The sequence below is a fragment of the Flavobacterium aciduliphilum genome (genome assembly GCF_003268855.1).
GTDB lineage: Bacteria > Bacteroidota > Bacteroidia > Flavobacteriales > Flavobacteriaceae > Flavobacterium > Flavobacterium aciduliphilum.
On the sequence record NZ_QLSZ01000010.1, the window covers coordinates 1 to 115,343 of the forward strand.

The 115,343-nt window shown below is 34.4% G+C and carries 100 protein-coding genes and 1 other RNA gene (1 of these 101 running past the window's edge); 47 read left to right on the forward strand and 54 right to left on the reverse strand.

The genetic code is table 11. The annotated features are described in order from the left end of the window. Nucleotides 1-119: 119 nt before the first annotated feature. The 11 genes from CLV55_RS10355 to rsfS form a co-directional block, all read right to left on the reverse strand. Complete coding sequence (locus CLV55_RS10355; RefSeq protein WP_112113729.1) at nucleotides 120-260, reverse strand: SsrA-binding protein; 141 nt, start codon at nucleotides 258-260, stop codon at nucleotides 120-122. A 3-nt stretch (nucleotides 261-263) separates the two neighbouring features. Next, nucleotides 264-5,351, reverse strand: a complete 5,088-nt coding sequence (locus CLV55_RS10360) for a T9SS type B sorting domain-containing protein (protein ID WP_112113730.1) — start codon at nucleotides 5,349-5,351, stop codon at nucleotides 264-266. A gap of 79 nt (nucleotides 5,352-5,430) precedes the next feature. Continuing rightward, the gene (locus tag CLV55_RS10365) at nucleotides 5,431-6,285 is read right to left on the reverse strand and encodes an ABC transporter permease (protein WP_112113731.1); all 855 of its coding nucleotides are present in this window, start codon (nucleotides 6,283-6,285) and stop codon (nucleotides 5,431-5,433) included. A gap of 10 nt (nucleotides 6,286-6,295) precedes the next feature. Further along, nucleotides 6,296-7,186, reverse strand: coding sequence for an ABC transporter ATP-binding protein (locus CLV55_RS10370; protein WP_112113732.1), 891 nt, complete (start codon nucleotides 7,184-7,186; stop codon nucleotides 6,296-6,298). A 112-nt stretch (nucleotides 7,187-7,298) separates the two neighbouring features. Further along, nucleotides 7,299-8,075 (reverse strand): superoxide dismutase, encoded by a 777-nt coding sequence (locus tag CLV55_RS10375; protein WP_112113733.1) that lies wholly within the window; start codon nucleotides 8,073-8,075, stop codon nucleotides 7,299-7,301. Nucleotides 8,076-8,078: 3 nt separating this feature from the next. After that, nucleotides 8,079-8,354 carry an acyl-CoA-binding protein gene (locus CLV55_RS10380; RefSeq protein WP_112113734.1) on the reverse strand — a complete coding sequence of 92 codons (276 nt, stop codon included), beginning with the start codon at nucleotides 8,352-8,354 and terminating at the stop codon, nucleotides 8,079-8,081. Beyond that, nucleotides 8,355-9,005 (reverse strand): phosphatidylserine decarboxylase family protein, encoded by a 651-nt coding sequence (locus tag CLV55_RS10385; RefSeq protein ID WP_112113735.1) that lies wholly within the window; start codon nucleotides 9,003-9,005, stop codon nucleotides 8,355-8,357. Continuing rightward, nucleotides 8,995-9,885: a phosphatidate cytidylyltransferase gene (locus CLV55_RS10390; RefSeq protein WP_112113736.1), complete on the reverse strand. Its 891-nt coding sequence runs from the start codon at nucleotides 9,883-9,885 to the stop codon at nucleotides 8,995-8,997. Before CLV55_RS10390 ends, CLV55_RS10385 begins: the two co-directional genes overlap by 11 nt. Nucleotides 9,886-9,887: 2 nt before the next feature. Further along, complete coding sequence (locus CLV55_RS10395; RefSeq protein ID WP_112113737.1) at nucleotides 9,888-10,487, reverse strand: LUD domain-containing protein; 600 nt, start codon at nucleotides 10,485-10,487, stop codon at nucleotides 9,888-9,890. A 112-nt stretch (nucleotides 10,488-10,599) separates the two neighbouring features. Further along, nucleotides 10,600-12,528: an ATP-dependent zinc metalloprotease FtsH gene (gene ftsH, locus CLV55_RS10400; RefSeq protein WP_112113738.1), complete on the reverse strand. Its 1,929-nt coding sequence runs from the start codon at nucleotides 12,526-12,528 to the stop codon at nucleotides 10,600-10,602. 15 nt (nucleotides 12,529-12,543) lie between these two features. Beyond that, on the reverse strand, nucleotides 12,544-12,915 hold the full coding sequence (rsfS, locus tag CLV55_RS10405) for a ribosome silencing factor (RefSeq protein ID WP_112113739.1): 372 nt from the start codon (nucleotides 12,913-12,915) through the stop codon (nucleotides 12,544-12,546). Nucleotides 12,916-13,003: 88 nt separating this feature from the next. On the opposite strand from rsfS, the gene CLV55_RS10410 reads away from it, so the two are divergent. Together CLV55_RS10410 and CLV55_RS10415 are read left to right on the forward strand one after the other, a co-directional pair. Beyond that, a complete protein-coding gene (locus CLV55_RS10410) occupies nucleotides 13,004-13,735 on the forward strand; it encodes a biotin--[acetyl-CoA-carboxylase] ligase (RefSeq protein ID WP_112113832.1) in 732 nt (243 codons plus the stop codon). A gap of 101 nt (nucleotides 13,736-13,836) precedes the next feature. After that, nucleotides 13,837-15,966, forward strand: coding sequence for an elongation factor G (locus tag CLV55_RS10415; protein ID WP_112113740.1), 2,130 nt, complete (start codon nucleotides 13,837-13,839; stop codon nucleotides 15,964-15,966). A 69-nt stretch (nucleotides 15,967-16,035) separates the two neighbouring features. On the opposite strand, the gene CLV55_RS10420 is transcribed toward CLV55_RS10415, so the two are convergent. Both CLV55_RS10420 and pyrE read right to left on the reverse strand, forming a co-directional pair. Continuing rightward, nucleotides 16,036-16,428 (reverse strand): SRPBCC family protein, encoded by a 393-nt coding sequence (locus tag CLV55_RS10420; RefSeq protein ID WP_112113741.1) that lies wholly within the window; start codon nucleotides 16,426-16,428, stop codon nucleotides 16,036-16,038. Nucleotides 16,429-16,550: 122 nt separating this feature from the next. Further along, nucleotides 16,551-17,192, reverse strand: a complete 642-nt coding sequence (gene pyrE, locus CLV55_RS10425; protein WP_112113742.1) for an orotate phosphoribosyltransferase — start codon at nucleotides 17,190-17,192, stop codon at nucleotides 16,551-16,553. A gap of 7 nt (nucleotides 17,193-17,199) precedes the next feature. On the opposite strand from pyrE, the gene CLV55_RS10430 reads away from it, so the two are divergent. Further along, complete coding sequence (locus CLV55_RS10430) at nucleotides 17,200-17,793, forward strand: NUDIX hydrolase (RefSeq protein WP_112113743.1); 594 nt, start codon at nucleotides 17,200-17,202, stop codon at nucleotides 17,791-17,793. 5 nt (nucleotides 17,794-17,798) lie between these two features. Here CLV55_RS10430 and coaD read toward each other — a convergent pair whose 3' ends face one another. Together coaD and CLV55_RS10440 are read right to left on the reverse strand one after the other, a co-directional pair. Beyond that, a complete protein-coding gene (gene coaD, locus CLV55_RS10435) occupies nucleotides 17,799-18,251 on the reverse strand; it encodes a pantetheine-phosphate adenylyltransferase (RefSeq protein WP_112113744.1) in 453 nt (150 codons plus the stop codon). A 42-nt stretch (nucleotides 18,252-18,293) separates the two neighbouring features. Next, on the reverse strand, nucleotides 18,294-19,280 hold the full coding sequence (locus CLV55_RS10440) for a D-alanine--D-alanine ligase (RefSeq protein WP_112113833.1): 987 nt from the start codon (nucleotides 19,278-19,280) through the stop codon (nucleotides 18,294-18,296). A gap of 149 nt (nucleotides 19,281-19,429) precedes the next feature. On the opposite strand from CLV55_RS10440, the gene CLV55_RS10445 reads away from it, so the two are divergent. Both CLV55_RS10445 and CLV55_RS10450 read left to right on the forward strand, forming a co-directional pair. After that, complete coding sequence (locus CLV55_RS10445) at nucleotides 19,430-20,053, forward strand: PASTA domain-containing protein (protein ID WP_112113745.1); 624 nt, start codon at nucleotides 19,430-19,432, stop codon at nucleotides 20,051-20,053. Next, on the forward strand, nucleotides 20,043-21,086 hold the full coding sequence (locus tag CLV55_RS10450) for an RluA family pseudouridine synthase (RefSeq protein ID WP_112113746.1): 1,044 nt from the start codon (nucleotides 20,043-20,045) through the stop codon (nucleotides 21,084-21,086). Before CLV55_RS10445 ends, CLV55_RS10450 begins: the two co-directional genes overlap by 11 nt. A 559-nt stretch (nucleotides 21,087-21,645) precedes the next feature. On the opposite strand, the gene CLV55_RS12905 is transcribed toward CLV55_RS10450, so the two are convergent. From CLV55_RS12905 to CLV55_RS10545, 18 genes are all read right to left on the reverse strand, one after another. Continuing rightward, on the reverse strand, nucleotides 21,646-21,792 hold the full coding sequence (locus tag CLV55_RS12905) for a hypothetical protein (protein WP_170122255.1): 147 nt from the start codon (nucleotides 21,790-21,792) through the stop codon (nucleotides 21,646-21,648). Between the two features lie 291 nt (nucleotides 21,793-22,083). Continuing rightward, nucleotides 22,084-22,527 (reverse strand): hypothetical protein, encoded by a 444-nt coding sequence (locus tag CLV55_RS10455; RefSeq protein ID WP_112113747.1) that lies wholly within the window; start codon nucleotides 22,525-22,527, stop codon nucleotides 22,084-22,086. Between the two features lie 172 nt (nucleotides 22,528-22,699). Continuing rightward, complete coding sequence (locus tag CLV55_RS10460; RefSeq protein ID WP_112113748.1) at nucleotides 22,700-23,326, reverse strand: tetratricopeptide repeat protein; 627 nt, start codon at nucleotides 23,324-23,326, stop codon at nucleotides 22,700-22,702. Nucleotides 23,327-23,501: 175 nt separating this feature from the next. Next, nucleotides 23,502-23,984, reverse strand: coding sequence for a hypothetical protein (locus tag CLV55_RS10465; protein WP_146739562.1), 483 nt, complete (start codon nucleotides 23,982-23,984; stop codon nucleotides 23,502-23,504). A gap of 13 nt (nucleotides 23,985-23,997) precedes the next feature. Beyond that, nucleotides 23,998-24,543, reverse strand: coding sequence for a HEPN family nuclease (locus CLV55_RS10470; protein WP_112113750.1), 546 nt, complete (start codon nucleotides 24,541-24,543; stop codon nucleotides 23,998-24,000). A gap of 168 nt (nucleotides 24,544-24,711) precedes the next feature. Next, nucleotides 24,712-25,143, reverse strand: coding sequence for a DUF2314 domain-containing protein (locus CLV55_RS10475; RefSeq protein ID WP_158527035.1), 432 nt, complete (start codon nucleotides 25,141-25,143; stop codon nucleotides 24,712-24,714). A 220-nt stretch (nucleotides 25,144-25,363) separates the two neighbouring features. Beyond that, nucleotides 25,364-26,029 carry a hypothetical protein gene (locus CLV55_RS10480; RefSeq protein ID WP_146739563.1) on the reverse strand — a complete coding sequence of 222 codons (666 nt, stop codon included), beginning with the start codon at nucleotides 26,027-26,029 and terminating at the stop codon, nucleotides 25,364-25,366. Nucleotides 26,030-26,165: 136 nt separating this feature from the next. After that, on the reverse strand, nucleotides 26,166-26,687 hold the full coding sequence (locus CLV55_RS10485) for a hypothetical protein (RefSeq protein ID WP_112113753.1): 522 nt from the start codon (nucleotides 26,685-26,687) through the stop codon (nucleotides 26,166-26,168). 170 nt (nucleotides 26,688-26,857) lie between these two features. Beyond that, a complete protein-coding gene (locus CLV55_RS10490) occupies nucleotides 26,858-27,127 on the reverse strand; it encodes a hypothetical protein (protein WP_112113754.1) in 270 nt (89 codons plus the stop codon). 372 nt (nucleotides 27,128-27,499) lie between these two features. Next, on the reverse strand, nucleotides 27,500-27,922 hold the full coding sequence (locus CLV55_RS10500) for a hypothetical protein (RefSeq protein WP_146739564.1): 423 nt from the start codon (nucleotides 27,920-27,922) through the stop codon (nucleotides 27,500-27,502). A gap of 260 nt (nucleotides 27,923-28,182) precedes the next feature. After that, nucleotides 28,183-31,851 (reverse strand): ATP-dependent DNA helicase, encoded by a 3,669-nt coding sequence (locus CLV55_RS10510; RefSeq protein ID WP_112113758.1) that lies wholly within the window; start codon nucleotides 31,849-31,851, stop codon nucleotides 28,183-28,185. Nucleotides 31,852-32,161: 310 nt separating this feature from the next. Continuing rightward, a complete protein-coding gene (locus CLV55_RS12945) occupies nucleotides 32,162-33,937 on the reverse strand; it encodes an Eco57I restriction-modification methylase domain-containing protein (RefSeq protein WP_211306492.1) in 1,776 nt (591 codons plus the stop codon). A 3-nt stretch (nucleotides 33,938-33,940) separates the two neighbouring features. Then, complete coding sequence (locus CLV55_RS12950) at nucleotides 33,941-35,794, reverse strand: DUF7149 domain-containing protein (RefSeq protein ID WP_211306493.1); 1,854 nt, start codon at nucleotides 35,792-35,794, stop codon at nucleotides 33,941-33,943. 284 nt (nucleotides 35,795-36,078) lie between these two features. Next, nucleotides 36,079-36,801: a hypothetical protein gene (locus CLV55_RS10525; protein ID WP_245902716.1), complete on the reverse strand. Its 723-nt coding sequence runs from the start codon at nucleotides 36,799-36,801 to the stop codon at nucleotides 36,079-36,081. A gap of 96 nt (nucleotides 36,802-36,897) precedes the next feature. Then, on the reverse strand, nucleotides 36,898-37,962 hold the full coding sequence (locus CLV55_RS10530; RefSeq protein WP_112113760.1) for a HaeII family restriction endonuclease: 1,065 nt from the start codon (nucleotides 37,960-37,962) through the stop codon (nucleotides 36,898-36,900). After that, nucleotides 37,928-38,926: a DNA cytosine methyltransferase gene (dcm, locus tag CLV55_RS10535; RefSeq protein ID WP_112113761.1), complete on the reverse strand. Its 999-nt coding sequence runs from the start codon at nucleotides 38,924-38,926 to the stop codon at nucleotides 37,928-37,930. The genes CLV55_RS10530 and dcm overlap by 35 nt, the downstream gene beginning before the upstream one ends. Nucleotides 38,927-39,167: 241 nt before the next feature. Further along, on the reverse strand, nucleotides 39,168-40,205 hold the full coding sequence (gene xerA / locus CLV55_RS10540) for a site-specific tyrosine recombinase/integron integrase (protein ID WP_112113762.1): 1,038 nt from the start codon (nucleotides 40,203-40,205) through the stop codon (nucleotides 39,168-39,170). A gap of 80 nt (nucleotides 40,206-40,285) precedes the next feature. Further along, complete coding sequence (locus CLV55_RS10545; protein ID WP_112113763.1) at nucleotides 40,286-41,017, reverse strand: hypothetical protein; 732 nt, start codon at nucleotides 41,015-41,017, stop codon at nucleotides 40,286-40,288. A 416-nt stretch (nucleotides 41,018-41,433) separates the two neighbouring features. On the opposite strand from CLV55_RS10545, the gene pfkA reads away from it, so the two are divergent. From pfkA to lpdA, 6 genes are all read left to right on the forward strand, one after another. Continuing rightward, nucleotides 41,434-42,420 carry a 6-phosphofructokinase gene (gene pfkA / locus CLV55_RS10550; protein WP_112113764.1) on the forward strand — a complete coding sequence of 329 codons (987 nt, stop codon included), beginning with the start codon at nucleotides 41,434-41,436 and terminating at the stop codon, nucleotides 42,418-42,420. A 37-nt stretch (nucleotides 42,421-42,457) separates the two neighbouring features. After that, on the forward strand, nucleotides 42,458-43,459 hold the full coding sequence (gene gap / locus CLV55_RS10555; RefSeq protein ID WP_112113765.1) for a type I glyceraldehyde-3-phosphate dehydrogenase: 1,002 nt from the start codon (nucleotides 42,458-42,460) through the stop codon (nucleotides 43,457-43,459). Between the two features lie 64 nt (nucleotides 43,460-43,523). Then, the gene (locus CLV55_RS10560; RefSeq protein WP_112113766.1) at nucleotides 43,524-44,375 is read left to right on the forward strand and encodes a BadF/BadG/BcrA/BcrD ATPase family protein; all 852 of its coding nucleotides are present in this window, start codon (nucleotides 43,524-43,526) and stop codon (nucleotides 44,373-44,375) included. A 54-nt stretch (nucleotides 44,376-44,429) separates the two neighbouring features. Continuing rightward, on the forward strand, nucleotides 44,430-44,804 hold the full coding sequence (locus CLV55_RS10565; RefSeq protein ID WP_112113767.1) for a methylglyoxal synthase: 375 nt from the start codon (nucleotides 44,430-44,432) through the stop codon (nucleotides 44,802-44,804). Nucleotides 44,805-45,390: 586 nt separating this feature from the next. Next, complete coding sequence (locus tag CLV55_RS10570) at nucleotides 45,391-47,367, forward strand: alpha-ketoacid dehydrogenase subunit alpha/beta (protein WP_112113768.1); 1,977 nt, start codon at nucleotides 45,391-45,393, stop codon at nucleotides 47,365-47,367. Between the two features lie 154 nt (nucleotides 47,368-47,521). Then, on the forward strand, nucleotides 47,522-48,925 hold the full coding sequence (gene lpdA / locus CLV55_RS10575; RefSeq protein ID WP_112113769.1) for a dihydrolipoyl dehydrogenase: 1,404 nt from the start codon (nucleotides 47,522-47,524) through the stop codon (nucleotides 48,923-48,925). A gap of 64 nt (nucleotides 48,926-48,989) precedes the next feature. Here the strand turns inward: lpdA and CLV55_RS10580 are convergent, their stop codons facing one another. Beyond that, a complete protein-coding gene (locus CLV55_RS10580) occupies nucleotides 48,990-49,370 on the reverse strand; it encodes a DoxX family membrane protein (protein WP_112113770.1) in 381 nt (126 codons plus the stop codon). 98 nt (nucleotides 49,371-49,468) lie between these two features. Then, the gene (locus CLV55_RS10585; RefSeq protein ID WP_245902717.1) at nucleotides 49,469-50,371 is read right to left on the reverse strand and encodes a DUF4349 domain-containing protein; all 903 of its coding nucleotides are present in this window, start codon (nucleotides 50,369-50,371) and stop codon (nucleotides 49,469-49,471) included. Nucleotides 50,372-50,572: 201 nt separating this feature from the next. On the opposite strand from CLV55_RS10585, the gene CLV55_RS10590 reads away from it, so the two are divergent. The 5 genes from CLV55_RS10590 to CLV55_RS10610 all read left to right on the forward strand — a co-directional run bounded on the left by CLV55_RS10590 (nucleotide 50,573) and on the right by CLV55_RS10610 (nucleotide 57,771). Further along, the gene (locus tag CLV55_RS10590) at nucleotides 50,573-51,862 is read left to right on the forward strand and encodes an anthranilate synthase component I family protein (protein WP_112113772.1); all 1,290 of its coding nucleotides are present in this window, start codon (nucleotides 50,573-50,575) and stop codon (nucleotides 51,860-51,862) included. Between the two features lie 22 nt (nucleotides 51,863-51,884). Further along, a complete protein-coding gene (gene tilS, locus CLV55_RS10595) occupies nucleotides 51,885-53,195 on the forward strand; it encodes a tRNA lysidine(34) synthetase TilS (protein ID WP_112113773.1) in 1,311 nt (436 codons plus the stop codon). Beyond that, nucleotides 53,192-55,198 (forward strand): protein-disulfide reductase DsbD family protein, encoded by a 2,007-nt coding sequence (locus CLV55_RS10600; RefSeq protein WP_112113835.1) that lies wholly within the window; start codon nucleotides 53,192-53,194, stop codon nucleotides 55,196-55,198. Before tilS ends, CLV55_RS10600 begins: the two co-directional genes overlap by 4 nt. 98 nt (nucleotides 55,199-55,296) lie before the next feature. Next, nucleotides 55,297-56,832 (forward strand): YifB family Mg chelatase-like AAA ATPase, encoded by a 1,536-nt coding sequence (locus tag CLV55_RS10605; protein WP_112113774.1) that lies wholly within the window; start codon nucleotides 55,297-55,299, stop codon nucleotides 56,830-56,832. A 12-nt stretch (nucleotides 56,833-56,844) separates the two neighbouring features. Then, nucleotides 56,845-57,771, forward strand: a complete 927-nt coding sequence (locus tag CLV55_RS10610) for an alpha/beta hydrolase (protein ID WP_112113775.1) — start codon at nucleotides 56,845-56,847, stop codon at nucleotides 57,769-57,771. Between the two features lie 36 nt (nucleotides 57,772-57,807). Here CLV55_RS10610 and CLV55_RS10615 read toward each other — a convergent pair whose 3' ends face one another. Beyond that, nucleotides 57,808-58,233 (reverse strand): PH domain-containing protein, encoded by a 426-nt coding sequence (locus CLV55_RS10615; RefSeq protein ID WP_112113776.1) that lies wholly within the window; start codon nucleotides 58,231-58,233, stop codon nucleotides 57,808-57,810. 347 nt (nucleotides 58,234-58,580) lie between these two features. Between CLV55_RS10615 and CLV55_RS10620 the strand changes: the two genes are divergently transcribed. From CLV55_RS10620 to CLV55_RS10670, 11 genes are all read left to right on the forward strand, one after another. Further along, nucleotides 58,581-59,420 carry a 1,4-dihydroxy-2-naphthoyl-CoA synthase gene (locus CLV55_RS10620; protein ID WP_112113777.1) on the forward strand — a complete coding sequence of 280 codons (840 nt, stop codon included), beginning with the start codon at nucleotides 58,581-58,583 and terminating at the stop codon, nucleotides 59,418-59,420. Between the two features lie 83 nt (nucleotides 59,421-59,503). Continuing rightward, the gene (gene menA, locus CLV55_RS10625; RefSeq protein ID WP_112113778.1) at nucleotides 59,504-60,469 is read left to right on the forward strand and encodes a 1,4-dihydroxy-2-naphthoate octaprenyltransferase; all 966 of its coding nucleotides are present in this window, start codon (nucleotides 59,504-59,506) and stop codon (nucleotides 60,467-60,469) included. A gap of 12 nt (nucleotides 60,470-60,481) precedes the next feature. After that, nucleotides 60,482-61,159: a metal-dependent hydrolase gene (locus CLV55_RS10630; protein WP_112113779.1), complete on the forward strand. Its 678-nt coding sequence runs from the start codon at nucleotides 60,482-60,484 to the stop codon at nucleotides 61,157-61,159. Nucleotides 61,160-61,192: 33 nt separating this feature from the next. Further along, nucleotides 61,193-62,398 (forward strand): tetratricopeptide repeat protein, encoded by a 1,206-nt coding sequence (locus CLV55_RS10635; RefSeq protein WP_112113780.1) that lies wholly within the window; start codon nucleotides 61,193-61,195, stop codon nucleotides 62,396-62,398. Nucleotides 62,399-62,401: 3 nt separating this feature from the next. Continuing rightward, the gene (locus CLV55_RS10640; RefSeq protein WP_112113781.1) at nucleotides 62,402-63,457 is read left to right on the forward strand and encodes an o-succinylbenzoate synthase; all 1,056 of its coding nucleotides are present in this window, start codon (nucleotides 62,402-62,404) and stop codon (nucleotides 63,455-63,457) included. 18 nt (nucleotides 63,458-63,475) lie between these two features. After that, entirely contained in the window at nucleotides 63,476-64,606 is a 1,131-nt protein-coding gene (locus CLV55_RS10645; protein WP_245902718.1) for an efflux RND transporter periplasmic adaptor subunit, read from the forward strand. Then, nucleotides 64,606-65,862 carry an ABC transporter permease gene (locus CLV55_RS10650; RefSeq protein ID WP_112113783.1) on the forward strand — a complete coding sequence of 419 codons (1,257 nt, stop codon included), beginning with the start codon at nucleotides 64,606-64,608 and terminating at the stop codon, nucleotides 65,860-65,862. The genes CLV55_RS10645 and CLV55_RS10650 overlap by 1 nt, the downstream gene beginning before the upstream one ends. Before the next feature lie 10 nt (nucleotides 65,863-65,872). Next, on the forward strand, nucleotides 65,873-66,550 hold the full coding sequence (locus tag CLV55_RS10655) for an ABC transporter ATP-binding protein (RefSeq protein WP_112113784.1): 678 nt from the start codon (nucleotides 65,873-65,875) through the stop codon (nucleotides 66,548-66,550). Nucleotides 66,551-66,563: 13 nt separating this feature from the next. After that, nucleotides 66,564-66,881 (forward strand): rhodanese-like domain-containing protein, encoded by a 318-nt coding sequence (locus CLV55_RS10660; RefSeq protein ID WP_112113785.1) that lies wholly within the window; start codon nucleotides 66,564-66,566, stop codon nucleotides 66,879-66,881. A gap of 179 nt (nucleotides 66,882-67,060) precedes the next feature. Then, the gene (locus tag CLV55_RS10665) at nucleotides 67,061-70,291 is read left to right on the forward strand and encodes a TonB-dependent receptor (RefSeq protein ID WP_112113786.1); all 3,231 of its coding nucleotides are present in this window, start codon (nucleotides 67,061-67,063) and stop codon (nucleotides 70,289-70,291) included. Between the two features lie 15 nt (nucleotides 70,292-70,306). Further along, nucleotides 70,307-70,693, forward strand: a complete 387-nt coding sequence (locus tag CLV55_RS10670; RefSeq protein WP_112113787.1) for a carboxypeptidase-like regulatory domain-containing protein — start codon at nucleotides 70,307-70,309, stop codon at nucleotides 70,691-70,693. Between the two features lie 57 nt (nucleotides 70,694-70,750). On the opposite strand, the gene CLV55_RS10675 is transcribed toward CLV55_RS10670, so the two are convergent. From CLV55_RS10675 to CLV55_RS10700, 6 genes are all read right to left on the reverse strand, one after another. Continuing rightward, nucleotides 70,751-72,175 (reverse strand): GH32 C-terminal domain-containing protein, encoded by a 1,425-nt coding sequence (locus tag CLV55_RS10675; protein WP_112113788.1) that lies wholly within the window; start codon nucleotides 72,173-72,175, stop codon nucleotides 70,751-70,753. Nucleotides 72,176-72,186: 11 nt separating this feature from the next. Further along, complete coding sequence (locus CLV55_RS10680; RefSeq protein ID WP_112113789.1) at nucleotides 72,187-72,870, reverse strand: GDSL-type esterase/lipase family protein; 684 nt, start codon at nucleotides 72,868-72,870, stop codon at nucleotides 72,187-72,189. Nucleotides 72,871-72,876: 6 nt separating this feature from the next. Further along, complete coding sequence (locus tag CLV55_RS10685) at nucleotides 72,877-73,473, reverse strand: 3'-5' exonuclease family protein (protein ID WP_112113790.1); 597 nt, start codon at nucleotides 73,471-73,473, stop codon at nucleotides 72,877-72,879. Beyond that, nucleotides 73,474-75,387: a DUF294 nucleotidyltransferase-like domain-containing protein gene (locus CLV55_RS10690; RefSeq protein ID WP_112113791.1), complete on the reverse strand. Its 1,914-nt coding sequence runs from the start codon at nucleotides 75,385-75,387 to the stop codon at nucleotides 73,474-73,476. A gap of 161 nt (nucleotides 75,388-75,548) precedes the next feature. Then, on the reverse strand, nucleotides 75,549-76,202 hold the full coding sequence (locus tag CLV55_RS10695) for a class I SAM-dependent methyltransferase (RefSeq protein WP_245902719.1): 654 nt from the start codon (nucleotides 76,200-76,202) through the stop codon (nucleotides 75,549-75,551). Between the two features lie 295 nt (nucleotides 76,203-76,497). Then, the gene (locus CLV55_RS10700) at nucleotides 76,498-77,700 is read right to left on the reverse strand and encodes an aminotransferase class I/II-fold pyridoxal phosphate-dependent enzyme (RefSeq protein ID WP_112113792.1); all 1,203 of its coding nucleotides are present in this window, start codon (nucleotides 77,698-77,700) and stop codon (nucleotides 76,498-76,500) included. Nucleotides 77,701-77,860: 160 nt separating this feature from the next. On the opposite strand from CLV55_RS10700, the gene CLV55_RS10705 reads away from it, so the two are divergent. Further along, nucleotides 77,861-78,319: an Lrp/AsnC family transcriptional regulator gene (locus tag CLV55_RS10705; protein WP_112113793.1), complete on the forward strand. Its 459-nt coding sequence runs from the start codon at nucleotides 77,861-77,863 to the stop codon at nucleotides 78,317-78,319. 79 nt (nucleotides 78,320-78,398) lie between these two features. Here the strand turns inward: CLV55_RS10705 and CLV55_RS10710 are convergent, their stop codons facing one another. From CLV55_RS10710 to CLV55_RS10730, 5 genes are all read right to left on the reverse strand, one after another. Continuing rightward, nucleotides 78,399-79,571, reverse strand: a complete 1,173-nt coding sequence (locus tag CLV55_RS10710) for a proline dehydrogenase family protein (RefSeq protein ID WP_112113794.1) — start codon at nucleotides 79,569-79,571, stop codon at nucleotides 78,399-78,401. A 300-nt stretch (nucleotides 79,572-79,871) separates the two neighbouring features. Further along, nucleotides 79,872-80,471, reverse strand: coding sequence for a hypothetical protein (locus CLV55_RS10715; RefSeq protein WP_146739565.1), 600 nt, complete (start codon nucleotides 80,469-80,471; stop codon nucleotides 79,872-79,874). Between the two features lie 94 nt (nucleotides 80,472-80,565). Further along, nucleotides 80,566-82,044, reverse strand: a complete 1,479-nt coding sequence (locus CLV55_RS10720) for a cryptochrome/deoxyribodipyrimidine photo-lyase family protein (RefSeq protein WP_112113796.1) — start codon at nucleotides 82,042-82,044, stop codon at nucleotides 80,566-80,568. Further along, nucleotides 82,041-82,685 (reverse strand): flavin reductase family protein, encoded by a 645-nt coding sequence (locus CLV55_RS10725; RefSeq protein WP_112113797.1) that lies wholly within the window; start codon nucleotides 82,683-82,685, stop codon nucleotides 82,041-82,043. The genes CLV55_RS10720 and CLV55_RS10725 overlap by 4 nt, the downstream gene beginning before the upstream one ends. A gap of 5 nt (nucleotides 82,686-82,690) precedes the next feature. Next, entirely contained in the window at nucleotides 82,691-83,092 is a 402-nt protein-coding gene (locus CLV55_RS10730) for a DUF2452 domain-containing protein (RefSeq protein ID WP_112113798.1), read from the reverse strand. A 252-nt stretch (nucleotides 83,093-83,344) separates the two neighbouring features. Between CLV55_RS10730 and aroB the strand changes: the two genes are divergently transcribed. From aroB to CLV55_RS10755, 4 genes are all read left to right on the forward strand, one after another. Continuing rightward, the gene (aroB, locus tag CLV55_RS10735) at nucleotides 83,345-84,409 is read left to right on the forward strand and encodes a 3-dehydroquinate synthase (protein WP_112113799.1); all 1,065 of its coding nucleotides are present in this window, start codon (nucleotides 83,345-83,347) and stop codon (nucleotides 84,407-84,409) included. 286 nt (nucleotides 84,410-84,695) lie between these two features. Next, nucleotides 84,696-86,096 carry an arginine decarboxylase gene (locus tag CLV55_RS10745; RefSeq protein ID WP_112113801.1) on the forward strand — a complete coding sequence of 467 codons (1,401 nt, stop codon included), beginning with the start codon at nucleotides 84,696-84,698 and terminating at the stop codon, nucleotides 86,094-86,096. Nucleotides 86,097-86,170: 74 nt separating this feature from the next. Further along, nucleotides 86,171-87,145 carry a deoxyhypusine synthase family protein gene (locus CLV55_RS10750; RefSeq protein WP_112113802.1) on the forward strand — a complete coding sequence of 325 codons (975 nt, stop codon included), beginning with the start codon at nucleotides 86,171-86,173 and terminating at the stop codon, nucleotides 87,143-87,145. An 11-nt stretch (nucleotides 87,146-87,156) separates the two neighbouring features. Beyond that, nucleotides 87,157-87,564 (forward strand): DNA primase, encoded by a 408-nt coding sequence (locus CLV55_RS10755; protein WP_112113803.1) that lies wholly within the window; start codon nucleotides 87,157-87,159, stop codon nucleotides 87,562-87,564. 23 nt (nucleotides 87,565-87,587) lie between these two features. On the opposite strand, the gene CLV55_RS10760 is transcribed toward CLV55_RS10755, so the two are convergent. The 3 genes from CLV55_RS10760 to CLV55_RS10770 form a co-directional block, all read right to left on the reverse strand. After that, the gene (locus tag CLV55_RS10760; protein ID WP_112113804.1) at nucleotides 87,588-88,424 is read right to left on the reverse strand and encodes an OmpA/MotB family protein; all 837 of its coding nucleotides are present in this window, start codon (nucleotides 88,422-88,424) and stop codon (nucleotides 87,588-87,590) included. Nucleotides 88,425-88,496: 72 nt separating this feature from the next. Continuing rightward, on the reverse strand, nucleotides 88,497-89,495 hold the full coding sequence (locus CLV55_RS10765; RefSeq protein WP_112113805.1) for a glycosyltransferase family 2 protein: 999 nt from the start codon (nucleotides 89,493-89,495) through the stop codon (nucleotides 88,497-88,499). Next, nucleotides 89,486-89,941, reverse strand: coding sequence for a type I restriction enzyme HsdR N-terminal domain-containing protein (locus tag CLV55_RS10770; protein WP_112113806.1), 456 nt, complete (start codon nucleotides 89,939-89,941; stop codon nucleotides 89,486-89,488). Before CLV55_RS10770 ends, CLV55_RS10765 begins: the two co-directional genes overlap by 10 nt. A 43-nt stretch (nucleotides 89,942-89,984) precedes the next feature. Here CLV55_RS10770 and holA point away from each other — a divergent pair, with 43 nt between their 5' ends. Genes holA through ettA form a run of 3 tightly spaced genes read left to right on the forward strand, consistent with a single transcriptional unit; the run spans nucleotide 89,985 to nucleotide 92,932 of the window. Continuing rightward, nucleotides 89,985-90,989 carry a DNA polymerase III subunit delta gene (gene holA / locus CLV55_RS10775; protein ID WP_112113807.1) on the forward strand — a complete coding sequence of 335 codons (1,005 nt, stop codon included), beginning with the start codon at nucleotides 89,985-89,987 and terminating at the stop codon, nucleotides 90,987-90,989. 49 nt (nucleotides 90,990-91,038) lie between these two features. Beyond that, nucleotides 91,039-91,221 carry a CAL67264 family membrane protein gene (locus tag CLV55_RS10780; protein ID WP_112113808.1) on the forward strand — a complete coding sequence of 61 codons (183 nt, stop codon included), beginning with the start codon at nucleotides 91,039-91,041 and terminating at the stop codon, nucleotides 91,219-91,221. Between the two features lie 16 nt (nucleotides 91,222-91,237). Continuing rightward, complete coding sequence (gene ettA / locus CLV55_RS10785) at nucleotides 91,238-92,932, forward strand: energy-dependent translational throttle protein EttA (RefSeq protein WP_112113809.1); 1,695 nt, start codon at nucleotides 91,238-91,240, stop codon at nucleotides 92,930-92,932. 394 nt (nucleotides 92,933-93,326) lie between these two features. On the opposite strand, the gene CLV55_RS10790 is transcribed toward ettA, so the two are convergent. Next, complete coding sequence (locus tag CLV55_RS10790; RefSeq protein WP_112113810.1) at nucleotides 93,327-94,529, reverse strand: NAD(P)-dependent oxidoreductase; 1,203 nt, start codon at nucleotides 94,527-94,529, stop codon at nucleotides 93,327-93,329. A 220-nt stretch (nucleotides 94,530-94,749) separates the two neighbouring features. Between CLV55_RS10790 and CLV55_RS10795 the strand changes: the two genes are divergently transcribed. The 10 genes from CLV55_RS10795 (at nucleotide 94,750) to CLV55_RS10840 (ending at nucleotide 108,455) form a co-directional block, all read left to right on the forward strand. Continuing rightward, nucleotides 94,750-95,949, forward strand: coding sequence for a serine hydrolase domain-containing protein (locus CLV55_RS10795; protein WP_112113811.1), 1,200 nt, complete (start codon nucleotides 94,750-94,752; stop codon nucleotides 95,947-95,949). Between the two features lie 80 nt (nucleotides 95,950-96,029). Beyond that, nucleotides 96,030-96,427, forward strand: a transfer-messenger RNA (tmRNA) gene (gene ssrA, locus CLV55_RS10800). A gap of 280 nt (nucleotides 96,428-96,707) precedes the next feature. Then, complete coding sequence (gene lon / locus CLV55_RS10805; RefSeq protein WP_112113812.1) at nucleotides 96,708-99,161, forward strand: endopeptidase La; 2,454 nt, start codon at nucleotides 96,708-96,710, stop codon at nucleotides 99,159-99,161. Between the two features lie 123 nt (nucleotides 99,162-99,284). After that, nucleotides 99,285-100,307 carry a type IX secretion system protein PorQ gene (gene porQ / locus CLV55_RS10810; protein ID WP_112113813.1) on the forward strand — a complete coding sequence of 341 codons (1,023 nt, stop codon included), beginning with the start codon at nucleotides 99,285-99,287 and terminating at the stop codon, nucleotides 100,305-100,307. Nucleotides 100,308-100,329: 22 nt separating this feature from the next. After that, a complete protein-coding gene (gene cmk, locus CLV55_RS10815; protein WP_112113814.1) occupies nucleotides 100,330-101,022 on the forward strand; it encodes a (d)CMP kinase in 693 nt (230 codons plus the stop codon). Nucleotides 101,023-101,088: 66 nt separating this feature from the next. Beyond that, nucleotides 101,089-102,342, forward strand: a complete 1,254-nt coding sequence (locus CLV55_RS10820) for a nucleoside permease (RefSeq protein WP_112113815.1) — start codon at nucleotides 101,089-101,091, stop codon at nucleotides 102,340-102,342. 251 nt (nucleotides 102,343-102,593) lie between these two features. Then, complete coding sequence (gene rpsA, locus CLV55_RS10825) at nucleotides 102,594-104,366, forward strand: 30S ribosomal protein S1 (protein WP_112113816.1); 1,773 nt, start codon at nucleotides 102,594-102,596, stop codon at nucleotides 104,364-104,366. Between the two features lie 109 nt (nucleotides 104,367-104,475). After that, complete coding sequence (locus CLV55_RS10830) at nucleotides 104,476-106,575, forward strand: glycoside hydrolase family 97 protein (RefSeq protein ID WP_112113837.1); 2,100 nt, start codon at nucleotides 104,476-104,478, stop codon at nucleotides 106,573-106,575. A gap of 11 nt (nucleotides 106,576-106,586) precedes the next feature. Further along, complete coding sequence (locus tag CLV55_RS10835) at nucleotides 106,587-108,023, forward strand: MFS transporter (protein ID WP_112113817.1); 1,437 nt, start codon at nucleotides 106,587-106,589, stop codon at nucleotides 108,021-108,023. A gap of 39 nt (nucleotides 108,024-108,062) precedes the next feature. Beyond that, complete coding sequence (locus CLV55_RS10840) at nucleotides 108,063-108,455, forward strand: acyl-CoA thioesterase (protein ID WP_112113818.1); 393 nt, start codon at nucleotides 108,063-108,065, stop codon at nucleotides 108,453-108,455. A 4-nt stretch (nucleotides 108,456-108,459) separates the two neighbouring features. Here the strand turns inward: CLV55_RS10840 and CLV55_RS10845 are convergent, their stop codons facing one another. Continuing rightward, nucleotides 108,460-109,716: a mechanosensitive ion channel family protein gene (locus CLV55_RS10845; protein ID WP_112113819.1), complete on the reverse strand. Its 1,257-nt coding sequence runs from the start codon at nucleotides 109,714-109,716 to the stop codon at nucleotides 108,460-108,462. Nucleotides 109,717-109,876: 160 nt separating this feature from the next. On the opposite strand from CLV55_RS10845, the gene CLV55_RS10850 reads away from it, so the two are divergent. Beyond that, nucleotides 109,877-111,415 (forward strand): DEAD/DEAH box helicase, encoded by a 1,539-nt coding sequence (locus tag CLV55_RS10850; protein ID WP_112113820.1) that lies wholly within the window; start codon nucleotides 109,877-109,879, stop codon nucleotides 111,413-111,415. 172 nt (nucleotides 111,416-111,587) lie between these two features. Beyond that, entirely contained in the window at nucleotides 111,588-112,106 is a 519-nt protein-coding gene (locus tag CLV55_RS10855) for a DUF421 domain-containing protein (RefSeq protein ID WP_170122256.1), read from the forward strand. 88 nt (nucleotides 112,107-112,194) lie between these two features. Here CLV55_RS10855 and acs read toward each other — a convergent pair whose 3' ends face one another. After that, nucleotides 112,195-114,102: an acetate--CoA ligase gene (gene acs / locus CLV55_RS10860; RefSeq protein WP_112113821.1), complete on the reverse strand. Its 1,908-nt coding sequence runs from the start codon at nucleotides 114,100-114,102 to the stop codon at nucleotides 112,195-112,197. Nucleotides 114,103-114,226: 124 nt separating this feature from the next. Beyond that, a protein-coding gene (locus tag CLV55_RS10865) for an acetate--CoA ligase (RefSeq protein ID WP_112113822.1) crosses the window boundary here: on the reverse strand, nucleotides 114,227-115,343 show its 3' portion. It continues 785 nt past the right edge of the window; the window shows 1,117 of its 1,902 coding nt (coding positions 786-1,902); the start codon falls outside the window, past its right edge; its stop codon occupies nucleotides 114,227-114,229.

The window sequence follows — 115,343 nt, forward strand, 5'->3', positions numbered from 1 at the left end:
CAAATCAAATTTAAACAAAATGAGCCCGATTAAATATCGAGCTCACTATTATCAAAATTAATTATAAATTTGTCTAAACTTTTGGGTCCAGTCTAAAACTACGCTTTTTTTGATGAATTTTAATCTAGGGATTTTTTTGTAATATAATAGCGATAGGCTAAAAGCGCTAGTTGCCATTTTTTTGCTCGAGTAGGATCTAGTTTTTGTTTGGTAAAACTAGGTAAAAATAGCTTATTGAACTTGGCTATAAGTTTGAACATGATCTAACGTTTTAAACTAAAATGACCCTTAATGATTCTGCCATCTTGTAAAGAGGCTTGGTACCAATAATCGTCAGAAGGAGCTAAAATTCCATTATACGTTCCATCCCATCCTGCACCTAAAGCTGCTAATTGTTTTATTAATTTTCCATAACGGTCATAAATACGAATGGTTGTGTTAGGGAGGTAATTTGCAGTAATTCCAACTAGATTCCATGTATCATGATACCCATCGCCATTTGGAGTAAAGAATTTTGGGGCACCTAAAACAGAAAAGGTTTCTTCGGCTATACCACAACCATTTAAATCTTTAACATAAGCAGTATATATTCCCATAGGAACGTTCTCAAAAGTATTAGATGTTTGATATGGTCCATAAGCATCATCAAGACTATATACATAGTCTCCATTTCCTGTAACTATTATAGAAACAGTATTGTTTTCTGAAAAATCTGATACAATAATAGAGTTAATATTAGCAATTACTGAGGTGTTTACTTTAATTTTTCTTGTTTCAGAACAACCAAAAGTATTGGTGACCACTACAGTGTATAGACCACCTGTATTTACACTAATCGCATAAGTTGTTTTTCCTGGTAATAATACACCATCCAAATACCATTGATAAGTATAATTATTAATAAGGGTACTATTTAAAACACCAGCATTTATTGTGACATAGCTGTTAGTTGTGTTAGAGCAGATCAAAGTATCATCCAGACCATTAGTGTTTAAATTAACTAAAGGCAATGGATGGACTACAAAAGGAAGCGTTGCAGTAACAGGACAAGTAGTATTCAAAGGATTGGTTACAGTGGCAGTTACATTCTGATTGATGCTATTAAATGGATTTGGTAAATGTTGTAAGATAGTGCCATCTTGCATGGTGAAAGAAAGTGCCATTCCTGTTTGTGTGCCTAACAAGGTTGATTCAACACCAGTGGTGTTGAAAGGATAAATCCCGTTTTGATAGATAGGGTTTGTTTCGTCATCACAAGCAACAAAAGACAAGGACGAGGCAAAAACTTGAGGTAATGTATCAACTACAAAATGAATGTCTTTTTCGTAATAACAAGGTCCATCTGAAGCAAGAGAGGGATTATTTGTGAGTCGTACTGTAATTGTTTTAGTGTTCGTAACAAAAAACGGATTTGGTAGTGTAATGGGTATTCCTGCATCATAAAATGTTACGGAAACATTAGTTTGTCCCTGAAGAATAGTACTTACTAGAGTAGAGGTATCAAATCCATAAGTTCCGTCTTGATCATCATCACAATGATGAACTTCATCATTAATTCCAACCGAGTGAAATACAGGAGTAGGCTCAACAATTAGAGAAAAGGTTTTATATCCAAAACAAGTATTATCAATACTGCTATTGACTTTAACCCAAATCGTCTGTTGGTTTGGATAACCAATATTTCTATAATTTGTGATATTGGTTATAGCTAATGAATTTCCATTAGTATCAATTTCGGCATTAAAATCATTTAGGATTTTATAGAAATTGATACTATAATTACTATATGGAGGAGTTAATTGATTTTGGACACTAGTGTAAATAGCAGATAGGTCAAATGAACTCACGCCATCATATTGATTATTTATGGCGTCAACGTAATCATCACATTTGTATTGGTTGGGAATAACAAAACTGATGGGTAATTGTGTAACTGAAACAATCAAATGGATTTGAGTTATAGAATAACAATGATTATTATTTTCTACACGGACCCAAACGGTTCCATTGCTACTCGAGTAAACAAAAGGATTCGTAATTTGCTGAGAAACATCGTTTGTATTGGCTCCTATTGCTGAAGTAAAATAGGTAAAGGTTTCAGTAGTTGAATTGGCTGAAATTAAAGCATTGTTTACGGTTAAATTAAAATTGGCAATTCCATCGGTGTCATCATCACATTGTTTTAACGTAATAATATTTAGAACAGGTAGTGCAAAAGTAGTTAGGGTAGCCACAGCGGAAGTTTGCCCACAAGAGTTTCCTACTTTGTTGAGTAGGACTCTGAATTTAGTACCACTCATAGAAGGGCTTACACTAGAAATATTCAAAGTACTGGTTGTCGCTCCACTGTACAAAGCATTATTTAATACGTTTGTCCAAGTAGTACCACCATCGGTTGAGAGTTGCCATTGGTAACTATCAATCGAATTAGTAGAAATTGTAAAAGTAGCACTTTGTAGTTCACAAGTTATTTGATCTTGAGGTTGATTAATAATGATAATAGGAGCTCCTATAATGTAATTGGCATTTGGCGTGGTATAACCAACGCCACTTGTTACTACCCCTTTTGGATTAACTGTTGGAGGGGCAATACTTCCCAAAAGGCCATCATTATTTGGGTCAAGGAACCCAGCCTCGATAACATCATTACAGCCATCACCATCACTATCTAAATCAATATAATTATTAGCAGTATCACCATCTGTATCTGCAAGGGTGTAATTTAATTGTCCACTGTCCGCAGAAGTTTCTAATGAGTCAGCTAATCCGTTTGTTCCAAAAGAAGTACCATCTACAATACCATCATTGTTAGTGTCAGTAGCATTAGAATTAGATTCTACCAAATCATATATTCCATCGTTATCAGAATCTAAATCTAGATAATCTGGAATCCCATCATGATCGCTATCGACCGCAGTAATTCCGGTTCCAAAAACATTATCTATTCCGTCTTGATTTGAATCAACATTTAAAAGAGGAAAAAAATTAAGACCTTGAGATTCTACTAAGTCTGGTATTCCATCATTATCACTGTCATAATCATTTTGATCTGGTATTCCGTCATTATCGGAGTCTTTCGCAATACAAGTGGCACTAATTTTAAAAGTAGCCTTATCTATTGACGAGTCAGATAAGTTTTTATGTGTCATACTAAAGGTATTGGAACCATTAGTTAAGAATTGAAAAGTACCAGATCCTGCGGCTAATGGAGTGGTACTATTGAGTCGGAAGCGGATTTCAAAAGAAGAATATTGAGTGATACCACTTTCATATATCCCATCATAGTTAGTATCAATTAACAACTGATTGTTAGGATTTAAAACAGTTATCGTTTTATTGATAGGCGCATTGATAATAAACTCCCCATTTGAATCTATTAAATCAGTCGTGTTTGCTGTGGTAACATACTCCATTTTGAGTGATAATGCATTTGAAAAAGTAAGCGCATATTTTACCCAATTTCCTTTACCAGCAGGTAGATCAGTAATGAAACTCCCATCGGAAAAACCACTGAAAGGAGTAGTACTACTATTAGTTGAAGTTGTAATTTGTCCTGTAAAAGTATAATTAGTAGAACCAGCACTAATCGAACCACTTGCTGTATTTGTTAGTGAAATAATTTGATTTCCGTAGGATTCCGTGCAATTCGTTAAACCATCGTTATCAATATCTGCATCTATATTGTCATTTATACCATCACTATCTGTATCTGGAGGACAAGAGCTTACGGGGATTTCGTCTGAAAAGAAATCAATACCACAATCGGTTAAAGACGCTTTTACTTTGTAATAGCCTGGAACCAAGGGAGTATATGAATTTGAGGTAGCTCCCGCTATGGGATTACCATTTAAATACCATTGATAAACATCAAAATTGCTAATACTATTGACAGTTAAATTAACATTTGGAAGACAATCGGCTGTTGAAGAAGCTCCAGTCTGGAATACAATTTCAGGTTTGAAAGTAAATCCAGAGTAAAAGCCACCATACGTTGCCGCTCCACTGGAACCATAATAGGATAAATAGACTTGTTGAGAGGAAAAAACAGATACATTTCCGGTTAATCCTTGTATGGTATACGTTACAAAATCAGGATTACCTGTTACTGTTAACGGACCTGTCACAGACAAACTTGAAGGTAATGTTGCAAAAGTATAGGAAACCCCATCGATAATAAAATCTAAAGTAGCTCCTGTTTTGGTTACAATACATACAGTTCCTTCAAAATCAGTCAAATCTCCCACTTCATTAATTAAAGGAATATTGTTAATTGATTTTGGTGTTTGACAACTCAAAGGTGGAACAAAATGCATGTTCTGATTGGCTTGGCTGCTGGAGCCTCCAATACCTTGAAAAGCAAAAATATTTTTCGAACTTTTTACATATAAATTGTTATTAGAAGAGAAATCGGCCCCTGTTAATGCAAGATATTGTCCTGAATTTAAAGTGGTTACTGGGGTAGTGTTTCCGTTTAAATAGATTACAGTATTATCTTCATTCGCGATTAATATGGGTCTCTCAGTAACATCAACTCCAGATCCTTTTATAAAAATATACTCAGAACCAGTACGTTCGGCAGATACAATTTGATCCATACCCAAATCTAAATTTGTAGTATCTCCATCACTACCAGCAAAGGAACCACAATTTACAGCAATAGGTTTGTCGGAGGTTATTGAAGCACCTATTAAACCATCACGATTAGCATTGGTAGGCCCTTCAACCGCAATTATAAAACTATCCCCAGCATTTAATGTTATGTTAGAAGGAGTGTTTCCTGCTGCTGTATTGTTTATTAATTGTACGCCTGTTTTAATATCACCAAAAGAAATTGTTGTATTGTTTTCGGTGGCTAATATTGATGCAAAAGTGTAATGGTTGTTAGTTGTTGATGGAACAGAAGTATTTACAAATCCTCCTATTCTAAATTTGGTGCCTAATGCCGCACTTCCTTTCGATACAATTCCACCAGCCTGATAATTTTGAGGTGTTGATGTTAATCTTACATTAACATACACTAAATCTTGAGCTTGGATGATATACCCTTTATTGTGTTTTATGGTATTGACATCACTTCGTGAAATTAATAATTGCGTGTCAAATCCAGCCCCAACAGAATATACATAAGGAGTATCTCTACTCACAACTCCACTAATGACATTTCCTCCAATTTCTTGAATTTGAAAATTTACAGGAGTAACACTTGGACACGAAATATAAATATATTGTCCTTGCGGTTCTTGCGCATCTGAATTGGATAGGGGAGGTATGTAATGTGTTTTACTGAATTGAGCAAAGCAATTCATTGATAATAAGGTAAATAAAGCTATTTTGAGTATCGTATTTTTCATCCGTTAAAAGTAACAAATAAAACATAGTATTCACATAGCCCTACAAAAATTTAGAAATTTTTAAGATTTTGAAAGAGTGTTATAAATCTCTCTTTTTGAGTAAAAGAAAAGAACAATACATAAATAAGAAAGTCCAAAACAAGACAATACCAACATATATAGGTTGTACCTGATAATTTTTAACAAACGTAGCACCTACAGTATTGGAAACAGATTTTACAAAGTTGAGTCTTGTAAAAGGTTCGACGATTAAGTTTGACATCGATTCTAAAGGTAAAATGTTTTTAACCCAATCAATCACAACAGTATCTTTATCTTGTGGTTTATAACCTAAAATATTGTATTTTAATAGCGCATGAACTACATTTTCTCCTAAAAACCAAACAAATATAAAACCTAACGTAAAAGCAGAACGCTTAATTAATAGTGCTAAAAATAAACAAAAAGAAAAGAAAGCTACATGCTTCAAGAAATAAGCAAACAAATAGGACATATCTGAAAAGATGATTCCAATTTCAGTGTAAGATGAATATCTTAGTCCTAATACCAAACTAATTCCAAAAACAAAAAAGGTAGATATTCCAGAAAATAAAAGAATTGTGTATATTTTTGAAAGTAAAAATTCTTTCTTTGACATACCGTCTATTAAGTTTTGCTTTAAAGTTCCATAACTAAACTCATTGGCCACCATTGAAACTATAATCACAGCCAAAAATAATTTGAACCATGAGGCAACATAGGTTGTAAAATGCCAAATATAAGGGAAATTGAAAAAACCACTTTTCGCAGCTTCAAATTTAAAAAAGCCAAAGTCAAATTCAATTAAAGCGATGCTGGCTAGTAAAAATAAGGATAAAAAGTAAATAATGCTTAAAGTACGACTGGCTTTATTGAACCAAATCTTCTGTAATTCTATTGAGAGTAATCGTTTCATTTAAAAGAAATTAGTTGGTTAATTTTAAAAATTGTTCTTCCAAACTTATTTTACGTTTTGATAAGTGAGTTAAAACAATATTTTGATGGAATAAATATTGGTTAAGTTCTCCTGCTTCCAAGGGTGCTTTTAAATAGACTAATGCTTTTCCGTCTTTAACTTCAATTTTATCAACAGCTTCAAGATTTGATATTACTTTAATTAAAGCATCTAAATGTTCAGATTGTAACTCAAAGAATCCATTATTAGCTAACATTTCATCAACTAAACCTTGGTATAAAGATACTCCATTTCGGAGCACAATAACATGTGTGCATACCTTTTCAACTTCATCCAGGAGGTGAGAGGCTAGTAAAATGGTTGTGCCTTGGTTTGCAATGATTTTAATTAAATCCCTAATTTGGCGAATTCCTTGAGGATCTAGTCCATTGGTAGGTTCATCTAAGATTAATATTTCGGGATCATTTAATAAAGCAGAAGCAATGGCTAAACGTTGTTTCATACCTAATGAAAACGTTTTGAATTTACTGTCTTTTCTATCTAATAGACCAACTAATTCTAGTTTTTCGATTACTTTATCGAATGAAATATTTTTGATTTTACAAACCAACTTCAAATTTTCCTCTGCGGTCATATAGGGGTAAAAGTTAGGTCGCTCAATAATGGCTCCGACTTTTTTTAAAGCGTCATGTGTGGAAAGCTTACCTTCAAACCATTCGAAATCCCCCGAAGTTTTATTCACTACATTTAAGACAATCCCTAGAGTAGTTGATTTACCACTTCCGTTGGGACCCAAAATCCCATAGACATTGCCTTTTTGAATTTCTAATGAGACATCTTTAACCGCATGGATTTTTCCATAACGTTTATTTAATTTTTTTATTGATAGTATGGTATCCATGTGTTAAATTTTCTTAAGTATAACATAAGACGATTCGCTCGTCAATTTGTTACCAAAACACAAAAAAAGTCACCACAGCGGTGACTTTTGATTGAAAATAGTGTTAATTTACTTAAGGCGAAGTTTTTAAAGCCTCATCATACTTTTCAGAAACTTTTTTCCAATTAATCACTTTAAAAAAAGCTTCGATATATTTTTTTCTGCGGTATTGGTAATTCAGATAATAGGCATGTTCCCATAAATCAATTCCCAAAATGGGGATTCCTTTTACTGTTGCATTTGATAAAAGAGGATTGTCTTGATTTTGAGTTGTAGTGATACTCAATTGCCCTGATTTCGATACAACAAGCCAAGCCCAACCCGAACCAAATACTTTGTTCGCAGCATCTTCAAACTGTGTTTTAAACGACTCTAAAGAGCCAAAGTTTTTATTGATAGAACTTGTCAAGGTATCACTAGGTTTTTCATTGCTTTTACATCCTAAAATATCAAAAAATAGGGTATGGTTATAGTAACCTCCCAAGTTGTTTTTCAACTCATTATTATTCAAGTCCAATTTTTTATAAATGTCTTCAATAGGAATGTTTTCTTGTTCGGTTCCTTTTAAGAGATTGTTTAATGCATTTGTATACGTTACATAATGTTTTGAGTAATGAATTTCCATAGTCATCGCATCAATATGAGGAGCTAAATCATCATATTTATAGCCTAATTTTGTTACTTCAAAGGCTCCTGATTCTGCTTTCACATCATCGGGAGTTCCAATGGTAACTTTTTCTTGAGTGGTAGGTAAAGGCACTTCAACAACCTCGGTATATTTTTTTCTTTTACAAGATTCTAATGAGATTGAAAGAGCAAGGCATGCGCAGAGAATCCATAACTTTTTCATAGGTTACTTTTTTTTGACTAAATCGTCTATTGCTTCGATGTATAATTCTTTACATTCCTCTTTTGAAAGATGGTTTATTTGAATCCATGCGTTCATTTTAAAAGCATTTCTCAAATCATATACTGGATAATTTCTGTTTTCAGAAAAATTTCCATGAGTCGCTTGTTTGTATAAGGCATACAAACGCAATTGAACATCTTGCGGCAATTCGGCTTGAGTCATTGTATTGGCAAGTGCTACTGCTTTTTCAAAACGTTTTTCTAAATCAAGTTCTTGCATTTATTTTGTTGCAATAATAGTTTTATTTCCAACAGCTTTTTGTCCAATGCTTACTTTTATATCGGTTCCAAGAGGGAAATATAAATCAACTCTTGAACCAAATTTTATAAATCCAGCATCATGTCCTTGACGTACGTGCATTCCTTCTTCAGCATAATTCACAATGCGTTTTGCTAAGGCTCCCGCAATTTGTCTATACATGATTTCTCCAAAAATTCTATTTTCTATTACTACAGTGGTACGCTCATTTTCAGTACTGGCTTTGGGATGCCAAGCTACTAAATATTTACCAGGATGATATTTGCTGTATTTTACTTTTCCACTTGTAGCATAACGCGTTACATGCACGTTTATTGGTGACATAAATATTGAAACTTGTAAGCGCTTATCTTTAAAATATTCAGGTTCAAAAACCTCTTCAATAACAACTACTTTCCCATCAACGGGAGCTACGATATGGTAATCATTAACTTCTATTGTTCTTACTGGGTTTCTAAAAAATTGTAAAATTAAAAGGAATAAGGCAAGTAATACATATTGTATGGGTTTTAAAATCCATGGATTTGTGAATACATAGGACGAACCCAATAACAATACGATAAAAACAACTAATGAGATAAAAATAATTTTCGATCCTTCTTTATGAAACATAACTTAAAATTTGATAAAACAAAAATACAAAAGGCGCTACAAATATAACACTATCTAATCGATCTAAAATGCCTCCATGACCTGGCATGATGGCGCCGCTGTCTTTAACTCCGGCAATTCGTTTAAATTTTGACTCAATTAAATCACCAATTGTCCCTAAAATCCCCACAATTAACGCCATACAACACCAAATTAAAATAGAGCGATTGCTAAATTTTGGACTGGCTTGAATGAAAAATTTTGAAATAAGAAATCCAGCAAACACGGCAAATAGGATGCCTCCTAAAAATCCTTCAATAGTTTTTTTTGGAGAAATTCGTTCAAGTAATTTATGTTTTCCAATTGATTTTCCTACTAAATAGGCAAAAGTATCGTTCGTCCAAATCAAAATGAATAGTCCAATAATAATTTTGGGATTATAACTTTTTACACCAAAGGATATCTTGGTAATAAAAATAAAGGGTAGAATGATATAACCCACTAAATAAAGGTATTTTGAAGAAGTACTTATTTTTTGAATAGAATCATAAAATAAAAAGAGCACACCTTTTATTGATACTACTAAAGTTATAGCCAATAAGACAAGGTTCAAGTTTTTTATATTAATAGATAAATCATACTTGTTGTTAAATTGATGGTCTAGAATAAACTCAGTTTCTTTTCGGTAGGCACTGACCAAAGTTACCGCAGTGTAAAAGCATCCACCAAAAAGAATAGGAAAAATTTTATTAATTTGGACTAAATTACAATATTCATAGATTGCTATGAGTAAAAAAATTCCAAACAAGATAAAAAAACTTTCAGTAGTAAAAAGAATAGATGATACTAAAAGTACTATATAAACTGCACCAGATAGGGCTCGTTTTAGTGTTTCATTCATTATTATAAATCTTCTAAAAGAAGTAAATACATGTTTTTAGCACAACTTCCATAAGTTAGGAAATCTTCTTCTTCTACTTTTTCAAAATACTTAATTGTGGTAATATTGGTTGGATAATCTTTATTGTATTTCTTTTTTATGGCACGTAAACCATCACTTACAGCGGCAATAATTTGACTTGTTGTAGCAATTATTACAAAATTATCGGGTAATTCATTGGGTTTTTTATGCTTGATTTGGTTGGAAGAAAATAAGATTGAACCTTCTTCAGCAATAAGATTTTCGCAGCTTGCAAAAAAGAATTTAGGTTCTTTAACATCAGTATAAGGTAATTTATTTTCGTCTAAAAGTGAAAATAATTTAGATTCATAACACAATACCTCATTTTCAAACCAATCGTTTTCTTCTAAAATATTTTCAAATTGTTCCTTTAATTCATTCAAGCTATCACAATAGATAAACTTACCTCCATTTTTTTTAAAATTATAGGTAAATAAATCATCAATTGGAAGATTTGAAGGAGTCATTGCTCCCTGCTCATTTTGATTCTCCTCATCGGAAGACTCGTTAGTAGCACCAAATATTTTTTTAAAAAGACTCATAAAATAATATAATGTTCTTTACGTATTATCTGAAAACTTCCAAAGATAAAAAAATCTTAATTCAAAATACATTTTTGAATTAAGATTTTCACTTTTTTTGAATATTTTGATTTTATTCTACTTCAATTTCAGGAGTCTCTTGATCCTTTTTGAATGGTCTTTTACCAAAAATGGTTTCCAAGTCATCTTTAAAAATCACTTCACGTTCAATGAGTAAGTCAGCCAATTGTTCCAATTTGTCTTTATTCTCATTAAGAATTTCAATCGCTCTTTGGTACTGACCTTCTATTAATGCGGAGATTTCCTTATCAATAATTAATGCAGTATCATCAGAATAAGGCTTGCTAAAATTATAATCACTTTGTCCCGAGGAATCATAATAAGTAATATTTCCTAATTTATCATTCAAACCATAAATCGTTACCATTGCTCTTGCTTGTTTGGTTACTTTTTCTAAATCGGATAATGCGCCTGTAGAAATCGTATCAAAAATTACTTTCTCAGCAGCTCGTCCTCCCATAGTCGCGCACATTTCGTCAAGCATTTGGTCGGGTCTCACTATTTGACGTTCTTCTGGTAAATACCAAGCTGCTCCCAAACTTTGTCCACGTGGTACAATGGTTACTTTGATTAAGGGTGCTGCATGTTCGAGCATCCAACTCACAGTAGCATGACCTGCTTCATGAATAGCAATAGCTCTTTTTTCTTCTGGAGTGATGATTTTATTTTTTTTCTCCAATCCTCCTATAATTCGATCCACAGCATCCAGAAAATCTTGTTTGTCTACGGCATTTTTATTATTTCTTGCCGCTATAAGTGCCGCTTCATTACATACATTTGCAATGTCCGCACCAGAAAAACCAGGGGTTTGTTTGGCAAGAAAATCAGTGTCTAAATCCTCTACTTTTTTTAGAGGTGTCAAATGCACTTCAAAAATCTCTTTACGTTCTCTGATATCTGGTAAGTCCACATAAATTTGTCGATCAAAACGACCTGCTCGCATCAATGCTTTATCAAGTACATCGGCTCTATTCGTTGCTGCTAAAACAATAACATGAGTATTGGTTCCAAAACCATCCATTTCGGTAAGGAGCTGATTGAGCGTGTTTTCTCTTTCGTCATTGCCACCTGAAAAATTATTTTTTCCACGCGCTCTTCCCACGGCGTCAATTTCATCTATAAAGATAATGGCAGGTGATTTTTCTTTGGCTTGTTTGAATAAATCTCGAACTCTTGAAGCTCCAACTCCTACAAACATCTCTACGAAATCAGATCCTGATAATGAGAAAAACGGAACTTTTGCTTCACCGGCCACCGCTTTGGCTAATAATGTTTTACCTGTACCAGGAGGACCAACTAGCAAAGCTCCTTTTGGTATTTTACCACCTAAAACAGTATATTTTTCTGGATTTCTAAGGAACTCAACAATTTCTTGTACCTCTTCTTTGGCACCCTCTAGTCCAGCAACATCTTTAAATGTAGTTTTTACTTGAGAATTTTCATCAAATAATTTGGCACGCGATTTACCAATATTAAAAATTTGTCCGCCAGCGCCGCCAGCGCCGCCCGACATTCTTCTCATAAAATACAACCAAACTCCAATTAGAAGGATGATAGGAAGAAAATTGCCTATATATTCAGACCAATCACTTCTTGTTTTGAAATCGTAATCTTTTAACTTATTTTGTTTAACGGCTTCATCGAGTTTTTTCTGAAACAATTCATCATTACCCGTGTCAAACATATAATGTGGACCTTTGTTTATACCCCCAAAAAGAGGGTCTTTAGCTACTTTACTGTTTGCTTTATCTTTTAACGCTTCTTTTGTTAAATAAGCCTCAGCTTCAACCTTATTATAAACTATTACTTTTTCAATTTGCCCTTTGTTTAAAAGTTCGTCAAATTTTGAAGACGAAATTTTAGAAGGATCTTGAATGCCACCACTATTAAAAATGTTTAATAAAATAAACATAAAAATAATAGCCCCAGATATCCACCAAGGACTAAATTTTAAACCACCAGGTTTTTTGTTCTCTGACATATTTCTTTGTACGTTTTAGTATTTATTTTCGATTACTGTAATTTTGGCATCACCCCATAGGTCTTCGATGTTGTAATAGGTTCTGATTTCCTTTTGAAATACGTGAACAACAATACTCACATAATCCATCAAAACCCATTCAGCATTGTCGGTTCCTTCCACATGCCATGGTTTTTCTTTTAATTCTTTGGAAACTATTTTTTGAACGGAATGTACTATCGCATTTACTTGGGTGTTGGAACTTCCGTTACAGATTACAAAATAATCACAAACCGCGGTATCAATAGCTCTTAAGTCGAGTATAACAATGTCATTTCCCTTAACTTCTTCTATTCCTTTTATGATGTTTGTCAGTAAAACATCTGTACTTACTATCTTTTTCGTCATCTAAAATTTATATAATTTGCAAATGTATCAAAAATTGTCATTATTTTTGATGCTTAACATAACTTTAATTTCCCATACAAATTGTTATATGAAACTTATCAAACTCGATGCCATAGATTCTACAAACGATTTTTTAAAAAAAGCTGCACGTCAAGAAACACTTGAAAATTTTACGGTCGTGACCGCTCAAAATCAAACCAAAGGGAAAGGGCAAATGGGGGCGATCTGGAATTCTGAATCGGGTAAGAATTTAATTATGAGTTTTTTAGTCCGATTTACATTTGAATCTATCGAGGCAATTTTTTTACTTAATGCAGCTGTCGCTCTTGCTGTAGCAGAAACGTTACAAGAGCTTTCAATTCCTAACATTTCTATCAAATGGCCGAACGACATTTTGTCAGATTCAAAAAAAGTATGTGGCATTCTCATTGAAAACAGTTTCAAAAATGGAGTTGAAATAGAATCGATAATTGGTATCGGAATCAATGTCAACCAACAATCTTTTGAAAATCTTCCCAAAGCTTCTTCGCTTGCTCGAATCACTCAAAAGGAATATGATGTTGATGCGCTTCGAGATCGTGTTTTGTTTCATTTTCAAAAGCACTATGTGAAAATTGTTTCATCTAATAGCGCTTATATTTGGGAAAATTACCATGCCTTATTGTTCAAAATAAATGTTCCTATGCCTTTTGAAGATGCTTTTCAACAGCGTTTTATGGGTATTATTAAAGGCGTTTCTACAGATGGAACATTACAAGTGTTATTAGAAAATGATTCCATTGCTTCTTTTGGAATTAAAGAAATTCAATTATTATATTGATGTATAGACTATTTTTCAGATAACATGATTAATATCATTTTGTTACTGTAATCTTATTCGGAATTTTGGTGTATTAATAAAACACTTAAAACTAAAAGATTATGGCAAATTTTGATAGTAAACACGTTAAAAATGTTGTTTTAGTGGGTCACACGGGAAGTGGTAAGACCACACTTATAGAATCGATGCTTTTTGAATCAGGCTTAATCAACAGAAGAGGAACCGTTTTGGATAAAAATACAGTAGCTGATTACACTGAGATTGAGCATGAAAAAGGGAAAACATTTTTCTCCAAATTGGTAAATACCAAATGGAAAGGATATAAAATTAATCTACTAGACACACCAGGATATGATGATTTTGCAGGTGAAATTGTAGGAGCCATGCGTGTAGCCGATTGTGGGGTGATGGTACTAAATGCAACAATGGGTGTTGAAGTTGGTACAGACATAATTTGGGAGTATACCGAGGCTTACAAACTACCTATGTTGTTGGCTGTAAATCATTTGGATAATGAAAAATCTGATTTTGATAAATCGGTTCGTGAAGCTAAAAATCATTTTGGAACGAATGTGGTGGTGGTTCAATATCCTGTCAATCAAGGCGAATCATTTAATGCTATCGTAGATGTATTGAATATGGTGTTGTATCAATATCTTAAAGAGGGTGGAAAACCAGAAAAATTACCCATTCCAGATGAAGAAAAAGAAAGAGCCAACCAACTGCATCAGGAGCTTATTGAAACCATAGCAGGTAATGATGAAACCTTGATGGAACGTTATTTCGAAAAAGGAGAATTGGATGAAGACGAAATGAAGTTAGGGTTACATCATTCGTTAATTAAACATGAAATTTTTCCTATTTTCTGTGTTTCGGCTAAACAAAATATGGGTTGTGGAAGAATCATGAGTTTTATAGACAATGTGTGTCCATCGGCGTATGAGATGCCCAAACAAAAAACGATTGAAGGTGCTGAAATTGAATGTACTGAAACAGCAGATGCAGCGCTTTTTATATATAAAACGTTGTCAGAACCTCACATAGGGGATTTAAGTTTCTTTAAAGTCCTTTCGGGTAAAATAAAAGTAGGCGATGAGTTGACCAATGAAAACACAGGTCAAATAGAACGAATCAATCAATTGTTTGAGGTGGAAGGCAGTAAAAGAACAGCTGTTAACGAATTGGTCGCAGGCGATATCGGAGCTACGTTAAAATTAAAAGATACACACACCAATAATACGTTACATGAAAAAGGAAAACCTATAGAAATTGTTCCTATAGAGTTTCCAAATCCCACCTTGACTGTTGCTGTTGAAGGCACTAAAAAAGGAGAAGAAGAAAAACTATCTATGGCGCTTCATCAGTTGGTTGAAGAAGACCCAACAATACGTGTTGAAGTCTCAGCTGAGTTGAGACAAACGTTAATTCACTGCCATGGAGAATTACATTTGGCAGTCATCCGATGGAAATTGGAAAATGCCTTAAAATTATCAGTCGAATTTAAAGCACCAAAAATTCCTTATCGAGAAACTATTCGAAAAGCCGCGGAAACGATATATAGACATAAAAAACAATCAGGGGGAGCCGGACAATTTGCTGAAGTTGCTATGAAAATCGAGCCATGGTATGAAGAAATGCCAGACCCTGTTGGCTATTCTATTAGAGGAAAAGAAGTGCACGACTTACCGTGGGGTGGCAAATTAGTATATTATAATTGTATTGTTGGAGGGGCTATTGATGCTCGTTTTCATCCCTCAATATTAAAAGGAATCATGGAAAAAATGAGTGAAGGACCATTAACAGGTTCCTATGTTCGAGATATTCGGGTGATTATTTTTGACGGAAAAATGCATACTGTAGATAGTAATGATTTGGCATTCAAAACAGCTGGAATGATGGCGTTTAAAGAAAATTTCCACAATGCCGACCCACTTTTGTTGGAACCATTCCATAAAATTGTGATTCATGCGCCTGAAGAATTAACAGGAGCTATCATGAGCACGATTCAATCCCATAGAGCTATGGTTGAAGGAATGGATGCAGAAGGACATTTCTCAATTGTAAAAGCTTTAGTTCCTTATGCCGAAACCCAACAATTAACAAGCGATTTACGAGCTTTAACACAAGGTAGAGCCCGATTTACATTGGCGTTTAGTCATTATGACGAAGTGCCATTTGATTTACAGAAAAAACTCGTTTCCGAAAGTAAACAGGAACTCGAGTTGGTTTAATTTTGTTTTATTAATAAGAAAACCACGCTTATTGAGCGTGGTTTTTTTATAAAATTTGATGTAAAACTCTTAAAGTTTGTGCATGTTACTTACTAATGTCTCTAAAAATTTTGTAATCGGCCCCTTTATCATCATAGCCATCATTGGGTTAAATTCGCCCTCAAAATCCATTTTAATAGCACACGTATTTTCAGAAAGACTTTCTAATTGTGCAACTAACGTAAAAGGAAGTTTATCGCTAGCAGCCGCAAGATTTATTCTAGTATGTGGAATTCCTTCTTTTAGACGCAATTTGATTTCTGGCATGCCTTTCAAACCAAAATTGAAAATATCCTCACCAAGCACTTCAAATTTAGCAATGTTTTCTGGCATTAATGTTTCGTAATTTTTTACATCCGATAATTGGGTGTAGAGATACGCTGCTGATTTTTCAACGGTAACTTTTGGACTTTCTAGATTCATATTTTTCTTTTTTAGGGGAAAGAAAACAGATTGTAGAATAAAGACATTCCGTCCATTCTCTATTTTCTATTCTCTATTCTCTATTCTCTATTCTCTATTCTCTTTATTCTTGTTTCTATTATTTACACATTCCAAGTAGATGGATTTTTACGCCATTCTTGTAAGGTTTGTTGTTCGTTTTCTGTAATGTATTGTTTTTCTACGGCTAAGTCAAGTAAATGACTATAATTGCTTAATGTATTCAAATTCACTTGTGCTTTTGAAAAGTTTTCATGGGCTATATCAAATTCATACGAAAAAATAGCAAGCATGCCCTTTACATTTGCCCCTGCGGCTTTCAAGGCTTCAACCGCTAAAAGACTACTACTTCCTGTAGAAATCAAATCTTCTATGACAACTACATTTTGGCCTTTTTGTAAAAAACCTTCTACTTGATTTTGTCTGCCATGTTTTTTTGGTTCAGGTCTGACATAAACAAATGGTAAACCTAATTCTTCAGCGACAAGTATTCCAATACCAATAGCTCCTGTAGCGACACCCGCAATCACATCGGGTTTGCCATAAAGAGCTTCTATTTGTGTAGCAAATTCATCTCTAATGTAGTTTCGAATCGCTGGAAATGAAAGCGTTAAACGATTGTCACAATAGATAGGGGACTTCCAACCCGATGCCCATAAAAAAGGATTTGACGGATTCAATTTAATTGCATTTATTTGTAAAAGCAATTCGGCTGTTTTTTCGGCTGTTTTTTCACTAAAAATCATAGTGCAAATGTATAAAGTTTTTGTCAACGATAAACCACTTTTTTTAACAAATGAAGTTTCAAAAGAAACCGATTTTCAAATTTTTTTATTAGAAAGTGTCGATATTGAACAGCTTATTGTTAAAATGTTTACCAATAAGATTAAGAAAGCCTATTTGTATTATCCAGATGAAAAGGAAATTCTTAAAAAGATAAAAGAAAAAATACCTGTTAACAAAGCGGGCGGAGGACTCGTTTACAACAAAAAGGGAGAAGTCTTGTTTATTCTGAGGAACGGAAAATGGGATTTACCCAAAGGAGGGATTGAAAAAGACGAAACAATTGAAGAAACTGCCATTCGAGAAGTAGAAGAAGAAACAGGCGTAAATCAATTGAAAATTACTAAAAAACTCCAAAAAACCTATCACGTTTTTAAGCGTAATGGAAAATACAAATTAAAAGTAACGCATTGGTATGAAATGACCACTTCTTTTGAAGGCATTCCAAAAGGCCAACTCGAAGAAGGAATCGAAGCGGTGGCTTGGATTCACCCTGATAAAATAGGGGAGGCCTTAAAAAATTCGTACGAGAATATTAAGTTGCTTTTTGAAACACAGGTATAGAATTGTTACAAACGAACGGCATCGGGAACCAAAATGGTATAATCTCCTTTATTGCGAATCACATCTCGAACAATACTCGAACTAATATATGATGTACTTGCTGCTGTGAGTAAAAAAACGGTTTCAATTTTTGATAAACGTCTGTTGGTATGGGCAATCGCTTTTTCAAATTCGAAATCGGCAGGATTACGCAATCCTCTCAATATGAACTGTGCCTGCTCTTTATGACATAAATCAATAGTCAATCCCTCATAAGTGATGACTTTCACTTTCGGTTCGTCTCTAAAAGTCTCTTCGATAAATCGTTTCCGTTCTTCTAGTGGAAACATGTATTTTTTATCGGCATTTACACCAATAGCTACAATGACTTCATCAAATAATGAAACACCCCTTTTTATAATGTCGTAATGTCCGTTGGTGATGGGGTCAAAAGAACCTGGAAAAATAGCTTTTTTCATTTTTTTAGCTTTAAATCAAAAATTGTTAATCCATAAAAAACATTACTTTTTCCAAATAGGTTTACGTTTCAAGGCTAATTCAATTTCATTGTCAATTAAATCAGACATCGCCATTTGAGCATGAGCCGCTTGTTGTGGAAAAATACTTTGTGGCGATAAACCAGGATTGGTATTGATTTCTATAAAATGAGGAACATCATTCATAATAATGAAATCCGTTCTTGAAAATCCCGTCATGCCCAAGGATTCATAAACTTTTTTGGCAGTTTCCTCCACATGTTTTTGAAGAGGTTCCGATAAGTTGGCGGGTGTAATTTCATCTGACTTTCCTAAATATTTAGCTTCATAATCAAAAAAACTATTTTGAGATAGAATTTCAGTAATCCCCATCACTTTTGTTTCTCCTTTGTATTTGATGACACCAACCGAAACTTCGCGACCATTCAAATACGACTCGATTAAAATATCGTCATCTTCTGCAAAAGCAAATGCTAAAGCTTTCTCAAAATCGTCTAATGTAGTAACCATTGAAACACCCAGTGAGCTTCCGGATTGGTTGGGTTTTACAAAAAAGGGCAGTCCTAATTCGGCTGCAATTTTAGTTCCATCTATCGTATCTCCTTTTGATAAATAAATGGATTTGGCTTTTGGGATATCAAATTTCGATAATACCGATAGGGTGTCTCTCTTATTAAACGTTAAGCTTGACTGGTAGTAATGGCACCCCGTGTAGGGAATTTCCAATAATTCCCAATAGGCCTGCATGTGTCCATCTTCTCCTGGCGTACCGTGAATGGTATTGACCACAACGTCAAATGTTATTTTTTTTCCTTCTATGGTAACAGAAAAATCACCCCTTGATAAGGTGTATTTGGTTCCTTCATGTAAGCAATACCAATCGTCAAGCAAGATATGGACTTCATAGGGTGTGTATTTTGAGCGATCGATTTGACTCAAAAGCAATTGACCACTTCGCAACGATATTACAGATTCGTCTGAATATCCTCCCATTACAATAGCAACATTCATTTTTTCATTTTTTATATAGCACAAATTTAAAACAATTGTTGAAACTTGGTGCATCTGCCTCAAAGTTTAATTTCTAGCTAGAATATTTATTGACTTTTTTTAAAAGGACAATCGGTATAAAAATTATATATTTGCGGAAATATATTTTTATGAGTTTACAAAAATATCTAACCAGTAAAGTTTTTGCTGCACAGCTTTTAGCTGCTAGTGCCATTGTAGGTGTTATTTCTTTTTTGTTTTTTCATTGGATTACTTTTGTAACCCATCACGGCTATGAAATTACGGTGCCTAATTTGGCCAAATTAAGTGAGCAACAAGTTGAACAAAAGTTAGACGAACTCGATTTAGACTATCAAATCATCGATACCGTAGATTATAATCCAAATTTCCCTAAACTTTCTGTGGTACAACAAGAACCCACAGCAGGTTCAAAAGTAAAAGGAGGACGTACCATTTATATCAAAATCAATGCAGCCACGTTCAAAATGGTCACAGTACCCGATTTGATTGAAAAAACATACCGTCAGGCGGTTCCAACTCTAAAAGCGGTTGGCTTGCAAGAAGGATCAATAAAATATGTTCCTTACATGGGAAAAGATATGGTACTCGAAATGTGGTGCAATGGTAAAAAAATTAAACCAGGCACCGTTATTTTAAAAGCTTCTAAAATAGATTTGGTCTTGGGAGACGGGAAGGTTGTGTTTAATGACACCGAATTAGATTCTCTTCAAACGGATAAAACGCCAGTAGATACGCTTAAAAATGAGCCATAATATTGAATTGCAAGAGCCAGAAGACGATTTGTTCGAACACCACCGATTTGAGGTGCCCAAAGGGCAAGCGCCTACTCGAATTGATAAATACCTTACTTTTTTAATTCCAAATGCGACACGGAATAAAATCCAGAATGCGGCCGCCAATGGCGATATTTATGTGAATGATGTTCCTGTAAAATCAAATTATAAAGCAAAGCCTTTTGATGTCATTCGTATCTTATTGTCGCATCCTCCTTTTGAAAATAGAGTAGATCCTGAAAACATTCCCCTTGATATTGTGTATGAAGATGATGCGCTCTTGGTCGTAAACAAACCGGCCAATTTTGTAGTTCATCCTGGTCACGGAAATTATACAGGAACGCTTGTCAATGCCTTAGCGTATCATTTTGATCATTTGCCCATGAACAGTTCCGAACGTCCTGGATTGGTGCATCGTATTGATAAAGATACCACAGGACTTTTGGTGGTAGCCAAAACAGAAGCAGCGATGAGTCATCTAGCAAAACAATTTGAAGATAAATCTACCGAAAGAGAATATGTAGCGCTAGTTTGGGGAAATGTAAAAGATGATGCAGGAACGATTGTTGGGAATATCGCCAGACACGTTAAAGATCGTATGCAAATGGCCGTTTTTGAAGATTCTACTATTGGTAAACATGCAGTGACACACTATAAAGTTCTTGAACGATTTGGCTATGTTACTTTAATTTCATGTCAATTAGAAACGGGGCGCACGCATCAAATCAGAGTACACATGAAACACATTGGACATACCCTTTTTAATGACGCTCGATATGGTGGCGATGTCATCTTGAAAGGGACGACCTTTACCAAATACAAACAGTTTGTAGACAATTGTTTTAAAATCTTACCACGTCAAGCTTTGCATGCAAAAACCTTGGGCTTTATCCACCCCGAAACAGGAAAAATGATGCGTTTTGATACTGAAATACCCCAAGATATGATGGATTGTATCGAAAAATGGCGCAATTATGCTAAGTCGATAGGGGATACTATTCTAGAAGAATAACCATTGAGTATTTATACGCCTTAAAATTATGCCACGATATCTTTTATGTGTATAGTGTCAATACTAATAAATAATCATAATACCGCTAGGATCGCTTTAAAGAGATATTGATTGAGTATTTTTGGTAATGTAGTCAAAATGGTTGTTGCGAAACAATTCTTTTTTGAGAGTTGATTTTATAATCTCGCCTTTTTGTTATTATATTCTATTTTTCTGTTTTCGTCATTATGTACGTTACTCCAATCTATTGAAGGTTGAAGTTTTTTTAATTCTTCAATATCTCTTTCAAATTTGTTATTTAATCCAACAACAATATCGCCTTTTTTTGCATAATCTTTCCTTAAAACAAGGGAAGAGCATCGCTTTTATAAAAACCCTCTTTTTTGACTTAAAACCTTAGATTGTCAGCTATTTAAATTTTTAAATTTGGAATAGTATTCCCAAAAATAACCTTGCCTAAATCATCTTAAACTAGGCCGATTTTTGGAATTATCTTGATAAATTATTTTTTTTGGAGGGTTGTGCAACAGCTACGGCTGTTAACTGAAGTGTTTATTATTTATAGCTTTATTTTAACTATTTTATTATCTTGAATTATTACAAGATCACTTTTATGTTCTTTTTTAAAAAGAAGCATTTTTTCATAAGCCTTTTCAAGACCCTTTAATATCTTATTTCTATTTTCTATTTTAGCTTCTGGAGTCATAGTAGTTTTTTTAATTCTTTTCCTTCATAATTGCAAATATAACTAAATTAAAGAAAAATGTCTTAATTGCACTAAAATAACATTTCAGTTAACGTCAGACTGTGAAAAAACCCACAATCTTCAAAAACAAATATAGTAAAAGTTGTATACCTGCTCGATTTTTATACTTTCAATCCAAAAATAAGCCTCTCTAAAATCGCTTCTAAAGAGGTCTTTTTCTGTTAAGATTTATGTTTTTTACTTTTTAAAAGAGGTTGTGCAACAGCTACCGCTGTTAGCAGTAGTATTATTTTATTCAGCGTTTTTCTCTTTTGCAAAAATTAAACTCTTATTGACTTCTTCAATAGCTTTTTGAATATTTTCTTTTGATAATGGTATTCGATAAACTATTCTTTCGTAGTTAAAATTAGGACAGTTTTTTATTATTAAATTTATATTTTTTGTAATGAAATTATTTAACCCTTTCCAAACCTTAATTTCAACTTTATTTTCCCCACTATAATTATTCTCTGGTGAAATAATATTATATTTTATTTTATTAATGCTTTTGTATTCAATTTGAATTGTTACTTCTATTAAAGAATTCTTATCTGTAATGTTTTTAGATATGTTTTTTAAATTCGATATAGCAAAGTCGTAAGTTTCAAATTGCAAACTTGGAACGTTACATTTATTGTCCTGAGAATATAATGAACAAGAGATGAAAAATAGAAAAATAGCTGATATTTTTTTCATATAATTTTGATTTCGATTTTCAAATATTACTGCTAACGTTCCGCGGCTTGGCGCAGTAGCGGCTGCGTGAAACGTTTATTTTCTTGCTAAGATAAGATTTTCCAGCGGAAAATCGAACGTTGTTGTTTATTGATTAGTAGCTATTGTGCCAAACCGCTGTTAGTGGCAGTTTTTATTTTTCGATACATTTTTCACTTTCCAATTTTACTTTCATTGCAAAGTCTTTAAATTTTTCATCTTGCGAAATTTCCAATGCTTCGCTAGAATATTTTAATCCATTTTTACAATCTCCTAAATTACTATATGCAATAGCTAAATTCAATAATAAAACTGATTTTGTATGTAAGTTTTTCTCAGAAGTAAATTTTTTACCTTTCAATAAAATTTCTTTCGCTTTTTTGTAATCGCGACTTTTCATATAGTTTTGACCTAAATTAACATAAGTTATTGTATATGTACTATCTATAGAAATTATATTCAATGAGATTTCGTTTGATTTTTCTATATTTCCCAATCTAGCTTCTGCTTGTGCAATTGCGTTAAGTATAGTTGGATTTCGACCTTCTATTTTATCAGCTTCAATGAATTTTTCTTTGGCTTTTTCAAAATCTTTACTTTCAACTTTTTTTAATCCTTCAGTAAATAAGGCATGTGCAGTTGTATCTTTAATTCCGGAATTTTTATAAAATATAACATCTTTAGAATCATTTTTATATTTAACCTCATTTTCATCTTGACCTTTGCAAGAATTTAAAGTTAAAATAAGTAATAAAGTATATATTATTTTTTCAATTTTCATATTTTTAATTTTGTTGTTTCTGGGTAAAATTGCCACTAACGTTTGGTCGCTTGGCGATGTGGCGGATTAAGGTAGCATAAACTTTCGGTTAATGACTATTATTCAAGTACAAAACCATCTTTAAATTAAGCCTAATCCCGCCATATTGCCAAACGGCGGTTAGCAGTAGTTTTTATTAGTTTTTAAATAAATCCTGATTAGGAAATGACGCACCATTTAATTTCATCAAATGTATCAAAGCTTTTTTTATTCTGTTCAATTCATCAGAATTAGTAGTGAAATTTAAACGGAGTCTATTAATATATTTTGACTCATTAGAATTAGGATAAGATTGAAATATTGAATTTTTACTACTTATTATTTCAATATAACGATACTCATTGCTTGGTTCAGGATTTGTAATAATTGAACTAATATTTTTTGGACTGAATCTACTTATTTCAAATTGCCTATTGTCAACAAGAATTTCTATAATAAATTCTTTATTTTTCGATTTTGAATCAATTTCTGATTTTATTGTTAGACCATTCATTCCTCCAAAAGTATTCATATATGTTGAAAACATTGAATTTAAAAAATCGATTGTCTCCTTTTCTGTTTGAGCGTTTGAAAAGGAAATTGTAAATATTATACAGATTAAAGTTAATGTTTTTTTCATTTTTTTTTAGTTTTTATTGTATGTTTTTTAAATATTCGTCAGCAATAAGAGTAGCAAAAACCCTCAATTCCTTCTGGTTCAGAAATGTCTCGAAGTTGAAATCATTATTTTTTTCTTTGGTTTTATTTTCAAAATTTTTTACTATAATACCTTTCCAATAATTTCCCTCTGAAACAGGAATAATATTAGAATGAGCAATTCCATTTCTAAATAATCTGACTAATTCTCCAAGTTCTGTATTATAAATTGTCCTTTGATTTCCTTTATTGTCTCTGTAGAAAAACTTATTTTGAATAATTTGATTTCCAAGTTCATTTTCAATAGTCACTTCTCCAGTAAATATTTTTTCCAACTCGGGATAGTTTGAAATAAAACTATTTAAAAAATCTACTTTATAGGTTCTTCTACCTTTTTTATGAAATTCATTAGGAATGAAAATAAGACCAACTAAAGAATTTATTAAATGAGTAAATTTATTAGTCTTATCAAACTCTTTTACGTTTTGTTTTGTTCTTTCAATAAATTTAATGTCAAATTTATCTATTGTTGGATATCCCATTTTTTTACGTTTTTTTAAAATTACTGCTAACGTTCCGCGGCTTCGCGTCTGTTGCGATTCCAGCGAACTGCGTACTTTCTGCTAAGATAAAATATTTTCGTAAAGAAAGAAGTTCAATCCAAGAAAAACTAGCAATAGCGCGAAACCGCTGTTATAAGCCGTTTTATTTTACGGTTTAATTATCATTCCACTTTCTGCGTCAAACTTTTTACGTTCTTCTTCGGTCATTCTATTTCTTAATTCTCTAATCGTAAATCCGCCGTTTAGTTGAGAATTCTCTAAATACATCCAATCGCTAATTTTCTGGTTTACAATCTTAACAGTATCGCCTAAATGTACCTCTTTTACATATTCTGGTAAATTATCAACGACTCCATAATATTCTCCGTTTTTCTTGAAAATACCATTCAGCCAAATATGCTCATTGTAGCGTTCATTACTGAAAGTTTGTTTGATTGAAAAAGAATTGAGTTTAGAATTATTACTTTCAAATGCTTTATGAAATTGGTTTAAAGTTTTGATAGCTTCTTCTCTTGCTTTATTCATTCCATTGTCGCTGCTTTCAGTTTCATAAATCGTTGGTTCATTTTTTCTTTCCACTTTGGTAGTTTTGTTGCAACTTATAATGCATAAGCTGAAAAATAAGAATATTGTCTTGATTTGCAGATGTCTCATAAAATGGCTTATAACGCCTCTCGGCTTGGCGATGTGGCGTTTCTAGTCCCAAAGGTAATAAATATTTCCCAATGTTTGAAATAGCTCCTATGGTTCTATAAATTTCACTCCGAAAGCCATATCGCCAAACCGATGTTACAAGCAGCTATTCTCTCCTGTCCCAAAGTTCTAACATTGCAGTCAAGTCGCTATATTCCTCTGCAAATGCTCCATCAAGCGACCCAAACTTATTTTTAAATTCTTTGAAATATTGTCTTGCTTTTTTGTTACCCGAAATTGTCGCAATGAATAATTTGTTCGCAATTACCATTTTGTTGTCGTCAAGACCTGACTTTGCGGTCTCATATGTTTTTAAAACTGATTGAATTTCTTCCTGCCTATATTTTCTGATTTGTCTGTTAACTACAAGTTTTCTAACAAGTTTTTGTCTTTTGAAATATATTTTTTCAGTTGTCCAAATTGTTTCTTGAAATTTAAAATCCTTTCCTGTCGGCAGGTTTTGAAGTTGGTCAACAAGCAATGTGTCTTTATTAACCCTCAGTCGACAAGTCAACACCGCACCCCAAAAGTCAATGATTGTATCTTGTCCACAAACTGCAAGTATGAACTCTGAAAATGTTGTCGGTTTGCTTTCTGGATTTTTATAGCCACATAAAACAATTGTCTTGCCTTTGGAAAAGTGAAAAGTTGTGTCAGCTTTTATTCCTACATATTGCGTTTTGGGACAGTCACACCATGCTTTGTTAGACTGCCCATTTACAGAAGTCAATGTCAATAAGGTCAATATGATTGTTATGCAGTATCGTGTCATTATAGTTGCTTGTAACGTTTCGCGGCTATCGGTCTGTTGCGACGCCAACGAACTGCGTACTGTCTGCTAAGATAATAGTTTTGCGTGAAAATAGAAGTACAACTCAAGAAAAACCAGCAATAGCTGATAGCCGCTGTTATACGATGGCTTTTTTTCTCATTATTATTTGATACGCAATTCCAATCAAAGCTCCAATTTCTCCACCGGTATAACCATAATTGTGAATTGAACCAACAATCATAAAACTTTTTCCGTCTTCAATTCTATATGGAAAACAGCAATCTTTGTAAAGTTCACTGTCAAATTTACCAATCAGAAATCCGATAAAACCAAAGATAATTGTAACTCCTAAAGTTATAAAAATTGAGTTCATTACATATTTGAACATTAACTTATAGTCTTTATGTATAAGTCCAACTAATCCTTGAAAAATTCCAATATACAATCCAACCCACCAAGTTGCCAAAACGCCAATTAGCGCTGTTGTCATTCTTGGATTTTGATTTCCCCATTCTAGGAAACCAAATTGATCAAACTTGAATACAGTAAAATATTCTGGCGAAATTGAATAAGTAACTTGGTCGTGAATTACGCCATAAAACGCTGCAAGTAATGTCGAAATGATTATTGTCAGAAGCAAAATTCCAAATTTCTTCATCTTTTCCGTGTTGGTGGTTTAAAGCTATCGTATAACGTTTCGCGGCTAGTGGCTTTTTGCGAAACCAGCGAACTGCGTACTTTCAGCTAAGATAAAATATTTACGTGAAAAACCAACGTGAAACCACGAAAATCCAGCAATGGCCACTAACCGCTGTTAGTAGCCGTTGCTTAATTTTCTACAGTAAAATATATCAGCAAACATATTACACTCATTCCAAATTCTATTAAGGATAACTTTTTGGGGTCAAAAAATGACGCTAATATTCTGTCGATTGCTAATAAGACTGCCAATGCAATTACAATTCCAAATACCAAAACTCCGCCGAGACTTGCTCCGCCTTTTAGTGTCAAACAATAAGCTCCGAAAGGAATTCCTAATATTATTCCAATTACCGAGATAACTGAGACAAAAGTTGGTTTATGTTTTTTAAAATCCATTATGTATTTTTCTTTTTTCTGTCAATATATAACCATTTAATATTCAGCGCTATCATAATAAGCAAAACTATTCCAATCCATAAATAATCGCTTAAAGGAAGATTTTTGAAATCGGGTTTTTGAATCTTTCCAAATAGGCCAATAGAATATGGAACGAGTAAATAAATCGTAAAAAGTAAGAATAGTATTTTCAGGAATAGTTTCAACTCTGATTGGTTTTTCTGGCAATGGCTACTAACGTTCCGCGGCTTGACGCAGTAGCGGCTAATTTACAAAAAAAGTTCTTATGAAAACTGCGAGTTGAAAATCCAGCGGATTTTCAGCCGAAGTAGAATAGAAGCTATTGTGCCAAACCGCTGTTATGTGACGTTGCTATTTTATTATTTTTATTACCCCAACTATTATTCCGTTTGGATTAATCTTGTCAAAGTATTTTATGAAAATTTTCTTATTCAGATATTTAGTGTTTTTAGTAAAATTAGTTTTTGGTATAACAAATTTTTCATAACAGTAATTTTTGTCACTCAATGTTGCAATTACTTTTTCTTCGCAAACTAATTCTACTTTTCTTTCTAGAATTTCTCTGTTAAAATCATAAAATATGTCAAAATTTATATTTGAAAAATTTTCTGCTATAGAAATATCTATCGTATTTCTATACGACTCAAGTCCATTACTTTCCCATATAAGTTTATCGTCTTTAAAAACTCTCCAATTAGTTATAGTATCACAGTTCACATTTGCTAACATACTTTCTGTTAAGGTTAAAAATAATATTAGAATAATCTTTTTCATTTCTAGTTTTTTATGAAGTTGTGAGTTTTTGCAATGACACATAACGGTTTGGCGCTTGGCGTTCGTGCGGGATTTCAGGGCGCAAAACTGTCAACCCAGCACTAAAGTTGATTTGAAAAACTGCACTTGAATTTAAGCACTTCACCCCGCATGACGCCAAACGCATGTTACAAGCTGGCCTTCTGTCGACCGTCAAGCAAGCTTCCTGTCCTTCGAAGGGTTTTGTTGTACGTTCTGTCATTGTCCTGTTTTGATAAACATTAAATCAATGATTTAATTCTGCTGATAACATCGTTGCTAATTGCTTCGGAATTTATTGCTCCATTTTCGTCCTCTGTTGTTACAAATAAATTTTCGTTAAGAACATAACCATTATTTTCATAAAACTCTTTTTTCTTTTCCCACTCCTCTCGATAGCTTGGTTTGTGCATCATACCTAAATGTTCAAGTATTATTATTTCGTCTGCACTTGTTGCAATACTAAAGTCGGGTAATCTCCAACCTGTTTCTGTGTCAAATCTTCGTTCATATTGAAATTCAATTTCTGCGTCATGCAAAAGATTAGCAATAATTACTTCTGACTTGCTTCTTACGTAGATTCCTTTTTTAGTCCTGTGAATTAAGTTTTGAACGAAAGGAATTGAGCCTTTTGATTCTCTTATCTGTGTCTTGAAAAGATGTGTGTTTCTTCTTGCTGTCTCTGATGCTTCGGACTTTGAATAATTAAACAACCAGGCTGTATCTTCGCCTTCAACTAATAGAATTAGTTTTTCCTTTGCCCTTGTTAGTCCAGTATAAAGTAATTCTCGGGAAAGAATTCTTCCTGTTTTTGGTAGAACAAAAAATACCAACTTGAAATCACTTCCTTGACTTTTATGAACTGTGATTGCGTAAGCCAATTCTAGTTTACTTCCGTCTTCTTTAAAGTCTGCAGAACTATATCCAATAGTATGACCTTCTAATCCTGAAAAGGATGCATTACCAAAACTTTTTATGAAGTTAACTACATAGCCGATTTGCCCGTTGGAAATTTGTAATTCTACTTCGGTTTTGTCTTTGTAGCCATTTCGTTTTTCATTTTTTACTTGAATTACTTTATCCCCTTTCCAAATTTGTTGGTCGCCAAGTGTCATTTCCCAAGGTTGGGTTGGTCTTTCTCTGTATGTTGATTGCACCATACGGTTCAAATTATTTGCACCCCAAAGTGGAGACCTCACTGGTGACAGCATTTGAAAATTTTCAACTACTTCTGGATTATTTATTGGGAATTTTCCGTTTGCAATGCCAAGAACTTTATTAAATCCTTCAATCAAACTATCTTCTTTAATGTCAAATTCTTTGTTGATAATATTTTGAACTAACAAAGGCAATTTTTCTGCATCATTCCAAAACTCAATTTGCAAATCATTCAACTTAGTGTTGTCGCCTAACTTGTCAAATATTTCATCGTTGTTCTTCGCACTTTTTCTTCCTGCAAACCATGATGCTAATTTTAAAGTGTCTGATTCTGCTCCGTTCTTAGTTCTTACAACAACTTCTAGTTTTGCATGTGCTGCCGATGCTTTTATTCTTTCTTCTTCGTCAGATTTAAATGGTGCTTCTAAGTATGCACACAAGTCGGCAAAAGGTCTGCCTGCTCCGATTGGAGGTAATTGAAATGGGTCGCCAACAAGAATTACTCTTTCCAAATGCATCATGTCTAATGCTTGAAACAAAGCATAGAAATTTTCCTCTGTCAGCATGGAACATTCATCAATGATAAGTGTCTTCTCTGCTTTGTAAATCTCTTTGCCGAAGAATAAAGTTTTCATTCTGCTCCAGTCAAAACGCTTTTGTTTTGTTAGAAACTGTGCAATTGTAAAAGCGGGATGTCCTGTCATCTTTTCCAACTTCACCCTTGCTTTACCTGTCGGTGCAAGCAGTAAAATTCCCTTTTCTGTCAAGCTCTTTGAGCCAAACAAAGCTCCCATTACAGATGTTTTTCCTGTACCGGCTGGGCCATTTAAGATTGAAAGTTTTCGTGTGGTGATTTTTTCCAATGCATCGCTTTGGTCATGCAAAGCATCAATATGTCTTTTTTCATTTGGGTTAAATTCTCCTCCACTTTCTTTGATTGTTGCTTTGATTAGTTCTGCCCAATTTTCATTTAAAGAAGGAAGTGTTTTTGATGCTCTTGCTAAAAACTTTTTGGAAAGTTCGGTTTCAATAGTGTTGTATGTTTTTAGCTGTAAAGCATTCACTGATTCAGTTGAGATATGAATAAGTTTTTCTTTCAGATACTCAATGTGTGTTGCAAGATAATTAGCGGGTATTTCAACTTCCTCGTTGATGCTTAAAGCATCAAGCCGTTCTTTAATTTCAAATAGAGAAAGTAAAGTATCGCCTTCGTTTGCCGATTCTTTTAAAATTGAAATAACTAACGCTCTTATTCTTCTTGGGTCTATTTTAGATTCTAACCTATAAGGAGATTCAGGCACATACTCCCCCTGAACTGCTCTGTCTTCAAATACACCGTAATCAATTGTTTCAACTGGAATAAGTTTTTCGTTTGTTTTGGGTTCATCTTCTTCAACGATTAGATAAGGGTTACTTAGAATTTCTTTTGTAGTTATATTATAGCCGTTGGCTTTTCGTTTTGCTTCGTCAAACCACCTTGTAATTTGAGAAACATTTAACTCAAACCTTGACAAAAGCATTAAAAGCTGTTTGTCGTTGGTTGCCAATGATTCCCACAAAACTTTTAATTGCTCATACTCTCTACTGTATGGTTTTCTGCCAAGTTCAGGAATGTTTCCATAGATAGCACCTTCAAAAACATCCCAAGGGTTTTCTTTGGTTTCACATAAATTTTCTTTGTAAATGTCAAACGCAAACATGTGTCCTTGCTTGAAACCGAAAGCAACTAATGCAGAGGAAAAAGATGGGAAGGGTCCCATATTTTCTTTCAACATTCCTATTTGTCTGCTTAACCATTGTAACCTTTTATCCCAAGGACCTTCAATAACACCATGTTTTTTTATGACTTCTATTACATGACGTAGTTTGGAAATTACGGCTAACAAATTACGGTCAGTTACCCATTCGCTGCCATAGGAAAAATCATCAATCCGATTTTCGTTGTCGCCTATTTCAATTAGCGAAACTTTTATTTCTTCAATAAGTTCCGCTTTAGTTTTCAGTTTGCCTTCTACCTTATAATTTTTATCTTCAAGTGCAAGATATTCATGGTATGGAATTAAAAATCCCTCATCATCACCTGCTTCACCAATCGGACGAATAGAGTGCGAAATTCTTCTGTCCCACAATGGGTAATCGGGACCCATTGACTTTTTATTGTATTTTAAAATTCCTGTCTTGTCCTTTACAGTTCCAATGCCAACTAAAAGTCGTCTGCATTCTTCATCAATTGGGTTGCCTTGTTTTGTATAAAATACAACCAATGATTTATTTTTCACAATTGGATTAAAGAATAAATCTAAAATGGCATTTTGTCTTTTTTCATCATATACCCAAGCTGTATTAAATTTTGGAAATTGATTAAAAGGTAAATCTGGATATTCCTGATTTATTTCTTGTTGATTTTTGTTTAACATCCACCAAAAGGGAACGGAGAAAACACTGTAAGGAGGAACTTCAAATTCTGTTCTTTCTAGGTGTGAATGATTGGCTTTATCATATTCTTTATAAGGATGTTTAAATGAACGTCTATATGATTTTGAATTCATAAAAGCCCCACCTTCAGCTTTACATGGTGGTAGTTTCGTAGGTTCTAATTCCCACCAAGGTTTATTTTCTGGTTCATCATCTTTCTTCTCTTCATAAATTCTAGGTAATTGAGTGCAATAACCATTGCTATTTGGTTTGCAACAAACTGTTCCATTCCATTTGTTGTCGTGCCATGCTACTCTTATTGATAAATGTTTAATCATTGAGTCGAATTGTTATTAGTTGTGTTGTCTGTTTAGGCTTGCTTGTAACGGTTTGCGGCTTGGCGTAGTGGCGGATTTTCACCACAAATGTTTATACGAAGCACTACTGTTTGTTTACCCACAAAACTGTCATACGAAGCACTGAACCCGCCATTACGCCAAACCGCTGTTAGCTGCTGCCCTTCTTGTCTGTAGTGGGTTACGCTGTCTTTGGTGCGGTTGGACAGACACACTCTTTGCCAAGTTTTGGCTTGCGTGTTGGCTGGTGCGACTTGGCAATGTGTGTGGCTGTGAAGCGTTGGCATTTCTGTTAGTTAATGTTTTTTTCTACTGTCTTTATTTCCTCTTCTGTCAGGTCGTAAAGTTTGTAAACTAAAGCGTCAATTTTATTTTCCAAGTCCGTTGTGTCTGCCGAATGGTCTTGAGCTTTCTTAGTCAATATTTGGTCAACAAGAGTTTCAATTTTCTCCTGTGTTTTAGTGTCTGCAAGTTTAATAGGAAGATTTTCAACCGATGAAATTCTTACTTGTGGGAAAATGTCACCGCCCTGTGAATTTGTCTTGCGATAATAGAACTTGAATAAGGTCGAATTGAAAAGCCCTAAAACAAATTTTATTTTAATTCTCTTGTCTGTGATATGACAGCTATGAATTGTTTGTTCATAAAAAACACCTTTCGAAGCAAGTGTTGCAATCAATTCCTTTCCAACTTTTCTATAAATTATTTTTTCTCTTTCAAAAATTGCAACATCTCTCATTCTTAAACCTGGACCAGTATTACCAATTCTTTTCATTTCTTCTGCCATCATTTCTTTGGGTTTATAATTGACCCATACTTCTGTATTTGCTAAATGAAATCTTGTGATTTGTTTACCGAAATACAGCTTATGACAATCCTTGTCTAATTTTTTATTTATGAAAAGTAAGTCTTTAATTCTTCCTGCTATTATACCATCTTTAACTTCGCCAATATCAATTACTCGAACGGTATCTTTTTTAATTTTCGAAATCAGGTCTTCATTAGCGGCACTCATTTCTAATCTGAAAATCAACTCTTCGTCAGATGTTATTTTTGAAAGTTCAACTTCGGAAAGTTTATGAAGTTCTTCCGCAGTTATTTTAAATGCTTTATACTTTGCTTTTTTATCTGGGTAGTTTTCAACAATAACGCTATCTACTTGTGCATCTTCAAAAACTTTATCGTCAATTTTAACAACCGTAACTCCGTGATTTTCGCAAACTATTTTACGGGCTGTAACAAATTGTTTATTATTGAGAAACTTCCCAGGAATAATGTAAGTGAAAACACCAGAAGGTCTTTTTATTTGCATTGCCCTCTCTATGAATAGGGAATACAAGTCAAATCTACCTTTGGCTGTTTTGAAAGCTGTTTCATAGTAAATTTTATACTGCTGATTGATTTCTGTAATTCCAACATAAGGCGGATTACCTATTAAAACATCATAACCGATAAAATCACCATCATCATTTAGCACTTCGGGAAACTCGAAACGCCATTCAAAAGCATTTTCATAAATTTTGTTTGCTTTAATTTCTTCTATTTCGGTTTCTAACTTTTTAGTTTCTTCGGTGAGTTCTTTAACTTTTGCGTCCCAGTCTGCCTTTTCCTTTTTGCTCATTTCAAAAAGTTGTCCTTGATTGGTAAGCCTGAAAAGGTCGCCTGATAGTTTTCTTAACTTTTTTACTTTGGGGTCATTCATAGAAATTTCACTTCTGAAATCCGATTTAATGTCGGCAATCAGTCGTTCCATTTCTTTTTTCTGTTCCTTGCTTTCAGCATTACGGTATGTGTCAACTGCAATTCTGTAGCTGTCAATTGTCCATTTGCTTTTTTTAAGGGCTTGTTTTAAATCTGCATCTATGGTAAATCGGCTAATAAGTGAGTTTCCGCATTTGATGTTGATGTCAATATTTGGGAGTGTTTCAAGTTCTGTTGTGTTTTTGTAATAAGCGTTTTTCAAAAGCTCAATCCATAAGCGCAAACGACAAATTTTTACCGAATTGGAATTGATGTCGACACCGAAAAGGCAATTTTCAATTATTGTTTGCTTTTCGTGGAAAAGCATTTCTTATATTCGCTGACTTTCCTTGTTGGTTGGGTTGTATTCAAACAGTTCGCCTTCTTCGTCTGTTACAATTAGTTCATCATTTACAACTTCTACTTGATATTCTTTCAAGCGTTTTCCGTCACGGTCTTGCAGAATTTTCAAGTCATTTTTTACGGCAATCATTTCATTGAGTGCCGAAACTAAAAAGTGACCTGAACCAACGGCAGGGTCGCAAATTTTGATGCTGTTTACTATTTTGTTGGCTTCCTTTCGGTCTTCAATTTTATCGTAGAGTTCTTCAATGTCTTTGCAGTTCCATTTTTTGGTTTCGTTGAATTTTTGAACAACCGCTTTGCGGATGGTTTCACGACACATATACATTGTGATGAAACCCGGAGTAAAAAATGAACCGTCTTTGTAGCCGTTTATTTTCTCGAAGATTAATCCGAGAACAGAAGCGTTAATAAGCGACTTGTTATCTTCTTGTATTTCTTCCGAACCTTCACTGCTGAAATCATAGGCGTTCAAAAACTCAAACAGATATTCCAACGTATTTAAACTTCCTGTTTGCTTTTTGCCTTGGTCGTTTTTTAATACGGTGGTTGAAATGATTGGTATTTTCTTATCGTCTTTTAAATTGCTTATGAATAAGGTTACTTGTTCAATATCGGTTGGTTCAAAAAGCGAACTGTTTAAGTAAGGAACATTTTCAAAAGCCTTTTTTACATCATCATTTCTGTCACTATACTTACGAGCCAATACTTGAAAGAACAAGCTGTTTAAATCGTCATAGTTTTTGATTTTGTCGAGGTTAAGAAACGAATACGATTTGTCGCCTTTGTGGTAAGTAATAAGTTGGGCTTCCAGCAACTTCAAAAACAGTATTCGGTTTATCCAAGTAATGGAAAGTTCAAGGGCAACATTGAAAAGTCTTTCCTGACTTGTGCTTCCAAATTGGTTTGGTTTGTCAAGTCGGCTTAGCTTGTCTAAGCTGTCAAGCTGAATGATTGCATCTTCGAGTATTGTTCCTGAATGTCTTTCGCCTGATTTATTTCGTTCAATAAGTTTTTTGTTTCCTTCTTTGGTTTCGGTCAAGCCGATAATATGCAACAACTCACTGTAAAAGCGTTTGTCAAGGCTGTTGCTGTCGTTGGTAAACGGAAGTTTTAAAAGATGTTCAGGCGATAATAGTTTGAATAAAGCAATCAGCGAATTGTCATCCGCCTTGTCAGCATTGCGAAGTGGCTTTTGATAATCTTGAATATTGAAGTATGTAAATTCAATTTCTGCTGTTATGTCGGCAATAAAAGGCTCGGCAATTTGTTTGTAAAAAAAGTCGGTTTTTGTGTCTGCCAAACGTCCGCCTTCAAATTCTGTAAATTGCTTTACGAGATTTTTGTTTTGAGCAAAAAGTCTGTCGAATAGGGTAGCGTCAAAAATGAACCATTCGTTTATGTTGGTCGCAACAAGATGTTTTACTTCAAGATTTTTATGTGTTATTCTTTCTCGTAAGTAGTAAAGCACTAATTCCTGAAACGCTTTTGCGTTCAGCTTTTTAGTGGTTATCATTTCTGCTTTATTGGTCGGCTTTTTAGCTTCAATGATTACACCAACGGAACTTTTAGCCGTGTTTCCATTATGAATAACAAGGTCGTTTCGACCTTTGGTATTTATATAATGGTTTGGGTCGTAGTATGTTTTCTTTAAGAAGTCAATGACAAGGTTTTTATGAAATTCTTCGCTTTCGGTGTCATTTGTCCTGTCGAGTAAAGCAATTAGATTAGTCTTGAAACCTTCAATTTCAGTCCTGTTCGGTTTTACTTTTAAAAAGGCTTTGTTTAATGCCTTTCGTGGTTTCAATTCTTTTAATTCCATCTACAATTTTATATTCTTTTTACAGTCGGTTAAGATAAGTTTTTATGTCGAAACGGTGTCAGTGCGCTGGCAAAAAAATGGCTCTTTTAGTTTTGCGAAGGGTCGGCTTGTGTGTCGGGCAAAACCAAATGTGCCATTTTGTGCGGTTGGCTTTTCGGGTCATTTTTCTGTCGGTTTGTTGTTGCTCTGTCGGTCGTCATAGGGTTGCAGCTAACGGTCCGCGGTTACCCGCAGTGCCAAGCCCTGTGGGCGGCATTGCGGGTAACCGCTGTTGTGTGCAGGTTTTATGGTTTTTCTGTTATTTGATAATTCATATAATCTAAAAATCCGTTTGTTTCATATAACAAATCATAACCTTGAGATGTTAAATAATAATGACAGACTTTAATTTCATTATTTCTTTTTGTAAAGGTTAACAGATATGGACAAAATTTTGCTTTATCAACTTTCTGTACAATTAAATCAAAGTTTCCTTCAATTTTTCTTTTTGTAAAGAATCCTAAAGACCTGTCGTTAATAAATCTTGCAATTTTTATGTCTTTGATTGGATAGGTGAAAAGTTCATATTTTATTCCTTCATATTTAGCACAATTTTCATTCATTGTTGAACTTATCGTTATGCTGTCAGTAGTTATGTTTTTCACAACTCCGCTTTTGAATCTTTTACCGTCTGCAAATTCTAAATCATATATCGCTTCCATTCTAATAACAAAACCCTCATTTGAAAGAGTCCAACTTTTATTATAATCTAAAGTTTTCCCTTTCTTTTGTACAACTAATACATTTCCAGGTCTATATGTACAATCATATATTTTTCTATATTCTGCTTCGCCTTGTATTGTATCATTTTGGGAATATGAATAAAATGTAACAACTGATAATATTAGTAAGATGATTTTTTTACTCATAATTTTCTGATTTTCTTTTTTTACGATTTTTTTTGATAAACTTGCACACAACGTTTCGCAGCTTGGCGAAGTGGCGGATTTAGAAGCACTTACTTTCATTTTAGCACTAATGTTTATTTAAAAACCAAATGTTCAATTTAGCACTGAACCCGCCATTTTGCCAAACTGCTGTTATGCCTTCGCCCTTCTTTTCTGTCAACTAATTGTCCAATTTTTGTCGCTTAATTTTTCATAGCCACGTTGTTTAATAAACTTCATAAACTCGGTATTGTCTGTCGCAGGAAATTCAACTTGTATTTCGTCTGTCAGTTTCTTCAAAACCTTGTCGCCAATTGAATTTGCAAACTTTCCACGTAATGCTCTTTCATACCAAGTCAAAAGGTCGGTTTCAGTTACAATGCTTTGAATTTTAGATTTCCAACCGATTTGATTTAAAACGGAAACAATTATTTTCTGTTCTGTGTCTTTACAAACGATTACTATTCTGTCTGCCGAAACAGAAGAAACAATATTTTCGGCAAGTTCTTCCGTCAAGGATAAATGTTTGATTTGAATAGCAAGTCCGAAATTTGCCCACATATCAAGTCCTCTGTCGGCTGCATTTGTAACACCAACACGATTAATTCTTGCTTTAAGTTTAATGCTTGTCTGCTTGGTTGTGAGTTGAATTACTCGGTTTGCAAAGTCTTCAAACTCTTTCAAAATATCTGATTTTGCTGGGTTTAAACTTACTTCAACTGAAACTTCTAATGCTTCAACTAATGCCGAAAACAAAGAATAAACAACAATTTCATAGATCTTATCAATACTTCTTCTTAGTCCAGGTTCATTCCAAAACATCGCAAGAAATTCATTCAAGTTGAAGTTTGTTTTATCATGTGTCAAACAGTAATCTAAACCTGTTGACATTTGGGTAAATCGTTGAGCAAATTTTTGGTAAATGTATGCTTCAACTATTCCGTTTTTACTTCTGTTTTCTTTTCCAAGTTCTGCCAATACCTTTGGTGGAATTGCATTATCGTTGAAAATGTCATCTTGATAACGAGCCGAAGAAGTTGAAGTTCGTCCTAAAAATTTGATACAAATAATGTCTCTCCATTTCTTTGAAATCGTGCGATAAGTGGATAAATCAGAAAGATTAATGTCTTTTTCTGTTCTGTCACGGTGCAATATTTCTGCTACTTGAATTGGCTTGTAAAGGTGAACCCTTGCTTTGTCAATTACTTTATCCAACGATTGCTTTGCGTCTTTTATACTCATTTGTGGGTTCTAATAATGTTAATTGAATTGTTTCCTTAATCGCTTCCTTTTGATTTTTCATTGCGTTCATCATTTCACCTGCGATTGCTTCAATGACTGGAACAGAAACTGAATTACCTGCTACTTTTCGTGCTTGTGAATAAGGAATATTTATTTTAAAAGTATCTGGAAAACCTTGTAGTCTCAACATTTCTCTATCCGTTAGTCTTCTTTCTCCATTTACTACAAGATAGTTGTAACTTCCACCTGCTCGTAATGCACAAGAATAAGGTAATGCTGAAATATTTCCTCCAATGTTTTCATGCCATATAGACGGAAAGGGCGGAACGCCCTTTACCGCATTTTTTCTTTTTTCTCTTAGTTGGTCTGAAAGAAAATAACTCTGAGGTATTTCATCGTCCTTTTGTAAAACTTCTATCAATGGTTTGTAATAGCCAAGTGGTCTAGGGAACTTAAAATAAATTGGGTCTCTGAAACCGACAATATAAATTCTCTCTCTCTTTTGTGGAACTCCAAAGTCAAGCGAATTAAATACTTTGTGATAAACCGTATATCCAAGTCCTTTAAGTTTTTCTAAAATAACAGCAAAGGTTTGTCCATTGTCGTGTGTTGTAAGCCTTTTTACATTTTCAAGTAAAAATGCTTGCGGTTTTTTCGCTTCTAAAATTGCTTCTATATTGAAAAATAAAGTTCCTCTTGTGTCCGCAAAGCCAAGTCCTTTACCTGCAATGCTAAAAGGTTGACAAGGAAATCCTGCTAATAAAATGTCGTGGTCGGGAATGTCGTGAGGTGCAATTTCGTTAATGTCGCCAAACGGTCTGTCGCCAAAATTTGCCTCATACATATCTTGAGCTGCTTTGTCCCACTCGGAAGAAAAGACTGTCTCACAGCCGTGAGCCTCAAAACCAAGTCGGATACCTCCGATACCTGCAAAAAGGTCTATTGTTTTATATTTTTTTGCCATTGAAATAAGTCTTTTTTATTCAGCACAAATTTAGTCAAAATAGGTGCTTTATTTTTCATTTTTGTCGGTTAGTTGTTAACTATCATTGTTAGCACAGTCGTCTTTTTAGGGTGAGGCATAACTAGTTTATATGCGAATAAAAGTGCCTGTTTTTGTTCTAAATGGGCATGTTATACGCATGTTTTTGTAAATTTTTATGCGTATAATTAGTAATTACGCTAGTCAAATATAATTAAAAATACTACATATCAAAAGGATTAATTATATTTTTTAATGAAGTACTGCTCACGTGGGTATAAATCATAGTTGTCTTTGGACTACTGTGCCCTAATAGATCTTGAATGTAGCGCAAATCGGTACCACTTTCTAATAAATGGGTAGCGAAACTATGACGAAGGGTATGCAAACTAATTTGTTTTGTAATTCCTGCTTTCTTTGCAGATTGTTGCAGCACAGCTTGTGCGCTTCTACTACTGTATTGTTCTCCAAATTGTCCTTCAAATAAGAATAGTTTAGGTTTATAAACCGCATAATACTCTTTTAACAATACTAAAACTTTAGTTGATAATAACGTATATCGATCCTTTTTACCTTTTGCATTTTTAATATGTATCAGCATTCTCTGACTATCAATATCTGTAAGTTTTAGGTTTATGGCTTCACTGATTCGTAGTCCAGAGGAGTATATTAAAGCCAACAAGGCTTTATGTTTTAGATTTGCCGTAACATCTATAAGCTTTAAGGTTTCTTCTTTACTCAAAACATTTGGTAATCTTTTCGCATTTTTTGGACGATGAAGTTCTTCGATTACAATTTTTGAATGGTGTACAATTTTAAAAAACAACTTGAGCGCATTAATCGTTTGGTTTTGATAGGAAGCCGAAAGGTTATTCTTTATAATATACTCATCATTATACACAATCACATCGTCATTAGTAATATCTGCAACAGGTTTCTCTCTATAAAAAACCAAAAACGATTTCAACGCCTCGCTATAAGTAGTAATCGTACGTTCACTATAACGCTTGGAACGTAAGTATTGTTTGAATTTTTCAATTTGTGCAATACCTTCACTAGAAGGAATCGTGTGAGATAACGGTGTGAGTTTAAATCGAATTCGATTCTCTTCCGTATCAGGCAAATGCCAAACTTTTAACGTCTGACTCCATCGTGAACCACCAAGCTTTTTAATTCGAGTGATTAATTCAGCATTTTTTTCAAAGGAAACAGCAATACGAGGTTCGCCTTTATGACGAATGACTTTGGCAGTCCATTTCATGGCGTATACTAATTTAAAGGATAATATGTACCAAAAATACTAAAAAAATAATTCAAGACAAATCTTAATTCATCAATACATTAAGTGTGCCCCGAAAAAAGAACCATAGCAGGAGAAAAAGCAGCACTATTTACATAATTTTTGGCTACAAATTGATCTGTTTTGTAAAACAGAACCTTAGCGGTAACAACAACCCATTGGCCTTCACCAAGAACAGGACTGGTCCAGTGCCTCATAGGCTGTAGAGTAGGAGCATAAGGCAATTCAAAAACCACATAGGCTTCTTCTTTTGGAGCATTGAGTTGCAAAGAAGTAGCGGTAACAAAAACCAACAACTCGGCATGATAATAGCGCTTAGGATAAATCAAAGCCTCTTTCGAGCAAAGCTCAGGTACCGAAACCACCACCTGACGGTCTTCATTCAAAACCACATTCAATTCGGGTAGAAAATTTTCCCGAAAAGGGGAGTGGCTGTTAAAATCAAAGCCTACTATTCCTGAAGTATCACTATTCAAAGGAGTTCGAGTGCCTTTTAGCATAGCGGTATTGTTCCTAATAGCATGGTATAATGCCCCCGTAAGCCTACGATACATATAAGTGTCCGTTTGCTGCATTAAAAACGCACTCAGATTCCAACGCAATTTTTTTGCCCAAGTGCTACACGTTCTAAACTCGCTACCACTTTCTTTGGTTCTTGAGGTCTGCTTTACTTTATCGGGCAACGATTGCACCACTTGAAGACCATCTACATTTCGGAAAACCAAATTGCTAATAGCGCCACTCAATAATTTGTTTTTTGTTACTCGTGCCATACGTCATATTTTAGGGTACGCTATCCATGCTTTTAGGCAAAGGTATAGATGCGTTATAGTTTAGCTACTGTAAATGTAGTTTATTTTTATATTAAATGTATACTAAGTCTATAAAAAATAGTCTTTTTTATAGAGTCACTATAGACTCAGTATAGACTCACTATAGAGTCACTATAAAATAAACCTGCCTAAAACCTTAAGCTTCCCTAAAGGAAACTAGGAAGAACCTTTTTAGGACATTACGCTAATATAATGAAAGAAAAGCCTTTAAAAATGAAATAGAAAAGTTTATAAAAAGGTCATTTTAAAAAACTTATCAACGAAAACGATTGAATTTCGTGTTTTTTCACAATCCTTAGCAAAAACCCTATTTTTTATAGGATTCTTTAGTAATTTTACATTTTAAAACTCAAAAAATGTCAAAAACAATAAAAAAAATTGGAGTATTAACCTCAGGAGGCGATTCACCTGGAATGAATGCAGCCATCCGTTCTGTAGTTCGAACATGTGCCTACCATGACATCGAATGTATCGGAATTTATAGAGGCTATCAAGGCATGATTGAAGGCGATTTTAAAGAAATGGGCCCCCGTTCGGTAAATAACATTGTGAATAAAGGAGGTACGATTCTCAAATCGGCGCGTTCTAAAGATTTCATGACCGTGGAAGGAAGAAAAAAAGCTCATGAAAACCTAGTAGCCGCTGGGGTAGATGCTTTGGTGGTGATAGGGGGTGACGGAAGTTTTACAGGCGCCGAAGTCTTCAATAACGAATTTGGGTATCCCGTGATGGGCATCCCAGGTACAATAGACAACGATATCTTTGGCACCAGCCATACGCTTGGGTTTGATACCGCGCTTAACACAGTAGTCGATTGCATCGACAAAATCAGAGATACTGCCAGTTCGCACAACCGATTGTTTCTGGTCGAAGTTATGGGAAGAGATGCTGGTCATATCGCCCTCAATGCCGGAATAGGAGCAGGGGCAGAAGAAATCCTTATCCCTGAGGAAGATTTAGGTCTTGATCGCTTATTAGAATCTTTAAGACGAAGCAAAGCTTCTGGAAAATCCTCTAGTATTGTCGTGATTGCTGAAGGCGATAAAATTGGAAAAAATGTTTTCGAATTGAAAGACTACATCGAAGAAAACCTCCCAGAATATGACATTCGCGTTTCGGTACTTGGACACATGCAACGAGGCGGTTCGCCTTCTTGTTTTGATCGAGTATTAGCCAGTCGATTGGGGGTTAAAGCGGTAGAATCAATCCTTGAAGGAAAATCTAACTTTATGGTGGGTATTCTCAATGATAAAATCGCGCTTACCCCATTGGAACAAGCCATCAAAGGACATTCTGAAATAGACAGAGAACTCCTTCGTGTGTCAGACATCATGACCATTTAATAGCATTTAAAAAAGTATAAATAATAAAAAAAACACCATGTCAAAAGTTAAAATAGGAATCAACGGATTTGGAAGAATTGGAAGAATTGTTTTTAGAGAAATCTTCAATAGAGACAATGTAGAAGTTGTAGCCATCAACGATTTGTTGGATGTAGACCATTTGGCCTACTTGTTAAAATACGATTCCGTACACGGACGTTTCAACGGAAAAGTGGAAGTCAGAGAAGGAAAATTATTTGTAAACGATCGATACATTAGAGTAACCGCAGAACGTGATCCAAAATTGATTAATTGGGGAGAATTGGCTGTTGATGTGGTTGCAGAAAGCACAGGAATATTTACAACACTAGATTCAGCAAAAGGACATCTTGAAGGAGGCGCCAAAAAAGTGGTTATATCAGCACCTTCAGCAGATGCGCCTATGTTTGTAATGGGAGTAAACCATACCGAAGCCAAAGCCTCAGATACCATTGTGTCTAATGCGTCTTGTACGACCAATTGCTTGGCTCCTTTAGCCAAAGTGATTCATGATCATTTCGGTATTGTTGAAGGATTAATGACTACAGTTCATGCAACTACGTCTACACAAATGACTGCCGATGGCCCTTCTAAAAAAGATTGGAGAGGCGGACGCGCAGCGAGTGTAAACATCATTCCATCGTCTACTGGGGCGGCTAAAGCTGTAGGAAAAGTGATTCCGGCATTAAACGGAAAATTAACAGGGATGTCTTTTCGTGTGCCCACAGTTGATGTGTCTGTAGTTGATTTGACTGTAAAACTAGCCAAACCTACCTCATACGATGAAATTATGGCGGTATTAAAAAAGGCTTCTGAAAATGAGTTTAAAGGCATTCTTGGATTTACAGAAGATGATGTAGTTTCGCAAGATTTCGTTTCCGATTCAAGAACCTCTATTGTAGATGCCAAAGCAGGAATCGGATTGAACGACACATTCTTTAAATTGGTTTCTTGGTATGACAATGAGTATGGTTATTCAAGCAAATTAATCGATTTATCGGTACATATCGCATCACTATAAATACTTAAAAAATCCCAGTATCGCTATAGGTCTTGGGATTTTTTATTTTTTAAAACCTAAACCTATGAAATTATTAGTTGATAGTGGTTCTACCAAAGCCGATTGGATAGCCATAGACGATAACGGAAAAGTACTTTTTACCACTCAATCCTTGGGATTAAATCCAGAAGTACTCGATAAAGAAGAAATCATTCACCGTTTGGAAGATAAGTTTGACATCTCCCACAATAAAGATAAAGCCACTCATTTGTTTTTCTATGGCGCAGGCTGTGGTACCGATCGTATGAAAGATTTTCTGACGCTTACTTTTCAGGAATATTTTAAAAATGCGGCAGTGACAGTGCATGAAGACACCTATGCTGCGGTATATGCAACGACCCCAAAAGATGAAGAAGCCATTGTTTGCATCCTTGGTACGGGGTCTAATTGTAGTTATTATGATGGTACGGTTTTACACCAGAAAGTACAATCGCTGGGGTATATCGCTATGGATGATTGCTCTGGAAATCGCTTTGGAAGACATTTGTTGCGAGGGTATTACTTCAATAAAATGCCTAGAGATTTGGCTTTAGAATTTGAAGAAGAATACAGCATTGAGCCCGATACCGTAAAACACAATCTTTATAAAGAACCCAATCCAAATGCGTATTTAGCTACATTTGCTAAGTTCTTAATCAAGCATAAAGATACCCCATTTTGTAAAAAGTATATTTATGCAGAAATGGAAGATTTTGTAGAGAATTACATCAAACAATTTGATAATTGTACAAAAATTCCGGTGCATTTTGTAGGGTCGATTGCATTTTATCTCAAAGAGGAACTCGAAGAAGTACTCAACAAACACGGCATACAAGTAGGTAACGTGTTGCGAAGACCCATAGACGGATTAATCGCCTATCATATTTTAAATAAATAAAATTTAAACCCAGCATTTTGTTGGGTTTTATTATATTAATTCTAATTTTGTGTTATGGAAATCGCAATCATCGCCCACGATAGTAAAAAAGCCGACATGGTTCAGTTTGTACTGAAAAATGCGGCACTATTAAAAACACACACGCTTATTGCCACGGGAACCACAGGAGGTCGTGCAGAACAAGCCGGACTCACGGTTACCAAAATGCTATCGGGACCTTTAGGAGGCGACGCACAAATTGCAGGTCGTGTGGCAGAAGGAAAAACAAAAATGGTCTTGTTTTTCAAAGACCCTATGTCGAGCCATCCTCATGAAGCCGACATAAACATGCTTATTCGCGTATGTGATGTACACAATGTGCCCTTGGCGACAAATGAAGCCACGGCACAATTATTATTAGACGCAATTGCCTTGCAAGAAAACGTGTAACAAAAATATTTTTTTGAAGGAACTTACGAAAGAGTAACGTTATTTCCTCATCCGTTCGGTACTAAATAAGGTTTTAGCGTGCCAATGGAACCTTAATTTTCAATTGGATCGTCTGTCTTGAATTTTCTCAGGGATTCCCTATTTTTACAAAAAACCTACAACAAACAAAAAGTCCGTTTGATGATTTGTAAAAATAATTTATATACATTTGTGATAAACGCGCCTCTTTTTTTTGAAGTGTTTTAAATATTGGTTTTATTATGTTTTTCGTCACTTTTGGGCATAATTTTCCATACCCATAAATTAGCTTTCATGAGCATTTTGCACTTTGACTACCGACAAGATACCAAGGTGGCGGACCACACTATATGATAAAAAATAAATTTTGGGAAGAACTTATCGTTTTGAACAATCACCACTTTTTATATTTTTAATGCACTCACAATTTTAGGGTAATCCCTAAGTTACCAAAGCATAGCATATTAAATTATTTAAAAAATACACCCAGTATGTTGGTATATTCCTAAAAAACATTCTCTTTTTGAGCCCTTTTTTATATTTTTGCAAGGCTTAAAAAAACAAACAAATGATATTTGATAGAAAAGATTTAGCGGATAACGAAGTATTGGATCTCTATAAAAAATTGCTTAAACCAAGGTTAATCGAGGAGAAAATGCTTATTCTTTTACGCCAAGGGAAAGTTTCAAAATGGTTTTCTGGAATTGGGCAAGAAGCCATTTCTGTTGGAATCACAGCAGCATTAGATTCAGACGAATACATCTTACCGATGCACCGAAATTTAGGAGTTTTTACAGGACGAGATATTCCGTTACATCGCTTATTTTCGCAATGGCAAGGAAAAAAAACAGGATTTACGAAAGGGCGTGATCGCAGTTTTCACTTCGGAACGCAAGAATTTCACATTATAGGAATGATTTCGCATTTGGGCCCTCAAATGGGGGTTGCCGATGGAATTGCTTTGGCTAATAAATTAAAGCAAAATGGAAAAGTAACCGCTGTTTTTACAGGCGAAGGTGCTACTTCTGAAGGAGATTTTCACGAAGCGCTAAATATTGCTTCGGTATGGGAGTTGCCCGTGTTGTTTGTCATTGAAAACAATGGCTACGGATTATCAACGCCAACCAATGAGCAATACCGTTGTGAGAATCTAGCCGATAGAGGAGTAGGGTATGGTATGGAAAGCCACATTTTGGATGGCAATAATATTTTGGAAGTATACACCAAGATAAAAGAATTAAAAGCTTCCATGGCAGAACACCCTAGACCAGTGTTGTTAGAATTTAAAACATTTAGAATGCGGGGGCATGAAGAGGCTAGTGGGACAAAATATGTGCCGCAAGAATTAATGGATATGTGGGCTGAGAAAGATCCTATTGCCAACTATAAAGCTTATCTACAAGAAATTGGATTGTTAACGGAGGCATTAGAAGAATCTTTGAAAGCAGAAATTAAGGCTGAAATTGATACCCATTGGGCCATCACGCAAGCCGAACCTGAAGTAATTGCTGATTTGAATGAAGAGTTAAGTGACATGTACGAACCTTTTGAATTTGAATTAATTACACATTCAGAAGAAAAAGCAAACATTCGATTGGTCGATGCGATTTCAGAATCGTTGAAGCAGTCTATGGAACGTCATGAAAACTTGGTAATTATGGGGCAAGACATTGCCGAATATGGAGGGGCGTTCAAGATTACAGAGGGGTTTGTTGATGCTTTTGGAAAAGAACGCGTGCGCAATACTCCAATTTGTGAAAGTGCCGTAGTCTCTGCGGCGAACGGATTGTCTATTAATGGATATAAAGCCATTGTTGAAATGCAGTTTGCCGATTTCGTGTCGACGGGATTCAATCCTATTGTCAATCTGTTAGCCAAACAACACTATCGTTGGAATGAAAAATCCGATGTTGTGGTGCGTATGCCTTGTGGAGGAGGAACACAAGCAGGACCTTTCCATTCCCAAACAAACGAAGCTTGGTTTACCAAAACGCCAGGATTAAAAGTTGTCTATCCTGCGTTTCCCTATGATGCTAAAGGATTGCTAAATACCGCTATAAACGACCCGAATCCTGTAGTGTTTTTTGAGCACAAACAATTGTATCGCAGCGTGTATCAAGAAGTTCCTAAAGATTATTATACCCTTCCTTTTGGACAAGCATCTTTGGTGAAAACAGGAGCACAAGTTACCATTATCTCTTTTGGTGCAGGTGTACACTGGGCTTTAGAGACGTTGTCAAAGCATCCTGAGATTAGTGCCGATCTTATTGATTTAAGAACGTTACAGCCTTTGGATACTGAAACCATTTTTGACTCTGTAAGAAAAACAAATAAAGCTATTATTTTGCAAGAAGATACTTTGTTTGGAGGCGTATCGAGTGATATTTCCTCGCTCATTATGGAGCATTGTTTTGAGTATTTAGATGCTCCAGTAAAACGAGTAGGTAGTATTGAAAGTGCTATTCCTTTTGTCAAAGCATTGGAAGACCAATATTTACCAAAACAACGTTTTGAAACCGATTTATTAGCGTTGCTAAATTATTAATACCAACAGCCTCCAGAAAGTAAAATGGAGGCTTTTTTTATTTAATTTTTTTGAAAGAATCCTAGATAAACCCATTTAAAGTTGGTGGTAATAATAATTTAATTCATACTTTTGCTATCAAATTTTAGTAAAACACACACAAACAACTATTTTTATGAATTCATTTGACGTTGTCATCATAGGTTCGGGACCAGGCGGTTATGTTTCGGCGATTCGCTGTGCCCAGTTAGGTTTTAAAACTGCAATCATTGAAAAATATGCCACTTTAGGAGGAACGTGCTTGAATGTGGGTTGTATTCCATCTAAAGCGTTGTTGGCTTCTTCGCATCATTATGAGGAATTACAACATTTTGCCGATCATGGAATTGAAGTTTCAGGAAAAGTAAAAGTGAATCTAGAGAAAATGATTGCCCGCAAACAAGCGGTAGTAGACCAAACCTCGGGCGGTGTAAAATTTTTAATGGATAAAAATAAGATTACGGTTTTTGAAGGATTAGGTTCTTTTGAAGATGCCACACATATTAAAGTATCAAAAGCAGATGGAAGTGCTGAAGTGATTGAGGCAAAAAATACGATTATTGCTACGGGTTCAAAACCTTCAACCTTACCTTTTATAAAAATTGACAAAGAACGCATCATCACATCAACGGAAGCCTTGAAACTAAAAGAAGTACCAAAACACTTAGTGATTATTGGCGGTGGAGTTATTGGTATCGAATTGGGTCAAGTCTATTTGCGTCTAGGTGCCGAAGTTTCGGTCGTTGAATTTATGGATAGAATTATACCTGGAATGGATGCTGGACTTTCTAAAGAATTGACTAAAGTTTTGAAAAAACAAGGCATGAAATTCTATACGTCACACAAAGTTCAATCGTTAGATCGTAAAGGGAAAACCGTTGTTGTACAAGCTGAAAATGCAAAAGGCGAAATCATTACTTTAGAAGGAGATTATTCTTTAGTATCAGTAGGTCGTCGTCCCTATACCGATGGTTTGCATGCTGACAAAGCAGGTGTGAAAGTCACAGACCGCGGACAAATTGAAGTAAACGATCATTTACAAACAAATGTTCCCAATATTTATGCCATTGGGGATGTGGTTCGAGGTGCAATGTTAGCTCACAAAGCGGAAGAGGAAGGGGTTATGGTTGCAGAAATTTTAGCGGGTCAGAAGCCACATATTGATTATAATTTGATTCCAGGTGTAGTATATACTTGGCCAGAGGTTGCCGCTGTTGGAAAAACAGAAGAGCAATTAAAAGCTGATGGAATAGCATATAAAGCGGGAAGTTTTCCTTTCAAAGCTTTGGGAAGAGCAAGAGCAAGCAACGATACGGATGGTTTTGTAAAAATACTAGCCGATGCCAAAACAGATGAAATACTTGGAGTTCATATGATTGGGGCACGCGCAGCGGATTTAATAGCTGAAGCAGTTACAGCCATGGAGTTTAGAGCGAGTGCGGAAGATATTTCTAGAATGTCACATGCTCATCCTACGTTTGCAGAAGCGATTAAAGAAGCGGCTCTAGCAGCCACAGAGAATAGAGCGTTACACGTTTAATAAGAAACGTTATTTATAAAGAAACCCGCTATTAGAGCGGGTTTCTTATTTTATGTAAATACTATTACGCAGTAAATATTCCTTTGTAACTGTTCCAGTTCGTGTAAATTAGGAACAAATTTCCAACAAATAACGCAGCTGCTATTACATTGCCAATTAACTCAGGCATCAAGAATACATTTATCAATAAAATATTCAAGGTTACTGGAACTAAAATAACGGCTCCTATTTTCATAAACTTTCCACTAATAATAGTTAATCCAGCGATAAGTTCCACTGACTTAGCTAAGGGTAAAATGTATTTTGAAGCCATAAATCCTTCCATTACTGTTTTCATATCTCCAACAGGCGCAGGTTGTTCCCCAAATTTAAAGAAATAAGCTAGTGATGCAAAGACCATCATTCCACCCACAAGAATTCGAATAATTAGTGTAGCAATTTTCATAAAGTAAACGTTTTAATTGGTTAGTTATTCAAATATAAAGCATTTTTAAAATAAAAAACCACTGCTAATGAGTGGTTTATCAACAAAGTTTTCAAGAATTATTTCTTTACGAATTTTTTATAACTTAAAACACCTAATGAACCTATCAAAGCAAAAGGCCATAGCACCACAAGGCATGACAGTATTTTTTCCAATATAAACCAACCCGTTTTGAAACTGTCCCAAATTTGCAATCCTATGTTAGGTCGGTATGCATTGACACTTTTTTCATTAGCGATCATTTCTTGTTTTACGGTTTGATCTTGGTATAGTTGCAAAGTTAGTGTACTCAAGTTTACTTGGTCATTGAGAGCTACATTTTCTACTATTTTAGCATCACGAGCTTCTTTTTTAGCCGCTAAGTTCTCTTCAGCATCGATAACTTGATTAAGTTTTTTACCCTTATGATCAATAGCAGAAGCGATTCGTTTTTCGGTGGAAACGCTACGGTGTTGCGCCATTTTATTTGAAAGCATCTGTAAAGTCACATCATCGGCTTTAATCACTCGGTAGTGTAAAAAACCTATTTGACGTGCTATTGTTTTTATAAGCGTATCCAATTGTGTGTTGGGAACACGAAGGGTCATGTTGTTTTCGACTGTATATTTGGTAGTAACCAGAGTACTATCGGGACTTACTTTAGTATGGTCTTCCTCGTTAATTGTGCTTTGTAGGTTGGTGTACGTTACAAATCCTCCAAATTTTGTAGTAGCATCTTCAATAGCTTCAGAGGCTTTAGCTACATTTTTAACTTTAAATTTGATATCCGCGGTTCTCACGAACTTCCGAGTACTATTTTTACGTTCTACTGCTGCCGACGACGACACCACGGCAGTACTGTCTGATATCGATGAAGGAGCGCTTTCGGAGTGCGATACAGCTTCTTCATTTTGTGCTTGTTTGCAAGAAAATGCTAGTATAACAACAAGCCATGCAAGGGTGAATTTTGTGTTTTTTTTCATAAGAATCATTTTAAAGTTATTATTGAGATAAAATAATATAACAAAAAGTAATAGAGTATTTTTATATTCAATATTTAAAATGATTTTTAATGATTACTATCTAATACTAAACAAACTAAAAATCGTGCCAAAAAAATCAAAAACAGAGGAAAGTCTCAAAATAAATTTATTGTCGTAATTTTGAAGCATAAAAATTATCCTTTGAGAACGATCATAAAAAAAACGATTAGCAATCCGAGTCACTTTAAAGCCCAGCTATTACATTGGGCTACGTCCTATCGTGAGCTTGTTTTTTTGGACTCAAATGATTATCAACAGAAGTATTCAAATTATGATTGTGTGTTAGCTGTTGAAGCCTTTACAGCTATTAAAACAGACTATGATAAAGCCTTTGAAGCCTTACATGAATATCAAAGTCAAACCCAAGATTGGTTGTTTGGGTACCTATCGTATGATTTAAAAAATGACACAGAATCTTTGTATTCAAATAATTATGATGGTTTGGATTTTCCTGATTTGTTTTTCTTTCAGCCCAAAAAACTTTTTTTGTTACAAGGAAATGAACTTGAAATGCACTATTTAAATTTTTGTAATGACGAAATAGAAGAAGATTTTAATACCATCCAGAATACAACACTAGTAGAACGCGAAAGGGCTGTACAAGACTTTAAAATAAACCAACGAATTTCTGCGGCGGCCTATTTAGAAAAAGTAGGCACCCTGCTCAAGCACATTCAACAAGGAGATGTATATGAAGCTAATTTTTGTATGGAATTTTATGCTCAAGAGGCTATAATTCATCCTCTTGAAACCTATCAAAAGTTGAATGCGATTTCGGCACCTCCATTTGCTGCCTTTTTTAAGAATGACTTTCATTATTTGATGTGTGCTTCTCCCGAGCGCTATTTAAAAAAAGAAGGATGTATTGTGCTTTCGCAACCCATTAAAGGAACAGCCAAACGTGAGGCAGACGATGTTTCAGATTTGATTTCAAAAAAAGAATTGGCTACTCATCCAAAAGAGCGCTCAGAAAATATTATGATTGTCGATTTAGTGCGTAATGATTTGTCTAAAACCGCTGTCAAAGGATCTGTTCAGGTGACAGAACTTTGTGAGGTTTATTCGTTTAAACAAGTCCATCAAATGATTTCGACCATCCAATCGGAAGTAGCCCCAAACACATCACCCGTAAAAATTATTCAGACGACGTTTCCTATGGGAAGTATGACTGGGGCACCCAAAATTTCTGCCATGCAACTCATAGAACGACTCGAAGAAACTAAGCGAGGGCTTTACAGTGGGGCTGTTGGATATTTTACACCCGAAGGAGATTTCGATTTTAATGTAGTTATTCGAAGTATTCTGTATCATGCAAAAAAACAATACCTTTCTTTTTCAGTAGGCAGTGCTATAACCGCACAAGCTACACCTGAAAAAGAATATGAAGAATGTTTGTTAAAAGCGAAGGCGATGTTTGAAGTATTGGGTTAAATTAATTTGCTATATTTGAACAATGCTTGACAAATTCCAGAAACATATTCATACTACCTTTCCTTTTTTATTAGAAAGGAAGTTTTATATCGCTGTAAGTGGAGGATTGGACAGTATGGTTTTGGTTCACTTATTTCAGCAAATGAAGTGTTCCTTTGGAATGTTGCATTGTAATTTTCAATTGAGAGCTACGGAAAGTGACGAGGATATGAAATTTGTGTTAGCCTATGCAGCCCAGCATCAAATTCCTTGTGAGGTCCAACAATTTAATACAAAGATCTATGCTGAAAAGAATAAGCTTTCGATTCAATTGGCCGCACGAGAATTGAGGTATCAATGGTTTGAAGCACAGCGACAAGCAAATCATTACGATTATATTCTTACAGCCCATCATTTGGATGATACATTAGAGACCTTTTTAATTAATTTTTCAAGAGGAACAGGTTTGGAAGGACTTACAGGAATTCCCCAACAAAATGAGACGATTGTCAGACCCTTATTGCCTTTTTCAAGAGAAGCAATTTGGCACTATGCTCAAGACAATCAATTGCAATGGCGCGAAGACTCGAGCAATGCTTCTGACAACTATTTGCGCAATAAAATTAGACATCACTTAGTTCCAATATTGAAAGAATTGAACACGAGTTTTTTAGATTCTTTTCAAAATACAATCCACCATTTGAAAGAAGCTCAGGAGATTCTTCAAGATGGAGTTGCGTTACGTTATCAAGAAATTGTGTTAAAACAAGAAGATGGTACCCTTAGATTTGACCTCAAAAAACTTTTGGAATTAGACCATTATACATCCTATTTATATCAATGGTTGCATTCGTATGGTTTTACGGCATGGCAAGATATTTTTGATTTGGTTCACGCACAATCGGGCAAACAGGTTCATTCGGACGCTTTTATTTTATTAAAAAACAGAGCGTCTTTACTACTATTTTCAAAAGAAAGTCAACATGACAAGAGGCATTATTTTATTGAAAAAGGTATAGAATATGTTAAAGAACCTATAAATCTTACTTTATGTAATGTAAGTTACCCATCATATACACTTGCAAAGTGTATCTTTGTGGACCAAGATAAAATAAAGTATCCTTTAGTCATAAGAAAATGGGAAGAAGGCGATGTTTTTTATCCTAAAGGAATGAAAGGGAAAAAGAAATTGAGCAAGTATTTTAAGGATGAAAAATTTTCACTTTATGAAAAATCCACTCAATGGCTGTTGTGTTCAGAAAATCAGATTGTATGGGTGATAGGAAAAAGACAAGACGAACGATTTATAATAACCGAAAATACAAAACAAATTTTACAAATTATACAACAATGAAAAGATTAGCACTGATAGTAGTTTTAATTTTCACGACAAATTTTGCACTAGCTCAAATAAAGAAACCTGTAAAATGGGGTGTAACTACTGAGAAGGTATCAGATACAGAATACAATTTAGTCATGCACGCGACAATAGAGGAAGGATGGCACATGTATTCGCAATTCACTCCAGATGGTGGACCGCTTCCAATTGTTCTAACGTTTAAAAATCAAAAAGGAAATTTTGAATTGATTGGTAAAGCCAAGGAAAGTGCTTATAAAAAACAATTTAATAAAGATTTTGAAGTAGACGAATATTTTTTTGAACACCAAGCTACACTCACCCAAAGAGTCAAACTTTTAAATACTAAGCTTTCTAAAATTAACGTCAACATTGATTTTCAAGCTTGTCAAACATCATGTGTTAATGATAATGTGGATGTTGTATTTGAGCTACCAACTCAGATCACTACATCAACTACCCCTATAGCAACTGAACGTAAAAAAGATTCCATGGCTAGTGCTAGTATCACTTCAACAGGTAAAGTGACTGAGTCTAAACAAGCTCCTTCTGAAGCCGTTACCAAACCCATACAAAAAGAAGACAAAAAAGGATTGTGGGCGATATTTTTCTTTTCGTTTTTAGGAGGATTTGCTGCTTTGTTAATGCCTTGTATTTTTCCGATGATTCCCATGACAGTTAGTTTTTTCACAAAGCAAAGTCAATCGAAGGCCGCTGGAATTAGAAATGCGATTGTCTATGGAATTTCGATTATAGCCATCTATGTTATTTTAGGATCCTTAATTACGGGCATTTTTGGGGCTGAGGCGTTAAATGAATTATCGACGAGCGTAGGGTTTAATCTTGTGTTTTTTGCCTTATTGGTGGTATTTGCTTTATCTTTTTTAGGTGCGTTTGAATTGGTTTTACCTAGTTCTTGGGCCACAAAATTAGATTCACAAGCCGATAAAGGAGGTCTTTTAGGAATTGTCTTTATGGCTTTGGCCTTGGCGGTTGTTTCCTTTTCTTGTACAGGACCTATTGTTGGTACATTATTGGTAGAGGCATCCTCAAAAGGAGGACTTGCACCTGTTGTTGGGATGTTAGGATTTTCATTAGCGATTGCCCTTCCTTTTATGTTATTTGCAATGTTTCCTGCTTGGCTTAACACTTTGCCAAAGTCGGGTGGTTGGTTGAATACGGTTAAAGTATCTTTAGGCTTTTTAGAATTAGCATTTGCCTTTAAATTTTTATCAAATGCAGATTTAGTCTTGCAAAAACATTGGTTGGAGCGCGAGTTGTTTATAGCTATTTGGATTGCTGTTTTTGGTGTGTGGGCTTTGTATTTATTTGGAAAATTTATGTTGCCGCACGATTATGAAAAAGCAGTAAAAATTGGAGTAGGTCGCTTAATTATGGGAGTTTTAGTTCTGACCTTTACATTTTATATGATTCCCGGATTGTGGGGAGCTCCTCTAAAAATATTAAGCGGACTCACGCCTCCTATAACATATGCAGAAAGTGCTAATGGTGTGGGAAGTACTATCGCTTCTAAATCGGATGTACCAGAACATGCCCATTTAGGCCCACATGGAATTTTGGCTTTTGACGATTATGCCTATGGGTTGGCTTATGCTAAAAAAGTAAACAAACCTATTTTATTGGATTTTACGGGTGATGCTTGTGCTAATTGTCGGAAAATGGAAGACAATGTATGGTCTAATCCCGAAGTGTTGTCAATTTTAAAAAATGATATTGTATTGATTTCCTTATATTGTGATCGAAAAATAGAACTTCCAAAAAAAGAACAATACATTTCAAAAACTACTGGAAAAGAGATTGTTACCATTGGGAATAAATGGACCGATTTACAAATCACACGTTATAAGAGTAATTCGCAACCGTTGTATATTGTACAAGATGCCGAAGGCCATGACCTGAACAAACCGACTGCTTTCACGTTTGAAGTCGCTGACTACAAAAAATGGCTTAAAGAAGGAATCAAGAAGTTTAAGAAATAGAAAATAAAGAAATCGCAATACTCCTTGCGATTTTTTTATTTTAAAAACTTTTATATATTTGCATCATTATAAGCCGTTTAATTTAAAAAGTATAAGCCATGTTAGTAAAAGTTTATGGAAGCGCCGTATTTGGTGTAGAAGCCACCACCATCACTGTAGAGGTAAATATAGACAAAGGAATTGGATATCACCTTGTAGGTTTACCAGACAATGCCATTAAAGAAAGCAGTTACCGAATTGCTGCGGCATTGAAAAATAATGGGTATCAATTACCTGGAAAAAAAATCACCATCAACATGGCGCCAGCCGATTTAAGAAAAGAAGGATCTGCCTACGACTTGACTTTGGCTATAGGTATTTTAGTTGCTTCGGGTCAAATTAAAGCTGATGATGTAGATCGGTACATTATTATGGGAGAATTGTCCCTTGATGGTAGCTTGCAACCCATAAAAGGAGCTTTATCCATAGCCATTAAAGCAAAAGAAGAAGGTTATAAAGGATTTTTCTTACCCAATCAAAATGTAAAAGAAGCTGCTATCGTTGCAGGTCTTGAAGTCTATGGGATTGAAAACGTAACCCAAGTGATTGATTTTTTTGAAGGGAAAAACGCTTTAACACCCACCGAGATTAATACACGAGAAGAGTTTTATAAAACGCTAGACTTTCCCGAATATGATTTTTCAGATGTCAAAGGACAAGAATCTATAAAAAGATGTATGGAAATTGCAGCGGCAGGGGGGCACAATATTATTTTAATAGGTCCACCAGGCTCTGGAAAAACAATGCTCGCTAAAAGATTACCAAGTATATTACCTCCAATGACTCTGCGTGAGGCATTGGAAACCACTAAAATACATTCGGTAGCGGGTAAAATCAAAGAGGCAGGATTGATGAATCAAAGACCATTTAGAAGTCCGCACCACACAGCGAGTTCGGTTTCATTAGTTGGAGGGGGGAGTTACCCTCAGCCTGGAGAGATTTCGTTGTCACATAATGGCGTTTTATTTTTAGACGAATTGCCTGAATTTAAAAGAGAAGTTTTAGAAGTCATGCGACAACCCCTAGAAGACAGAGAAGTTACCATTTCCAGAGCAAAATTCACAATAACGTATCCTGCTTCATTTATGTTGGTGGCGAGTATGAATCCGAGTCCGAGCGGTTATTTTATGGATCCTCATGCCCCAGTTTCTTCCTCACCAGCTGAAATGCAACGGTATTTAAGCAAGATATCAGGGCCTTTATTGGATCGAATTGACATTCATATTGAGGTTACTCCTGTGCCCTTTGAAAAATTAACCGAAACTCGAAAAGCAGAAAGCAGTGTTGAAATTCGAAAGCGAGTAATTAAGGCACGAGAAATTCAATCCAAAAGATTTGAATCATTAGAGCATATTCATTATAACGCTCAAATGGGAACAAAATTAATTCGCGAGTATTGTGTATTAGACGAAGCTTCACTACATTTGTTAAAAACAGCGATGGAGCGTCTTACTCTTTCTGCGAGAGCGTATGACAGAATCTTGAAAGTAGCTCGAACCATTGCCGATTTAGAAGATTCAGAACATGTCAATTCAAATCACATCGCTGAAGCCATTCAATATCGAAGTTTGGATCGAGACGGATGGTTGGGCTAAAAATAAAATTAGATGAAAAAAATAATCACCTTTATTAGTTTGAGTCTCCTTAGTTTATCTATTAAGGCTCAGTCTTTACCTGAAGTTGTTTCAGGTAAAATAGAACGAATTACTCAGTTTCAATCAAAATATGTTACTGCAAGAAATATCGATATTTGGTTGCCTGAAGGGTACTCACCCACAAAAAAATATTCTGTTTTATATATGAATGATGGTCAAATGTTATTTGATGCCAACATGACTTGGAACAAACAATCATGGGATGTAGATGATGTCGTAACACCTCTTTTAAAAGAAAACAAGATTCAAGATCTAATTGTTGTTGGGATATGGAATGATTCTAATACACGACATATAGATTATTTTCCTCAAAAACCATTTGAATCGTTAACTCAACAACAACAAGATTCTATATACAATAGTAATCGTACAAATGGTCAAAAGGTATTTAATGGAAAAACTATAAATTCTGATAATTATCTCAAATTCTTAGTTGAAGAAATACGCCCCATCATTAACAAAAGCTATTCAGTATACAAAGATGTCAAGCATACTTTTATTGCAGGAAGTAGTATGGGTGGGTTGATTTCTTTATATGCGATTTGTGAATATCCTAAAATTTTTGGAGGAGCTGCATGTTTATCAACGCATTGGCCTGGTATTTTTACGGTTGAAAACAATCCAATTCCAAATGCGTTTTTTTCCTATTTAAAAACCCATTTACCCAATCCTAAATCGAATAAAATTTATTTTGATTATGGGACAGATACTTTAGACGCACTCTACAAAAGTTTGCAACCTAAAGTAGATGAGATTATGATCTCTAAAGGATTTTCTAAAACAAATTGGATAACCAAAAAGTTTGAAGGCGATGATCACAGTGAAAATTCTTGGAAAAGAAGGTTTGATGTCCCGTTACGGTTTTTGATGAGGAAATAGAAATTCCTTGAATATTAGGCTTCCTATGTATTAAAATTATATGATTTTAATGTTTGGATTGATTTTCATGAGTTCTTCAATAAATTGCTCACTTTTTTTAGGAGAAATAAATACATCATCATATTTATTATAGGTAATAATAAAACCTTTAGTATCTAATGCGGGCTTAAGCAATACGGGAACATTCAAACCCGAATATTTTTTCAAAGAGGTTATTTTTTTAATGTCAATTCTGCCTCGTATCGGTCCTGAACGATAATAAAGATTGTCATTTTTTATTACGTATCGCGTATCAAAGATTACCCAAACCATAAAACCTGTTACGATACTCACAATGTACAATGGTATTAAAGGAATATTACCGATTACATAGTTTAAGACTATAGTTGTTATAAAGAAAAGTACAACCGCCCATAATATAATTAAGGTAAACGTATTTTTAGTAGAAAAAAAACGGTGCATAACAATTCAAAATTTGTCGGTTTGTTGGTATAAATTTATGCAAAATTACGGATATACTCTACAATTTCAAAAAAGAAATGTAAAGTAATTGTAACTTTTTACATAAACGACTTATTTAAAACTTTTACGATAAGGTTGTAAAAGATAAAAGCCTTTTTTAAAAAGTGTAAGTTTTTGATATATAGTTTTTTAAATCATATAAAAGACGTTTTACAAACGTGTTGGTTCCCTTGAAAATGTTATTTTTTTGTTTATTTTAAAATTTGTTTTAGTGTTATAACCTAAAAATGGTTTAATTTTACGCTAAAATAGCATAAAAAACATACTAAAATTTAATGATATAATTAATGAGTACAATTAATTGGGTAACCGTTCGAGAGTTTGAAGACATCACTTATAAAAAATGCCAAGGAGTAGCCCGAATTGCGTTTAATCGGCCAGATGTTCGTAATGCGTTTCGACCAAAAACGACTTCAGAATTGTTGCAGGCTTTTCATGATGCACAAGAAGATACATCGATTGGTGTTGTTTTGTTATCTGCTGAAGGGCCGAGTTCCAAAGATGGCGTATGGTCTTTTTGTAGTGGAGGCGATCAAAAAGCGCGTGGTCATCAAGGATATGTAGGAGAGGATGGCTACCATCGTTTGAATATTTTGGAAGTGCAGCGTCTTATTCGTTTTATGCCTAAAGCGGTTATTTGTGTGGTTCCTGGTTGGGCTGTTGGCGGAGGACATAGTTTGCATGTTGTGTGCGATTTAACCCTCGCCAGTAAGGAACATGCTATTTTTAAGCAAACCGATGCCGATGTGACTAGCTTTGATGCAGGGTATGGTTCGGCCTACTTAGCTAAAATGGTTGGACAAAAAAAGGCGCGAGAAATTTTCTTTTTAGGGAGAAATTATTCCGCACAAGAAGCTTTTGAAATGGGTATGGTTAATGCTGTCATTCCGCATGATGAATTGGAAGCTACCGCCTATGAATGGGCTCAAGAGATCTTAGCAAAATCACCCACGTCTATCAAAATGCTTAAATTCGCTATGAATTTGACAGACGATGGTATGGTAGGACAACAAGTGTTTGCTGGCGAAGCGACACGTTTGGCCTATATGACAGACGAAGCAAAAGAAGGAAGAGATGCTTTTCTTGAAAAGAGAAAGCCTAATTTTGAAAAAAAATGGCTGCCTTAAAAAGTTTTATGGTTCAATGTTTTAATAAAATAACCTCTTAACCTTTTAAACGCATAAACAACTAATTTTTAAATTTAAAAAAAATGAAACACTGGATTGAAGCTGCTCGTATAAGAACCTTACCTCTTTCGGTTTCAGGAATATTAGTAGGAAGTTTTTATTATATGTCTCAAGCACCAGGGCAGTTTAACTGGAAGATTTTTATTTTAGCATTATCAACTACGGTATGCCTACAAGTATTATCCAATTTTGCCAATGATTATGGTGATGGGGTAAAAGGGACAGACAACGACGATCGAGTAGGGCCTAAAAGAGCTATTCAGAGTGGCGCTATATCACCTCAAGCTATGAAGGTAGCCTTGTTTTTTATGACTTTGCTAACCTTATTGTCTGCTTTATTGTTAATTTACGTGTCCTTTAAAGGAAAATATTTATGGTATTCTTTGATTTTTTTATTCTTAGGTATTGCCGCAATCGCTTCAGCCATTCGTTATACAGTAGGGAAAAATCCTTATGGGTATCGTGGTTATGGAGATGTCTTTGTGTTTGTGTTTTTTGGTTTAGTGAGTACATTCGGCGTTTACTTTATGTTTTCCAAACAAGTCGATTGGTTGTTGTTTTTACCTTCAACGGCTATTGGGTTACTCAGTGTTGGCGTACTCAATTTAAACAACATGCGTGATGAGGAATCGGATAAAAAATCGGGTAAAAATACTCTTGTTGTACAACATGGTGGTGCATGGGCAAAAAAATATCATTTTTTCTTGATTAGCACGGCGATGGTATTGATGTTGCTCTTTGCTATCCTTTTTGATTTTAGTGATAGAGACCCTGGATTACAAGATCAATTTAATTTTGACCTTTATTTTTTTCTCGTGGCTTACATTCCTATTATTGCTCACCTTGTTCGTGTTGCCAAAAATAAAAATCCGAAACAATTGGATCCCGAATTAAAGAAATTGGCTATTAGCACCTTTTTATTATCCATACTTTTATCGATGTCTCTGATTTATTTTATTTCAGATATTATTATTTATTACACTAATTAAACGCTTAAAACAATGAAAATTACATTTTATGGTCACGCTTGTATTGGAATAGAAGTGAGTGGAAAACATATTTTGGTAGATCCATTTATCACTGGAAATCCTAAGGCCAGTCATATTGATATCCATACTATTCCAGCCGATTATATTTTACTTACCCATGCCCATCAAGACCACATTTTGGATGTAGAAGCTATTGCCAAACGGACAGAGGCTACTATTGTTTCGAATTATGAAGTGGCGGTTTATTTTGGTAATAAAGGATTAAAATACCATCCTATGAATCATGGAGGAAGTTGGCAATTTGATTTTGGAAAAGTGAAATTAGTATCGGCGATTCACTCCAGTTCTTTTCCCGATGGTACTTATGGAGGAAACCCAGCTGGATTTGTAATTGAAGGCGAACATAAAAATATATACATTTCTGGAGATACCGCATTAACCATGGATATGAAGTTGATTCCCATGCGCACCAAACTCGATTTGGCTGTTCTTTCTATAGGAAATAATTTCACAATGGATGTTGAAGACGCCATTATAGCTTCCGATTTTGTATCCTGTGACAAGGTTTTAGGCGTTCATTTTGATACTTTCGGGTATATCCAAATCAATCATGATGAGGCAAAAAAGAAATTCTTTGATGCAGGGAAGGACTTGATGCTTTTAGAGATTGGAGCCAGTATCCAATTGTAATATCCATTTTTATATAATAAATTTCCTTTTTTAATGACTTCAAAAATTGTTAACGCTCTATTTCTTTTTGGAACCTTTTTTTGTTTTGCACAATCAAAAGAAGGGTACTGGGACAATATAAGAACGACCAATGAAACCATAACCTTGCGTGCGGGAGAAAAAAAAATCGTCAAAACCGCCGAATTTCCAGAGGGAACAACAGAGCTCGTATATCGAATTACGGTATTAGATGACAATCAAAAACTTTCATCCAGTTTGGTTTCGTTACTAAAAGCCATTCCAGACCCAACAGGAATTAGTCAAGGAACAGCAGGAGCCGTTTTTTTGATGTCTTCGATTTCTGGTACAGATAAATGTAAGTATGCTATTTTTTCTCAGGCAAAAGAAGCGGACAATTATTTGAATACAGAGAAAACTACGAAAGCTTGTTTTGTTCAAGATTCCCCCATCAATAAGGAAGCAAAATTGCTAAAATCTAAAACTTCGGATTGTCTAAATTCGAAAACACAACAATTGTATTTCGCCTTTCAAAGTGATAATTGGGTCATGAAACAAACGATTGTTTTGGAAGTGGTTCCATGGGTTGATAACAAAGCGAGTAGAGGCTGGGACGTTGCCAATAAAAATGAAATCATAGCGTTGGGAAAAAATACTAAAGTATTCGCAACCCTTACAAATAAAGAATCTTTTTTGGCTGGTTTTTTAGAAAAAGTAACTCAGAAATATACTCATAAAGATTTTATCGGATTACTTCCAATTGAAAAAAGCGCTGCAATAGAATCAGCAACTGAAGAAGCATTGCTAAAAACAGGAGAATTAAAAAAATACTACGACCTATTCAGAAACAAAGCAAATGCTGCTCTTAGCACGTTACATGTAGAGGATGCCATCTCTATTTTACAAGCTGAATTCATTTCGAAAAATCGAGCGGAAGCACTTGATTATGCGATTTTAGCTAAGTGCTTCATTCTTACAAAGCAATTTGACAAAGCTGAAGATGTGTTGAAAACAGCGACTGAAAAATTCCCTACAGATACAAATTTACAATTGCAAAATGCTCATTTGTATCTCTTTACAGATAGAGTTTCTGAAGCTAAAGAATTACATAAAAAGTTTAAAAATCAGAATGTAAGCACTACTGTTTCTTGGATTCAACAAACAAAGCAAGATTTTGAATTGTTTAAAAAGCAGCATTTACCCGACGATTATTTCAATAAGATTTTGAAAATTTTAGAATAAAGCATGAAAGCTACATACCATCAATATATTCTAGATTTTAAACAACCTTCAGGCACCTCACGTGGTGTTTTGACACAAAAAGAAACCTGGTTTCTCATAGTAGAAGATGAGCATGGTAAAAAAGGAATTGGAGAATGTGGGTTGTTAATAGGGTTAAGCGTCGATGACCAACCCGACTATCAAGAAAAATTGCAATGGGTATGTGATCATATCTATTTAGGCAGCACTCAACTTTGGGAAAAATTACGGGCCTATCCCTCGATACAATTTGGCGTCGAAATGGCTTTTCAATCGTTGTCTTCCCATACTAGTTTCGAACTTTTCCCTACAGCCTTTACTAGGGGTGAAGATGCAATTGCAATCAATGGGTTAATATGGATGGGAACTCCCGAATTTATGAAAAGTCAAATTGAAGAAAAATTGGCTCAAGGATTTCATTGTATTAAATTAAAAATAGGCGCGATTGATTTTGAACAAGAATTAGAACTCATTGCTTCAATTCGGAGGCATTTTGATGCCACTCAAATTGAAATTCGATTGGATGCGAATGGTGCTTTTGAAGCGTCTAATGCTTTAGATAAGCTAATTCAATTATCAGAATATGAAATACATAGCATAGAGCAACCTATTAAAAAAAATCAACTTGAAGCTATGGCTTCTTTGTGTCAACAATCACCCATTCCAATTGCATTGGATGAAGAATTGATAGGTGTTTTTACTTATGAAGAAAAGGAACAATTAGTACAACAAATCAAACCACAATATATTATATTAAAACCAAGTTTTATTGGTGGGTTTAAAGGAACCCAAGAATGGATTGATGTGGCACAACAAAATAAAATAGGGTGGTGGATTACATCCGCTTTAGAAAGCAATATCGGCCTTAATGCCATTGCACAATGGACGTACACTTTAAAAAACCCACTGCCACAAGGACTTGGTACGGGAACTTTGTACCACAATAATTTTATTAGCCCTTTAGAAATAGCACACGGGAATTTACACTACAAGCCTGATCAAAAATGGCAAGTAGAAATTGATAAAACTCATTTTTTTTAAGTTGATTTTTTAGTAATTTTGATACGTATTCCAAACACTTCATTTCATATACCCATGCGTTCCATTCTCACACTTTCAATAGCACTATTTAGTTTTTATTTTTTGTCGTGCTCTTCAAAAAAATCTGACGAAATTAAGCCCACCGTTGGCGCCATTACTGAAAGTATCTATGCGTCTGGCGTCATTAAATCGGAAGATCAATATACGGTATTTCCAACCGTGAGTGGGATTATGCAAAAACAACTTGTAGCGGTTGGAGCATCAGTTGTAAAAGGGCAGAATCTCTTTCTGATTGATAATGACAAGGCTTCTTTAAACACTGAAAACGCTCGGTTAGCGTATGAGTTGAGTAAGGCCAGCAACCATTACATTCAAGATAAGATTGCCGATATGGAAGCCAAAGTACAAATGGCAAAAGATAAATTAGCCTTAGATGCATCGGTATACAATAGAAACAAAAACATTAAGCAATATAATGTCATTTCTGAAGTGGATTATGAAAAAGTTGAATGGGCGTATAAAAATTCTAAATCCAATCTAGAATCCTTACAAAAACAATTAGCGCAGTTGAAAGTGCAACTGTCAAATGAGCAGAAGCGAAATGCAATCAATGTGCAACTAAGTGAAAAAGCTCAGAGTGATTACACAATAAAAAGTGCCTTTTCGGGAACATTATATGATGTTTTGGTTAAAGAAGGGGCATTAGTTTCGCCTCAAACTCCTTTGGCTATTGTAGGAAAGAAAAACGCATTTGTTATTGAATTGGATGTGGATGAAAATGATATGGTTCATGTGGCTGTTGGTAAAAAAGCTTTGATTACGCTAGATAGTTATAGAGGAACTGTTTTCGAAGCACTAGTGGATAAAATTTATCCTATTATGGATGAACGCTCTAGAACCTTTAAAATAGAAGCTCATTTTCTTACTCCACCACCAAAATTATATCCCAACTTGACTGTTGAAGCCAACCTCATTATTCAAACGAAAAAGAATGTTATGACGATTCCGAGATCATATGTTATAAATGACACCTATGTTCTAGTTGGTTCGAATCAAAAAAGAAAAATAAAAATAGGTTTAAGCGACTATCAGAATGTGGAAGTCTTGGGTGGATTGCATGCCAACGAAACACTATATAAACCACAATAATGAATTTTAAACTCATTCTAAATATTGCCATTCATTTGCTAAGAGCCCGTCTCAAACAAAGTATTGTCGCGGCTGTTGGCGTTACTTTTGGTATTGCCATGTTTATTACATTAGTCAGTTTTATGCATGGACTTAATAATATGCTGGATGAGTTGATGTTGAATCGGACGCCTCACGTTCGATTGTATAACGAAATTAAACCCACTGAACACCAACCCGTTTTTTTGTCAGAACAGTATAAAAAAAGTGTGAATTTTATCAGTTCTATCAAACCTAAAGATCGAGGCAAAGATATTTATAATAGTAAAGCCATTATTCATTATTTAAAACAAGATTCTAGAATTATTGATGTGGCGCCCAAAATAACTACTCCCGTATTTTTCAATTCAGGAACGATTGAAATTTCTGGGGTTGTTTACGGAATTGACGCTGTTGCGGAAGAAAAATTATTTCGACTAAGCGATTATATTATTGAAGGTAATATTTCCGATTTGACACAAAACAACAGCATCATCATCGGAAAAGGCTTAGCCGACAAAATGATGCTTAAGCGAGGCGATATTTTAAAAGTAACTACTGCTAAAGGAAATCTAGCGTCACTTAAAGTTGTTGGAATTACACAAATTGGCATAGCCGAACTGGATAATACGATGAGTTATACTTCTTTGAGTACTGCTCAAAAATTATTAGGAGCCCCAAAAAGTTATATTACTGATATTCAAGTCAAATTACATGACATCACTATGGCACCGGCACTCGCTAAAGAGTTTAGTGCCAAATTTAATGTTGATGCTATTGATTATCAAACGTCCAATTCCCAATTTGAAACGGGAAGTACTGTGAGAAGTATCATTTCGTATGCTGTGGGTATTGTGTTGCTCATAGTAGCCGGATTTGGGATATACAATATTTTGAATATGATGATTTTTGAAAAAATGGATAGTATCGCCATTTTGAAAGCAACAGGTTTTTCGGGAAATGATGTAAAATGGATTTTTATTCTATTATCCATGGTCATTGGTGCTGCTGGAGGGCTCTTTGGCTTACTTTTCGGGTTTATTTTTACCTCAATTATTGATGTAATTCCTTTTAGTACTGCGGCTTTACCTACTATAAAAACATATCCTATAGATTACAACAGTACGTATTATTTTGTAGGAATTACGTTTGCTTTGAGTACGACATTCATCGCTGGATTGTTTCCAGCCTTAAAGGCAAGTAAAGTCGATCCTGTTGAAATAATTCGTGGAAAATAAATGATGGCTCATGATTTCAAAAGTTTTAGAAACCAAAAAATTATCTAAGTTTTTCTATGACCCTGTAAAATTTCAGGTTCTCAAAGAGATTGACATGAGTATTAGTTCTGGTGAATTTGTTTCTATTGTTGGAAAATCAGGTTGTGGAAAATCGACACTGTTGTATTTATTATCCACGATGGATACCGATTATGAAGGAGAATTATTTATCAATGATGAGTTGGTTACAGGAAAAACCGATAAAGAATTTGCTTCCATTCGAAATGAAAAAATTGGATTCGTTTTTCAATTCCATTATTTGTTAACCGAATATAATGTATTGAAAAACGTGATGTTACCTGGACTAAAATTAGGAAAGTTATCAGAAGAAGAAATCGAATACCATGCTATGGAACATCTAAGGACACTCGATATGCACGAACAAGCTTTAAAAATGCCCAATCAATTGAGTGGAGGACAAAAACAAAGAGTAGCCATTGCACGTGCTTTGATTAACAAGCCTCTTATTATTATGGGTGATGAACCTACAGGAAATTTAGATCATAAAAACAGTAATTTAGTTTTTGATATTTTTCAAAAACTAGCAATTGAACATAAACAAACGCTTTTAATAGTGACACACGATAATGATTTTGCCACAAAAACAAACCGAATCATTACTATGGAGGATGGAAAAATAATTAAATAATAAGTATAGTAACATGAAAAATTTATCACAAGAAGAGTGGGCTTCAAAAATATCACTCGACGAGAATGCAGTTATATTAGATGTTCGAACAGAAGACGAGTGGAATGACGGATTTATTCCAGGAAGTGTATTAAATGATATTTATAAAGGGCAAGGGTTTATTTATAGATTAGACGAATTGGATAAAACAAAAAATTATTATGTTTACTGTAAAGCTGGTGGAAGAAGCGCTCAGGCTTGTATGATTATGGATCAAATGGGGTTTGAAAACACATATAATTTAGAAGGAGGATTTATGAATTGGGAAGGTGCTGTTGATTTTCCAAAATAAACAGACAAATCAACACTTACAACAAAGGAAACTAGAGCCAATTCTAGTTTCCTTTTTTAGTTTTATTAGGGTATTCTTGAGAGACTTAACATTAACATAACCTTAATAAAATGAAAACATAATTTGTATGTAACAAGGACTTTACATTGTTGCAGTTAATTTGCCAAAAAAAACAAATTATGGTTAAAAAATTATTTTTACTTGTTGTGTTCCTACTAAATGCAGGAATTTCATTCGCACAAATTACGTCATCTTCATTGAGTGGTAAGGTTTCAGATGGAACAAGTCCGGTTGTTGAAGCGACTGTAATCGTTACACATTTACCAACCAATACAAATTATGAAACGACCACAGACAAACAAGGGCGTTTTGGTTTTGATAATTTGAACGTTGGAGGACCATACAAGATTGTTATCAGAAGTATGGATATTACAGAGTATACCAATTCTCAAATTAATTTGTCACTTGGAGATAATGATTTACAAACCATAAAAGTAAAACGTAACGAAAATGTATTACAAGAAGTTACGATTGCTACAAAGAAAAATGCAGTAAAATATGGGGTTAATATCAATCAAGCGGTTATTAATGGTTTGCCTAACATCAATAGAGGTATTCAAGATGTTACCAAGTTGGTTCCCCAAAGTGCAAACAATTCTTTTGCAGGAACCAATTTTAGATATAACAACGTAACCATTGATGGTTCAATCAACAATGATGCAATTGGTTTTAGTCCGTCTTTGGGTGGCCAATCAGGTACTTCTGGGATGCCAGGAAGTAGTACTAGAACCAATTCTATAAGTTTAGATGCCATCCAAGATGTGCAAGTGTATATTGCACCTTATGACGTGAAACTTGGAAATTTCTTAGGAGGAAGTGTAAATGCTGTAACGCGTAGTGGAAGCAATACCGTTACAGGTTCTGCTTATGCTTATGGTAGAAATGCTGCGATAACAGGTCCAAATAAAGTAGGTGATGGTTCTAAAATGCCTAGTGCTTTTGAAGATTATCAAGTTGGATTTAGAGTAGGATTGCCTTTGATTAAAGATAAATTGTTTTATTTCACTAACGCGGAATATACAAAAAGAACTGATCCAGTTTTTTATAATGCTGGAGATCTTGATGCAAATGGAAATGTCTATTCCTTGGTTGACAATACCACAGCACAAACCATATCTGATTTTGTAAAAACAAAATATGGATTTAATGTAGGTTCATACAGTGCCTATAACAACTATTCTGAAAGTAAAAAATTCTTTAATAAAATCGATTGGAAAATTAATGGTAAACATGCGCTTTCTTTCCGAAATAATGTTGTGTTTGCAGAAGCATCAAATTTAGAGCGTGATGCCGCAAATTTTAGATTTTCAAGCATGGATTTTGTGCAAAAAAATAGAGCTATTAGTTCGGTTTTAGAATTAAAAAGTCACTTTAATACAAGATGGTCAAACTCTTTAATATTAGGTTATTCAGGGATTAAAGATTATCGCGAACCTACTTCAGAAAACTATATGTTTCCACAAGTAGAAATAGGATATAGTGGCGGAACTATCTTTTTAGGAAATGATCGTGAAGCTACAGTATTTAACATGAAACAAAATACTACTGAAATTACGGATAATTTAACTTATAAAATAGGAAATCATACCTTACTTTTTGGTACTCACAACGAGCTTTATGACATCAACTACGGATTTGTAAATGCTTTAAACGGACGTGTTTCTTACAAAACATTAGCGGATTTTTACAACTCATTGCCAGTGAGAGTAAGAGGAACTTACCCATTTGATGGTTCGACACGCGATGATATTTTCAACAATCCGTATGCTAAATTTAAAGTAAACATGTATAGTGCATACATTCAAGATGATATTAAAATTGGTAACAAATTGAAAGTATCTCCAGGAATTAGAGTAGATTATACAGATTTACCTACCAAGCCAAACTTAAGTAGTCAAGTTCAAAATTCTCCTGTTGACCCCTATTATGGAACAACTTATAACTATACACCGCTAAATCAAATCAAAAATAATTATTTTTCAACAGCTTCTTTATCTCCAAGATTTGGTTTTACTTATGATGTAAAAGGAGATAAATCATTTATTGTAAGAGGTGGTTCAGGAGTGTTTACAGGAAGAATTCCTTTTGCATGGTTAGGATATGCGTATTATAATGATGGTGTGGGGTATGGAAGTTATGATAAAAACAATCTTACTGCTGCAGATGTTGGGTCGTATGGCGATCCTTTAGCTACCAATGGATTGAATGGCTATCACGATGCTTCTCCTAAAGTGCAAGCGGATTTGATTGATAACAAATTCAAAATGCCACAAATTTGGAGAAATTCCTTAGCTTTTGACTATACCTTTAAAGGATATAAATTTACTATAGAAGGTCTTTATACAAAAGTGATTACCGATTTAATGTTCCAACAAGTAAATAAAACAGATGATGTGAAATATTTTACATATGATGTGAATCATCAAATGCCTATTTACGGTACAAATCCATATCCAAACATCAATCCTTCCTTCTCTAATGCGTATATGTTATCCAATACTAGCAAAGGATACCGTTACAATATTACAGGTATGGTGTCTAAATTGTATGATTTTGGATTCAATTTTACTGCAGCCTACACGTATGGTGTAGCTAAAGATATTACGAATGGAATTCGTAACTCAATGGAAAGTAACTATCAAATGAACCAATCGTTAACACCAAATGACCCACAGTTGGCTAATTCAAACTTTGCAATCAAACACAGAATTGTTTCAAATGTTGGGTATATCGTTGGATTGTCTAAAACTAATAAGTTATCGGCCAATGTGTATTTTAATGCACAATCTGGAAATCCATTCACTTGGGGATTTGTAAACAGTACACTAGCAGGAACAGGACAAGCAGCAGGATTGGCATACGTATTTAAAGATGCTGCTGAAGCTTCTAAATATATTGGAACGGTTTCTGGAGGTGTATTTACACCTAATGTTCAACAAGTGGCAGATTATGAAAATTTTATCAATAATAACGAGTATTTAAGTAGTAGAAGAGGACAGTTTACTGAGCGTAATGGAGATTTTACACCATGGAATATTCAAGCTGACATGCGTATCATGGACGAAATAAGTTTTAAAACAAAAAAGGAAAATACACATACGATTCAACTGTCATTGAGTATCATCAACGTTGGAAATATGTTAAATAAAAATTGGGGAAGAAGTTATTTTGTACCTAATACCTATAACTCAACAGTTAGTGTAGGTTTAACAAAAACAGGGAATTTACCAACAGGAACACCAAATGCAGGTGATCCGGTATATACATTTAAAACACCGACTTCAACATATGTAGTTGATCAATTTGCATCTCGTTTCCAAGCGCAATTCGGAATACGTTATTCATTCTAATCAAGATTAAAATAAATGAAAATTGTTATAACTTTTTTTGCAAGTTTCTTCTGTATGCTTGCTTCTGCTCAAATTACATCTGCAACCTTAAATGGAAAAATAACCGATGGTGAAGTTCCGATTGCTCATGCCAAAATTACCTTAATTCATTTACCAACAAATGCTAAATTTGAAGGAGAAACGGATAAAAAAGGACGATTCAGTATTGATAATTTAGATGTAGGAGGCCCTTATCAATTGGTTGTAGACAGCAATGAAATACAAGCCTATTCTAAAAAGAACATACAATTATCCCTTGGAGACAATGATTTTCCAAAACCGATAATAGTGAATCGAAAAGAGGAGAAAACTATTCAAGAAGTATCTTTAGAAGAAAAATCGGATGTTATAAAATCGAATTAAAGTATTTGTTTTGTTTATAGTAAAGGGGCATTTCATAATTTGAAGTGCCCTTTTTAGTTATTGTTCTAAAGTGATATGCTGACATTTAATAGCATAAATACTTGAAGTTTCTTTTGTGATAAGAGTTACTTTAGTAAAGTTTTGTGTAGGCTGAATGTGTTGTGTAATGACATATTTTCCTTTATTGGCAAGGATTTCAATCAAGTTTTGATCTAAAAAAACGTCTAGATTTAATAAATTATCTTCCATAGGGATGCTTTGTGGTTTACTTTCGAAAGTATAGCTTCCTGCCATTCGTCTATCTACAATAAGATTTTTTTCTGAAAAGGTCACCGAATACGTTTCGCCCAGTTCATTTGAAAAAAGCAACATACAATCGGAAGCTTTTTGAAACGTTAAGCTTACTAATGAACGATTCCATTCTTGAGCTGTTTTTTCATAGGGAGTTTGTATGTTTTTTTCTTCAAACATGAGTTTCATTGGAATTGAAGAGAGCACCTGTTGCCTAATTTTATAACGATTGTTTTCTTTGTAAAGTTCGATTGTTTTGGGTAGGAGTAAGGTCGATGTTCCTTCATCAATCCCAGACTGATGAAATTCCTTGTTTGAATTACTCCAACGCAGTAACGTTTTTTCAGGAGTTGATGCTATTGCAGAAGAATAAGCATCGGTACCATAATCGAGTGCGAGAGGAGTTTGTTCATTGGTAAATTTTGTTCCGTCAAAAGTTCCAATATAACAAAACGAACCTTGATTTTGTTCACTAGTCGTATCCTGTATGTCGACTATTAACAACCATTTTTCTTCTCCTGTAGTTGTTTTGATTGAAAACAATGAACTTTTTTTCCATAACTTTTCAGATTCATTTTTTATAGGTTTGAAAGTGCTTTCATAATGCCATTCTGTTAAATTTGGAGAAGACCAAATTTTTATTCCATCATTCAAACATTGGATAAGATGCCATTTCTTGAAAGGTTCATTCCAAATCAATTGGAAGGATTGTATTGTTTCTTTCTCATCCTTGATAAAATCGGTATTGTATTTTAATTTTTTCCAAGATTTGCCCTCATTTGTACTGTATTCAAATTCGAAAAATTTTGCCCCTTTTGTGGCATTCTTATCATTTGAACGATGAGAGACTAGAGCAACTAGAGTATTATTTCCTAATCCAGCAGCATTTTCTTGGTCCACCACAACGGTTTCCATAACGCATTCTGTATCGCTGTTTGAAAGCGAAATGGGATTTGTTGAAACCCAATGTAATAAATCAGTACTGATAACATGATTAAGGGTAGAAGTTCCTGTTTTAGCTTCCACAATGCTTGGTAAAAATAGATGATAAGTTCCTTTTACATACACGATATTTTTTACCGCATCAGTACTTTTTTCCATACAAGCGTAGTGGTAATAACTAGAGTCTTTAGAAACTTGACTCCATAAAATATTAAGAAACAAAAATGCTCCTAAAACATATCTTTTCATATTTTCTGCTATTAATTTTCTAGTTCTTTTAAAAGGAGTTGTTCCATTACTTTATAACCAGAAGTATTAGGATGTACACCATCTTCAGAAAAATTCTTATCCAAACCCAAATGCTCATCCACCATTGCCGAATAGTAGTCGATAAAATTGAGATGATTGACTAAGGCATACGTTTTTAATTTAGTATTGAGTTCGGCGATTTTTTCAACCGGATTTATTTTAGGATTCCAATACAAATGATTGGATGGTAATACCGAACACAACACCACTTTAAAATGATTGCTTTTGGCTAATTCAACCATAGAAACAATATTTCCAAAAATGGTTTCAACTGAAATAGGTCCAGTGTTCTCTGCAATATCATTGATTCCTGCCAAAATAATAACTTTAGACGGTTTTAAATTGATGACATCTTGTCGAAACCGCAATAACATTTGTGAGCTTGTTTGGCCACTAATGCCCCGATTCATAAGGTTGTTGTTTTCAAATAAATCGGGATTGTTTTGTTTCCAAAACTCTGTAATAGAATCCCCAAATAAGATGATAGGATTCTTATTTTTTTGCTTTAAATAAGCAGTGTTTTCAGCTGTATATTTCTTCAAATTGGCCCAATCTTTTTTCATTTGATCCTCTTGTGCGTATGTGAAATAAATGGTAAATGGTAGTAAAAAGAATACAAATATTGTTTTTTTCATATGTACTTATTTAAATCCAAGTCTCGTTTTTAATTTTAAAAACAAAAGCGCGATTGAATACGCATATTCCGTAGTTGTATTAGATTCTTCATGGTTTAGTTTATATGCTTGGCATATATCGGCCAACGAATATTTTTTATCCATGGTTTCGTTTAGTTTTTGATACATGATTTCGATATCAATCGCTTCATTTTTTAAACGGCCACAACCCATTTTTTCTAAAGCTTCATTTAGGATATCTAACCCATTATGTAAACGGTAACCTACAAGAGTGGCGCTTCCTATAAAGTCAACACACTTTTCGATAGCTTGAGATTCCGATAATTTTGTTTGTTCCGATTCCATTACAAAATCATTAGATAAACCGTTATCGTGTAAAAAGCGGTATTGCGGAATAGTAACCTCATAGCCTTGACCAATGTATACTGCGTCCTCAGCAATAGTCAAAGCCCCAATAGACAGAATAACATCTTTTTTTACGTTAAATCCCGTTGTTTTAATATGTATGGCAATATACTTAGGTTCTTTATGTTCAAATTTACCTAAATACGCTTTCCAAAATTCAGGATACTCTTTGTTTATGTTTTTTAACCAATCTAACATTTATGAAAATTGAGTGAGTTGAAATTTTCCTTTAATAACCTCTTCTAAATCTCGCATCGGCATCAGTGCATTTTTTAGGCGTTCTTTATCAGGTTTTGAAAGTTCGTCTAAGTTAATGTATTGACCATTGTCATCATTTTTTATGCCTTCAAGAGCTCTAAATTTCGACAAGACCAAAAACGCTTCGGCACAATTTAAATAGACTTCCGAAAATTTAGCATCAAGCATTGCTAATTGTTTGTAACGCAAATATGTGCTATTTATTCCCCGAATTCCCATACTTAAAACCAAAAGACGGGCACTATCTATTAATGGCATCAAAGCTCTGGTTTTTATGTCAAACTTTCCTTTAAATTCGCCATCTTCTTCCAGATTGAATTTTTTGAAAAAATTTAAAGGTGCTGGTTTTTTTATAGCATCATTTCCTAAATAGTCAAAAAAGAGTTGATTGTTGGATGAGGAATTAAAGACAATATCCGTAATGCTATCTTCAATTTTTTGATCCCCAAAAGCGATTTCATAATCAAAAAAGACACTGCTAATTTCATTCGATTTCTCACCTGGATTTTTCATCCAATTAACATATTGTTTTGTCCAATCTGTCAATGACTTACACCAGAGCATATTCCCTGCAATATGTCCTTGTTGACAAATAGGGTAGCCTACTTTTTCTAGGGTATTGGTCGCTTTTTTAGCTAGTTTTAAAAAATAATCCCGAACATCTCGATATCGGTCCGTTGTAACGTCATCAAATATTAAAATGCTATCTTGATCGGTAAGAAGTAATTGCTCTTTTCTTCCTTGGCTTCCTATACATAGCCATGCAAAAGGAACAGGAGGGGAGCCCAAATCTAAAATTGCCAATTCTATAGAACGTCTTATTAGAGCTAAAGTAATTTCGCCTGCAATACTATTGATGTGCGTGAGCGGAATATTTTTGTTTAATGAGGTTTGAATAATTTCATCCAACTTATTTCGTACAAGTTTGAGCTCTTTACCATTTTGAGCCCTCTTAATTTCCTTTAACAAAACCCCTGGATTGTTTGCTTGAGCTACTACTAAATCATGTTCAGAAATGATTCCTTTAATTTCTGATTGATCTGTTCCATCGCTTGTGACACAAAGATGCGTTACATCGTGTTTGAGCATGATTAACTGAGCTTCAGCAACCGATATGGATTCACTTACCGTAATAACTGGAGCCACCATAATTTTATCGATTGTATTGGAAAAAGCTACTTTTCCTGTAGCAACTTTCGAACGAAAATCTTTATCGGTGGCAATTCCTTTGGGAGTTCCATTTTCGGTAATTAAAACACAATCTTGTAAATCATTAGTAACCAACTGAGCTGCGTCTTTAATTATAGTTGAATGAGGAATAACAATTGGTTTTTTAGTATAGGATAGGGATTGAAAATAGAGCGCATCAAATTGTTTTTCTTGCAAATCAATATTTTCAGAAATTAAGCCATGTTGTTCCATTAAAGAACCACTTTTGGTATTGGTTGTAAAACTTTCCAATAAAAAGTCGAGAATATCAGAATTTTGCGCCACAAAAGGCTTGAATGTTGTAATAGGTATGGCATAGACAATGGATTCTTCTCGGGCTTTGGCTGTCATTTGGTAATTATTTTTTGCAAAAAAAGGTCGTAAACCAAACACATCACCAGCATAACATTTATTAAGAAGTGTTTCTTCCGCATCCGAAATTACAGTAAGATGAATGACCCCAGAAGCCACTACATAAAAGCAATCATGCAAAGAATCATTAATCTTGAATAAGGTTTTGTTTTTATTCAAATTGAGCACTCGAATGGAATTTGCAATTTTTTCCAAACTTTCATCGGGTAAGTATGAAAAGGGTAAAAAATCTTTTAAAAATACTGCAACTTGTTGTACAATAATATTACTCATAGTGTGCACGGAATAAAAATATTTTCGAAAGTACAAAAATAAAGATAAATCTTATTGCATTTAAATAAAATTATTGATAGAACTTTATTCTAAGCATTAAATGTGGAAAAGTAAGAATGACCTTGTTATATTCTGTTTTTATTCGAAATACTTCGAGCATTTTATAGTCTTTTGCGACCAATAAATCTAATTACCGACCCTATTCCATTATGATATAACCCTTCGCTTAATTCGATTTCCTGTTCTTCCAATTCAACAAATTCAAAATTTGGAAAATCCGATTTTATTTCGTCAATTGAAAATAAACTATCGATATCTTTTGGTCCGCCAACTTTTTCATTGGCCGTTACATAGGCAATATGCTTTTTGCTAAAAGCTTCAAAAATTATTGTCCCATTGACTTTTAAGTACTTGTCAAAGGTTTTATGGTATAAAGATTTAATTTCTGCAGGAAAGTGTGCATATATAAGAGCTATGGCATCAAAGGCTTCGTTTTCAATATCTAATGTGTCTAACTCACCAACCTTGTAGTCTAAAGTAACATTATTTTTTTCAGCCAGTTTTATGGCTTTGTTTTTACCTTCTTGACTTATATCAAAAGCCGTAACCTTCCAACCAAGAGTAGCTGCAAAAACAGCATTACGTCCTTCTCCTTCTGCTGGAAATAAAATTTTTCCAACAGGTAGTTTGGATAGTTCTTCTTTTAAATAATTGTTTGGTGCTTCGCCATAGGCAAATTCCTCTATACTATATCTATCATTCCATCGTGATGTCCAGATATCGTTTATTTTCGTGTCATTCCTATTTCCTTTCATTAAATGTCAGCTTTTTAATTGTTTCATAATCATTACTATGGGACTGTAAAAACCTACAATCTTTTTTCAAAAATATAACAAAATCAGGAGTAATTATCTTAAAAGCTTAATATAAAAGCATTGGAAGAACTTATAAAAACTCAATTCCCTTTTTTTAAATAAATAACGAATCAAAAAAGTATTGGAAATCATTTATAAACATTATTTCCTCATTCTCGAAATTGTATTTACCAAAAACGACTGAAATGCACGAAAATTAGCATCCCAAAAGAAGGATATCTACTGGTTTATCTAATTACAATATACCCAATTCTATCATACACGATTTCATTAATCCATACGTGCGTTCGATATCGTTGTCTAATCCAATAGAAAAACGAATCAATCCATCTGTCAAGCCCATTTCGATTTGTTCTTCCAACGGAATTTCAGACGACGTGGAAGTACCTGGTGCACTAAACAAGGTTTTGTAAAATCCTAAACTCACGGCTAGATAACCCAAATTGCGGTGTTGCATCAATTCCATCAATGCATTGGCTCGGTCGAGGGTACCTACATCTAGTGTCAGCATGCCTCCAAAACCGTATTCTTTATTAAGCATTTTAGAATATACCGCATGACTAGGGTGGCTTTCCAATCCGGGATACACGACTTTCAATCCGTCTTTTTCAAATTGAGTTGCCAAATATAATGCATTATGACTGTGTTGCTTCATTCTGATGTGTAGGGTTCGTAAATTTTTCAAGATACTCGACGCACGCAAACTATCCATCGTAGCCCCAAAAAGCATCATGGCGCCATTGTTTACATTTTTTAGATCGTTAATGAATTCTTGTGACGCACAAACCACGCCTCCCACTGTATCGCTACTTCCGTTGATGAACTTGGTCAAACTGTGAATCACCACATCGGCACCTAACTTAGCTGGTGCAACAGACAAAGGCGAAAACGTATTATCTACAACCAGTTTTAAGTTGTATTTGCGCGCCAAATTGGCCAAACCTTCAATGTCAGCTACTTCTAGTAGCGGATTGCTCACCGTTTCACAATACAATACTTTGGTTTGAGCATTGATAGCAGCCTCTACTACCTCTAATTTGGTGATATCAACAAAATGAGTTTTGATGCCCCAATTAGGCAACATATTTTTCATAAAAGCATACGTACCTCCGTAAATAGTTCGGCTCGACACAATCTCATCGCCCGCATGGCATAATTGCATTATAACTGAAGTAATGGCTCCCATGCCCGAAGCGGCTACATTAGCACTCTCTGTACCTTCCATGGCTGCTAACGCCTGACTCAGATACAAATTCATAGGAGAGGAGTGACGCGAATACAAATAGCATCCTTCAGCATTTCCTTCAAAGGTATCAAACATAGTTTTTGCCGAAAGAAAGGTATAGGTAGATGAATCTGAAATTGAAGGGTTAACGCCTCCAAATTCGCCAAAATATTGTAAATCTTGAATTTTATCTGCGGGATGAAATGGTTCCATAAAAAGTTGTTTTTAATTTATTAGTCAAAATTCATAAAACACTTTAGTATTTTCAATAGATTGAATAAAATTTAGAAAAAAATAGATTATTTTATTATTTAATTAGAATAAAAATCTAAATATTTTCTATTTTTACCTCATAAACAAACAATTTTAAAGTATGATTATGGATTCCACCGATAAAAAACTTCTCGAATTGCTTCAAAAAGATGCCAAAATGACTACAAAAGCTTTGGCATTAACATTAAATTTGTCTGTTACCGCTGTTTATGAACGTATTAAGAAATTAGAACGAGAAGGAATCATTACGAAGTATGTTGCCTTGTTAAATAGAAATACCATTCAAAAAGGATTTGTAGTGTTTTGCCACATCAAACTCATTCAACATGCCAAAGAATATCTTACCACATTTGAAAGGGAAGTGGGCAAACTTACAGAGGTTTTGGAATGTTTCCATGTGAGTGGGGACTATGATTATATTCTAAAAATATGTGTGAAAGATATGGAAGCCTATCGCGAATTTATGGTAACCAAACTCACTACATTACAGCACATTGGGAGTACTCACAGCACTTTTATGATAGGTGAAGTTAAAAATTCGACCGCTTTTGTGCTTTAACGATAAAAAAAATTCGCCACCGAAGTCTTGTTTTGAGGCATAGTTCAAGTGGCGAATGGGATTTTTATATAAAAAGTTCTTATAATTTTCCTTTTCTTCTGTCTCGTTCTGTTTTTAATAAATTCAATTCTCTACTGGTTTGACCTGCGACAGAAGTGTTTTCTTCAGCACGACGAATCAAGTAAGGCATCACATCGCGAACAGGACCAAAAGGTAAATACTTCGCCACATTGTATCCATGAGAAGCCAAGTTGTAACTGATGTTATCACTCATACCATACAATTGTCCAAACCAGATTCGGGAATCATTGATGGCGATTGAGTTTGCTTGAAGCATTTCCATCAATTTATAAGAACTTTCTTCGTTGTGGGTCCCTGCAAAGATGGCCATTTTGTCTAGGTGTTGCATCATATAGTCAACTGCAGCGTTATAATTGTCGTCGGTTGCTTGTTTGGAAGCACAAATAGGCGTAGGATAGCCTTTTTCTTTAGCACGTTCGTGTTCTTTTTCCATGTAGGCTCCACGTACCAATTTCATTCCGATGTAGAACCCATCTGTTTTGGCTCTTTCGTGTAAGGCTTTAAGGTAGTCTAATCGGTCCCAACGGTACATTTGTAACGTGTTGAAAATAACCACTTTTTCGCGGTTGTATTGACGCATCATGCTTTCTACTAAATCATCGGCGGCGTCTTGCATCCAACTTTCTTCGGCATCAATCAATAAAGCGACGTCTTTGTCGTGTGCTGTTTTACACACGATTTCGAAACGCTCTTTCACTTTAGTCCATTCTGCTTGTTCTTCTGCTGTTAGGATTTGTTTTTCTCCTACTTTAGTATATAAATCCAAACGCCCTAAGCCGGTTGGCTTAAATACTGCAAAAGGAATGGCTTGACGTTCTTTGGCAAATTCAATAGTTTTTAACGTCATTTCTAAAGCAGCATCAAATTGCGTTTCCTCTTCTTTGCCTTCTACAGAATAGTCTAAGACCGACGATACGCCTTTGGTGTACATTTTATCTACTACCGACAAACAATCCATTTCGTTGACTCCGCCACAAAAATGATCAAATACCGTAGCGCGAATCAATCCCTCTACGGGTAAATGGGCTTTGATGGCAAAATTGGTAACGGCTGTCCCAATTCGAACTAAAGGCTCGCTGGCAATCATTTTAAAAAGAAAATACGCTCTATCGAGTTCGGTGTCGCTTTTAAGTGCAAAAGCCACTTCAGTATTGTTGAATATTTTATCCATGTCAAAATTTATTAACTATGCAAATATAGTTAGAGTTAGATAATATTTTTTATGATTTTTTGCTAAAAAAGCCATTTATTTTAGCGTAATAATAATAAGGGTGATTTTTTTGTAGTATCCTATGCTAGTGCGCGCGTTATGCTCGTACCTATTAAGATTTTAGAAATAAAGATTACTACTTTCTTTTTCATCTTTTAAATTTGTTCTTGGTAGAAAAAATTATCGCTAACAAGATTATTCCATGGCACGAATGTGAAACTTGCACTAGCAAAGAGAGAATCATATCGTTTTTATTTTATTTTATTTTATTTTGATTGTTTTTATTAGTTCTTCGAATTCTTTTGTACAATCATCTTTCTCTAGTCCATCAATAAAATTAAAACATAAATAGTATTTCCCAATTGGAATAAAATAATTTAGACTTTTTATTTTTAAAATTTCTCCATCTTTAGTTTTCATTGAATATTTACAGCGATATTCCATTCCTTTTCTATTTGATAATTGTATTTCTTTGGGTTCAATAATATATTCAAAATCGTCTAAGTATTTTTTTAATCCTTTAGAGCTTTCCTTTTGAAAGGTTTTAAAATCTTCAAAATTTTTAGTTTGATTGATTCTAACATTTATTGTTATCGTAGGAATCAAACCAATATGATTATTTATATCATATTTATAAAAACTAGCTAATACAATCATTCCTTTATTAGCTTTTATTAGTTCAGCTGTCACTTCATTTGAAAAATCAAGTTTTTCTAAATTTTTTAAAAGTAATTGATTATCAGATACATTCCAATTTGTTGGATTTTGCATTGAAATTCCAAATTGTTTGTTTTCAAAAAAGGTTTGTCCAATAGAATTTATTGAACATAAAATAAATAATAAAAGTAAAATTCTTTTCATACTATAATTTTTAATCAATTATATTTTTTGTCGTGTACTAAAAAAATATTTTTAAAATTGTTAGTTGCAAAATAGTTGCTACTATTAAAGGCTGTTAATTTTTGAACTTGTTGGGATTAATCACATGTTTTTGCAAGATTCTAGCGCCTTCTTTTTTTACGTTTTCTTGTTTTCTATAACTCCATACTTTCTCACTAGCATATTTACGTGTTTCTTCAATGTCAACAATAGGAAACGGATAGTCTTTACCGATTTCGCAATGATAAAATTGTTGTTCAATGGGATTTAATTTCCAAGGTTCATGGATTAATGGGGCGGGAATTTGTGCCAATTCGGGAATCCATTTTTTTATAAACGTACCATCTGGGTCGTGATCTTCAGAATTCTTTATAGGATTATAAATTCGAATGGTATTGATGCCTGTGGTACCCGATTGCATTTGTAATTGTGGATAATGAATTCCGGGCTCATAATCTAAAAACTGACGAGCTAGAAAATGGAGATCGCGCCAATCTTGCCACAAATTAAAAACGAAGAACGATACAATCATAGCCCGCATTCTGAAATTGAGATACCCTGTAGCCACGACACACCGCATGCATGCATCAACAATAGGAACACCCGTTTTTCCTTCTTGCCAAGTTTTGATGTATGCTTCGTTCTTGGGCTTGACCAGACTTTCATACGCTCGATTTATGTGTTCAAACTCCATGCGACATTCGTCTTCAAATTTCTGAATGAAATGACAATGCCAATGCAAACGAGAAATAAAATTGGCCAAAGCTCTCTTGTTTTTTGAGGTTTGATAATGTGGCATCGTATATTGATACACCATACGCATACTGATGTTTCCGTAGGTCAAATAGGGTGACAGCCGACTGCAACTTTTTCTACTCAAACTAGGTTTGGAGATGTGGGAGCTGTAGTTTACATAGCGCTGTTTTACAAAACTGTCCAAATAGCGCCAAGCCCAATATTCACCACCTGGTTGAAAGTTTTCATTAGGTGTGGTGATTTCTTTTGCCAACTTTTTTCCCATCCATTTTGTGTAAAAATCGATGTCTAATGATTCCAATTTCAAGACCTTTAAATCTATCATTCTTGGAGTTTCTCGCATTACACGTTCCCATCGTTTGTCCCAATCACCTCTTGATTTTAATTTACGAATCACACCGTGCATTTGCGATTGTTTCCAAACAATTTGATGGTCGTCAAAAAAAGTTTGTATGGCAATATCTCGGTCAAAAGTCAATTGGTTCCCAATTTCTTGATGCGAATAGACTTTTTTGATTGTATAATTTTGTACTAAGGCTTCAAATACGGTCGCAACCTCATTGTGAAAATAATACAATTGAGACCCCACTGCTGCTAGTTTCTGTTGCATTTCTTGAATGGATTGATATATAAAGCGCCAATGTCTTACATCAGCATCAACATAGGACATGACTGAAGGTTCAAAGAAATAGAGCAGCAGCACAGGAATACCGTCTTGTTGCGCCAAATAAAGAGGCTCGTGATCTACAAAACGCAAATCCCGCTTGAACCAGACGATATTGATTTCTTTTGAGTTCAATCTTTGAGCAGTGAGGTAATTTCTTTATCAGGTTTCGCATAACTCAGGCGATCCAATTGTATTGTTCTATGGTAACTGTCCAATCCGGAGCAAGTGAGGGTATTGGCTTTCTCTAAATTGATAAACCCATCTTTTTCAAGACATGTTTCTGGGATGTATATTTGGATAATTTCTCCAATCAATAAGGTGGTATGGTTGATTGTAATATCGATTTTCTCTCGGAATTGTATACCAAATTTCAAATGACTTTCAGCAACGTAAGGAGCACTAAAATCATCCAGATAGGTAGGTGTTAGTCCAGTCATTTCAAACTCAGAAATTCCTTTCTCATATCGTGCAGATGTTTGATGGGCTTGTCTATAGATGGATTCGTTGATGTGGTTAATCGTGTACCTCCCCGTAGCTAATATGTTACTATAGGTATCCCGTTCGGGCGGCGTGGGACGAAAGACAAGTCCAACCAAAGGTGGATTCGCCCCAATGTGAAATAGCGAACTGAAAATAGCAACGTTTGGTTTTAGTTTTTGACATGAAGTGCCCACAAGAACCACACTTTTAAAACCACCTAAACTGTTGATTACATGCACTCGTTCTTGTTTATCCATTTCGGATAATTCTTTAGACGTTATATGTCGTGTCATCTGATTTATTGTTCAATGAGTATCCATTTTTTATCACTATTCAAACGAAAGGTACCAAGATGTTCTTTATTCCACTCTTGTGGCGCAATTAAAGACAAAAAGTTTTTTCCATTGATTCCTTTATACAAATGGTATATTTCTCCCACCACAGGCTCAAATTGAAATGTTGCATTGTATACCATTTCATTATATTGGTATTCTTTCATGAGGTTTTCATATTGATTTTTTAACTCTAGGAATTTGCTTTCCATCTCTTTGTTCACCTTATGAATACCTATGTTTTTCCACGACACGATATCATCGGTTTTAATCACTGGAGCACCTACATGAGTAGGGTAGGGTGTAATGTTAGCGTGGTATCCCATTTCGTCTGAGTAGACCACATTATCTGGTTTTTTGGGTTTCATGGGAATGTTTTAAAGGGTTTGATAACTTAACACAATTTGTTTTTTCAAAGGTTTCACTTTCTAATTTTTGTACGTTTTAATTAAATTTATGAACAATAAAAACAGTCTTATTTTTTTGTTTAACATTGTTAAAATATAATTAAACAAAAGTACATGATTATGGGTATATATGTCAAGGGAAAGACTTTAAATTTTGAAGTCTTGAGATTTTCCTGATTTTTATCTGTATTTTTGCCCTAAACAAACACATTCATGAGAGCACTTGCGGCCAATGGCTACACGATTTATTTCAACGAAACGGGGTATGAGGCACTTCATTCCCTAATTCAAGGAAATACTTATTCCAGTATTTTTGTTTTAGTTGATGAGCATACCAACGAGTATTGTTTACCTCAATTTTTGGGTCAAATAGCCACAGAAACTCGTATTGAAATTATCGAAATAGAAGCTGGTGAAGACACAAAAACCATCGCTACTTGCATGGAAATTTGGTCTATTTTATCCGATTTAGGGGCAGATAGAAAAAGTTTGATGATTTCTTTAGGGGGCGGAGTAGTGACCGATATTGGCGGATTTGTGGCAGCGACCTACAAACGCGGGATTGATTTTATTAATGTCCCAACTAGTTTATTAGGCATGGTGGATGCTGCTATTGGCGGGAAAAATGGTGTTGATTTAGGAAGTTTGAAAAACCAAATTGGCCTCGTATCTGTCCCAAAAATAGTTATTATCGATTCTACTTTTCTTGAAACATTGTCTCCGCGTGAAATGCGATCGGGATTGGCTGAGATGTTAAAACATGGCTTGATTTACGATAAAAAATATTGGGAACAATTTTTAGATTTAAAAACTCTAGATATGTCCGATTTTGATTCGTTGCTGTATCGCTCTATTGAAATAAAAAATGAGATTGTGTTACAAGACCCCAAAGAACACAGTATTCGAAAAGCTTTAAATTTTGGGCATACGTTAGGACATGCCATTGAAAGTCATTTTTTAACATCTTCATTTCCGTTAGTACACGGTGAGGCAGTGGCTATTGGAATGCAACTAGAAAGTTTTATTTCTATGAAAAAAGGGAGTCTTTCTTCTGAAGAGTATTATCAAATTAAATACGTCTTGACCAACCTGTATGAGGTGCGTGCCTTTACTCACAATGATATACAATCTGTATTGGATTTATTGATTCATGACAAAAAAAATGAATACGGAAAAGTACAATTTGTATTGTTGCAAGGAATAGGTGCGACAGCAATAAATCAAATCGTTGAAAATGAATTGATTGAAGCGGCTTTTGAAGATTATTTTTTTCAATAAAAATTTCAAAAAAATCTTGCAAATCGCTTATAATATTTTATAAATTTGCCCTGATGATAAAAAATAACTTTTCTAACAAACAGCGTGCTTTTACACTTAAAACAAGTAGTGGTTTTCAAGTGTTATGCGTAGCTTTTTTAACATCTGTGCGAACTATTCTTGGGTTGTTTTTAGAATTGTTTAAAACCGAAACACCAAAATTACCCATAATTTATGCGAACATTAGAGTTTGAAAAATGATATTATTTAGTTTTTTAAATTATTCATTTTTTCAAATTTTTAAAGCATGAACACAAAATATTACGATCTCATCAATCAAACCTTTTACTTTCCTCAAGAAGGATTTTCTTTGAATAAAGATTCGCTTCAATTTCACAACATTGATTTGATGCATTTAGTAGAACAATATGGAACCCCCTTAAAATTTACTTATTTGCCACAAATATCAACCAACATTAATAAAGCTAAAGGTTGGTTTCGAAAAGCAATGGACAAACTGAACTATGATGGTAAATATTATTATTGTTATTGTACCAAAAGTTCGCATTTCGAATTCATCATGAACGAGGCGTTCAAAAACAAGATTCATATTGAAACTTCTTCGGCATTTGATATCAATATAGTAGAAAATTTATTAGAATCGGGTAAAATCAATAAGAATACCTATGTGGTTTGTAACGGTTTCAAACGAGACGAGTATATTGAAAATATTGCTCGATTGATTAATAACGGACATAAAAACACCATTCCTGTTATAGATAATTTTGAAGAACTTGATTTGCTGCAAGACAGCATTAAAGGAAAATTTAAAATTGGGATTCGAATTGCTGCAGAGGAAGAACCAAAATTTGAGTTTTACACCTCTCGTTTGGGTATCGGATATAAAGATATTGTGCCCTTTTACAGAAAACAAATCCAAGAAAATAAAAAAGTAGAGTTGAAAATGCTACACTTTTTTATCAATACGGGGATTCGTGATACGGCTTACTATTGGAACGAGTTATTAAAATGTATGAAAGTATACATTGCTTTGAAAAAAGAGTGCCCTACCTTAGATAGTTTAAACATTGGGGGTGGTTTTCCTATTAAAAATTCCTTGGCTTTTGAATACGACTATCAATATATGGTAGAAGAAATTCTAAATCAAATTAAAATAGCTTGTGACGATGCGGAAGTTCCCGTACCCAATATTTTCACTGAGTTTGGTTCCTTTACCGTAGGAGAATCAGGCGGCGCGATTTATCAAGTATTGTATCAGAAAAAACAAAACGATAGAGAAAATTGGAACATGATTGATTCTTCTTTCATTACTACGTTACCCGATACTTGGGCCATCAACAAGCGATTTGTCATGCTGGCAGTAAACCGTTGGAATGATACCTATGAACGTGTGCTTTTAGGTGGTATGACGTGTGATAGCGATGATTATTACAATTCTGAACAACACATGAATGCGGTGTATTTACCCAAATATAACAAAGAGAAACCTTTATATATAGGTTTTTTTAATACAGGCGCTTATCAAGAAACCATAGGTGGATTCGGAGGATTACACCATTGTCTTATTCCGCAACCTAAACATATTCTTATTGATAGAGATGAGAATGGGATACTAGCTACAGAAGTGTTTTCAGAACAGCAAACCTCTGAGGACGTGTTGAGTATATTAGGATACAATAAAAAGTAAAAATTTATTTGACAGTATACAAAAAAGTTTTTTCTTTGGTTTAAAAAAAAATAATATAAATATTACATATTCAAATGAGTAAAGGACCTATAAGTCAGTTTATTGAGAAAAATTACTTGCATTTTAATTCGGCAGCTTTAGTAGATGCAGCAAAAGGTTATGAGCAGCATTTATTAGAAAACGGTAAAATGATGATTACTTTGGCTGGGGCCATGAGTACTGCCGAGTTGGGAAAATCGTTAGCTGAAATGATTCGTCAAGATAAAGTTCATATTATTTCCTGTACGGGAGCTAATCTTGAAGAAGATATTATGAATTTGGTGGCCCATAATTCCTATAAAAGAGTACCAAATTACAGAGATTTGTCTCCACAAGAGGAATGGGATTTATTGGAAAACCACTATAATAGAGTTACTGACACCTGTATTCCTGAAGAAGAGGCTTTTAGAAGATTACAATCTCATTTATATGATATTTGGAACAAAGCGGATAAATCTAACGAACGTTATTTTCCACACGAATTTATGTATCAAATGTTAAATTCTGGAGTTTTGGAACAATATTATGAAATTGATCCTAAAGATTCTTGGATGATAGCTGCAGCAGAGAAAAATTTACCAATTGTTGTGCCTGGTTGGGAGGACAGTACGATGGGTAATATTTTTGCTTCCTATTGTATTAAAGGAGAATTTAAACCTACTACAATGAAAAGTGGGATTGAATACATGATGTGGCTAGCCGATTGGTACCCGAAAAATTCAGGAGGAAAAGGAGTTGGTTTCTTTCAAATTGGTGGAGGTATAGCGGGAGACTTTCCAATTTGTGTGGTACCGATGTTGTATCAAGATATGGAAATGCACGATGTTCCTTTCTGGAGTTATTTTTGTCAAATATCTGATTCCACAACAAGTTATGGGTCTTATTCAGGAGCAGTTCCTAATGAAAAAATCACTTGGGGAAAATTGGATATTCACACGCCAAAATTTATCATAGAATCAGATGCAACCATAGTGGCCCCTTTAATTTTTGCTTATTTACTTGATTTATAATAGCCTGTTTTATGAAAAGAATTATTGTTGATTATGCCAAGCTCACGAGCGATATTTTAAATTTATTAGTTGAAAAATTTCCAGATGGATATGATGATACAGATATTATTCGCTTTCGAAATGCTCATAACGAATTAGTAGAAGCTGTAGAAGTTCGTACAGAAGATACCATCTATTTGGTTAAAGTAAGTACTAAATTAGCGAGTAGAATGGAAAAATTTGAAGATGATGAGGATCTTGATGCGGTAATCGAACCTATTGCTCCAGTAAAAGGTATTGATTTAGATGATGATGATTTACCAAGCGAAGAAGAAGAAGATGATCATTATAACGACAAGAATGACTTAGATGATGAGGATGATGAAGATTCAGATTCAAGTCCTTCTGACAATTTTGATGATGCCGATGATGAAGAGTAGTATTCTATTATTCAATAATAGAATTATTTCTTTTGATTCTTCATTTCTTTTTCTATCATATCGTAGAATTCGTCAATTTTAGGGAGCACAACAATACGAGTTCGTCTGTTTATCGCTCTGTTTTCTGCCGTATTGTTATCGACTAAAGGAATGTATTCACTTCTTCCAGCTGCTATGAGTTGGGCAGGTTTTACTCCAAGTTCTTTAGTTAATACACGAATAATAGCCGTCGAACGTTTCACACTCAAATCCCAATTGTCAAGTAAGATTGCATTTCTTGTAAAAGGAACATTATCGGTATGACCTTCCACCATACACTCAAAAGTAGGCTTGTCGTTGATTACTTTGGCTACTTTAGCTAATACTTCTTTTGCCTTATCACTTACGACATAACTACCACTTTTAAAAAGTAATTTATCGGAAATCGAAATAAAAACAACACCCTTATCTACATTGACTTCAATGTCTGGATCAGCTACTCCAACAGAGCCTTTTAGGCTTGTTACCAAAGCTAATGTAACGCTATCTTTTTTGGTTAAAGCATCTTGTAAACGTGCAATTTTGAGGTCTTTTTCTTTTAAGCTTTCCAGTGATTTTTCTAAGTTTTGAGCTCCTTTTGTAGTAAGTACAGTCAACTCTTTTGAACTGTTAATAAGATCAGTATTATTTTGTTTAAGATATTCGTTTTGTTTTGAAAGCGCCTCTTTTTCAGACAAACACATGTTTAATTTTACTGTTGTTGAATTCAGTAAATCTTGACATTCTTTATTCTTTTGTTCTAATTCGGCAATTTTCTTTTTGGAACCACAAGAACTGAGTGTAAGTGCAGCTAGCGAAAGTATAAAAACGGTTTTTTTCATGTTGTATTTTTTTTATTATACAAAAGTATAATTTCTTAAGATTTGATTAAAATAAAAGGTTGTAAAATATTGTTAATTTTGTTCAAAAACCTTACTACCTTTAATATAGTATTGAAATAGAATGCTTTTGGATTTAAAATAATCAGGTTTTTGTATGGCAGTTCTTTTTTTTAAGGTCTTTAAAAACAACTTATAAAAATCGAAATGCGCCCTAATAATGGCTCCACAATGCTTAGGATTACCCGAGAATAAAAACGTAAGCCCTGCAATACCGTCTAAGCATAATCGACTGAAAATAATAGGAGCTATTTTGTTTTTTGGTAAATTTTTGAGAAGCATCAGTAATGAATTTCTGAAATTTAGAAAGGTCTTATGAGGATTCGCTTTGCTTAGAGTAGCTCCTCCAACGTGATACACTTTGGATTGGTTACAAAATTTTATAGCATAACCTGAATTCCGAGCACGCCAACACAAATCTATTTCTTCTTGGTGAGCGAAAAAATCATCATCAAATCCATTTAGTTCTCTGAACACAGCTTTTCGAATAAAAAAACAAGCTCCTGATGCCCAAAAAAGATCTATATTATTATCATATTGCCCGAAATCTTCCTCAAGCGTTTCAAAAATTCGCCCTCTACAATAGGGGTAGCCAAATTGATCTATAAATCCGCCAGCGGCTCCAGCATATTCAAAATAATTTTTGTCTTTGAAATCTAATAATTTAGGTTGAATAATAGCAGTATTGGGTTCGTTTTCAAAAATAGAAAGAATAGGAGTTAGCCAATTTTCGGTTACTTCGACATCAGAATTTACTAAAACATAATAGGGTTCCTCAACATTTTGTAGCGCTACATTATAGCCTTTAGCAAATCCAAAATTTCCCGAATTAGAGATGATTTTAACACTCGGGAATTTGTTTTTTAAAAGTGTTAGGGATTGGTCAGTCGAATTATTATCAGCCACATAAACTGTAGCTTCTGTAGAAAAGGCTAGGAGTGTAGGTAAAAATTGTTCAAGGAGTTGTTCGCCATTCCAATTTAAAATGACCACAGCTATTTTTTTTAATGACATAAAGTATTGTATTCGGGCAATTCGTGTAAAAAAATGTATTGTTCCTGCTCAAAATTCATTTTACAAAAGTAATGATTTAAACCATTGGTAACCATTAAATACTTGGCTTGAGCTACAAGATTGTATTGTGCAATTTGATCAAATGTTTTTTGAGAAATTGGAACTGAAGGCGCTTTACATTCTATTAATAATTCTATCGCTCCATTTGTTTGAAAAACAACAACATCGTATCTTTTATTTAAACCATTAATCTTAATAAGTTTTTCAACATTGATCAATGCTTTTGGATATTTTTTTTCGTTAATTAAGTATTGAATAACATGCTGTCTTACCCATTCCTCTGGTGTGAGAAGAATAAATTTTTTACGAATTTCATCAAAGATAGCAATTTTATTTTCACTATTTTTGAAGCGAAATGTATAGGTCGGAAAATGGAGCTTTTGCATAGCACAAAGATACTTTTTTTGTATAAAATAGCACGTATTCAAAATGGAAGAAGTTATTAAAATTATCAATGATATTAAATTAGGTATGGTTAAACCTATATATCTTTTTATGGGAGAAGAACCTTATTATATTGATAAATTAACCGAATATATTGAAAACAATGTGCTCACAGAGGATGAAAAGGGATTTAATCAAATGGTGATTTATGGAAGAGATACCACCATTGAAGAACTCATTGGACAAGCGAAACGATACCCCATGCTGTCCGAAAAGCAAGTAGTTATAGTCAAAGAAGCGCAAGAATTATCACGAACTATTGAAAAGCTTGAAAGTTATGCAGAACATCCACAACCTTCTACCGTTCTTGTATTAGCCTATAAGTACAAAACTCTTGACAAAAGAAAAAAATTATACAAACAGATCGATAAAACGGGAGTTGTTTTTGAAAGTAAAAAATTATACGAAAATCAAGTAGGTAGCTGGATTCAAAGAGTATTGAAAGGGAAGGACTATGGAATTGATCCGAAAGCTAATGCCATGCTCGTTGAGTTTTTAGGGAATGACCTTAGTAGAATTAGTAACGAATTGGATAAATTACAAATTATTTTACCCAAGGGACATACCATTACTCCTCAGGATATCGAAGAGAATATCGGATTTAGTAAGGATTTTAATGTATTTGAACTCCAAAATGCTATCGGTTCTAAAAACGAGGTAAAAGCATATCAAATTGCACAATATTTTGCCGATAATCCTAAAGACAACCCCATGGTTGTTACCACAAGTTTGGTCTTTAGCTTTTTTGTTAAATTATTGAAATATCATGGTTTGAAAGACAAGTCTCAAAAAAATGTCATGGCGGCTTTGGGAATCAGTAGCTATTTTTTTAAAGATTATGAACGGGCATTACAAAACTACCCTATGAAAAAAGTAAGCGCCATTGTAGCCACTTTACGCACTATTGATGTAAAAAGTAAAGGTGTGGGGGCTAATGCGTTATCAAATCACGACTTACTCAAGGAAATGTTAGTTAAGATTTTTAATTAACCATATTATTTCACGATATTTGCCGTCCTTATATTTAAATACATGATTTATGGGAATGAATAAAAATACCGTATTGGGTTGGGCTACTTTTATTATGATACTCATGGGGCTTATTCTTATCGGTCTAGGGGTTTATCGATATGCCGATGTAGCTGGTTGGGGATTTGGCGCTGTTGGGGTTGGATTTTTAGCAAATGCATGGGTTTTTAATGCATTAAAAGGAAGAGTTTAAATTAAAAAATTATAAAATGTCAGAAGATAAAAAAGTCATTTTCTCTATGCAAAAGGTAAGTAAGGCTTACCAAGGAAGTGACAAGCAAGTATTAAAAAATATTTACCTCAGTTTTTTTTATGGGGCTAAGATTGGAATTCTAGGGCTTAATGGCTCTGGAAAATCATCATTATTGAGAATTATTGCTGGAGTCGATAAAAATTACCAAGGCGATGTGGTTTTTGCTCCAGGATATACCGTTGGCTATCTTGAACAAGAACCACAATTGGATGAATCCAAAACAGTTATAGAAGTGGTTCGAGAGGGAGTTGCTGAAATTATGGCGCTTTTGGATGAATTCAATAAGATAAACGATATGTTTGGCTTACCTGAGGTATATGAAGATGCCGATAAAATGCAAAAGCTCATGGATAGACAAGGTGAACTGCAGGATAAAATAGATGCATGTGGGGCTTGGGAAATAGATACAAAACTCGAGATTGCTATGGATGCTTTGAGAACACCTGATGGAGATATGCCTATAAGCGTTTTATCAGGTGGAGAAAAAAGACGCGTAGCATTGTGTCGTTTGCTTTTGCAACAGCCAGATGTACTTTTATTGGATGAGCCAACCAACCATTTAGATGCTGAGAGTGTGTTGTGGTTGGAACAACATTTGTCACAATATGCAGGAACAGTGATTGCCGTTACACACGACCGTTATTTTCTTGATAATGTAGCTGGTTGGATTTTAGAATTGGATCGAGGAGAAGGCATTCCATGGAAAGGAAATTATTCTTCTTGGTTGGATCAAAAATCGAAACGCATGGAGCAAGAGGAAAAAGTGGCTTCCAAAAGAAGGAAAACCCTTGAGCGTGAGTTGGACTGGGTACGACAAGGCGCTAAAGGAAGACAGACAAAACAAAAAGCACGTCTTCAAAATTATGACAAACTCTTGAATGAAGACCAAAAAGAATTAGAAGAAAAATTAGAAATCTACATCCCTAATGGTCCAAGATTAGGAACAAATGTAATTGAAGCCAAAGGCGTTTCTAAAGCGTATGGTGATAAATTATTATATGAAGATTTGAATTTCAAATTACCTCAAGCTGGAATTGTTGGAATCATAGGTCCTAATGGCGCAGGAAAATCAACCATCTTCAAAATGATTATGAACGAAGTTCAAGCCGATTCGGGAACATTCTCCATAGGAGAAACGGTAAAAATTGCCTATGTCGATCAGTCTCATGCAAATATTGATGTGAATAAATCCATTTGGGAAAATTTTAGTGATGGACAAGAGTTAATCATGATGGGAGGGCGCCAAGTCAATTCAAGAGCCTATTTGTCACGTTTTAATTTTGGCGGAAGTGAACAAAACAAAAAAGTTTCTGCTTTATCTGGCGGTGAACGAAACAGACTTCATTTGGCCATGACGCTCAAAGAAGAAGGAAATGTATTGTTGTTGGATGAGCCAACCAATGATTTAGATATTAATACGCTGAGAGCCTTAGAAGAAGGATTAGAAAATTTTGCGGGTTGTGCTGTGGTGATTTCTCACGACAGGTGGTTTTTAGATCGAATTTGTACTCATATCCTAGCTTTTGAAGGTGATTCTCAAGTGTATTTCTTTGAAGGTAGTTTTTCCGATTATGAAGAAAACAAGAAAAAACGATTGGGTGGTGACTTAACCCCTAAACGAATAAAATATAAAAAACTGATTAGAAGTTAAATGATAAGATTAATAAACTAGTGAAATTAGTTTTATTGGTCTTAAAGATAGTTAAAACTATGCACTTTAGTGCATTTCGCTTTCAGATTCTAAAAATATTTTTTACCACGAATTACACAAATTTCCGCAAATTAAACTCGTGTAGATTCGTGTAATTTGTGGTTGAAATTATAATGCTGCAATCTTGCTGACTTTCAGTCTGCTAACAAACCTATGTACTTCAAGTCCATAGTGGCTTAGTTTGTTTAATGGAGTTACTCAGATTCACTTTTGAAAGCACTCGTTTTTATTATTGAATATTGCTTGTTATTAGCTTTCAAAAGAAATATAAATTGATGTCTCGCAAACTTTTAGTTGGCTAGGACAAGCCTATTGACTTCATGTTTAGAGTAATTTATTTTCCATCTACATAATCTTGTAAATACTGAAAGCGTTCCGTTAGTTTACCTTGTTCAGTAATTTTTGCTCGTTGTAAAATCCCATCTTGATCACTATTGAAAAAAGCAGGAATTACATGCTTCATAAACATTTCTCCAAATCCCTCACTGGCATCTTTTGGCAATTCACAGGGTAAATTATCAACCGACATAACCATGATTGAACCCGGATGTGTATAGGGAACTTCCTGATGTGAACTAGGTAAATATCCAAAGAAAGGGTCGGCAATTGTAGATGCTTTTATGGTACAAGCAATGGGGCCATTCACATCACAAGAAATATCGGCAACCACTTGAATTTTATTTTTCGGTGATTGCAACATTTCCCTTGTGAGGATATCGGGCGCTCCATTTCCATGAAAATGTCCAGCCATAAAAATGTCGGCAACTTGCGAGAAACGTTCAAAATTTGACGAATATTCTTGAGGGTTTTTATAAAAATCTTTATTATCTAATATTTGACCATCTATTCGTTTGTTGTAGTCTAATACATCAATTTGTGTGTAGACGGGTTCTGTATAAATTTTATTCAAGAAATCATCGGGAGTGACTTGTTTAATTTTCATGTCATCGAGAATTTCTTTGGCACCCATTCCCACTTTTCCATGGCCCGTTAAAACGATTTTAATATTAGGCAATATTTGACGTCTCAAACGAACGACAAGATCTTCCTTACTTTTTAAAGTTTCCGCTTTTGGGAGCGTGTATAAATCATATTTAATTCCGAATGCTCTAAATCCGTTATATGCGCCAACAATACCTGCATAACGTCCAAATCCTATTAAACGTTTAAAATTTGCATCGACAATCGTTTCGTGATCATACAATTCAATATTTTTTTCCAATATGGCTTGTAATAATTTTCTATTATAGGGCTGAAATTTTATGGTGTGAGAGAAGAAAAAATATTTTTTATTTGGAATTAATGCCTCAATAGGAACTTCTTTTACCCCAAAAAGCACATCACAATCAGACATATCTGTTGTTACATCAATTCCTAAGTCTGCGTACTGCGCATCATCAAAAACTCTAATATCAGAAGATTCTACTTTTATCACAGCTTCGGGATGTTCTTTTTTTAATCGAACTAATTCTTCAGGAGTAAATACAACTCTTCTGTCTGGGGGTGTTTTACGTTCTTTTATAATACCAAATATCATTTTAAGGCTTTATTTTAGTGATGCAAAAGTATCATTAACGAAAACGTTTTCAAAACTTTTTTTAAAAATTAATCAGGTCGTAAAAAGTTTTATAAAAATTGATAAACAAGGAGTTACTTACAGTACTGTTAAAATTGTGGAAAATATGTTGAAACCTTTCTCTTAAAGTCGAATTATGAGGCATGTGTTTCTTTATATTTGCTGTCCCAAAATAAATTTCATGAAAATTCGACATATAATCTTTAAAACAATCCTACTAAGTTCAGTTGCTTTTTTTATCATAGCTTGTGGCAAAGAAAGAGAGCGCAAAAAGGAAATTGTTAAAAACAATGAAAATGGACTGCCTATTATGCATCCGCTAGAGGAATCCTTTCCAAAACTTACAGCTGGATATGTGAATGAGAAGAAGCATAAAATTGAACAATTTTTTAATAAAATTTGGAATCAAAACGATAATGTAAGTTTTCTTGTGGCTCAAAATGGACAAGTAATTTATGAAAATTATCTCGGATTTGCTAACAGAGCTAAAGGAATTGATATTACTGCTAAAACCCCTTTACATATCGCTTCTGTTAGCAAAGTATTGACAGCAACAGCAGTACTTTTATTGATCGATGCAGGAAAAATTCGATTAGAACAAAAAGTAACCGAGTTTTTACCTGATTTTCCTTATCCAGATGTGACTGTCTTAACCCTTTTAAATCATCGCAGTGGCATGAAAAATTATGCATATTTCACCTATAAAACAGGCGTTTGGGACATAAAAAAAGAACTTACCAATGAAGATATTGTTTCCGTGATGAAGAACTATTCTATTCCATTGGAATCGAAAATAGATTCTCGATTTGGATATTGTAATACGAACTATGCAATATTGGCTTTACTTATTGAAAAAGTTACACATTTAAAATACCCCGAAGCGATGCAAGAAATGATTTTTAAACCCTTAGGGATGACGCATACTTTTGTATATGAAACTGCAAAACATTTGGGTAAAGTCTCACTTTCTTATCGAGGGAATATGGATTTGGCTGTAGAATATTTAGATGGAGTCTATGGGGATAAAAACATTTATTCTACACCAAGGGATTTATTAAAATTTGATATGGCACGTTATTCGCAAACTTTTTTAACTCCCGAATTATTGAAACAAGTCTATAAAGGATATAGTTATGAAAAAAAAGGGGAACGCAATTATGGTTTAGGCATTCGTATGTTGGAATTTGATCAAGGTACTCCATTTTATTATCATAATGGTTGGTGGCATGGCAATACGTCTTGTTTTATAAATATGAGAAAGGAGAGAGTTACCATGTTTGTTATTTCTAATAAGTTTACACGAAAAACGTATCAAACTAAGAAACTGGCCCCTTTATTTGGTGACTATCCTTTTAAAACAATTGATGAAGGGGAAGAGTAGGGATATTGTAATTACTACAAAAGTATGTATATTTGTAGGCACGATTTTTGTTACTATGAAGATTAAAAGCAATACTATTTGGGGTCGACTGGTTTTGACAGCGAGTGGAATTGATTAGTAAGCACGTCGAGCTTTGTACTTTTAGCTCGTAAATCCAAAGGTACGACCTTATAAACGGCGAAAATAATTACGCTTTAGCTGCTTAATCCGAAGTTTAGTACGATTTGCCCAGTTCCTACAAGGTAGGAAAGCTGAATTCACCTCAAAAGCCTTGGTTTGTGGCGGTTGGTTATGGTGAACCGGAAAAATAAACCTAGGAAAGGTAATGCTTTAAATCCTTTCTGACACTAATAAAGCTAAGCAAAAAGTGGCTGTTTTTGGCCTGCCTTTTTGTCGAAAAAATAATCAAAAACTAAGCGTGTAGAAAGCTATTTGATTGCTTGTTTGGACCCGAGTTCGATTCTCGGCGACTCCACCAGAGTGGACAACTCGATTTTTTTCGATAGTTGTCCATTTTTAATATTTAGTCATTATATTTAAAATTATTAAATCTTTTAGTGTTAATATAATAAACAAAAAGGCGCTTTGTATTTGTGGCATAATCCTTGAAATATAATTATAACTAAATGAATTATGAGTTATTATTTTTTTTATAATGTATTGTTTTTCCTTTAGTTAAAATAATTAACTTACAATAAAATGATTTTTTGTAACTGTTAAAAACTATTAATTTAATGTCATTTTGACTTTTAAAAATTATGTCAAACCATAAAATACTAACTATTGACAATTTGTCACTTCAAGAATTTGATACTGAAGCCGAATTAATTCCGTTATTAACTCCAGAAGATGAAGAAGAAATGGCAAATGAAGATTTACCCATTTCACTACCTATTTTACCTTTACGAAACACTGTTCTATTCCCTGGCGTAGTAATCCCTATTACAGCGGGTCGCGATAAATCCATTAAGTTGATTAATGAAGCGTATTCGGGTGATAAAATCATTGGGGTAGTGGCTCAAAGAAATGAAGAACATGAAAATCCTAATTTTGATCAAATTCATCATGTGGGAACAGTGGCTCGCATTTTAAGAGTTTTAAAAATGCCTGATGGAAATGTTACGGTGATATTGCAAGGGAAAAAACGTTTTGAAATAGATACTATTCTTACAGAAGAGCCTTATTTACAAGCAGCTATTCGCGAAGTTCCTGAATTACGTCCAGATAAAAGCGACACCGAATTTAGTGCTATTGTAGACTCCATTCGTGAGCTTTCTATTCGCATTATTAAAGAAAGTCCAAATATTCCAACAGAAGCTACTTTCGCAATTAAAAATATTGAAAGTCAATCGTTTTTAATCAATTTTGTTTCCTCTAATATGAATCTTACGGTAGAAGAGAAACAAAATCTATTGATGACTAATGTTTTGAAAGAACGCGCACTAGAGACCTTGCGTTATATGAATATCGAACTTCAAAAATTAGAATTGAAAAACGATATTCAATCTAAAGTACGCTTCGATTTAGATCAACAACAGCGAGAATATTTTCTGCATCAACAAATGAAAACCATTCAAGAAGAATTGGGTGGCGTTTCAAACGAGCAAGAATTTGAAGACATGCGTCAGCGAGCTAAATCAAAAAAATGGGATGAAAAAACAAGTTTGCATTTTGAAAAAGAATTTTCAAAGTTACAACGAATGAATCCACAAGCCCCCGATTTTGGAATTCAAAGAAATTATCTTGAATTGATTTTGGATTTGCCTTGGGGTGAGTATTCAAAAGATAATTTTGATTTAAAAAATGCTCAAAAAATTCTAGATCGCGATCATTTTGGATTGGAAGATGTTAAAAAACGTATCATAGAACATTTAGCTGTGTTAAAGTTACGCAACGATATGAAGTCGCCTATTTTATGTTTGACAGGACCTCCAGGAGTTGGAAAGACCTCAATAGGAAAGTCTATTGCAGAAGCTTTAGGTAGAGAATATATTCGAATTTCTCTAGGAGGTTTGCGTGATGAGGCTGAGATTCGCGGTCATCGTAAAACATATATTGGAGCGATGCCGGGTAGAATTATACAAAGCATTAAAAAGGCGGGCACTTCAAATCCAGTGTTTATTTTAGATGAAATTGACAAACTTTCTGTGAGTCATCAGGGCGATCCCTCTTCGGCTTTATTGGAAGTTTTAGATCCTGAGCAAAATAATTCGTTCTATGATAACTTTTTGGAAATGGGATATGATTTATCAAAAATCATGTTTATTGCTACATCTAATTCGATGTCTACCATTCAACCTGCATTAAAAGATCGTATGGAAGTAATCAAAATGTCGGGATATACTACCGAAGAAAAGGTGGAAATCGCCAAGCAACATTTATTTCCAAAACAGCTTAAAGAACATGGCTTGACATCTAAAGATTTAACAATTGGAAAAAAAGAATTAGAAAAGATAGTCGAAGGCTATACACGTGAATCGGGTGTTCGTAGTTTAGAACAAAAAGTTGCTCAAGTCATTCGAAATGCTGCCAAATCGGTCGCGATGGAAGAAGAGTATAATAAAAAAGTAACTTCAGAAGATATCGAAACTGTTTTAGGAGCTCCAAAATTGGAACGTGATAAGGCCGAAGGAAATGATGTTGCGGGAGTAGTGACTGGGTTAGCATGGACTTCTGTAGGAGGTGATATATTATTTATTGAATCCTTGATTTCTAAAGGAAAAGGAGGTTTAACTTTAACTGGAAATTTAGGTTCGGTTATGAAAGAATCTGCCACTATCGCGTTGGAATATATTAAAGCAAATGCCGATTTATTTGATTTAAATCCAGATATTTTCAGTACCTACAACATTCATTTGCATGTTCCAGAAGGCGCTACTCCAAAAGATGGACCTAGTGCAGGAATTGCAATGCTAACGTCTTTAGTTTCATTATTGACGCAACGTAAAGTTAAGAAAGGATTAGCCATGACAGGTGAAATTACTTTACGAGGAAAAGTATTACCTGTGGGCGGAATTAAAGAAAAAATATTGGCTGCGAAACGTGCTAACATAAAAGAACTTATTCTTTGTCATGAAAATGAAAGTGACATCAAAGAAATCAAATCAGATTATTTGACAGGACTGACATTTCATTATGTAAAAGAAATGCGTGAAGTGATAGACATAGCTTTAACCACGCAAAAAGTTAAAAATGCCAAATCGCTAGATTAAAAATCTTAATTAATAACGCATAGAAGAAAGGTATGTTGATTCATGCCTTTTTTCTTTTTTTATGTTGTTGTAAAAATAATATCTTCGCATTTTCGTTATAAAAACATTATTTCCCATTTATATATGTTTAAAAAGATACTTTTTTCCTTTTGTGTTCTGTTTAGTGCTGCTTCATACAGCCAAATAGGAGGGAAGTCAGTATATTCTTTTTTAAACCTAGTAACCTCACCAAGACAAGCCGCTTTGGGAGGAAAAGTAATCACTATTTTTGATGAGGATGTCAATCAAGGACATTTTAATCCTGCGGCCATCAATGCAGAAATGGACAATCACTTGGCGGTAAATTATGGCAATTATTTTGGTGCTGTAACGTATGGTACTGCGGCGTATGCGTATACCTATGACCGTCATTTACAAACGTTTCATGCAGGAGTGAATTATGTCAACTACGGAAAATTTGATGGGTATGACGAAAATGGAATTGCGACATCATCATTTACGGGAAGTGAGATTGCCTTGTCAATCGGATATTCTTATAACATTCCGTTTACCAATGTATATTTTGGCGCTAATGCAAAATTGATTTCTTCTACATTAGAAAGTTATACTTCCTATGGTGGGGCGATCGATTTAGGTGCGCTTTATATAGATGAGGAGAACGACATCAATTGGGCATTAGTGGTTCGCAATATGGGTACTCAAATTACGACCTATTCTGGACTGCAAGAGAAACTTCCATTTGAACTTTTGGCAGGAGTTTCACAACAAGTAGAAAATGTGCCCATTCGATGGCATTTAACCCTAGAAAACCTACAACAATGGAATATTACTTTTTCCAATCCCAATCGGGCCGTGGGTAGCCTTGATGGAAGTTCTACGCCAGAGAAAATAGGCTTTTTTAATAACGCCTTACGGCATGTGATTTTTGGTGCCGAATTGTTTCCTACGAAAGGCTTTAACATTCGGGTGGGGTATAATTTTAGAAAAGGAGAAGAATTACGTGTGGTCGACCAAAGAAATTTTTCAGGTATATCCCTTGGTTTTGGTTTAAAAATGGGAAAAATGAAATTTAACTACTCGCATTCTCGTTTTTCTTTAGCTGGAAACACAAGTCTTTTCGGACTTACCATAAATTTTAACGATTAATTAAAAAAAAAAAAAACTTATTTTGAAAAACATTACAATTGCCATTGATGGATTTTCTTCTACTGGAAAAAGTACCTTAGCAAAACAGTTAGCAAAACATCTGGGATACGTTTACGTAGATACAGGTGCAATGTATAGAGCAATAACATATTTTGCGATGAAGGAAGGGTTTATTAACTCGGATTTTTTTAATAAAAAAGCTCTTATTGAGCGACTTCCTTCCATTCAACTGCACTTTGAGTTTAATACTGATTTAGGTTTTGCTGAGATATTTTTGAATAATGAAAATGTAGAAAAACAAATACGAACTCTAGAAGTGTCAGCTTTTGTAAGTAAGGTTGCTGAAGTCTCTGAAGTACGTGCAAAATTGGTTGAGCAACAACAAGCTATGGGGAAAAACAAAGCTATTGTCATGGATGGACGTGACATTGGAACTGTAGTATTCCCTGATGCAGAATTAAAAATATTCATGACAGCCAGTCCTGAGACTCGTGCCCATCGTCGTTTTGAAGAACTTCAAGCGAAGGGCGATTCTGTTTCTTATGAAGATGTGCTTAAAAACGTTCAAGAACGTGATTATATTGATACGCATCGTGAAGACTCTCCTTTGGTTATTGCAAATGATGCCGTTGAGATAGACAATTCCTACCTTTCTAGAGAAGAACAATTCACTGCTGTACTAGAATTGGTTGAAGAAGTTGCTAAAACAATATAATTTTTTTGCAAATCTTATTTTTAATAGTAGATTTACAATCTATTTACATTACAAAACACTATTATTATGAGTATAAAGTTTAGATTAACTCTTATGAGTTTTCTTCAATTTTTTGTTTGGGGAGCTTGGTTGATTACTGTAGGAAATTATTGGTTTGGCACAAAACAATGGAGTGGAGAACAATTTGGAGCTATTTTTTCTACACTTGGATTGTCTTCAATAGTAATGCCTGCTTTGACAGGAATCCTTGCAGACAAGTGGATAAATGCTGAAAAGTTATATGGTATTTTACACATTATAGGCGGTTTAGCGCTTTGCTATATTCCTCAAGTAGAAAATCCAACGACATTTTATTATGTCATCTTTTTGGCGATGTTATGTTACATGCCAACTATTTCGTTATCTAATTCTGTGGCATACAACATTTTAAAAAACAATAATTATGATGTAGTAAAAGTTTTTCCTCCCATTAGAGTGTGGGGTACAGTTGGATTTATTGCCGCCATGTGGATAACAAATCTTACAGGAAATAAGGCTTCATCAAATATGTTTTATTTATCCGCTTTTGCTGCCTTTGCTTTGGGGTTGTATTCTTTTTCTTTACCAAAATGTCCTCCTCAAAAACTAATTGCTAACGATGCTACTTTTGTTGAAAAATTTGGTTTGAGTGCTTTTAAATTGTTTGGCACCTACAAAATGGCATTATTCTTTTTGTTTTCAATGTTTTTAGGTGGAGCCTTGCAGTTAACAAACATGTATGGGGATGTTTATTTATCTGAATTTTCAAAAGTTCCAGAATATGCTAATTCTTTTGTGGTAAAATATTCAACCATCATCATGTCAATTTCTCAAATATCTGAAACCTTATTCATTTTAGCCATTCCCTTCTTTTTGAAGCGTTTTGGAATCAAGCAAGTAATGTTACTTTCGATGGTTGCTTGGGTTTTACGATTTGGTCTGTTAGCATTTGGAAATCCAATAGAAGGGCTTTGGATGATTATTTTATCTTGTATTGTTTATGGTATGGCTTTTGATTTCTTTAATATTTCAGGATCGCTTTTTGTGGAAACTACTACTGATTCTAAAATACGTTCCTCAGCTCAAGGGTTGTTTATGATGATGTCTAATGGATTTGGTGCCTTTTTTGGAGGTTTAGTAAGTGGCTATGTAATTGATAATTTCTTTACAATCAACGGTGTGAGAGATTGGCACAACATCTGGCTAACGTTTTCGGGATATGCTTTAGTGATTGCAATTCTTTTTGCAATATTCTTTAAGCATAAACACAACCCTGATGAGGTGGCAAATGTGAGCCATTAATATTTTAAAAAAGATAAACGATAGCCTTTTAAGATTTTACTCTTAAAAGGCTATCGTTTTTTTGACTTATTTAGTTCGTTTTAGGTGTTTTAGTAGATAAATATTTTGTAGTTAATAAAATATGTGTAATTTTGCGCACCTTTTGGCGAAGAAGAGTTTCCTTTAGGTATCAACTATTTAAATCTAACACTGTTGTGTTTTTATTTGCATTATGAAACTCGAAGAACATAACATACAAATTTTTTATCAGCATGGCTGTATTAAACAAAGAACAAGAAGCGTTTTTAAATGAATTTAACTGGCATAACTACGCCGAAGGAATTGACGCTGTAGATGCAAAAAATTTACAAGAGTTTGAAGATTTAGTTTCTAAAACATTCATCTCTACAGATCAGGAAGAAGTAGTTGAAGGTGTAGTAGTTCGTATCACTGATCGTGACGCAATTGTTGACATTAATGCAAAATCGGAAGGCGTTATTTCTTTAAATGAATTCCGATACAACCCAAACTTAAAAGTGGGTGACAAAGTAGAAGTATTAATTGACGTTCGTGAGGACAAAACAGGTCAATTAGTATTATCTCACAGAAAAGCAAGAACTATCAAATCATGGGATAGAGTTATCGCTGCTAATGAAACTGGAGAAATTGTTACTGGTTTTGTTAAATGTAGAACTAAAGGAGGTATGATTGTAGACGTTTTCGGAATCGAAGCGTTCTTACCAGGTTCACAAATTGATGTGAAACCAATCCGTGATTACGATGTATATGTAAACAAAAACATGGAATTCAAAGTAGTGAAAATTAACCACGAATTCAAAAATGTTGTTGTTTCGCACAAAGCGCTTATCGAAGCAGATATCGAAGTTCAGAAAAAAGAAATCATAGGTCAATTAGAAAAAGGACAAGTACTAGAAGGTGTAGTGAAAAACATTACTTCTTATGGAGTGTTTATTGACTTAGGTGGTGTAGATGGATTAATCCACATTACAGACCTTTCTTGGTCAAGAATCAACCACCCAAGTGAAGTTCTTGAATTAGATCAAAAACTAAACGTAGTTATCCTTGATTTCGATGATGAGAAAACAAGAATCCAATTAGGATTAAAACAATTAAACGCACACCCATGGGATGCTCTTGGAGCTGACTTAAAAGTAGGTGACAAAGTGAAAGGTAAAGTAGTAGTTATTGCGGATTACGGTGCTTTCATTGAAGTAGCTGAAGGTGTTGAAGGTTTAATCCACGTGTCTGAAATGTCGTGGTCTACGCACTTAAGAAGTGCTCAAGACTTCGTAAAAGTAGGTGATGAAGTAGAGGCAGTGATCTTAACTCTTGATAGAGACGAAAGAAAAATGTCTTTAGGTATCAAACAAATGACTCAAGATCCTTGGACTGACATTACAGCAAAATACCCAGTAGGTTCTAAACATGTAGGAACTGTTAGAAACTTTACTAACTTTGGAATTTTCGTAGAATTAGAAGAAGGAATCGACGGTTTAGTTTATATTTCTGATTTATCTTGGACTAAAAAAATCAAACATCCATCTGAATTTGTTAACGTAGGAGACAAATTAGACGTAGTTGTATTAGAGTTAGATGTTGACGGACGTAAATTATCTTTAGGTCATAAACAAACAACTGAAAATCCATGGGATAAACACGAAGATGCTTTTGCAGTTGGAACGATCCACTCTGGAACTATTGCAGAAATCGTTGACAAAGGTGCTACTGTAGACTTTGGTGATGATGTAATTGCTTTTGTACCAGCACGTCACCTTGAAAAAGAAGATGGTAAAAAATTGAAAAAAGGAGATGCAGCCGAATTCAAAGTAATTGAATTTAATAAAGAATTCAAAAGAGTTGTAGCTTCTCATACTGCTATTTTCAGAGAAGAAGAAGACAAAGCGGTGAAAGCTGCTGCGGAAGCTACTGCTGCAAATAACAACAATAACCAAACTTCAACGCTAGGGGACAATAATGACATTTTAGCTGAATTAAAAGCTAAAATGGAAAAAGGAGGCAAATAATATTTTTCTTTAATTATACTTAAGCCTCGTGTTTTCACGAGGCTTTTTTTATTTTAAAAGGAAGGAATACAAAACAAAAAAACTTAGTATTTTAGCAAAAAAAACTAAAATGAAAAAAACAGTTCTTTTCATATTCTTTTTTTGTGTTCTTGCTCAAGCCCAAGATATCGAATCTCCCTCAAAAAAGATCACGTTACATTTTGCGATTTCTTCAACGGGAGTTCCAACGTATTCAGTATCTTATTCAGGTAAAAAAATCATTACCGAAAGTACTTTAGGAATATTATTGAAAGGAGAAAAATCCTTAGACAATCATTTTACACTGATCCAACAAGACAATAAATCGGTCGATGAACCCTGGAATCCTGTATTGGGAGAACAAAAAACAATCCAAAATCGATACCATCAGGTGACTTTCTTTTTACTTCAAAATGAGACTAACCGTAAAATGAATATATGCTTTAAAATATACGATGAAGGGGTCGCTTTTCGTTATGAATTTCCAAAACAAGAAAACCTCAATTATTTTGTAATTTCAGAGGAACACACCCAATTTAATCTTACTGGAAATCATAAAACATTTTGGTTGCCTGGTGATTTTGATAGTCAGGAGTATCCCTACACAGAATCAAAATTTTCAGATATCAATACCGATTTAGTCGATAAAAATAATGGTATTGGATTAAAATCTATCGCAGGAAACTTTGTTGTTCAATCTCCCTTAATGATGAAATCTAATGATGGGATTTATATTAATATTTTTGAAGCAGCCGTTGTTAATTATCCCGTAATGCATTTAGATGTGATACCTAATGAATTCCGATTAGGTTCTCATTTAGTTCCCAATACGCTAGGAGATAAAGCTTATTTACAAACACCATGTACTTCTCCATGGCGAACAATTATGATTAGTAATGACGCCCGAGATATTGTAAGTTCTAAAATGATCTTAAATCTTAATGAACCTTCAAAAATTTCTGATACATCTTGGATAAAACCTATGAAATATGTAGGAATCTGGTGGGAAATGCATGTAGGAAATTCTACTTGGGACTATGCTGGGTCACAAAATGCTCAAAATGCAGCCGATGGACAATTAAAACCTACAGGTAAACATGGTGCTACTACGGGTAATACTAAAAAATATATTGATTTTGCAGCCAAAAATGGTTTTGATGCGGTTTTAGTTGAAGGTTGGAATGTAGGTTGGGAAGATTGGTTTGGCAATTGGAAAGAAAATGTTTTTGATTTTACAACACCCTATCCAGATTTTTATGTAAAAGAGGTAACCGATTATGCTCAATCTAAAGGAATTAAAATGATTATGCATCATGAAACTTCAGGTTCTGTAGCTAATTATGAGCGCCATTTAGATCGAGCCATGGAACTCATGAAACAGTATGGCTATCCTGCCGTTAAAACAGGGTATGTAGGACGAATCATCCCAAGAGGGGAGTACCATGACGGACAAACAATGGTCAATCATTACAACTACATCGCTCAGCGTATGGCGGAGAATAAATTAATGGTGAATTCCCATGAAAGTTCGAGACCGACAGGATATTCAAGAACCTACCCAAATTATATTGCCGCGGAAGCAGCGCGTGGAAATGAGTTTAATGCTTGGAGTGTAGGCAATCCACCAATGCATGAAACCATACTGCCATTTACTCGACTTTTAGGAGGTCCGATGGATTATACTCCTGGAATTTTCGAAATTAAGATGAGCTATTATAATCCAACAAAAAAAGAGCAAGTACATACCACATTAGCAAAACAATTGGCACTTTATGTTACGATGTATTCACCATTACAAATGGCAGCCGATTTACCTGAAAACTACGAACGATATGCTGATGCATTCCAATTTATTAAAGATGTTGCCGTTGATTGGCAAGAATCTAAATATTTAGAGGCAGAACCTGGCGACTATATTACAGTGGCTCGCAAAGAAAAAAATGGGGAGCGTTGGTTTTTAGGAGCTATAACTGATGAGCATGCTCGTATGACTACCTTAAAACTCGATTTTCTTACTCCTGGACAATACTATGATGCAACGTTTTATGAGGATGGCGAAACTGCAGATTGGAAAAAAAATCCAAAAAGTTATTCCGTTACTAAAATGCGAGTCACAAATACATCAAAAATTATATTACATTTGGCAAATGGAGGTGGAACAGCCATAAGTTTTAAACCAATTTTTAACTAAAATTTAATAATATGAATACACAAGAAACTAAAACCAATTGGGGTCAATTTATTCCGCTAGTCTCTGTTTTTTTCTTTTGGGGATTTGTTGCGGCAAGTAACGATATCTTAATTCCAGTGTTTAAAAAAGCTTTTAATTTATCTCAAGGTGAAAGTCAGCTGGTATCCTTAGCATTTTATATAGCTTATACTGTTGGTTCTATTATATACATGCTCATTTCTTTAGTAATAGGAAAAGATTTGGTAAACAAAATAGGTTACAAAAATAGTTTAGCACTTGGTTTGGTGGTTTCAGCTTTAGGAACCTTATTATTCTATCCTGCTGCTAATCTACATTCGTTTCCTTTGATGTTGTCTGGTTTATTTACTGTAGCCCTTGGTTTTTCGCTACAGCAAACCGTTGCTAATCCACTTGCTATAGCGTTAGGTCCCATCAGTACTGGTTCGCAACGCCTCACTCTAGCAGGAGGAATCAATAATTTAGGCACCACAATTGGACCTTTACTCGTAAGTTTTGCCATTTTTGGAGCTGCGAGTTCAACAAGAACAACAATGGATATAGAAAGTGTGAAAATTCCTTATCTAGTTTTAGGAGTTGCCTTTTTAATAGTAGCACTTTTATTAAAAATGTCAAGTTTACCAGAACATCCACAAAATATAGAAGAAACGAATGAAAATTCTAATGGAATAAGAACATCAGCTCTTCAATTTCCTCAATTAGTCTTAGGAATGGTTGCTATTTTTTTGTACGTAGGCGTTGAAGTATCTACTGCGAGTAACTTACCTGCTTATATGGAAAAAGGATTAGGATTTTTAACAAAAGATATTGCTCCATTTATTTCACTTTATTGGGCAAGTTTAATGATTGGACGTTGGACAGGAGCTGTAGAAGCTTTTACTGAAAATGTTTCTACTCAAAAAATATTGCGTTTTGTAGCGCCATACCTAACATTTATACTTTTCTTGGGGGTTAACAAATTTATGGATCATGATTTGGCTCCTTTTTATGTATACGGATTTATCATCCTGATTTTAATTCTTGCGGACATGGCTTGTAAAGGAAATCCGGCGCGAATGTTATTATTGTTTTCTTTATTTGGAATCGTGGCATTATGTGTGGGAATGGTAACAACAGGAATGGTTAGTGTTTATGCTTTTACGTCGGTTGGATTATTTTGCAGTACATTATGGCCTTGTATTTTTACCCTTGCAGTTAGTGGTTTAGGAAAACATACCAGTCAAGGAAGTAGCTTTTTAATTATGATGATTATGGGAGGCGGTATCATAAGTTGGTTTCAAGGGACAATTGCTGATAGACTAGGAATTCATCAAAGTTATATTGTAGGCGTCTTTTGTTTTGTGTATTTGGCTTTTTATGCTTGGAATGTAAGTCGAATTTTAAAAAAACAAGGAATTGATTTTGATAAAAAAATAGCTGGAGGTCACTAATTTTCAGAAATTCCGTAACCCTACAAAAAACACTAATTTATGAGATTTCATACTAGAAAATGGGTAAAACCCGAAGATTTAAATCCAAATAGTACCCTTTTTGGAGGTCGTTTATTAGCTTGGATTGATGAAGAAATAGCACTTTACGCTATTATTCAGCTCGAAAGCCCAAGAATTGTGACCAAACATATGTCTGAAATTAATTTTAGAAGTTCAGCCAAACAAGGAGATATTGTAGAAATAGGAATTGATGTATTAAAATTTGGAACCACCTCATTAACTTTGATGTGTGAAGTTCGAAACATGATGACTCGTGAAACCATTATCACGATTGATACCATTACCATGGTGAGTGTTGGACTCGACGGAAAACCACAACCACATGGAAAAACAAAAGTTGAGTTTATTGATGATCGGTTAAAACGACCATAGAAAATTAATTTTCTAGATTTTTATTGCTAGGCATTTCATAAAGTTCTAAATCAAAATACGAAATAGAGGCAATGACATGGTCAAAAATATCAGCCATAATGTATTCGTATGGAATGAAGCGCTGATCTTTTGAGAAGCAATAAATTTCTAATGGAATTCCTTGGGCTGTAGGTTGTAATTGTCGACATAATAAAGTCATATTTTTATTTAAACCCGCATGATGCTCCAAATAGCTTGTGATATACTTTCTAAACAAACCAAAATTAGTCATATTTCTTCCGTTAATTAATTCGGATTTATCAATATGATGCGTTTGATTGTATTTGGTGATTTCATGTTGTTTCGTTTCAATGTACTCCGCAATCAGTTGGATTTTTTTTAAATTTTCAAGCTCTGAATCGGTTAAAAAACGAACGCTATTCGATTTTACTAAAATATGTCTTTTGATGCGTCGTCCGTCAGAGTCGAGCATGCCACGCCAATTTCTGAATGAATCGGAAATCAAACTGTAGGTTGGAATAGTGGTAGTGGTGTTGTCAAAATTGCGCACTTTTACAGTGGCTAAATTGATTTCGATAACATCACCATCGGCACCGTATTTGTCAAAGGTAATCCAATCACCAATTCGAACCATGTCATTGAGTGAGACTTGTACACTCGCAACAAATCCGAGAATGGTATCTCTAAAAATTAATATGACGATAGCCGAAATCGCTCCTAATGTCCCTAACAACGTGGATTTATCAATATCAAAAATTTTTGAAATAATGATTCCAACGCCATAAATCCATAGGACAATCATAATCACTTGAATATAGCTATCAATAGGTTTGTCACTAAATTTTGGGACGTCTTTTAAGTAGTCTTTAATGGCATTCAATACACTTCGTATTATCCAAAGTGATAATAAAATAATATATACGCCAACAACTTTTCCAAACATAGCTTCCCAATACACATAATGTTCTAAGATAACCGGCACCGATTTATAGATAAATAAAAACGGAATTAAATAGGCGATATACCGTGCTGTATTGTTGGAAACTAATAAATCGTCAAAGTTTGTTTTTGTTTTTTTGGCTATAAGTGTAAAAAGCGAAACCAATATTGTTCTGAAAAAAACAAAAATGATGAAAGCACAAATGCACAAGACAATAAGGTTTACTAAAAGGCTGAGATAGGAAGATAATGTATCCCCAAAATGAATTTTTTGTAAAATAAGGTAGCACCAACCAAAAAGTTTTTCTAAAAAATTATGCATGTTGTATCATTTTAAACACAAAGTTAATGAATCATGCGAATACGATTTTTGTTCTTTAGATTATTTTAGCATTTTGGAAATAAATACAAATTAAAAGTGGTATAAAATTCAGAACGAATACTTCTTTAGTGTATTTTTGCAAAATTGCTATTTTAACATCATGTCTAAAAAAGATTTACTTGCCGAAATTGAAGAAAAAAAAGAACTGTATGGCTATCAAAAAGGCGATATCGATAAAATCTTTGATCGGATTCATCAAGCAAAGTACAATTATCATTTATTATATCAGTTGCCGACAGGTGGTGGGAAAACAGTTATTTTTTCAGAAATCACAAGACGTTATTTAGAACAAAATCCATCCAAAAAAGTTATTGTTTTAACACATCGTATCGAATTGTGTAAGCAAACATCTAAAATGTTAAAGGCATTTCAAGTAAAGAATAAAATCATTAATAGCTCCATAAAAGAACTTCCTGACTATCATGATTATTCCTGTTTTGTAGCCATGATTGAAACCTTAAAAAACCGCTTGTATGATGAAAAAATTTTGTTGCAAGATATTGGTTTAGTGATTGTTGACGAAGCACACTTCAACTCTTTTAGAAAGTTATTTAAATCTTTTGAACACGCCTTTATATTGGGAGTTACAGCCACACCATTAAGTTCCAATATTAAACTCCCAATGTATGAAAACTACAATGAATTAATTGTTGGAGATACCATTCAGAATTTAATTGATAAAGGCTTTTTAGCTAAGGCGATTACATATTCCTATGATGTAGGATTAACCTCCTTAAAAGTAGGGATTAATGGTGATTATACTGTGAAATCATCTGATTTTCTATACAGCTCGATGTATATGCAAGAAAAACTTTTACATGCCTATACTGAAAAATCATTAGGAAAAAAGACTTTGATTTTTAATAATGGCATTCATACATCAATACATGCTTATGAAAGCTTCAGACAAGCTGGATTCAATATTAGGCATCTAGACAATACAACTCCGAATGAAGAACGGAAGGAAATTTTACATTGGTTTAAAAAAACACCCGATGCTATATTAACATCTGTAGGAATACTAACGACAGGCTTTGACGAACCAACAGTCGAAACTATAATTCTAAATCGCGCAACAAAATCATTAACACTTTATTTTCAAATGATTGGAAGAGGTTCGAGAAGATTGGAAAACAAGCATGAATTTACCGTTATCGATTTAGGAAACAACGCCTTGCGTTTTGGATTATGGAATGATCCTATAGATTGGCAATATATTTTTAAATCGCCTGAATATTATTTAGAACATTTAAGAGATGATGCAGAGATTGAAAGCCATTTTAAGTACGTCATGCCCGAAGAATTGCAAAAAAAATTCAGTAAAAGCGCTTCGATTTTTATGGATATTCCTAAAGAATTCAAACAAACCCTTAAAAATAATATCAAAGCTAAAACCATAATTGATAAATCAGTTGCACAACATGCTCAAATGTGCATAGAAAATACGGATGATTTAAAGGACGCCAAAAGTTTAGCTAAAGAATTACAAGATGAAATTGAAGAACGAATTAAGCAATATTGTAATTGTCTTGGAAATGTAACAAAAAATTATCGTTCGTGGCTGATAGAGGATTATGCACAACGACTTAGTTTGAGTATTGGAAAACTATATAGAATAAAAATATTGCAAGAAATATAATGTTTTAGCATAGTTATTCATTGAATTATAATTTATATTATGTAAAATAGATTTCATATTAAATATGTTTATTATCCTCATAAAAACTATTTTTATTGGCAAATTTATAAAAATAGCTCTTCTCTTTATTCTTCATATCTTTGTTTTAAAAACTTATTAAATAAAAGCTAAAATGATTAATCAATATTTAGAAATTGTAGTACGAAGTATTTCGGTTTATTTTTTCATGATCCTTGCTCTACGGTTATTCGGTAAAAAGCAATTATCGCAATTAAATACTGCAGATGTTATTTTAATCTTACTTATCAGTAACTCGGTTCAAAATGCAATGGTTGGTGAAAACACATCACTTACTGGTGGAATTGTAGCTGCATTAGCCTTGTTTGTAATTAATTTTAGTTTTAAAAAAATTATGCAACATTCAAAATTAATTAAAAACTTTATTCAAGATAAACCCGAAATACTCATTCATAATGGTCATCTATTTTTTAGAACATTAACTCGAATTGGCATAACAGATGATGAATTAAAAGAAGCCATGAGAGAGCATGGTGTTGAATTTTATAAAGATGTTAAGTTAGCGATGTTTGAAATAGATGGAAGCATTAGTATTATTTCAGGTAATACCAATTTGAAACAAACGCATCACAAACGTAAAATACACAAAACTTTAAGAAATGTAAACACTTAATTTTGATTTATTTTTGAGTTAAACTTAATAAAAAAACCGCTTTATCACAATAAAGCAGTTTTTTCTTTAAACTAAATAAACTTAAAAACTATATTTTACCATTCTTAATTTCATCCACAATTTCAGGATTTAATAACGTAGACGTATCTCCAAAATTAGAGAAATCTCCTTCCGCAATTTTTCTTAAAATTCTACGCATAATTTTCCCTGAACGTGTTTTTGGAAGTCCAGAAACAAATTGAATTTTGTCTAATTTGGCGATAGGTCCTATTTGATCTGAAATCAATTGATTGATCTCTTTAGCTAAGTTATTTCGATCTCGACCCTCTCCTATTTCTTTCAAAATAATAAAGCCATACAATGCATTTCCTTTAATATCGTGTGAAAAACCTACAATCGCACTTTCCGCAACTGCTGGGTGTTCGTTAATCGCATCTTCAATCGGCGCAGTGCCCAAATTATGTCCTGAAACAATAATAACATCATCTACACGACCCGTAATTCTGTAATAACCTACCTCGTCTCTCAACGCTCCATCTCCTGTAAAATACTTTCCTGGAAACGCTGAAAAATAGGTCTCTTTGTAGCGTTGGTGATCGCCCCAAATGGTCCGAGCCATTGAAGGCCAAGGGAATTTTATACACAAACTTCCTGTGACTTGATTTCCTTCAATTTCATTGCGTAATTCATCCATCAACACCGGTTGGATTCCTGGTAAAGGTAATGAAGCATACGTGGGCTTTGTTGGAGTTACAAATGGAACTGGAGAAATCATAATTCCACCTGTTTCTGTTTGCCACCATGTGTCTACAAGAGGACAACGCTTTCCTCCAACATGATCGTTATACCAATGCCAAGCCTCTTCATTAATAGGTTCCCCAACGGAACCAATCACTTTTAGTGAGCTTAATGGAAATTTTTGCACATAATCTAAACTTTCTTTTGCCAACGCTCTAATTGCTGTTGGAGCAGTATAAAACTGATTCACTTTATGTTTTTCTATGACCTCCCAAAAGCGACTAAAATCTGGATATGATGGCACTCCTTCAAAGATAACTGTAGTAGCCCCATTCAATAATGGGCCGTACAAGATATACGAATGTCCCGTAATCCACCCAATGTCTGCGGTACACCAATACACATCTTCTTCCTCATAGTTGAAAATATTTTTAAACGTATAAGCTGTATAGACCATATATCCCGCAGTAGTATGAACCATGCCTTTAGGCTTTCCTGTTGAACCTGAAGTATACAAAATGAAAAGCGGGTCTTCTGCATCCATAATCTCTGCAACATTATTTGGAATTGCCTGATCCATTAATGGCTGCAACCATTGGTCTCTTCCCTCAACCATATTGACTTCAGTATGAGTTCTTTTAACTACTAAAACTTTTTCAACACAAGAACATTTTTCTAAAGCTTCATCAACAATCCCTTTCAAATCTATAGCCTTATTTCCTCTGTAACTTCCATCCGAAGTAATGACCATTTTACAATCACAATCATTGATTCGTGCGGCCACGGCAGAAGCAGAAAAACCTGCAAAAACAACCGAATGGATAGCGCCAATACGAGCACAAGCCAAAACGGCAACCGCCAACTCAGGAATCATAGGCAAATATATGCATACCCGGTCGCCTTTTTTAACACCTTGCTCTCGCAACACATTGGCCATTCTTGAAACTCTTGCATACAACTCATTGTAAGAAATATGTTGCGCTTCTTCTTTGGGATCATTAGGTTCAAAAATAATAGCCGTCTTCTCCCCGCGTTTTGCTAAGTGTCTGTCGATACAATTTTTAGTGATGTTCACTTTGGCATCAACAAACCATTTGAATTGAGCTTCTTGCATATCAAACTCAAGGACTTTATCCCATTTTTGATACCATGTGAAGTTTTCATCTGCGATACGATCCCAAAATTTTCTGGGTTCGCGTACCGACTTTTTATACATTTTAAAATAATGTTCTAAGTTTTGAATTTTATAGTAACTCATGTTTTTTTGAGATTTTTTATTTTACCTAATTATAAGCTATTTAGTTTTGTAAAAATAAACAAACTATTCATGTGAAAAAGATTTTTATTGCTAAATAACTATAGCTGTTTCCATTGTTAAAAATTTATTTCTTTTTAAAGACTCCGATTTTTCCTTCATTTAGAGTCTCGGCGATTTCATCAATAATGGCCTCATCGTCTATCGTAGAAGGAATTTGAAAGATGTCTCCATCGGCAATACTTCGCAATAGTTTACGCAATATTTTTCCCGAACGGGTTTTGGGTAATCGCTCTACGATGACGACATCTCGTAACGATGCCACTGCACCAATTTGTTCACGAACCAACTGCACTACTTCATGTTGTAATTGAAAATGTTCAATCGTTTCTCCAGTTTTAGTAACCACTAGCGCTAGAGGAATCTGTCCTTTTAATTCATCATGTATGCCAATAACCGCACATTCTGCGACCGAATGATGTGAAGAAACAATTTCTTCCATTTCAGCTGTTGATAAACGATGTCCCGCAACATTAATGACATCATCTACTCGACCTGTAATATAAATATAGTCATCCGCATCTTTATACCCTCCATCTCCTGAAAAATAATATCCAGGAAATTTTTGTAGGTATCCTGCTTGAAAACGGGCGTTGTCTTGCCATAGGTCTTTCATGGTTCCTGGTGGAAGGGGTAATTTTATAACTACATATCCCTCCTCATTAGGTCCCAATTCTTGACCTTCTTCTGAAAGAATTCGAATGTCATACCCTGCAACTGCTTTCCCTGCTGAACCGGGTTTAACGGGTAGATATTCAACCCCCATCATATTGGCTATCATAGGCCACCCAGATTCGGTTTGCCACCAATGATCTATGGCGGGCACCGGAATATGTTGATTATACCATTCAAGAGTAGCTACGTCGCAACGTTCACCAGCCAGAAATTGAGTTCTCAAAGAGGATAAATCATATTGCTTAATGAATTCTCCCTGAGGATCTTCTTTTTTTATCGCACGAATAGCCGTGGGTGCAGTAAACATAATACGTACCTGATGATCATCTATGATTCTCCAAAATGTACTGGCATCGGGTGTCTTGATGGGTTTCCCTTCAAAAATTATTGTCGTATTTCTATTTAGTAAAGGACCATAAACAATATAACTATGTCCTACCACCCACCCCACATCGGATGCCGCCCAAAATACTTCATCTTGCTGCGAACCATAAATGTATTTCATAGAA

Excerpts from the sequence above, each read along its gene's own strand:
- CLV55_RS10355 (WP_112113729.1), bottom strand. The coding sequence starts at position 260 with ATGTTCAAACTTATAGCCAAGTTCAATAAGCTATTTTTACCTAGTTTT.
- CLV55_RS10360 (WP_112113730.1), bottom strand. The coding sequence starts at position 5,351 with ATGAAAAATACGATACTCAAAATAGCTTTATTTACCTTATTATCAATG.
- CLV55_RS10365 (WP_112113731.1), bottom strand. The coding sequence starts at position 6,285 with ATGAAACGATTACTCTCAATAGAATTACAGAAGATTTGGTTCAATAAA.
- CLV55_RS10370 (WP_112113732.1), bottom strand. The coding sequence starts at position 7,186 with ATGGATACCATACTATCAATAAAAAAATTAAATAAACGTTATGGAAAA.
- CLV55_RS10375 (WP_112113733.1), bottom strand. The coding sequence starts at position 8,075 with ATGAAAAAGTTATGGATTCTCTGCGCATGCCTTGCTCTTTCAATCTCA.
- CLV55_RS10380 (WP_112113734.1), bottom strand. The coding sequence starts at position 8,354 with ATGCAAGAACTTGATTTAGAAAAACGTTTTGAAAAAGCAGTAGCACTT.
- CLV55_RS10385 (WP_112113735.1), bottom strand. The coding sequence starts at position 9,005 with ATGTTTCATAAAGAAGGATCGAAAATTATTTTTATCTCATTAGTTGTT.
- CLV55_RS10390 (WP_112113736.1), bottom strand. The coding sequence starts at position 9,885 with ATGAATGAAACACTAAAACGAGCCCTATCTGGTGCAGTTTATATAGTA.
- CLV55_RS10395 (WP_112113737.1), bottom strand. The coding sequence starts at position 10,487 with ATGAGTCTTTTTAAAAAAATATTTGGTGCTACTAACGAGTCTTCCGAT.
- ftsH (WP_112113738.1), bottom strand. The coding sequence starts at position 12,528 with ATGTCAGAGAACAAAAAACCTGGTGGTTTAAAATTTAGTCCTTGGTGG.
- rsfS (WP_112113739.1), bottom strand. The coding sequence starts at position 12,915 with ATGACGAAAAAGATAGTAAGTACAGATGTTTTACTGACAAACATCATA.
- CLV55_RS10410 (WP_112113832.1), top strand. The coding sequence starts at position 13,004 with ATGAAACTTATCAAACTCGATGCCATAGATTCTACAAACGATTTTTTA.
- CLV55_RS10415 (WP_112113740.1), top strand. The coding sequence starts at position 13,837 with ATGGCAAATTTTGATAGTAAACACGTTAAAAATGTTGTTTTAGTGGGT.
- CLV55_RS10420 (WP_112113741.1), bottom strand. The coding sequence starts at position 16,428 with ATGAATCTAGAAAGTCCAAAAGTTACCGTTGAAAAATCAGCAGCGTAT.
- pyrE (WP_112113742.1), bottom strand. The coding sequence starts at position 17,192 with ATGATTTTTAGTGAAAAAACAGCCGAAAAAACAGCCGAATTGCTTTTA.
- CLV55_RS10430 (WP_112113743.1), top strand. The coding sequence starts at position 17,200 with ATGTATAAAGTTTTTGTCAACGATAAACCACTTTTTTTAACAAATGAA.
- coaD (WP_112113744.1), bottom strand. The coding sequence starts at position 18,251 with ATGAAAAAAGCTATTTTTCCAGGTTCTTTTGACCCCATCACCAACGGA.
- CLV55_RS10440 (WP_112113833.1), bottom strand. The coding sequence starts at position 19,280 with ATGAATGTTGCTATTGTAATGGGAGGATATTCAGACGAATCTGTAATA.
- CLV55_RS10445 (WP_112113745.1), top strand. The coding sequence starts at position 19,430 with ATGAGTTTACAAAAATATCTAACCAGTAAAGTTTTTGCTGCACAGCTT.
- CLV55_RS10450 (WP_112113746.1), top strand. The coding sequence starts at position 20,043 with ATGAGCCATAATATTGAATTGCAAGAGCCAGAAGACGATTTGTTCGAA.
- CLV55_RS12905 (WP_170122255.1), bottom strand. The coding sequence starts at position 21,792 with ATGACTCCAGAAGCTAAAATAGAAAATAGAAATAAGATATTAAAGGGT.
- CLV55_RS10455 (WP_112113747.1), bottom strand. The coding sequence starts at position 22,527 with ATGAAAAAAATATCAGCTATTTTTCTATTTTTCATCTCTTGTTCATTA.
- CLV55_RS10460 (WP_112113748.1), bottom strand. The coding sequence starts at position 23,326 with ATGAAAATTGAAAAAATAATATATACTTTATTACTTATTTTAACTTTA.
- CLV55_RS10465 (WP_146739562.1), bottom strand. The coding sequence starts at position 23,984 with ATGAAAAAAACATTAACTTTAATCTGTATAATATTTACAATTTCCTTT.
- CLV55_RS10470 (WP_112113750.1), bottom strand. The coding sequence starts at position 24,543 with ATGGGATATCCAACAATAGATAAATTTGACATTAAATTTATTGAAAGA.
- CLV55_RS10480 (WP_146739563.1), bottom strand. The coding sequence starts at position 26,029 with ATGACACGATACTGCATAACAATCATATTGACCTTATTGACATTGACT.
- CLV55_RS10485 (WP_112113753.1), bottom strand. The coding sequence starts at position 26,687 with ATGAAGAAATTTGGAATTTTGCTTCTGACAATAATCATTTCGACATTA.
- CLV55_RS10490 (WP_112113754.1), bottom strand. The coding sequence starts at position 27,127 with ATGGATTTTAAAAAACATAAACCAACTTTTGTCTCAGTTATCTCGGTA.
- CLV55_RS10500 (WP_146739564.1), bottom strand. The coding sequence starts at position 27,922 with ATGAAAAAGATTATTCTAATATTATTTTTAACCTTAACAGAAAGTATG.
- CLV55_RS10510 (WP_112113758.1), bottom strand. The coding sequence starts at position 31,851 with ATGATTAAACATTTATCAATAAGAGTAGCATGGCACGACAACAAATGG.
- CLV55_RS12945 (WP_211306492.1), bottom strand. The coding sequence starts at position 33,937 with ATGCTTTTCCACGAAAAGCAAACAATAATTGAAAATTGCCTTTTCGGT.
- CLV55_RS12950 (WP_211306493.1), bottom strand. The coding sequence starts at position 35,794 with ATGGAATTAAAAGAATTGAAACCACGAAAGGCATTAAACAAAGCCTTT.
- CLV55_RS10525 (WP_245902716.1), bottom strand. The coding sequence starts at position 36,801 with ATGAAAGTAAGTGCTTCTAAATCCGCCACTTCGCCAAGCTGCGAAACG.
- CLV55_RS10530 (WP_112113760.1), bottom strand. The coding sequence starts at position 37,962 with ATGAGTATAAAAGACGCAAAGCAATCGTTGGATAAAGTAATTGACAAA.
- dcm (WP_112113761.1), bottom strand. The coding sequence starts at position 38,926 with ATGGCAAAAAAATATAAAACAATAGACCTTTTTGCAGGTATCGGAGGT.
- xerA (WP_112113762.1), bottom strand. The coding sequence starts at position 40,205 with ATGAAATGGACTGCCAAAGTCATTCGTCATAAAGGCGAACCTCGTATT.
- CLV55_RS10545 (WP_112113763.1), bottom strand. The coding sequence starts at position 41,017 with ATGGCACGAGTAACAAAAAACAAATTATTGAGTGGCGCTATTAGCAAT.
- pfkA (WP_112113764.1), top strand. The coding sequence starts at position 41,434 with ATGTCAAAAACAATAAAAAAAATTGGAGTATTAACCTCAGGAGGCGAT.
- gap (WP_112113765.1), top strand. The coding sequence starts at position 42,458 with ATGTCAAAAGTTAAAATAGGAATCAACGGATTTGGAAGAATTGGAAGA.
- CLV55_RS10560 (WP_112113766.1), top strand. The coding sequence starts at position 43,524 with ATGAAATTATTAGTTGATAGTGGTTCTACCAAAGCCGATTGGATAGCC.
- CLV55_RS10565 (WP_112113767.1), top strand. The coding sequence starts at position 44,430 with ATGGAAATCGCAATCATCGCCCACGATAGTAAAAAAGCCGACATGGTT.
- CLV55_RS10570 (WP_112113768.1), top strand. The coding sequence starts at position 45,391 with ATGATATTTGATAGAAAAGATTTAGCGGATAACGAAGTATTGGATCTC.
- lpdA (WP_112113769.1), top strand. The coding sequence starts at position 47,522 with ATGAATTCATTTGACGTTGTCATCATAGGTTCGGGACCAGGCGGTTAT.
- CLV55_RS10580 (WP_112113770.1), bottom strand. The coding sequence starts at position 49,370 with ATGAAAATTGCTACACTAATTATTCGAATTCTTGTGGGTGGAATGATG.
- CLV55_RS10585 (WP_245902717.1), bottom strand. The coding sequence starts at position 50,371 with ATGAAAAAAAACACAAAATTCACCCTTGCATGGCTTGTTGTTATACTA.
- tilS (WP_112113773.1), top strand. The coding sequence starts at position 51,885 with ATGCTTGACAAATTCCAGAAACATATTCATACTACCTTTCCTTTTTTA.
- CLV55_RS10600 (WP_112113835.1), top strand. The coding sequence starts at position 53,192 with ATGAAAAGATTAGCACTGATAGTAGTTTTAATTTTCACGACAAATTTT.
- CLV55_RS10605 (WP_112113774.1), top strand. The coding sequence starts at position 55,297 with ATGTTAGTAAAAGTTTATGGAAGCGCCGTATTTGGTGTAGAAGCCACC.
- CLV55_RS10610 (WP_112113775.1), top strand. The coding sequence starts at position 56,845 with ATGAAAAAAATAATCACCTTTATTAGTTTGAGTCTCCTTAGTTTATCT.
- CLV55_RS10615 (WP_112113776.1), bottom strand. The coding sequence starts at position 58,233 with ATGCACCGTTTTTTTTCTACTAAAAATACGTTTACCTTAATTATATTA.
- CLV55_RS10620 (WP_112113777.1), top strand. The coding sequence starts at position 58,581 with ATGAGTACAATTAATTGGGTAACCGTTCGAGAGTTTGAAGACATCACT.
- menA (WP_112113778.1), top strand. The coding sequence starts at position 59,504 with ATGAAACACTGGATTGAAGCTGCTCGTATAAGAACCTTACCTCTTTCG.
- CLV55_RS10630 (WP_112113779.1), top strand. The coding sequence starts at position 60,482 with ATGAAAATTACATTTTATGGTCACGCTTGTATTGGAATAGAAGTGAGT.
- CLV55_RS10635 (WP_112113780.1), top strand. The coding sequence starts at position 61,193 with ATGACTTCAAAAATTGTTAACGCTCTATTTCTTTTTGGAACCTTTTTT.
- CLV55_RS10640 (WP_112113781.1), top strand. The coding sequence starts at position 62,402 with ATGAAAGCTACATACCATCAATATATTCTAGATTTTAAACAACCTTCA.
- CLV55_RS10650 (WP_112113783.1), top strand. The coding sequence starts at position 64,606 with ATGAATTTTAAACTCATTCTAAATATTGCCATTCATTTGCTAAGAGCC.
- CLV55_RS10655 (WP_112113784.1), top strand. The coding sequence starts at position 65,873 with ATGATTTCAAAAGTTTTAGAAACCAAAAAATTATCTAAGTTTTTCTAT.
- CLV55_RS10660 (WP_112113785.1), top strand. The coding sequence starts at position 66,564 with ATGAAAAATTTATCACAAGAAGAGTGGGCTTCAAAAATATCACTCGAC.
- CLV55_RS10665 (WP_112113786.1), top strand. The coding sequence starts at position 67,061 with ATGGTTAAAAAATTATTTTTACTTGTTGTGTTCCTACTAAATGCAGGA.
- CLV55_RS10670 (WP_112113787.1), top strand. The coding sequence starts at position 70,307 with ATGAAAATTGTTATAACTTTTTTTGCAAGTTTCTTCTGTATGCTTGCT.
- CLV55_RS10675 (WP_112113788.1), bottom strand. The coding sequence starts at position 72,175 with ATGAAAAGATATGTTTTAGGAGCATTTTTGTTTCTTAATATTTTATGG.
- CLV55_RS10680 (WP_112113789.1), bottom strand. The coding sequence starts at position 72,870 with ATGAAAAAAACAATATTTGTATTCTTTTTACTACCATTTACCATTTAT.
- CLV55_RS10685 (WP_112113790.1), bottom strand. The coding sequence starts at position 73,473 with ATGTTAGATTGGTTAAAAAACATAAACAAAGAGTATCCTGAATTTTGG.
- CLV55_RS10690 (WP_112113791.1), bottom strand. The coding sequence starts at position 75,387 with ATGAGTAATATTATTGTACAACAAGTTGCAGTATTTTTAAAAGATTTT.
- CLV55_RS10695 (WP_245902719.1), bottom strand. The coding sequence starts at position 76,202 with ATGAAAGGAAATAGGAATGACACGAAAATAAACGATATCTGGACATCA.
- CLV55_RS10700 (WP_112113792.1), bottom strand. The coding sequence starts at position 77,700 with ATGGAACCATTTCATCCCGCAGATAAAATTCAAGATTTACAATATTTT.
- CLV55_RS10705 (WP_112113793.1), top strand. The coding sequence starts at position 77,861 with ATGATTATGGATTCCACCGATAAAAAACTTCTCGAATTGCTTCAAAAA.
- CLV55_RS10710 (WP_112113794.1), bottom strand. The coding sequence starts at position 79,571 with ATGGATAAAATATTCAACAATACTGAAGTGGCTTTTGCACTTAAAAGC.
- CLV55_RS10715 (WP_146739565.1), bottom strand. The coding sequence starts at position 80,471 with ATGAAAAGAATTTTACTTTTATTATTTATTTTATGTTCAATAAATTCT.
- CLV55_RS10725 (WP_112113797.1), bottom strand. The coding sequence starts at position 82,685 with ATGACACGACATATAACGTCTAAAGAATTATCCGAAATGGATAAACAA.
- CLV55_RS10730 (WP_112113798.1), bottom strand. The coding sequence starts at position 83,092 with ATGAAACCCAAAAAACCAGATAATGTGGTCTACTCAGACGAAATGGGA.
- aroB (WP_112113799.1), top strand. The coding sequence starts at position 83,345 with ATGAGAGCACTTGCGGCCAATGGCTACACGATTTATTTCAACGAAACG.
- CLV55_RS10745 (WP_112113801.1), top strand. The coding sequence starts at position 84,696 with ATGAACACAAAATATTACGATCTCATCAATCAAACCTTTTACTTTCCT.
- CLV55_RS10750 (WP_112113802.1), top strand. The coding sequence starts at position 86,171 with ATGAGTAAAGGACCTATAAGTCAGTTTATTGAGAAAAATTACTTGCAT.
- CLV55_RS10755 (WP_112113803.1), top strand. The coding sequence starts at position 87,157 with ATGAAAAGAATTATTGTTGATTATGCCAAGCTCACGAGCGATATTTTA.
- CLV55_RS10760 (WP_112113804.1), bottom strand. The coding sequence starts at position 88,424 with ATGAAAAAAACCGTTTTTATACTTTCGCTAGCTGCACTTACACTCAGT.
- CLV55_RS10765 (WP_112113805.1), bottom strand. The coding sequence starts at position 89,495 with ATGTCATTAAAAAAAATAGCTGTGGTCATTTTAAATTGGAATGGCGAA.
- CLV55_RS10770 (WP_112113806.1), bottom strand. The coding sequence starts at position 89,941 with ATGCAAAAGCTCCATTTTCCGACCTATACATTTCGCTTCAAAAATAGT.
- holA (WP_112113807.1), top strand. The coding sequence starts at position 89,985 with ATGGAAGAAGTTATTAAAATTATCAATGATATTAAATTAGGTATGGTT.
- CLV55_RS10780 (WP_112113808.1), top strand. The coding sequence starts at position 91,039 with ATGGGAATGAATAAAAATACCGTATTGGGTTGGGCTACTTTTATTATG.
- ettA (WP_112113809.1), top strand. The coding sequence starts at position 91,238 with ATGTCAGAAGATAAAAAAGTCATTTTCTCTATGCAAAAGGTAAGTAAG.
- CLV55_RS10790 (WP_112113810.1), bottom strand. The coding sequence starts at position 94,529 with ATGATATTTGGTATTATAAAAGAACGTAAAACACCCCCAGACAGAAGA.
- CLV55_RS10795 (WP_112113811.1), top strand. The coding sequence starts at position 94,750 with ATGAAAATTCGACATATAATCTTTAAAACAATCCTACTAAGTTCAGTT.
- lon (WP_112113812.1), top strand. The coding sequence starts at position 96,708 with ATGTCAAACCATAAAATACTAACTATTGACAATTTGTCACTTCAAGAA.
- porQ (WP_112113813.1), top strand. The coding sequence starts at position 99,285 with ATGTTTAAAAAGATACTTTTTTCCTTTTGTGTTCTGTTTAGTGCTGCT.
- CLV55_RS10820 (WP_112113815.1), top strand. The coding sequence starts at position 101,089 with ATGAGTATAAAGTTTAGATTAACTCTTATGAGTTTTCTTCAATTTTTT.
- rpsA (WP_112113816.1), top strand. The coding sequence starts at position 102,594 with ATGGCTGTATTAAACAAAGAACAAGAAGCGTTTTTAAATGAATTTAAC.
- CLV55_RS10830 (WP_112113837.1), top strand. The coding sequence starts at position 104,476 with ATGAAAAAAACAGTTCTTTTCATATTCTTTTTTTGTGTTCTTGCTCAA.
- CLV55_RS10835 (WP_112113817.1), top strand. The coding sequence starts at position 106,587 with ATGAATACACAAGAAACTAAAACCAATTGGGGTCAATTTATTCCGCTA.
- CLV55_RS10840 (WP_112113818.1), top strand. The coding sequence starts at position 108,063 with ATGAGATTTCATACTAGAAAATGGGTAAAACCCGAAGATTTAAATCCA.
- CLV55_RS10845 (WP_112113819.1), bottom strand. The coding sequence starts at position 109,716 with ATGCATAATTTTTTAGAAAAACTTTTTGGTTGGTGCTACCTTATTTTA.
- CLV55_RS10850 (WP_112113820.1), top strand. The coding sequence starts at position 109,877 with ATGTCTAAAAAAGATTTACTTGCCGAAATTGAAGAAAAAAAAGAACTG.
- CLV55_RS10855 (WP_170122256.1), top strand. The coding sequence starts at position 111,588 with ATGATTAATCAATATTTAGAAATTGTAGTACGAAGTATTTCGGTTTAT.
- acs (WP_112113821.1), bottom strand. The coding sequence starts at position 114,102 with ATGAGTTACTATAAAATTCAAAACTTAGAACATTATTTTAAAATGTAT.